Annotated in this window: 83 protein-coding genes; 36 read left to right on the forward strand and 47 right to left on the reverse strand. The window is 58.1% G+C overall.

Annotation, left to right across the window (positions count from 1 at the left end; all coding sequences use genetic code 11):
- The 8 genes from WBG04_RS19480 to WBG04_RS19515 all read right to left on the reverse strand — a co-directional run.
- On the reverse strand, positions 1-360 hold a 360-nt coding region (locus WBG04_RS19480; RefSeq protein ID WP_424316387.1), incomplete at its 3' end, for an ADP-ribosylglycohydrolase family protein.
- On the reverse strand, positions 357-1292 hold the full coding sequence (locus tag WBG04_RS19485) for an ADP-ribosylglycohydrolase family protein (protein WP_424316469.1): 936 nt from the start codon (positions 1290-1292) through the stop codon (positions 357-359). The genes WBG04_RS19480 and WBG04_RS19485, both read right to left, overlap by 4 nt.
- Before the next feature lie 5 nt (positions 1293-1297).
- Positions 1298-2503: a hypothetical protein gene (locus WBG04_RS19490; protein ID WP_424316388.1), complete on the reverse strand. Its 1206-nt coding sequence runs from the start codon at positions 2501-2503 to the stop codon at positions 1298-1300.
- Positions 2500-3138: a bifunctional nicotinamidase/pyrazinamidase gene (gene pncA / locus WBG04_RS19495; protein ID WP_424316389.1), complete on the reverse strand. Its 639-nt coding sequence runs from the start codon at positions 3136-3138 to the stop codon at positions 2500-2502. Before pncA ends, WBG04_RS19490 begins: the two co-directional genes overlap by 4 nt.
- Before the next feature lie 7 nt (positions 3139-3145).
- A complete protein-coding gene (locus WBG04_RS19500) occupies positions 3146-3835 on the reverse strand; it encodes an NUDIX hydrolase (RefSeq protein WP_424316390.1) in 690 nt (229 codons plus the stop codon).
- A 100-nt stretch (positions 3836-3935) separates the two neighbouring features.
- Positions 3936-4367, reverse strand: coding sequence for an NUDIX domain-containing protein (locus tag WBG04_RS19505; protein ID WP_424316391.1), 432 nt, complete (start codon positions 4365-4367; stop codon positions 3936-3938).
- 5 nt (positions 4368-4372) lie between these two features.
- Positions 4373-6301 (reverse strand): NAD(+) synthase, encoded by a 1929-nt coding sequence (gene nadE, locus WBG04_RS19510; RefSeq protein ID WP_424316392.1) that lies wholly within the window; start codon positions 6299-6301, stop codon positions 4373-4375.
- Positions 6298-7656, reverse strand: a complete 1359-nt coding sequence (locus WBG04_RS19515; RefSeq protein ID WP_424316393.1) for a nicotinate phosphoribosyltransferase — start codon at positions 7654-7656, stop codon at positions 6298-6300. The genes nadE and WBG04_RS19515 overlap by 4 nt, the downstream gene beginning before the upstream one ends.
- Before the next feature lie 239 nt (positions 7657-7895).
- Between WBG04_RS19515 and WBG04_RS19520 the strand changes: the two genes are divergently transcribed.
- Genes WBG04_RS19520 through WBG04_RS19535 form a run of 4 tightly spaced genes read left to right on the forward strand, consistent with a single transcriptional unit; the run spans position 7896 to position 11479 of the window.
- A complete protein-coding gene (locus WBG04_RS19520) occupies positions 7896-8639 on the forward strand; it encodes a MotA/TolQ/ExbB proton channel family protein (protein ID WP_424316394.1) in 744 nt (247 codons plus the stop codon).
- A complete protein-coding gene (locus tag WBG04_RS19525; RefSeq protein ID WP_424316395.1) occupies positions 8632-9123 on the forward strand; it encodes an ExbD/TolR family protein in 492 nt (163 codons plus the stop codon). Before WBG04_RS19520 ends, WBG04_RS19525 begins: the two co-directional genes overlap by 8 nt.
- Positions 9124-9135: 12 nt before the next feature.
- The gene (locus WBG04_RS19530; protein WP_424316396.1) at positions 9136-9552 is read left to right on the forward strand and encodes an ExbD/TolR family protein; all 417 of its coding nucleotides are present in this window, start codon (positions 9136-9138) and stop codon (positions 9550-9552) included.
- Positions 9530-11479 carry a hypothetical protein gene (locus WBG04_RS19535; protein WP_424316397.1) on the forward strand — a complete coding sequence of 650 codons (1950 nt, stop codon included), beginning with the start codon at positions 9530-9532 and terminating at the stop codon, positions 11477-11479. Before WBG04_RS19530 ends, WBG04_RS19535 begins: the two co-directional genes overlap by 23 nt.
- A gap of 30 nt (positions 11480-11509) precedes the next feature.
- On the opposite strand, the gene WBG04_RS19540 is transcribed toward WBG04_RS19535, so the two are convergent.
- Positions 11510-11866, reverse strand: coding sequence for an ArsR/SmtB family transcription factor (locus WBG04_RS19540; protein ID WP_424316398.1), 357 nt, complete (start codon positions 11864-11866; stop codon positions 11510-11512).
- A gap of 110 nt (positions 11867-11976) precedes the next feature.
- Between WBG04_RS19540 and WBG04_RS19545 the strand changes: the two genes are divergently transcribed.
- On the forward strand, positions 11977-12954 hold the full coding sequence (locus WBG04_RS19545) for an ADP-ribosylglycohydrolase family protein (protein ID WP_424316399.1): 978 nt from the start codon (positions 11977-11979) through the stop codon (positions 12952-12954).
- Positions 12951-14078 carry an FAD-binding domain-containing protein gene (locus WBG04_RS19550; RefSeq protein ID WP_424316400.1) on the forward strand — a complete coding sequence of 376 codons (1128 nt, stop codon included), beginning with the start codon at positions 12951-12953 and terminating at the stop codon, positions 14076-14078. The genes WBG04_RS19545 and WBG04_RS19550 overlap by 4 nt, the downstream gene beginning before the upstream one ends.
- Before the next feature lie 22 nt (positions 14079-14100).
- On the opposite strand, the gene WBG04_RS19555 is transcribed toward WBG04_RS19550, so the two are convergent.
- The 7 genes from WBG04_RS19555 to WBG04_RS19585 form a co-directional block, all read right to left on the reverse strand.
- Positions 14101-14688, reverse strand: coding sequence for a redoxin domain-containing protein (locus tag WBG04_RS19555; protein ID WP_424316401.1), 588 nt, complete (start codon positions 14686-14688; stop codon positions 14101-14103).
- Positions 14689-14695: 7 nt separating this feature from the next.
- Complete coding sequence (locus tag WBG04_RS19560; protein WP_424316402.1) at positions 14696-15172, reverse strand: peroxiredoxin family protein; 477 nt, start codon at positions 15170-15172, stop codon at positions 14696-14698.
- A 75-nt stretch (positions 15173-15247) separates the two neighbouring features.
- Positions 15248-16534 carry an OmpP1/FadL family transporter gene (locus WBG04_RS19565; protein ID WP_424316403.1) on the reverse strand — a complete coding sequence of 429 codons (1287 nt, stop codon included), beginning with the start codon at positions 16532-16534 and terminating at the stop codon, positions 15248-15250.
- A 144-nt stretch (positions 16535-16678) separates the two neighbouring features.
- A complete protein-coding gene (locus WBG04_RS19570; protein WP_424316404.1) occupies positions 16679-17173 on the reverse strand; it encodes a DsrE/DsrF/DrsH-like family protein in 495 nt (164 codons plus the stop codon).
- A 51-nt stretch (positions 17174-17224) separates the two neighbouring features.
- Positions 17225-17539 carry a TusE/DsrC/DsvC family sulfur relay protein gene (locus WBG04_RS19575; RefSeq protein ID WP_424316405.1) on the reverse strand — a complete coding sequence of 105 codons (315 nt, stop codon included), beginning with the start codon at positions 17537-17539 and terminating at the stop codon, positions 17225-17227.
- A 28-nt stretch (positions 17540-17567) separates the two neighbouring features.
- Positions 17568-18836 carry a type III sulfide quinone reductase, selenoprotein subtype gene (gene sqr, locus WBG04_RS19580; RefSeq protein ID WP_424316406.1) on the reverse strand — a complete coding sequence of 423 codons (1269 nt, stop codon included), beginning with the start codon at positions 18834-18836 and terminating at the stop codon, positions 17568-17570.
- Positions 18833-19174: an ArsR/SmtB family transcription factor gene (locus WBG04_RS19585; RefSeq protein WP_424316407.1), complete on the reverse strand. Its 342-nt coding sequence runs from the start codon at positions 19172-19174 to the stop codon at positions 18833-18835. The genes sqr and WBG04_RS19585 overlap by 4 nt, the downstream gene beginning before the upstream one ends.
- A 527-nt stretch (positions 19175-19701) precedes the next feature.
- Between WBG04_RS19585 and WBG04_RS19590 the strand changes: the two genes are divergently transcribed.
- From WBG04_RS19590 to WBG04_RS19605, 4 genes are all read left to right on the forward strand, one after another.
- Entirely contained in the window at positions 19702-19932 is a 231-nt protein-coding gene (locus WBG04_RS19590) for an OadG family protein (protein ID WP_424316408.1), read from the forward strand.
- 33 nt (positions 19933-19965) lie between these two features.
- Positions 19966-21750: a biotin/lipoyl-containing protein gene (locus WBG04_RS19595; RefSeq protein ID WP_424316409.1), complete on the forward strand. Its 1785-nt coding sequence runs from the start codon at positions 19966-19968 to the stop codon at positions 21748-21750.
- Between the two features lie 77 nt (positions 21751-21827).
- Complete coding sequence (locus WBG04_RS19600) at positions 21828-23003, forward strand: sodium ion-translocating decarboxylase subunit beta (protein ID WP_424316470.1); 1176 nt, start codon at positions 21828-21830, stop codon at positions 23001-23003.
- Positions 23004-23157: 154 nt separating this feature from the next.
- Positions 23158-23715, forward strand: coding sequence for a rhodanese-like domain-containing protein (locus tag WBG04_RS19605; protein ID WP_424316410.1), 558 nt, complete (start codon positions 23158-23160; stop codon positions 23713-23715).
- Between the two features lie 185 nt (positions 23716-23900).
- Here WBG04_RS19605 and WBG04_RS19610 read toward each other — a convergent pair whose 3' ends face one another.
- On the reverse strand, positions 23901-24845 hold the full coding sequence (locus WBG04_RS19610; RefSeq protein ID WP_424316411.1) for a DnaJ C-terminal domain-containing protein: 945 nt from the start codon (positions 24843-24845) through the stop codon (positions 23901-23903).
- Positions 24846-24934: 89 nt separating this feature from the next.
- Entirely contained in the window at positions 24935-25285 is a 351-nt protein-coding gene (locus WBG04_RS19615) for a hypothetical protein (RefSeq protein WP_424316412.1), read from the reverse strand.
- Positions 25286-25374: 89 nt separating this feature from the next.
- Here WBG04_RS19615 and WBG04_RS19620 point away from each other — a divergent pair, with 89 nt between their 5' ends.
- Complete coding sequence (locus WBG04_RS19620) at positions 25375-25941, forward strand: DUF1287 domain-containing protein (protein ID WP_424316413.1); 567 nt, start codon at positions 25375-25377, stop codon at positions 25939-25941.
- 1 nt (position 25942) lies between these two features.
- A complete protein-coding gene (locus WBG04_RS19625) occupies positions 25943-26443 on the forward strand; it encodes a metal-dependent hydrolase (RefSeq protein WP_424316414.1) in 501 nt (166 codons plus the stop codon).
- 60 nt (positions 26444-26503) lie between these two features.
- Here WBG04_RS19625 and trxA read toward each other — a convergent pair whose 3' ends face one another.
- From trxA to WBG04_RS19640, 3 genes are all read right to left on the reverse strand, one after another.
- Positions 26504-26824, reverse strand: a complete 321-nt coding sequence (gene trxA / locus WBG04_RS19630) for a thioredoxin (RefSeq protein ID WP_424316415.1) — start codon at positions 26822-26824, stop codon at positions 26504-26506.
- Positions 26825-26997: 173 nt separating this feature from the next.
- Positions 26998-27162 (reverse strand): hypothetical protein, encoded by a 165-nt coding sequence (locus WBG04_RS19635; protein ID WP_424316416.1) that lies wholly within the window; start codon positions 27160-27162, stop codon positions 26998-27000.
- Positions 27163-27186: 24 nt separating this feature from the next.
- Positions 27187-27825, reverse strand: coding sequence for a hypothetical protein (locus WBG04_RS19640; RefSeq protein WP_424316417.1), 639 nt, complete (start codon positions 27823-27825; stop codon positions 27187-27189).
- Between the two features lie 209 nt (positions 27826-28034).
- Here WBG04_RS19640 and WBG04_RS19645 point away from each other — a divergent pair, with 209 nt between their 5' ends.
- Both WBG04_RS19645 and WBG04_RS19650 read left to right on the forward strand, forming a co-directional pair.
- A complete protein-coding gene (locus WBG04_RS19645) occupies positions 28035-29390 on the forward strand; it encodes an alkaline phosphatase PhoX (protein WP_424316418.1) in 1356 nt (451 codons plus the stop codon).
- A 60-nt stretch (positions 29391-29450) separates the two neighbouring features.
- Positions 29451-30494, forward strand: a complete 1044-nt coding sequence (locus WBG04_RS19650) for a 3-deoxy-7-phosphoheptulonate synthase (protein WP_424316419.1) — start codon at positions 29451-29453, stop codon at positions 30492-30494.
- Positions 30495-30597: 103 nt separating this feature from the next.
- Here WBG04_RS19650 and WBG04_RS19655 read toward each other — a convergent pair whose 3' ends face one another.
- Positions 30598-31260 (reverse strand): hypothetical protein, encoded by a 663-nt coding sequence (locus tag WBG04_RS19655; protein WP_424316420.1) that lies wholly within the window; start codon positions 31258-31260, stop codon positions 30598-30600.
- 80 nt (positions 31261-31340) lie between these two features.
- Positions 31341-32078 (reverse strand): HAD family hydrolase, encoded by a 738-nt coding sequence (locus WBG04_RS19660; RefSeq protein WP_424316421.1) that lies wholly within the window; start codon positions 32076-32078, stop codon positions 31341-31343.
- A 123-nt stretch (positions 32079-32201) separates the two neighbouring features.
- Between WBG04_RS19660 and WBG04_RS19665 the strand changes: the two genes are divergently transcribed.
- Both WBG04_RS19665 and WBG04_RS19670 read left to right on the forward strand, forming a co-directional pair.
- Positions 32202-33326 carry a hypothetical protein gene (locus WBG04_RS19665; RefSeq protein WP_424316422.1) on the forward strand — a complete coding sequence of 375 codons (1125 nt, stop codon included), beginning with the start codon at positions 32202-32204 and terminating at the stop codon, positions 33324-33326.
- A 119-nt stretch (positions 33327-33445) separates the two neighbouring features.
- Positions 33446-34588, forward strand: a complete 1143-nt coding sequence (locus WBG04_RS19670; protein WP_424316423.1) for a hypothetical protein — start codon at positions 33446-33448, stop codon at positions 34586-34588.
- Between the two features lie 7 nt (positions 34589-34595).
- Here the strand turns inward: WBG04_RS19670 and WBG04_RS19675 are convergent, their stop codons facing one another.
- Both WBG04_RS19675 and WBG04_RS19680 read right to left on the reverse strand, forming a co-directional pair.
- A complete protein-coding gene (locus WBG04_RS19675; RefSeq protein ID WP_424316424.1) occupies positions 34596-35168 on the reverse strand; it encodes a hypothetical protein in 573 nt (190 codons plus the stop codon).
- A 64-nt stretch (positions 35169-35232) separates the two neighbouring features.
- On the reverse strand, positions 35233-35760 hold the full coding sequence (locus tag WBG04_RS19680; protein ID WP_424316425.1) for a hypothetical protein: 528 nt from the start codon (positions 35758-35760) through the stop codon (positions 35233-35235).
- 131 nt (positions 35761-35891) lie between these two features.
- On the opposite strand from WBG04_RS19680, the gene WBG04_RS19685 reads away from it, so the two are divergent.
- From WBG04_RS19685 to WBG04_RS19705, 5 genes are all read left to right on the forward strand, one after another.
- Positions 35892-37172 carry an argininosuccinate synthase gene (locus WBG04_RS19685; protein ID WP_424316426.1) on the forward strand — a complete coding sequence of 427 codons (1281 nt, stop codon included), beginning with the start codon at positions 35892-35894 and terminating at the stop codon, positions 37170-37172.
- Between the two features lie 111 nt (positions 37173-37283).
- A complete protein-coding gene (locus WBG04_RS19690) occupies positions 37284-37493 on the forward strand; it encodes a hypothetical protein (protein WP_424316427.1) in 210 nt (69 codons plus the stop codon).
- Complete coding sequence (locus WBG04_RS19695; RefSeq protein ID WP_424316428.1) at positions 37474-37887, forward strand: hypothetical protein; 414 nt, start codon at positions 37474-37476, stop codon at positions 37885-37887. The genes WBG04_RS19690 and WBG04_RS19695 overlap by 20 nt, the downstream gene beginning before the upstream one ends.
- Positions 37888-37992: 105 nt before the next feature.
- On the forward strand, positions 37993-39507 hold the full coding sequence (gene proS / locus WBG04_RS19700; protein ID WP_424316429.1) for a proline--tRNA ligase: 1515 nt from the start codon (positions 37993-37995) through the stop codon (positions 39505-39507).
- A 167-nt stretch (positions 39508-39674) separates the two neighbouring features.
- Positions 39675-40343 carry a hypothetical protein gene (locus tag WBG04_RS19705; protein ID WP_424316430.1) on the forward strand — a complete coding sequence of 223 codons (669 nt, stop codon included), beginning with the start codon at positions 39675-39677 and terminating at the stop codon, positions 40341-40343.
- A 322-nt stretch (positions 40344-40665) separates the two neighbouring features.
- On the opposite strand, the gene WBG04_RS19710 is transcribed toward WBG04_RS19705, so the two are convergent.
- From WBG04_RS19710 to WBG04_RS19720, 3 genes are read right to left on the reverse strand one after another with little or no spacing between them, the layout of a single operon-like run.
- Positions 40666-41013: a hypothetical protein gene (locus WBG04_RS19710; protein WP_424316431.1), complete on the reverse strand. Its 348-nt coding sequence runs from the start codon at positions 41011-41013 to the stop codon at positions 40666-40668.
- Positions 41010-41498: an RNA polymerase sigma factor gene (locus tag WBG04_RS19715; protein ID WP_424316432.1), complete on the reverse strand. Its 489-nt coding sequence runs from the start codon at positions 41496-41498 to the stop codon at positions 41010-41012. Before WBG04_RS19715 ends, WBG04_RS19710 begins: the two co-directional genes overlap by 4 nt.
- 50 nt (positions 41499-41548) lie before the next feature.
- Positions 41549-42139: an OmpH family outer membrane protein gene (locus tag WBG04_RS19720; RefSeq protein WP_424316433.1), complete on the reverse strand. Its 591-nt coding sequence runs from the start codon at positions 42137-42139 to the stop codon at positions 41549-41551.
- Positions 42140-42361: 222 nt separating this feature from the next.
- Between WBG04_RS19720 and WBG04_RS19725 the strand changes: the two genes are divergently transcribed.
- Positions 42362-45148, forward strand: a complete 2787-nt coding sequence (locus WBG04_RS19725) for an FG-GAP repeat domain-containing protein (protein ID WP_424316435.1) — start codon at positions 42362-42364, stop codon at positions 45146-45148.
- 22 nt (positions 45149-45170) lie between these two features.
- Here the strand turns inward: WBG04_RS19725 and WBG04_RS19730 are convergent, their stop codons facing one another.
- The 7 genes from WBG04_RS19730 to WBG04_RS19760 form a co-directional block, all read right to left on the reverse strand.
- Positions 45171-45773 carry a nucleotidyl transferase AbiEii/AbiGii toxin family protein gene (locus tag WBG04_RS19730; protein WP_424316436.1) on the reverse strand — a complete coding sequence of 201 codons (603 nt, stop codon included), beginning with the start codon at positions 45771-45773 and terminating at the stop codon, positions 45171-45173.
- Entirely contained in the window at positions 45728-46015 is a 288-nt protein-coding gene (locus WBG04_RS19735; RefSeq protein ID WP_424316437.1) for a DUF6922 domain-containing protein, read from the reverse strand. Before WBG04_RS19735 ends, WBG04_RS19730 begins: the two co-directional genes overlap by 46 nt.
- Before the next feature lie 43 nt (positions 46016-46058).
- Positions 46059-47156: a PfkB family carbohydrate kinase gene (locus WBG04_RS19740; RefSeq protein ID WP_424316438.1), complete on the reverse strand. Its 1098-nt coding sequence runs from the start codon at positions 47154-47156 to the stop codon at positions 46059-46061.
- 38 nt (positions 47157-47194) lie between these two features.
- Complete coding sequence (locus tag WBG04_RS19745; RefSeq protein WP_424316439.1) at positions 47195-48166, reverse strand: phosphoglycerate dehydrogenase; 972 nt, start codon at positions 48164-48166, stop codon at positions 47195-47197.
- Positions 48167-48707: 541 nt separating this feature from the next.
- Positions 48708-49208: a hypothetical protein gene (locus WBG04_RS19750; protein ID WP_424316440.1), complete on the reverse strand. Its 501-nt coding sequence runs from the start codon at positions 49206-49208 to the stop codon at positions 48708-48710.
- A 188-nt stretch (positions 49209-49396) separates the two neighbouring features.
- Positions 49397-52444, reverse strand: coding sequence for a DUF5060 domain-containing protein (locus WBG04_RS19755; protein WP_424316441.1), 3048 nt, complete (start codon positions 52442-52444; stop codon positions 49397-49399).
- A gap of 184 nt (positions 52445-52628) precedes the next feature.
- On the reverse strand, positions 52629-53057 hold the full coding sequence (locus WBG04_RS19760) for a hypothetical protein (protein WP_424316442.1): 429 nt from the start codon (positions 53055-53057) through the stop codon (positions 52629-52631).
- A 137-nt stretch (positions 53058-53194) separates the two neighbouring features.
- On the opposite strand from WBG04_RS19760, the gene WBG04_RS19765 reads away from it, so the two are divergent.
- On the forward strand, positions 53195-53818 hold the full coding sequence (locus WBG04_RS19765; protein WP_424316443.1) for a class I SAM-dependent methyltransferase: 624 nt from the start codon (positions 53195-53197) through the stop codon (positions 53816-53818).
- A 15-nt stretch (positions 53819-53833) separates the two neighbouring features.
- Here the strand turns inward: WBG04_RS19765 and WBG04_RS19770 are convergent, their stop codons facing one another.
- Positions 53834-54523, reverse strand: a complete 690-nt coding sequence (locus tag WBG04_RS19770; protein ID WP_424316444.1) for an alpha/beta hydrolase-fold protein — start codon at positions 54521-54523, stop codon at positions 53834-53836.
- A gap of 148 nt (positions 54524-54671) precedes the next feature.
- Between WBG04_RS19770 and WBG04_RS19775 the strand changes: the two genes are divergently transcribed.
- A complete protein-coding gene (locus WBG04_RS19775; protein ID WP_424316445.1) occupies positions 54672-55589 on the forward strand; it encodes a sugar phosphate isomerase/epimerase family protein in 918 nt (305 codons plus the stop codon).
- Between the two features lie 48 nt (positions 55590-55637).
- Here the strand turns inward: WBG04_RS19775 and WBG04_RS19780 are convergent, their stop codons facing one another.
- A complete protein-coding gene (locus tag WBG04_RS19780; protein ID WP_424316446.1) occupies positions 55638-56708 on the reverse strand; it encodes a DUF3500 domain-containing protein in 1071 nt (356 codons plus the stop codon).
- Positions 56709-56788: 80 nt separating this feature from the next.
- Positions 56789-57193 (reverse strand): hypothetical protein, encoded by a 405-nt coding sequence (locus WBG04_RS19785; protein ID WP_424316447.1) that lies wholly within the window; start codon positions 57191-57193, stop codon positions 56789-56791.
- Positions 57194-57377: 184 nt separating this feature from the next.
- On the opposite strand from WBG04_RS19785, the gene WBG04_RS19790 reads away from it, so the two are divergent.
- Together WBG04_RS19790 and WBG04_RS19795 are read left to right on the forward strand one after the other, a co-directional pair.
- Positions 57378-57797: a CBS domain-containing protein gene (locus WBG04_RS19790; RefSeq protein ID WP_424316448.1), complete on the forward strand. Its 420-nt coding sequence runs from the start codon at positions 57378-57380 to the stop codon at positions 57795-57797.
- 126 nt (positions 57798-57923) lie between these two features.
- Complete coding sequence (locus WBG04_RS19795) at positions 57924-58787, forward strand: helix-hairpin-helix domain-containing protein (RefSeq protein WP_424316449.1); 864 nt, start codon at positions 57924-57926, stop codon at positions 58785-58787.
- Positions 58788-58881: 94 nt separating this feature from the next.
- Here the strand turns inward: WBG04_RS19795 and WBG04_RS19800 are convergent, their stop codons facing one another.
- Complete coding sequence (locus WBG04_RS19800) at positions 58882-61431, reverse strand: ABC transporter permease (protein ID WP_424316450.1); 2550 nt, start codon at positions 61429-61431, stop codon at positions 58882-58884.
- A gap of 222 nt (positions 61432-61653) precedes the next feature.
- A complete protein-coding gene (locus WBG04_RS19805; RefSeq protein WP_424316451.1) occupies positions 61654-62409 on the reverse strand; it encodes an ABC transporter ATP-binding protein in 756 nt (251 codons plus the stop codon).
- A gap of 14 nt (positions 62410-62423) precedes the next feature.
- Here WBG04_RS19805 and WBG04_RS19810 point away from each other — a divergent pair, with 14 nt between their 5' ends.
- From WBG04_RS19810 to WBG04_RS19830, 5 genes are all read left to right on the forward strand, one after another.
- On the forward strand, positions 62424-63047 hold the full coding sequence (locus WBG04_RS19810) for an arylesterase (protein ID WP_424316452.1): 624 nt from the start codon (positions 62424-62426) through the stop codon (positions 63045-63047).
- Positions 63048-63176: 129 nt separating this feature from the next.
- Positions 63177-64421: a sialate O-acetylesterase gene (locus WBG04_RS19815; RefSeq protein ID WP_424316453.1), complete on the forward strand. Its 1245-nt coding sequence runs from the start codon at positions 63177-63179 to the stop codon at positions 64419-64421.
- A gap of 432 nt (positions 64422-64853) precedes the next feature.
- Positions 64854-68711 carry an autotransporter-associated beta strand repeat-containing protein gene (locus WBG04_RS19820; protein WP_424316454.1) on the forward strand — a complete coding sequence of 1286 codons (3858 nt, stop codon included), beginning with the start codon at positions 64854-64856 and terminating at the stop codon, positions 68709-68711.
- 383 nt (positions 68712-69094) lie between these two features.
- Positions 69095-71128, forward strand: a complete 2034-nt coding sequence (locus tag WBG04_RS19825; protein ID WP_424316455.1) for a beta strand repeat-containing protein — start codon at positions 69095-69097, stop codon at positions 71126-71128.
- A gap of 554 nt (positions 71129-71682) precedes the next feature.
- Positions 71683-72741, forward strand: coding sequence for a heparinase II/III domain-containing protein (locus WBG04_RS19830; RefSeq protein ID WP_424316456.1), 1059 nt, complete (start codon positions 71683-71685; stop codon positions 72739-72741).
- Positions 72742-72878: 137 nt separating this feature from the next.
- On the opposite strand, the gene WBG04_RS19835 is transcribed toward WBG04_RS19830, so the two are convergent.
- Positions 72879-73148 carry a hypothetical protein gene (locus tag WBG04_RS19835; protein ID WP_424316457.1) on the reverse strand — a complete coding sequence of 90 codons (270 nt, stop codon included), beginning with the start codon at positions 73146-73148 and terminating at the stop codon, positions 72879-72881.
- A gap of 66 nt (positions 73149-73214) precedes the next feature.
- Between WBG04_RS19835 and WBG04_RS19840 the strand changes: the two genes are divergently transcribed.
- Positions 73215-74564, forward strand: a complete 1350-nt coding sequence (locus WBG04_RS19840) for a YiiX/YebB-like N1pC/P60 family cysteine hydrolase (protein ID WP_424316458.1) — start codon at positions 73215-73217, stop codon at positions 74562-74564.
- Between the two features lie 77 nt (positions 74565-74641).
- Here the strand turns inward: WBG04_RS19840 and WBG04_RS19845 are convergent, their stop codons facing one another.
- A complete protein-coding gene (locus WBG04_RS19845) occupies positions 74642-75046 on the reverse strand; it encodes a translation initiation factor (protein WP_424316459.1) in 405 nt (134 codons plus the stop codon).
- Positions 75047-75373: 327 nt separating this feature from the next.
- Here WBG04_RS19845 and WBG04_RS19850 point away from each other — a divergent pair, with 327 nt between their 5' ends.
- On the forward strand, positions 75374-75589 hold the full coding sequence (locus WBG04_RS19850; protein ID WP_424316460.1) for a TIGR03643 family protein: 216 nt from the start codon (positions 75374-75376) through the stop codon (positions 75587-75589).
- 39 nt (positions 75590-75628) lie between these two features.
- Here WBG04_RS19850 and WBG04_RS19855 read toward each other — a convergent pair whose 3' ends face one another.
- Positions 75629-76297: a hypothetical protein gene (locus WBG04_RS19855; protein WP_424316461.1), complete on the reverse strand. Its 669-nt coding sequence runs from the start codon at positions 76295-76297 to the stop codon at positions 75629-75631.
- 182 nt (positions 76298-76479) lie between these two features.
- Positions 76480-77358, reverse strand: coding sequence for a sugar phosphate isomerase/epimerase family protein (locus tag WBG04_RS19860; protein ID WP_424316462.1), 879 nt, complete (start codon positions 77356-77358; stop codon positions 76480-76482).
- Between the two features lie 217 nt (positions 77359-77575).
- Between WBG04_RS19860 and WBG04_RS19865 the strand changes: the two genes are divergently transcribed.
- Positions 77576-77770 (forward strand): hypothetical protein, encoded by a 195-nt coding sequence (locus WBG04_RS19865; protein WP_424316463.1) that lies wholly within the window; start codon positions 77576-77578, stop codon positions 77768-77770.
- Positions 77771-78322: 552 nt separating this feature from the next.
- Here WBG04_RS19865 and WBG04_RS19870 read toward each other — a convergent pair.
- Positions 78323-79780, reverse strand: a complete 1458-nt coding sequence (locus WBG04_RS19870) for an alpha/beta hydrolase family protein (RefSeq protein WP_424316464.1) — start codon at positions 79778-79780, stop codon at positions 78323-78325.
- A gap of 3 nt (positions 79781-79783) precedes the next feature.
- Between WBG04_RS19870 and WBG04_RS19875 the strand changes: the two genes are divergently transcribed.
- Complete coding sequence (locus WBG04_RS19875; RefSeq protein ID WP_424316465.1) at positions 79784-81574, forward strand: arylsulfatase; 1791 nt, start codon at positions 79784-79786, stop codon at positions 81572-81574.
- Between the two features lie 229 nt (positions 81575-81803).
- Here the strand turns inward: WBG04_RS19875 and WBG04_RS19880 are convergent, their stop codons facing one another.
- Positions 81804-83123, reverse strand: coding sequence for a TAXI family TRAP transporter solute-binding subunit (locus tag WBG04_RS19880; protein WP_424316466.1), 1320 nt, complete (start codon positions 83121-83123; stop codon positions 81804-81806).
- Between the two features lie 157 nt (positions 83124-83280).
- On the opposite strand from WBG04_RS19880, the gene WBG04_RS19885 reads away from it, so the two are divergent.
- Positions 83281-84654, forward strand: a complete 1374-nt coding sequence (locus tag WBG04_RS19885) for an MBL fold metallo-hydrolase (protein ID WP_424316467.1) — start codon at positions 83281-83283, stop codon at positions 84652-84654.
- Here WBG04_RS19885 and WBG04_RS19890 read toward each other — a convergent pair.
- The gene (locus WBG04_RS19890; RefSeq protein ID WP_424316468.1) at positions 84651-85913 is read right to left on the reverse strand and encodes a Gfo/Idh/MocA family protein; all 1263 of its coding nucleotides are present in this window, start codon (positions 85911-85913) and stop codon (positions 84651-84653) included. The genes WBG04_RS19885 and WBG04_RS19890 overlap by 4 nt on opposite strands.
- Positions 85914-86088 lie beyond the last annotated feature (175 nt).

Below are 86088 nucleotides of genomic sequence, written 5' to 3' on the forward strand. Positions count from 1 at the left end.
GAAGACACCCGACTTTTCCGGAGGGAATCCCAGCCACAGCCGAACGATCGCACGAGCCGTCGCAAGGCCAACCCCTGCCGGAAGCCCAAGCAACCACCACCGAAGCTCGGAAGCGAACGCGCGTGTGAAGCGACTCACCTCCCCACCGGATTCGAGCAGTGCTTGAGCGAGCATGATCGTGTGCTCGGTGTCATCACTTCCCATCCCCCGACTCCCGATGAATCGATGCCGCCACTTCCCACTCCAACCAAGTCGTCGAATCACATCTGGCCGCAGACCTTCAGCGGGAAGCCCAAGCGCATCGCCGACCATCGTGCCGAGCAGGACCCCCGTCATCCGATCTGACGAAGAAACGTTCATGGCACTACTTTGGCGAGAGCATGCAACTGATCGGCGATCCTCTGAATCTGATCATGCCACGCCAGGATTCCGCGCCAGTTTTGTGGAATTCCTTCTTCACCGTAAAATGCTCCTGCAATCTGCCCGAACACCGCCCCCGTGGTATCGGCGTCCTCTCCAAGGTTCACCGCGAGGAGCGCCCCTTCTTCAAAGGACTCACTATTCCAGAAAGCCCATAAGGCGGCTTCGAGACTCTGAACCACATAACCACTCCCCCGCACTTCATCCCGACTCTTCCCCTTGAATTCCCCTGCCTCAATTCCGGCAATGGCCGGAGCAAGCGCCGATCCATCCAATCCACAGAAACTTTCACTAAACCCCGGTGCAAGCAGATCATCCTTCGAGACGCCATGAAGCGCTCCGGCAATGAGCGCCGCATAATACCGACACGCATCGACTGCCTCCTTCGCGCCATGGGTTGTTCTCGACGAAGCCGCAGCCGCATCGGAAATCTCACTCGGACGGTTGGCAAAGAACATCGCTATCGGAGCGAGCCGCATGATGCTGCCGTTCCCGGCACTTCGAGGGTGAGTCGAGCCTGACTCTGGATCGCTTGTTAGCTCAAATTGCTCCAAGGCCGCCCTCACCGTGTTCCCGATATCAAAACAGCTCCCCGTGGGACTATTCACCCCTCGAAGCCACCATGCGACGTATCGCTCACACTGATCCAACAGGTCGACTCCCTCGCAAGAGATCAGACTCTCAGCAAGGCACAGAGCCATCGAGGTGTCATCGGTCCACTGCCCGGCCTCAAGACGAAAGGGACCGCCACCGACAATGCCATTCAAGGGAGTGAACGTGCCACGCGGCTTGAACTCGACGGTCGTTCCCAGCGCATCGCCGCAGGCCAGGCCAAGCAGGGCGCCGCGAAATCTTTCTCTATTGAGCTTCATCATAACTAAACCGCCTCGTGGATATGAAAGCCTGCCCCAGTGGGCGATTGCTGCTCCAGCCGGATCAACTTGTCCGGATTGCGTTCCCGGGCGACGAGAATCGCGGTGAGGTCCGCGCCCGATTCCTGGAGGATTCGAAATTCCTCCATCCTGAGATCCAGCAACTCGCGCTGATTGGTGATCTCGCTTTCCTGCCGTCCCTTCAGGTGGGCCAGCGCCTGACTTTCCTTCTCCCTCTCGGCTGCAAGCTGCTCCCGCCTTGTCTGGCGCTGCTGTTCCAGTTGGTGATCCAAAGCACGTTGCTGCTCGTCACGATCCCGCGCTGCGCGTTCGTGATCATGCGCCTGCTGGGAATCATTGATCTCCTGCCGCCGCTCCTCGGTCTCTGCCTCAAGCACCAGCGCCGTGCGTGTCTCGATCGCATGGTCATGCATCGCCTGAAGCTTCTGAGGCGCCAGATACCCACGATAGACCACCTTGTTGATCCGATATCCGATCCGCTCGGCCCCACGGTTCAACTCTTGATAGGTCTCCCTATTGTTGAGCCTCGCAGCTTCCAACTTGAAGGCTTCGAAATCACAAGCACCTGCGAACCGGATCACGTCCGAGCTGAGGGCATTGATGAAGTCCGCGACGGGGTCGTGAGTCTGGACGAGCATCCGCTCGATATCCACAAGCTCAAAGAAGACCATCAACCTGACCGTGACCAGCGCCTCATCCGCTGTTCTAACACCTTCGACATCGAAATACATCTGATCCGGAATCACCCGCAGCTTTTCGAACTGAAGCACCCCGGGCACCTTCCGCCCGCTGCCGTCGTCGCCATGCCACTGAAAGCGGTGCAACCATTCGTTCGGCTGCGGAATATGGACCGCCGGACCCCGCAGAACCCGGTGATGAACTCCCTCCGCCGATTCGCGATAGATCACGACCGCCTGATGCCCATCCAGCTCGATCGCCGGCTTCACCTCGATTCCGGCATGCCGCAAGGGATCGAGCCACTCGCTGCAGGGACCCGCAAGATGCTCGGTCGTCCCGTCAGCAAATCGGATCACCAGATACTCGGCATCCCTCGCCACGAAGCGCTCAAGCATTTCGATTCGCTCGAAGGGAGCAAACACCACACGGGGCCCATGCACAATCCGCCGGGTCCCTTTCGGGCTCCACAGGATCGCCGCTTCTCCGTCTTTGATGGTATAGGGAAGAATCATCTCTCAATAGCTTCGAATTCCTTGATCACCTCTTTCGAGTTCACCACCTCCACCCCGGCATCCTTCATCTCAGCCACCGCCGCATCAATATCCCCCGCCTTGAGATCCACGCCACGGCAGGCATCGAGAATCAGACGGACCTTGAATCCCTCGGCAAGCGCATCGAGCGCCGTGAATTTGACGCAGTAGTCCGTCGCCAGACCGGCAATATCCACCGCGTCCACCCCTTCCCTGCGTAGATAATCTCCAAGACCGGTCGCACGCCGGTGGTCGTTGTCGAAGAATCCGCTGTAGCTGTCGACTTGCGGATCCCCCCCTTTCGGAACGATGTGGTCGAGGTGTCGGGTCAGCAGTTTTTCCGAAAAGGCCGCGCCATGACTTCCCTCGACACAATGCACCGGCCACAGCACCTGATCAAGGCCGTCGAGCTGAATCAGATCACCCGGCTGCCGTCCCTCGTGATTCGCAGCAAAGCTGCCGTGTTCAGCCGGGTGAAGATCCTGGGTCGCGACGACCAGATCATAAGCCGGCATCAGTTCGTTGATCCGCGGAACCACCTGGTCTCCTCCGGGAACCGCAAGGCTCCCACCCGGGAGAAAGTCGTTCTGAATATCGATGATGAGAAGTGCTTTCATAAGTTGGTTAGAGTTCGAAATTGAAGCCCTCCTTGAGGAGCGCCTGATACCTGTCCTTGTCGAAGCGGTAGAGTCGCGCCGCCCGATGAGCGACGTCGCTCTGGATCTCGTCGGTCTCTTCGAGAATCCCGAGCTTCAGTGCCTTCTTGCGGAAGTTCCGCTTGTCGATCGGTTCATCGAGGATGCGTTCGTAGAGCTGCTGGAGTTCCGTCAGGGTGAACTTCTCGGGTAGCAGCTCGAAGCCCACCGGTTCGTAGCGGAGCTTCCCCCTGAGTCGCTCCCTCGCGGTTTCGAGAATGCGATTGTGGTCGAAGGCGAGCTTCGGAAGGTCATCAAACGAGAACCAGGCCGCATTCCGTGCATCCGTATCCGCGTTGGGAGCATGATCGATCAAATTGACCAAGGCATAGTAGGCAACCGTCACCACATGCTCACGCGGATCCCGCTTGGGATTTCCGAAGGTGTAGAGCTGTTCGAGGAAAACCTTCTTCAAGCCGGTCTCTTCCCGGAGCTCCCGACGCGCACAGGCATCGAGATCTTCACCTACCCTCACAAATCCCCCGGGCAGCGCCCAGCGCCCCTCGAAAGGCGGAATGTCACGCTGAATGAGCAGGACTTTCAGATCCTCCTCATCGAGCCCGAATACCACACAATCCGTGGTCAGGGCAGCTCGGGCGTAGTCGTAGGTGTGGCTCATGCAAGAACTTATAGTGTGATTTTTACACCAAGTCAATCTAAAAGTGTTGTTTTTACACTTAGTCGCGCGCAGCGCAATCAATGCGGGAGATTTGAGTAGCCTATCCAAGCTTCTCGATCCCAACCGAAATGATTTCGGCATGATCAAATGCCAGTTCGGGCAGATCACCGATGGGATGCCACTCAAGCGCCTGGGCATCATCTGCCGCAACAGGATTGAGAACGCCACCATCAGCAACTCCCCAAAAGACCAGCGAAACGGTATGCCCGCGCGGATCGCGGCCCGGCCTTCCCCAAAATCCGAGCGGCTCGAGCGGAATGCCATCGAGCGAGGTCTCTTCCTTCAGCTCCCGGGCTACTCCAAGATCGGGATCCTCGTTCTCGTCGAGGAAGCCGCCGGGAAGGGCCCAGTGATGCTGGAAGGGCGGATTCTTCCTTTGGATAAGAAGCACATGCCACTCACCAAGATGCCGGGAAAAGACAAGTGCATCTGTCGTCACGGCAGGACGTGGATACTGGTAGCGGTAACTCATGAGCTTTAAAGTTTCTCCAACTCCTCCTCGAAGCCACTGCTCAGGATCGGAAAACGACACCAGGTCTTGGGATCGAGATTCTCATCATCGAGATGGAAACTCGGCGCATAGCGTTCGCGTTTCCATTGGTTCCGCGACCAGAGACGGAAAAAGCGCACGACCCAGGCCTTGACGGTCTCCACGGGATACTCGGGGAAACGGTGGCGAATCAATTGCATCACCTCAGCCGGCGACTTCTTATCGCGAATGGCAATGCGCTCGATCGCGTCGAGAATCGGATAGGGCATCAGATCGCCTTCGTCGGTCTGCTCTTCTTCCGCCGGCCTCAACTCGGCCGTTGGTTGCTGGACATTGACGACCGCCAGCGCTGGAATCTTCGGAACCATCTCCGACCCCTCGGTTTCGAGCCACCGCAACCAGCGTCTCAGGAAATCCTTGTCGATCCCTGCGATCGGGCTGAGGCCACCGCAGGTATCGCCATCCATCGTGGCATAACCGACCGCCGCCTCCGAGCGGTTGCTGGTGGCAAGCAGCAGGCCATTCCGAATGTTTGCCTGCATCCAGATCCCCGGCGCGCGAACACGGGCCTGAATGTTCTGCAGTGTAATGTCATCGGTCTCCCAATCGAGCTTCCGACCAATCGTCCCTTCAGCCAAGGCGATGTAGTGATCCACCGCCGGCTGCACATCCCACGAGGCGAACTCCGCCCCGAGCGCAGCCGCCAATTCTGCCGCAGCATTCTCAGTCACATCGCCACTATTCGCCGTTGCCTGGTAAACGCAAAGCAGGAGCTTTTTCATGTCCAGAGCCTCAGGAAAGTAATCCAAATCTCCGGCAAATCGCTCCTCACCGAGTTCCCGCACGGCGAGAACACGCATTAAATAGACGAGGCAAGCGACCGCCGCCGAGTCGGCCCCGCCACTCAGCGAAACCACGAACCCGTTCGACCGGCTCTTCCGCATGTAATCGAACAGCCCCAGCGCCAGGGCATGGGTGAATTCGTCCTCCTTGGTCCACTTCAACGGTGGATCCGCCAGTGTAGGACCCATTTCATCCGGCCATTCGAATGGCACCTGCACCACCCCATGATGTCCTGGATCCAAGTCCCGACCAGCAGTGCGAGCCTGACTCAAGCGATTGATATCGAGGTCAACCACGGCGCAGGTCACCGTGCTTTCCCGAAAACTGAATCTCGGACCCGAGGCCACCAGCCTGCCCCCGGTCGCAATCATACTACCTCCGTCGTAGATGATTCGGCCTGCCTCGTTCCCAAGGAGGTTCGCATAAACGTAGGCGACCCCGAACGCACGCGAGCCTTCCTGCACGAACTGCTCGCGGATCTCCTGTTTGCCGAAAGCAAAATGACTCGCACTCGGATTCAGGATCACATCGACCCCGATCTTCGTATGCTCGCGCCCTGGTCGGTCCGCCACCCAGGCGTCCTCGCAGACTTCAAAGCCGATCCGCACGCCTCCCACGTCGAAACAAATATCGCCTAACGGAACCGAAATACCGCCAACTTCGGTGACCGTTGCCAAACCCGGCGGCCATGGCCGGAACCAGCGCGGCTCGTAGTGCAGTCCATCACCCGCAAGGTTCTGCTTGGCATAAAATCCGACCAGCGCCCGATCAATCACCAGCGCCACCACGTTATAGACCGCATTGTGATGCCAAAGCGGAAGACCGACAGCAACCGCCATCCCTTCCGTCTCCGCCATCAACTTCTGCAGCTGATCGAGGGCTATGTCAGCCGTCGCCCGCGCCAAAAAGAGATCCTCACAGCCGTAGCCAGTGATCGCGAGTTCAGGCAAACATAGCATCGCCGCGCCTTCGCCTCGCGCCGCCTTGATGCAATCGCCCAGGCGCTCCAAATTCCCCTTCCAATCGAGAGGGACCTGATTAACCGACGAAGTAGCGAGTCGAATGATGTTCATGCTTTGAATCCGTTGGCGACGAGAAGCTCGCGCTTGGTTTGCTCGAGTGCCGGATCAATTTCCAATACGGGAATCCGTTTGGCGAGCCCGCGCCAGCCGGCAATCGCCCGGTCACGAATCACAGCGACGGGTTCATCCGCCAGCACCCGCCGCCCCTTCCGCACCGCCGGCACGAGAAGCCGCTCACCTTCCGCGATACCATCGGCTTCGTTGCAAAGCCGATCACCGACCACATGGCCATCGGCATCACGAGTCCTCTCGATCTGAAGAATACCCGGATTCGAAACCTTGATCAGATCGTTCGAAAGCTTGATCCGGTACTTCCATGCACCCCCGGCATCGCGAATGGCCCCGAGCTTGTAAACACCGCCGAGCGCAGGCTGGACGCTTGCCGTCACCAAGCGTGTGCCAATGCCCCAGACATCGATTCTGGCGCCCTTTTTCTTGAGTTCCACAATCGACTCCTCGTCCAGATCATTGCTCGCGACGATCTTCGTCTCCTCGAAACCCGCCTCATCCAACAGCTCACGCGCCGCAATGCTGAGGCCCGCGAGGTCACCCGAATCCAATCGGATCGCCAGCAGATCGTGACCCTTCTCGCGAAGTCTCCGACCGCTCTCGATCGCATTCTGAACACCCTTGAGGGTGTCGTAGGTATCGACGAGAAACACCGCATTGTTAGGCATCGCCTCGGCATAGCGATCAAAGGCCTCGCGCTCACTGTCAAAACTCATCACCCAGCTATGAGCGTGCGTCCCCTTCACCGGAATCCCGAACTTCATCCCCGCGAGGACATTCGAACTCGCCGCACAGCCGCCGATATAGGCCGCACGGCTCGCCGACAAACCACCGTCGGGTCCCTGAGCCCGCCGCAAACCAAACTCGAACACATCGTCGCCTCCAGCCGCCGCACAGATCCTCGCCGCCTGGGTCGCAATCAGCGTCTGAAAGTTCACGATATTGAGCAGAGCCGTCTCCACCAACTGGCATTGAATCAGCGGCCCCTTGATTCTCATCAATGGCTCATGCGGCAGCGAAATCTCACCTTCAGGAATGACGTCAACCTCAAGGTCCCACTCAAGATCCCGGAGATAGTCCAGGTAGCCGGCATCAAACAAGGGAGCTCCATCCGCACCCGTCAACCCGGCAAGGAACTGCAGTTCGTCACGATCAAACTTCAGCTCGTTCAAAAAGTCCGCCGCCGGTCCGGTTCCTGCCACAATCGCCGCATCTCCCCCGAAAGGAGCCCGCCGGTAGAACAGGTGAAAGACCGCCTCCCGTTCGGCCAATCCACACTTCCAGTATCCATAACCCATGGTCAGCTGATAGAGATCCGTCAAAAGGGGCGAGTGCATGCCCAAGTCCTTATAGTGTATTTTTTACACTAACAAGCAGAAATTCAGAAAATCGATTGCTCCACAAGGGTTCGGGGAAAAGCCATCACCTGCTTCCTACGAGATCAGCTACCGAAGAATCGCGATACCGAAACACTTTTATAAGCCCGCTATTGCATTAAATTGCAGAATCGTGATCAATTCTCAATCGAGCTTGCGTAAGGGACTCCTGACCCTTCCAGGCTCCAAAGAACCAACTCATGAGACCCATCCAACCCATCATCCGCACCTCCATTGGAATCACCTTTCTCCTGACCGGCATCCTCCATGCCCAGGAGTCTTCAGAGGTCACGGTGGAAGTCGATTGGTTTGCCGAGATTCTCAAAGGCGGCCTGACTTCCGTCGCTCTCATCGCGCTGCTGATGGCGGGAATCACTTTCGCGGTCGAGCGGACGCTTGCCTCCCGCAGTCGCTTCATTTCACCCGATGGCCTCGCCACCAAGGTTGCCCCGCTCTGGTCCAAGCAGGACTACGACGGCATTCTTTCCACATGTCGCAGCCAGCCCAGCACCCTGAGCCGTATGATCGAGTTTCTCGTGGGGCATCGCGACACCTCACCGGACCTGCTCATCCCCGGAGCTCAGGACATCGCCACCCGCGAGTTGAAACGTCAGGCACAGAAAAACTACTCGCTCGCGGTCGTCGCTGCTCTCGCCCCCCTCCTCGGATTGCTCGGCACGATGATCGGCATGATCGAGTCGTTCAAACTGGTCGAAGTCTACGGCGACGATGGCGGTGCCTCGATGCTCGCCGGCAGCATCTCGAAAGCCCTGATCACCACCGCCGTCGGTCTGATCATCGCCATTGGAAACCTCGTCATCTACCATTGGATCAAGTCGAGGACCAACGCCAGTGCGATCCAGCTCGACGAAGACTTCGAACGCCTGGTCAACGCCTGGCTTCTCACACCCGTCGAAAAAACCAACGAGCCATCCCATGAGTAGGCGACGACGTAAAACCAACGCTGCGGATGAACTGGCGGATGTCCCGATGTCCCCTCTCATCGACTGCGTCTTCCTGCTCCTGATCTTCTTCCTCGCCACATCCATTCTCAAGCGAAAGGAAAAGCAGATCCAGGTCGACCTGCCCGACGGCACCGCATCGGTCGCCGCGCTTGTTGCCGAAGATACGATCGTCATCGGGCTCGATTCGAAGGGAGAACCAACCTTACCCGCAGAAGCCCGCGACAAGGATGGCTCCTACGTCTGGCTTCCCCTTGCCGACCTGGCCAGCCACCTCAAGTCATTGGTCGACACTCGTGGGCCATCCGTTCTCGAACAACCGCTCCTGATCAATGCCCATCGCGACGCCCCCTTTCAGAAAGCCATCGATGCCCTCGACCTTTGCACGCTTCAGGGATTCAGCCGGGTTTCGGTGAAGACGCGCCAGCACCTTGGCACCGAAGACGAACGGCTCGGAAACCAGTAACTCCAACATCCCATGTCACTCCTCGACGAAGAAGAAGCCGAAATCTCGATGTCCCCGCTCATCGACTGCGTCTTCCTGCTCCTCATTTTCTTCCTGGTTTCCACCATGACGCGGAAGGAGAACCGGGACATCGAAATCCTTCTCCCTCAGTCCACTTCCGCGGCGAAGGTCGTGCCGAGCGATGACTTCCTCGTCATCGGTGTCGATACGGCTGGCTCGATTTTCGTCGATGGCGAGGAAACCACCCTCAACCAGCTTCATCTGCTACTCCGCGAGGTGGGAATCGACAACACCGACCAGTACATCCGGCTCGACGCGGACGAAGCCACCCCGCTTCACCGCGTCGTCGAAGTCCTCGACCTTTGCGAATTCAACAACCTCGCCAATGTCGGCATCCGAACCTACGATGAGCACTACAACCGACGTTAGGAACGGCTCGCCGCGCCGTCGCACCGTGCTGTGGATTTCGCTCGCCGTACAGGTGGGCCTGTTCGCGCTGTTGTGGTTCGCCGCCCCGCTGCGCACCAGCTCGATGAGCGTGAACCCGGAAGAGGTCAAACTCCGTGCGGCCGAGGTTGAAAAACGCGAAAAGCAGCGCCTCGAAGAGGAGCGCAAGCGTCGGGAGAAAGTCGCTCTCAAGGAAGAGGACGCCGAAACATTGCGCAAGAAAGCCGAGGCCAAGGAAGTGCGCAGAGTAGCCAAGAAGGTCCGTGAGATGCGCGAGATCAAGGAGCGAATCAACACCGAGCGCGACCTGAGCTTGACCCGCCTCGCGGAGCGCAGCCTCGATGACATCAACAGCGCAAGAATCACCGACCTCCTGTCCCTCGCCGAGGCAGTGGTCGAGGCATCCGGCCACCTGCAGGTGCGCAGCCAGCTTCCCCTCGCGCAGTCCACCCGTCCTGCCTGCGTCGCATTGCGAGATGCCACGGCCGCCTACCTCGAGGGCAACGAATGGAAGGACACCCGCACGCTCTCCTCACTCGCCCTGGACATCCGTGATTCGCTTCAGCAAAAGATCACCTTGATCAAGGACGAGGCCATCACCGACGAACAGGAACGCGAGAAATACGGCCTCTTTGTCCATGACTCGAACGGCGTCGTGACACGGGTCGATGAGTATCTTGCCCAGCTTGAGCAGATCCTCACCACCGAAGCCGAGCTCGCCGCCGTCAACGATCTCAGTGGTGTCCCTTCCGAGACCCCGTCCGACGGGCAGGCCGATCCCGAAAGCATGAGTCTCGACGAACTCGTCGCGGAAGCCGCCGCGCTCGAACAGACGACCGCCCAGAGCTTCGCAGAAATGCGCGCTTCCGAAATGGCCCAGATCGAAGGCAGCTCGTTCGACTCAGCCATGGCGAAGATCACCCAGGCCATGGCCGGCGCAGCTTCGTCGAAATCGGGACAGGCAAACGAAACCGCATCCGTTCAGGCAGACTCTGCCCCTGTTGGAGAGTCATCCTCGGGACCATCGACCATCAAGGACCTCCAGAACTTCCGCGATGCTCAAGCGGCCAAGACTCAGCAGGTGACCGGCAACTGGGTCAAGGCGATGAACATGGGCCAGCAAGCAGCCGCAGCGGGCAGCCAGAACCAGGTCGGCCGCAGCGCCACAGCCTTCCAGGCCTCAAAGGCCGGATCGCCTCAGGGACAGGGTAGCGGAAACAGCCAGGGCGCCGCCGGCAAACGGGGCGGCGATAGCAGCAAGACCAGTCGCAACCGCAGCGGCGGGGGCGGAACTGCCTTTCGCTCCCAGTCACGCACCGATCTCGATGCGACTGCAGGACTTCGATCCAAAGTCCCGGTCTCGACGATCAAGGCCAAGGCGCTTCCCGGCCGCCGCTTCCGCAACGACAGCACCCGCCAGGGATGGCTCTTCATCGATACGTGGTATGTCATCGGACCGTGGGAAAATCATGGCCAGCTCAACTACGAGATTGCCCATCCTCCTGAAGTCACCATCGACCTCGACGCCGAGTATTCCGACGGCAAACCCATCGCTCCTAACAGCGACAAGCGCCACCCGCTCAAATGGCAATTCGTCCAAAGCGACATCATGCGGATCACACCGCCCAACGAACAGGCGCGCTCGACCTACTACGCCTACACCGAAGTCTACTTTGAGGAAGCCGCGGAGATGCTTGTCGCCATCGCCACCGATGACGCCGCCCGCATGTGGGTCAACGACAAGCTCGTCTGGGAGGATCAGGGCCAGAGCGCGTGGAACCTCGACGAAGGCTTCCGCGTCATCCGCTTCAAAAAGGGATTCAACAAGTTCCTCGCCCGGATCGAGAACAGTCCGACGCTCTGCGAGTTTTCCGTCCTCCTCTGCCCCCCCGACCAGATCTCGAAGTAGCCTTCGAACCGCCGGCACCAACGTCCAGTCCTAGATACTGAAATCGACTTCTCCCCGGCCCTTCTGATCCCCGTCGAGCTTGCCACAGACAAGTCGGCAAAGCGCAAAAACCAGCTCATCCTTTACGCCATAAAAAACCTTCACCCCCTCTTTGCGCCGGGAAAGCAGCCCCGCATCGAACATTGTCTTCAAATGCTTGGAAACACTGGCCTGACCCATCCCGGTCGCTTCCACCAGCTCCCCGACCATTCGCTCCCCCTCTTTCAATTCCTGAAGCAGCGCCAGCCGTCCCGCATCACTCAGGGCGCGGAAAGTCTCAGCGACGAGCGCCAGGGCTTCTGCTGAGAGCTTTGTCTTCTTCGAGCGGGACTTCACTTTCGGACTCATATATTCTTAGCTTGGAATATATGAAACCATGGGATTTACCCGGGGTCAACCGCTTCCCTCCGCCGAGTGACTCCGGCTTGCGCCCGGACGGATCCCGACCAATTTGGATCATGACGGATTCTCCCTGGCAAAACGCCTACCTCGGCTCGCTCGCCGCCGATGCCCTTTCCATGCCCGTGCATTGGTATTACGACCGCAGCGCCCTGATCGATGAATACGGCCAAGTCAGCCACTACCTCGCCCCCCGGAATCCGCACTCGGGCTCCATCCTCTGGCGCTCCCACTATGAAGCGCTGAATGAGAAAGGCGAAATCCTTCACGATCAGGCGCGCTACTGGGGGGTAAGGGGCATCCACTACCACCAGTTCCTCAAAGCCGGTGAGAACACCCTCAACTACCAACTCGCCACCGAGCTTGTCCGCTTCTCCATCGCAAATGGCGGCTACGATGCCGACCAGTGGCTCGATCGCTATGCCGAGGTCATGCTCACGCCGGGCTGGCATCGCGACACCTACCTCGAAGAGTATCATCGCGGATTCTTCACCAACTACGCCAAGGGCAAGCCACTCCGGAAATGTTCGATCCGCGACGAACACATCGGCGGTCTCGCCCAGGTACCTGCACTGTGCTTCGTTCTCCGGGATCTCGATCTGCCAGAGCTCCGCAAGCAGGTGAAGGAACACGTCGGCCTCACCCACTCCCACGCCAACGTGCTCCGGGCGGCCGACACCCTCAGCCGGCTGCTTTTCCGGATCGCCGAAGGCATCCCGCTACGTGAAGCCATCCAGCGTGAAGCCGGTGACTGGATCTCCGGAACCAAAGCCGAGAAATGGAGCAGCCAGCCGGACACGACCATCATCGGCCAGCGCTACAGTCCCGCTTGTTACATCGCCGAATCGATGCCCGCCTCCCTCTATCTTGCGTGGAAATACCATGACAACTTCGATGCTGGAATCACCGCCAATGCGATGGTTGGCGGCGACAATTGCCATCGCGGCGCCGTGGTCGGATCCCTACTCGGCGCGGCAAATGGCATCGCCCCGGAATGGATCGACGGCCTCGTATCCCAAGCAGTCCCAGCCGCATGACCCCGACACGCGCTGCCGCTATCGAACGGCTTGAGGCATTCCTTCCCCGGGCGGGATCCAAGTACGCCAGTCATCGTAATTTTGACCACGGCCCCGGAGACCGGTCGAACATCTCGATGCTTTCCCCCTACATCCGCCACCGCCTGATCACGGAAGAGGAGGTGAGTAAACGGGTTCTCGATTACCACAGCCCTCGTTCCGCGGAAAAGTTTCTCCAGGAGATCGCCTGGCGCACCTACTGGAAAGGCTGGTTGGAAATGCGCCCTGCCGTTTGGTCCGACTATCTCCACGATCTTTCGATTCTGCCGAAGGCCGGGGCCTACCAGCAGGCCATCGAAGGACGCACCGGACTCGAGTGTTTCGACGCCTGGGCCAAGGAACTCATCGAATACGGCTACCTCCACAACCACACCCGCATGTGGTTTGCCTCGATCTGGATCTTCACCTTACAGCTTCCCTGGCAACTTGGCACCGACTTCTTCATGCGTCATCTCATGGATGCGGATCCCGCCTCGAACACCCTGTCATGGCGCTGGGTGGCCGGTCTCCACACCCCGGGGAAGCACTATCTGGCCCGGGCATGGAACATCGAGAAATACACTTCGGGACGATTCAATCCTCACGGTCAGCTCAACGAATCGGCCAAGCCACTTCCGCTTGATCGAAGCTACCAACGTGAACCGCTGAGCATCGCCGAAAATCCAACACCATCCGGGCGAGTCGGACTCCTGATCTCACCGGACGATCTTTCACCCGAGCCTTCCAAGCTCGGCCCGATCGCCTCCACCGCGATCCTGATGCCTGCCGTTCATACTCCCTTTCTCGAAGGCGCGATCCATGATACCCGGCTCCGCCTCGAAGCATGCCTTCTCGAAGGTGATTCCGGCTCCGCCATTTCCGACTGGATCACCCGCGAAAACCTTGAGCACATCACCTGCATCAAACCAACGACAGGCCCCTGGAGCGGTGTCCTGAACGGCATCGACGCTCCCATTCATTTCTTCGTCAATAACTGGGACCGCCGCCTCTGGCCAATGGCCACTGCGGGTTTTTTCAAGCTGAAGAAGTCTCTTCCCGAGCTCCATCGATCTCTTGCAGGCGAAGCCCAACCGGAGCTCTTTTAAAAGCGGTCCCCGATTTTTGACATCATTCCTCGAGCAGGGAAAGCCGTTCCACCAGATCTTCGAGTGGTGGGCGCTTGTTGATGTCGTGCACATCGATCCAACGGATGATTCCCTTCTTGTCGATCAGGAACAGCGCCCTCTCGGTCGTTCCATCCGAGCGCAAGACTCCATACTCGGAGGCCACCTTGCCATGGGGCCAGAAGTCGGAGAGCGCCTCGAAACGAAGCTCCCCCATCTGACTGGTCCAGGCATGCAGCGTCGGCACGTTGTCGGTGGTGATGCCGAGCATCACGGTGTCCTCCTGCTCAAGCAGGTCGTAGGCGAGGCTGTAGCCCGGCCACTGCGCCGAACAAACCGGTGTAAAGGCAGCGGGTACGAACGAAATTACCACGTTCTTCTTCCCTCGATAAGAAGAGAGGCGGACCGGCGAACCAGACAGGGATGGCAGCGTGAAGTCCGGCGCCAATTGCCCCACCGATACCGCAAGTCGCGAATCAATCGGCTCAAGTTTTCCCGGATCGTAGACCATCGACGATGGCACCGGGGTATCGTGGTTCGCGCATGAGGCAAACAACAGCCCTGCGGCAAAAAGGAGAGGATGCTTTCTCATGGCCGTATCATGGTAGGATCGCGTTGAGAATCTCATCGGTGCGCCCCATGACGTGTTGAGTCCGGTAGAACTCCTTCCACGTCCCGCCCTCCCGCCGCAGCGCAATCAGCAGCGGCGGGCGGAACGATCCATAGCGTTTCGAGATCGCCAAATCACGGTCCGAAATAACAGGAAACGGCACCTTGAAACGCTTGCGATACGTCTCGGCCTCCAAAGGGGAATTGCCCCAACCAACCGCATAGAACTGGACTTTGGAACCCATGCCCCGGCTATTCACCGCACGCTGGAGTTCGTTGACATGGGAAGCTTCAGTCTGACAAGTGTGACAGTACATGTCGAAAAAGTCGACCACGGCGATAGGCGCATTCGTTTGAAGGAAGGACCCAGCCGGAGCAAGACCAGCCGCAGACGAGTCGCCGGAGGTCGAGCAACCAGTCACCGACCAACCCAGCACCACGGCCATCAGGAGAAAGATACGGCTCATCGCAAAAAGATGTTCTTAATTGTAGGGAATGCAAGAAGGCTCCCCGGAAGAGCTCCCGGAGAGCGGCTCGTCGTCTTAGTATTTCCAACTTAGCCCAAGATCGACCGTATCTTCGGAAAGCGTCGAACTCAAAGTGGTCGGTTGACCGAAGGGATCGGTTCCGCTTTCGGTGATGCTGTTGCTGAAGGCGTGTACCCACGCCACATTGAAAGTCAGACAATCATTGATCTGCCAGCCCACACCAAGACTCAGGTGATGCTCGACCACCGCAGGGAATCCAATGACCCGGAAGCTTTCATAGTAGTAGCGGGGAATGTTTTTACCCTGCACGTTCACCACGTCCATGCCCGGACCGAAGGCACCATTCCATCCGCTATGATTCTTGACCGGATTGGTCCCATAGTTGTAGCCGGCGCGCAGCCAGAGCTTGCGGGGGATCAGCGAGTATTGGACGCCAAGCGCGATCACCCACTCATCATCCCAATCAAAATCCTTGTATCCCGCCGCATCGGACCAGTTCAGCCAGCGGCCATCCAGCTCGATCAGCAAGCGATCGTCAAAACCGGTCCACGCCACACCGACCGCCACTTGGTGCGGCATCTCAAGCTCGAGTGAGTCAGGTGTGGGGTTGGCATCAAAGAACGCGACATTGTCGAAGGTCGTCGACTGGGGTGAAATGTAAGTCAGCCCAAACGACCAATCCTTGACCGGCTTCCAGACCACCCCGAGTTGCACACCAAAGCCGAAGTCGTTCTTCCGGCCCTGCCCGAGGTCAAGCGTGGCGTAGTCGACGTGAAAGGAAGCACCCAAGGAAAGCTCGGGAGAAACCGCGTAGGCGATCGACGGTGCCATCTTCATGATCGCCAGATCCGTGTATTCACCGCTCGCCAAAGGTGCCGTGCCCCCCGGTCCGAAGTTGAAGAAGCCCGGTTGATTCAGCGAGGTCTGACGGTAGTTCACCCCGAGACCACTGACACCGTAGATCGAGAAACCGGCCCGCCAGCGCGTCGCTCCATCGCCGATGGGAAACGACAGACCCAGCGCGGGAATCGGGTAGATCGAATCATGGCTTTCCCCGCCATAAACTCCCCGACTGTTGCTGATATAACCTTCCGGTTTGGGCATGAAGAAGGTCAACGCGAAGTCCGCCTGAGGTTCGGCACACACCGGACTGAGGCACATCGCCGCTGGGTTGGAGAACACCGCACTGATCGCATCCTGCGGAGCGGCAACGCCGGTCCCGCCAAGGGCACGTGAAATGGGACCAATACCGATCAGGTAATCGCCATTGGTTGCCCATGCTGGGTTGGTGAGGCCGAGACCGATCGCGGTTACGGCCATGAGTCTCTTATTCGTTTTCATGGCTCTGGTTGCTTGGTTGAAATAAAGAATGCGTGGGGCGGCCCGAAGGTCGCGACACGCATGCTGTAGGATTGGGGCACATTGGAGTGCCGGCATGGCCGGCGGTTTGGGATGGTCACGCCCACGGCGTCCACCCGTTTTCTATCAGGTAAAGATAATCTGGGATCCGGCGGAAAGTTCGTAGAACTCTCCAACCGTGAGGACACGATCCATCTGCGGGCAGAAGTCCGCTTCTGTTAGATGAAACATGTCCACGGTCGCCTTGCAGGCGAAGATCTTACCACCGGCATCCGAGATCATTTCGATAAACTCGCCGACCGGAGGGATGTCGAGCTTGTCCATTTCCTTGCTCATCATGTAGGTGGCGAATGCCGACATGCCGGGAAGGGATCCCATCCAGGTGGGAAGCGGGAAACCCTTGGCGTCGGGGACGCGCATCGCCGGATTCCCAACGGTCGCGACCTTGAGGCCGTTCATGTACTTCGTCAGGATTCCGTAGAGTCCGAAGAAGGTGAAAAACAGATTGGCCTCGATGCCCTCCATGCGGGCGCCATTGGCCATGATCAGCCCCGGATAAATACCCTCGAGGGATCCCCGCGAGACGATGATCGAGACTTTCTTGATGGGTTCATCAGACATGACATTGAGTGGTTGGAGTTGAATTGGTGGCTGATACCGGGAGTGCTCCCGTCACACGCAGCTGGCGGGCTTCGGGTAGCCTGCGATCTTGGCCGCCTTCTTGATCGGACCGTTGGGGAACAGCGCGTAAAGCTCTTTGGTCGGAATACCGCCAACCTTGTTCATGCGGCGCATGCCGGGGACGACTCCCTTTTCTCCAAAGTCCTTGTCAATGAAGTCGAGGACCTTCCAATGGGCTTCAGTCAGGGTGATGCCTTCCTTTTCGGCGAGCCCCACAGCGACCTCACGGCTCCACTGCGAGTGATTCGTCATGTAGCCTTCTTCATTGAGCGAGACAACATCTCCGTTGATACTGGTAATTGACATGGCTTTGATTGGTTTGGTGTTGGTGAAATCATTCGGAAGCGACGGGAACTTTCTCCTCCTTCGGGATATTCTTTCCGGCCATGGACATCTTGTGCCCGACCATCGGAATCGGCAGCCCCTGGAGCAGGACGTTCCAGTAGATCCACTTGAAGGCCATCTTGCCCATGTGGTTGAGCCGTGACTCATCGAGCAACGACATCGGACCGATTCCAGGCACCGGAAACTTTCCGGTCACAGGTTCCTGTTCGTAATTGAAATCGAGCAGGTAGCCCTTGCCCTTGCCGGACTCGATGAAGCAGTTGGCGTGACCATCGAAGTGAGTCTCCAGTGGCTTACCGTCGATGAAGGCGAGGAGGTTTTCGGTGAGTACCTCGGCTTCAAAGTGAGCAACAGACCCGGCCTTCGATGTCGGTGCATCCGTGGCATCGCCGATCACGAAAATATTCTTGTGAGCCTTGGACTGCAGCGTGTGTTTGTCGGTCGGCACGTAGTTGAACTCATCGCCCAGACCCGAGCGCTCGATCATCGGATCCCCCATATTGGTCGGCACCGTGACCAAGAGGTCGTAGGGCACTTCCTTTTCATCCCACGAGACGATCTTGTGATCTTCATTGTCGACCCTGGCGATACTGAAATCGGTGACCACATTGATCTTCTTGTCTTCGAGCAGGTGACCCAGGATTTTCGAGGCCACGGGCTTGGTGAAGGCGCCGGAGAGTGGAGTCACGAAAGTGATCGCGGTCTTATCCCGCAGTCCGTGCTCGGAAAGCCAGGCATCGGCGAGGAAGGCAAACTCGAGCGGAGCCACCGGGCACTTGATCGGCATCTCACAAATATGGACGACGAGTCGGCCACCCTTGAACTCCTGCAAGGCACCGCGCAAAGCACGCGAGCCTTCAAAAGTATAGAATTCATGCACCTTGTCGCGCCAGTCGGAGCCCGTCATGCCCTCCGTTTCCTCCGGAGCAGGAGCAGTGCCGGTGGCCACCACCAGGACGTCATAGGAAATGGAATCACCGGTCGCCAGTTGAACTCGGTTGGCACCGGCATCGATGCGTTCCACCGGTACCTGAAGATAGGTCACGCCGCGACCGATGAACTTCCGCTTGGGACGGACGATATCTTCTTCCGAATAGATGCCAAAGGGCATGAAGAGGAAGCCGGGCTGGTAATAGTGCTCGGCATCCTTGTCGAGCAAGGTGATCTGCCACTTGGTCAGATCTAGTTTCCGACGCATGTGGTTGGCCATGATCGTGCCAGCCGTGCCGGCACCGAGAATCAAAAAGTTCTTTTTCATGAGGTCTGAGTAGGTTCAAGATAGTTGGCGCGGAGAAATTCGATCAGGGCCCCCACCCGGGGGTCGGAGACCCGGTAGTGGATCTGCTTCTTGTCCCGCCGCTTCTCCACAATGCCGGCGAGCCGCAAGACCCGAAGCTGCTGGGAGATGTTGGAAAGCTGACTATCACCCACCACGTCCGCGATGTCCTGAACACAGGCCTCGCCATGCATGAGAGTGCAGACGATCCGGAAGCGTGCCTTGTTCGACAACAAGTGGCACAACTCGACGACGTGCTGACAGACACTTTGGTTCTGCTCGAACTCGTCCTTGATCGCTTGAAGTTCCTCCTTAGTCATTTCAATACCTAATAAAGTGAACAATTGATGAAGCGTCTTCTCATTCCCTCCGTGAAGATGCGCATATTTTGCTTTATTGGTTTCAAACCTCTCCGAGTAACGGAGCGTTAGCCGTCGAGGATTTTGTAATCCCCGACTCAATGCGATCTCCACCTCCCCCACCTGACCGGAGGTCAACGGAAGCCGTTCATAGCTCCGCGGATCACCTTGTTTCGCGATTTTTTCTCACCTGAAATTCTGTGGGACCTGGCGACGCGATCGTCATCTGCTGGCCATCCACGCCAAAACCGACGCACTGCTATCTTCTACCCACGCCTGGAGTTTCGATTTTTAATCACATGCCCCTTCCTTGCTATTTTCCCCTCGTTTTTTCTCGCAGCTGGACATGTTCCAAAGTTTGGCGAATCATGTCCGATGCTTGATTGGGAGATCTCTAACAAGACTATTCCAACGGGATCAGAGGATCCCAATCTTCCCTGTCTGCATCAACCTACAACCTGCTCCAACCCAAACCTGGAGAACCTAAGATGATCACGGAAGGATTCGAATTGATGCTGGTCGGAATGAGTGTGGTCTTCGCCTTCCTCATTCTCCTCGTTGGATTCATGCATCTGAGTGGCCGATTCTTCGCCCGTTTCTCCAAGCTCTTTCCCGATCCGGAACCAAGCAAACCCGGTCTTGGAGTGAAACCCGTCCACTCGTCAGAAAAACAGGCGGTCGCGCTCGCCGCAGCCTATCGCGCCCGACGCGGCTCGTAGCGTTCATGAGCAACCCTCAACCCCATCAATCCCATGGCCAAGAAAATCGAAGTAATGATCACCGCGTTTCGCGATGGATTCCAGAGCGCCTACGGAGCCCGCGTCTTCACCAAGGACTTCATGCCCGCGGTTGAGGCTGCCCGCGATGCCGGGATCCGACATTTCGAAGCCGGCGGCGGCGCCCGCTACCAGTCGCTCTACTTTTACTCAAACGAGGACGCATTCGACATGATGGACACCTTCCGCGAGAAGGCCGGTCCCGATGCCAACCTCCAGACCCTCGCCCGTGGCATCAACGTCGTCGCCCTCGACTCCCAGCCGCGCGACGTCATCGACCTCCACGCCAAGCTTTTCAAGAAGCACGGCATGACGACGATCCGCAACTTTGATGCGCTCAACGACGTCAACAATCTGGTCGACTCCGGTCGATCCATCACCAAGCACGGCCTCAATCACGAGGTCTGCGTGACGATGATGGCGCTGCCGCCAGGTTGCACCGGCGCCCATGATGCCGAATTTTATGCCAAGACCCTCGACGACATCCTCGCCGCCGAGATTCCCTTCACCTCGGTCTGTTTCAAGGATGCCAGCGGAACCGCCTATCCTTCGATGATCTACGAGACCGTCAAGGCCGCTCGCAAACGACTCCCGGAAGGCACGCGCCTCGTTTTTCACACTCACGATACCGCAGGCACCGGCGTGATCTGCTACCAGGCCGCGATCGATGCCGGCATCGACCAGATCGACCTCTCCCTGGCTCCCTGCTCCGGCGGCACCTGCCAGCCCGATGTTGCTTCGATGTGGCATGCCCTGCGCGGCTCCGACTACGAACTCGACCTCGATATTGAAAGGGTGATGGTCGCCGAGGAAGTCTTCAAGGACTGCATGGCCGACTACTTCATGCCGCCCGAAGCGAAAGCGGTCGAACCGCTCATCCCATGGAGCCCGATGCCCGGTGGAGCGCTGACCGCCAACACCCAGATGATGCGGGATCACGGCATCATGGACCGCTATCCCGAAGTGATCGCAGCGATGGGCGAAGTCGTGCGTCTTGGCGGATTCGGCACTTCGGTGACCCCCGTCAGCCAGTTCTATTTCCAACAGGCCTTCAACAACGTGATGTTCGGCAAGTGGGAGAAATTTGCCGATGGCTACGGAAAGATGGTGCTCGGCTATTTCGGCAAGACACCGGTGCCACCGCATCCTGAAATCGTCCGCAGAGCCGCCGAGAAGATGGGCATGGAGCCCACCACCGAAAGCCCGCTTGAAATGGATGAACGCAATCCTGCCAAGGGACTGGCTCCGGCCGAAGCCAAGCTCAGGGAAGAGAAGCTTCCGATCACCGAGGAAAACATTTTCATCGTCGCCGCTTGTGGCGCGAAGGGCATCTCGTTCCTCAAAGGTGAGATGAAGACCAATGTCCGCAAGATCAGCAAGGAACACGTCGCGGCAAGCGAAGGAAATGTTCCCGACAAACTCACGGTGACCGTGGGTGGTGAGAAATTCGCCGTCGAGTTCCACGGCGACCAGGCGACGGTCAACGGTCGCGCCTACGATGTCTCGATCAGTGAGGGCCAGGATCACGCAGCGGCGGCATCAGGTTCCAGCACCCCACTTGAGGCGCCGATGCCGGGGATCGTTTTGGAAATCAGGAAACGCCAGGGCGATGTCGCCCAAGAAGGAGAAACCGTCATCATGCTTGAAGCCATGAAGATGGAGATGGCGGTCGCATCACCCATCACCGGAACGATTTCGGAAATCAAAGTCAGCAAGGGTGATCATGTCGTTGCTGGACAAACTCTCGCCACCTTGGACTGATGAATAGCTCACGCAAATTCTGGATGACCACGCTGGCAGTTGCCATGCTTGGCATGGTTCTGATGCCAGTTGCCGCGATGGCCGCTGAAGGGACCGAGGCTTCAAAATTGGAGAGCCTTTGGACGAGCACCGGCATCCACGGCTTCGTCCATGGCGGCGGCAAGAATCTTGTGATGATCGTCGTCGGCTTGCTGCTGATCTATCTCGGCATCGCGAAAAAATTCGAACCGCTCCTGCTGATCCCGATCGGTTTTGGTGGAATCCTGGCCAACATTCCCTACGCCAGTATCGCCGATTCGGAGGCCATGGGCTTCCTCGGGCTAATCTACGATGTCGGCATCACCTCCGGCGTCTTCCCCTTGCTCATCTTCATGGGCGTCGGGGCGATGACCGACTTCGGACCGCTACTCGCCAATCCCAAGACCGCCCTGCTGGGTGCCGCAGCCCAACTCGGCATTTTCAGCACGCTCATAGGGGCACTGGCTCTTTCCGGAGCCTTCGAGAGCATCAATTTCTCCCTACAGGATGCCAGTGCCATCGGCATCATCGGAGGTGCCGATGGCCCCACCGCCATCTTCCTTGCGGGCCAGATCGCACCCGATTTGCTGGGTGCCATCGCCGTCGCCGCCTATTCCTACATGGCGCTCGTTCCGATCATCCAGCCGCCGATCATCCGCCTGCTGACCACCAAGGAAGAACGAGGAATCGAAATGAGACAGCTCCGGCACGTTCGGCAGATGGAAAAGATCGTCTTTCCGCTCTCGGTGCTCGTTCTCTGCATCCTACTCCTACCCATGGCCACGCCCCTGATCGGCATGCTCATGCTCGGCAATCTGTTTCGTGAATGCGGCGTCGTGGAAAGGCTTTCGAAAACGGCCGCCAACGAGTTGATCAATATCGTCACCATCTTACTGGGACTGGGAGTCGGCTCGAAGTTGGCTGCCGATAAGTTCCTCAAGCCCGAAACTCTCGGCATCATCGCGCTCGGTCTCATTGCCTTCTCCATCGGCACCGCCTCCGGCGTTCTACTGGCCAAATTGATGAACCTCGTTTGCAGGGACAAAATCAATCCACTGATCGGATCCGCTGGTGTCTCTGCCGTACCCATGGCAGCCCGCGTTTCGAACAAGCTCGGATTGGAATCCAACCCGCAGAACTACCTGCTGATGCATGCCATGGGTCCCAATGTTGCCGGAGTCATCGGTTCCGCCGTCGCCGCAGGCATCCTCCTCGCGCTGGTCGGAGGCGGTTGAAGAATTCAAGCGTTTGTGCCATTCGGGACCAGCTCCGCTCAATGGCGGACAGGATCCCTCCTTCCCGTGCGGATCAGCCGGATGAAGAAACGCATCCCTCGACTTTTTCTTGGACATCCGCTCCTTTTATTCTTTATTCGGAATATAGTTACTTATGAGCACCTCCACAGCCCCTTCCGTTCCACCCCAGTCTGCCTTTGAGAAAAGCCGTGACGGTGAGAATGTCATCCTCGACGTCCGTACCGGCGTTGAATTTTCCGAGAAACGTCTCACCAACTCAAAACATCTCCCACTCGATCAACTCAAGGATTCCTTGAGCCAACTCGATCCGTCGAAGCACCACTACTTGCTTTGCTTGAGCGGCAAAAGGGCGGCGAAAGCGGCCGACATCCTTGCCATTAATGGATTCGAGAACTTCTCGATTGTCGATGGTGGCATCGATGCTTGGGAACGCTCTGGCCTTCCCGTCGAGCGCACGGAACGCAGAGTTCTTCCCTTGATGAACCAAGTTCAGCTGATCATCGGCGTGCTCGCTCTCACTGGATCTTTGCTGGCGATCTTCATTAATCCAATCTTCGCCATCCTCCCCGCGTTCCTCGGAGCCGGCCTCATTCTTGCCGGCTCAACGGGTTGGTGTGGCCTCGCGCTACTACTCGCCAAAATGCCATGGAACCGTGGGACTGTCCGCTGTCAGACCAGTTGCAGCACCTAAGTTCTTGAGTCGGGAATCTGGAAAGAGTCAGAAGATCGATACGCCTCCTGATCATCGGCGGGGTCGCCGGAGATGACTCGGTGGCTGCCAGAGTACGCCATCTCCGAATTGGCACCCGTCACCATCAACGCCGCGACTCCAATCCACAGGAAATGTCCATCCAACGCTGAACGAACTGGATTCGATCAAGCTTCCCTCGGCTTGAACTTCGAGGTTTCACGCAGCTTCTCCCACAACGCGCGCTCCTCTGAGCTCAGGCTTTCAGGCACAGCTAACGTGATCACCACGTAGAGGTCACCCGGTGCCGATTTTTTCGGCAGGCCATAGCCGCGAAGCCGAAGCTGATCATCCGAGCCCGTTCCAGCGGGAATTTTCACCTGCACCGACTTTCCGCCGGGCAAACGGACCGAAATCGTCGCGCCGAGCACCGCTTCCCATGGGGCAAGCATGAGGTCGCAATAGAGGTCGTGCCCCTTCACCCGGAAATCGGGATCCGCCGCGATCCGGATCCGCAGATAAAGGTCACCGGACTCACCTCCTCCTGAGCCATCGCCGCCGTGGCCCGCGACCCGCAATTTCTGACCCGCACCGATGCCCGCTGGAATCCTTACCTGGATTTCCCGCAAATGACTCTCGCCGGTCCGCGGATCAGCCTGCCGCAGCGAGATCGTCCGCATCGAGCCTTCCATTGCCTCCGTCAGCGTCACCATGATGTCCCCTTCGATATCCCGACCCTTTCGTGGGCCATAACCTCCGGGACGCCCACCGTAGGCACCCGCTCCCGCTCGCTGGCCACGTGCCCCGAAGTAGCGTTCGAAGAAATCACTGAAGCCCGTGCCCTCGAACTCGAACTCCTCTGCTCCCCCTCCCCAACTCGAAGCACCTCCATAGGCGCCTCCACCCTGCTGGTTCCAGCCCGGGCCCATCTCATCGTAGCGCTTGCGTTTCGTCGCATCACCAAGCACCTCATAAGCTTCGTTGATCTCCTTGAACTTCGCCTCCGAAGCCGTCTTGTCCTTGGCGACATCCGGATGATGGGTCCGCGCCAATTTGCGGAAAGCCTTCTTGATTTCCGCCTCCGTCGCCTCCCGGTCAACACCGAGCACCTTGTAGTAATCCTTATATTCCACTGAGCTTCTGAGAACTTGCTGGCCCTAACCAGACACATCCAAGCGCCCTTGTCGAGTGGCTCGAAGCAAACACCCGAAAGCCTCGAACCCTACCAGCCCAGCGCAGCGAAATACTGGCGATAAAACACCCAGCACAAGAATACCATCCCCAGCGTCGCGAAGACGGCCCAACCCACTCGCCATGGACCGTCCCGCGCCTGCCGGAACAGCGCAACGAAGACCAACAGCACCGCCACCCCGTGCAAGGCCACACCCCAAGTCATCAATGCCACACCCACCTGATCGGCAGGCCCCATCGCCTTGGCAATCGACCACCTCATCCCCGACTCGGTCTCGAGCTTCCGGCGAATCACGCCTCCCGCCTGAAAGTCCAGCCACTCGACCCGCGCAACCGCAATCGAGCAGAAGACGGCAAGCAGGCCCGCAAACCAGCGAAGCATGCTTCTTTCTAACGATCATTCATGATATGTCGACTCCCACCTGACATCATCAGATGAAATTCCTAACATCCCATCCGAGTATCTTAACCATGATCCGGTTCCTGCTCATCCTCTTCTTCGCCATCCCCGTCTTTGCAAAAGATGGCACAAGAGTGGTCGAAGCAGCTCGAAAACAGATCGGAGTAACCACCATCTACGACCCCGCCTACGTCAGTTTGAAATACCCCGGCGGCGATTTGCCGGAGGAACGCGGCGTCTGCACCGATGTCGTCATTCGAGCACTGCGCGATGCCCTCGGAAAGGACCTCCAAAAGCTCATCCACGAAGACATGCGGTCGAACTTTGCGAATTATCCAAAGATCTGGGGTCTCAGTCGTACCGACCGAAGCATCGATCACCGTCGCGTCCCAAACATGAAGACCTACTTCAAACGACAGGGATTTTCAAAGCCAGTTACCAAGAAGGCGTCCGACTATCTCCCCGGGGATCTGGTCACCTGCACCGTGCCACCGAATCTCCCCCACATCATGATCGTCAGCGACAAGAAGGCGCCGGACGGCACCCCGCTGGTCATCCACAACATCGGTCGTGGCACACGCGAGGAGAACCTGCTGTTCACCTACCCAATGACCGGGCATTATCGGTGGAAGCCTTAGAATGTTCATCGGTACCCACGCACTGCTTCCCGTCTGCCTCGCGCTCACCAGCGATGACCTTCGACTCGCAGCTCGCCGCGAGGAGAGCTTTCCCGAATGGTCGATTCCGCTGATTGCCGTCTTCGGTGCATTGCCGGACATTTGCACACCACATCTTTCGCTTGATGCACGCTACAGCAGTTGGTCGCACACGCTGGCTTTCCTCGCCGGACTCATCCCCGTCTGCTTCTGGGTCGCCAGGTATTTCCCGAAAGACCGACGCCTGCTCATTGCCTGCGCCTGCTGGTTCGCCTCAGCCCTTCATCTCGCCGCCGATGCCATCGCCGGTGGCATCCCCTGGCTGATGCCCTGGGTGATGCCGGAAGTGACTCCCAATCACCGCACCGGCATCCTCGGCGACTTCTACATCCATCCCAACTACTGGATCTTTAGTGATGCCTTCTTTGTCGTACTGACCTGGATCCTGCTCGGTATTCGCGCTCAGTTGCGGAGGCTCATCTGAGACAACAAAAAGGCCGACCTCCTCGCGGAGATCGGCCTTGGGAATTGATATACGTGCCGATCAAGCAAGCGCCTCAAGCTTCTGCTTGAGCATGTCCTTGGTGACATTCGCACCAACGATCTGATCCTTCACCTCACCACCCTTGAAGAAGAGCAGAAGCGGGATGCTTTTCACGCCGTACTTCACCGCGAGGTCACGGGCTTCGTCGACGTTCACCTTGCCGACCTTGGCGGTGCCTTCGACCTCGCCAGAAAGCTGGTCAAGAACCGGGCCGATCATTTTGCAGGGACCACACCATTCCGCCCAGAAGTCCACCAGGACCGGGATCTCGGAGTCGATCACTTCGCTTTGAAAATTGCTGTCGTTGAGTGTCAGAGCCATGGCCCGACGATGCCGAGCCGCCACAGATTGTCAAGGCACCCGCCCGGCAATTCACCCCGGCTCGAGATTCATCGCTGGACCGCCCGCCCGGAACGCCTTCTGGCAAGTAGAGCGCCAAAAAAACCGCCCGACCCTCGCGGGTGGGCGGTTTGAGAAATTTGAGATGCCGAGGATTATTCTTCGCTGGCGTCTTCCTCAGCGTCAGCTTCGTCGTCAGCTGCTGGGGCGGAGACGGAAGAAGCCGATTCTGCAGGCATACCGGTTTCCAAACCACTGGTCTGGAAACCAAGGAAGGCCACGAGGATCGCCAAAAGGAGCGTTATGATAGGGAATGCCATGATCTTGTTTCTAATGATTACGAGTTAGAAAAGCTGCGACCATTCGCCCTTGGCTGAATTGTCATCGGCATTGATCCAGATGCTGGCTGTGGAGACTTGGAAATAGAGCACGGCAGCGGCTCCGAGGAATCCGAGCACTGAGAGCGCCATCACCACAGGATTGGTGCCGGTTTCCTCTTCTTCGTCAGCTTGTTGCATGGTGGCAGCCTGCGTGGCGATACCACCACCGGTGCCCATCGGCTTGGTCGGAGGCTGCAGCTGGACGGTGGCTTTCGGCAACGCAACTGAAGGCGCACCACCCGGAGTAGGAGCACCTGCAGTCTTGAGCGCGACCGTCGGTGCGCCGGGAGTTGAGGCCGGACCCGTGTTGAGCTTGATCGTCGGCGCAGGAGCCGGAGCACCTGGAGCCGTTGGGGCACCCGCAGTCCGCAGCGGAATCGTTGGTGCCGGCGCTGGCGGAGCACCACCTGGCGTCGGCGGCTTCGTGGCAACGTTTGGCGGCTTGGGAGCCGCAGCCGTCGGTTTCGGCGCAGCAGGCGCTGGCGGAGCACCGGCCGGTGAGGCTGATGGCGCGTCTGCGGCCTTGAGAGTCACGCGGACCGTTTCTTTCTTCAGTGGAACACTGGAGGTCTGTTTCGAGGGCTTATTGTCGTTATCGCTCATGCGGGGTCCTGTTGGAAGGTTTCTGTAAACAGGAAAAAACACCTACGGCTTGCTCATGTCAAACCCCCATCGTGCGGCACATCCGGTCAATTTTTCCTCCGGCGAGGCTTCGAGTTGCGAAATCAGGACCCCAAGCCATCATTATTTCGAAGAAATGATCGATCTTCCTCGGTAGTTTCTCCACTCAAGCCCGTCTCACACACCCCACAATGATTGCTCGCCGCCAGTTCCTCAGCACCGCCAGTCTCGCCTTTCTTGGCCTCCAGCGCTATGCTTCCGCCTCCCCTGCATCCCGCGCGATCGCCCCGCTGGGCCCACTCAAGGCCGATCCTGCCGGGATTCTCGATCTTCCCGAAGGCTTCTCCTACAAGGTGATTTCGAAAGTCGGAGACAAGATGACTGACGGATTCAAGGTCCCCGGCAAGCACGACGGCATGGCTGCCTTTCCCCAGCCCGACGGAAAAGTCGTGCTCGTTCGCAATCATGAGCTCTCGCTCGCGATGACCGACATCGGGCCCTTCGAGAATAATTTCGAGTATCCTGCCAGCCTCGACCCGGAACTTTGTCACGACCCCGGCGAAGGCGGCGTTGAGCCATTCCTCGGCGGCACCACGAATCTTGTCTTCGATCCGGCGACCGGTGAAAAAGTCAGCGAGTTTCTCTCCCTCATTGGCACCGATCGCAACTGCGCGGGCGGCCCGATGCCCTGGGGAACGTGGATCACCTGCGAAGAACCGGAAAATCTCACGATCGGGCGCAATCGTAACCATGGGTGGTGTTTCGAAGTAAAAGCCACCGCCACGCCCGGCCTGCAAAAAGCCGTGCCGCTCAAGGCACTTGGCCGCTACCGCCACGAAGCGGTGGCCCTCGATCCGGACACCGGCATCCTCTACCTCACCGAGGATCGCACCGACGGACTCCTCTACCGCTTCATTCCCGATAAGAAGAACGACTTCACCAGCGGCAAGCTCCAGGCACTGGTGGTCGTCGACCGCCCCAAGGCCGACCTTCGCAACTACAACCCGCGGTCGAAGTGGCCTGCCGAAGCCGAGGAAATCAAAGTCACCTGGATGGACCTCGAAGACACCGATGCCCCCAACGACGACCTCCGCATCCGGGGGCATGAAGCAGGTGCCGCCCGCTTCGCCCGAGGTGAAGGCATCCACCAGACACCGGAAGGGATCTTCATCTGCTGCACCGACGGCGGACCATCACGGCGCGGGCAACTATTCCAGCTCCAGCCATCCGGCTCCGCCGACAAACCCGATACCCTCTCCCTCTTCCTCCAGTCCGAGAAAGACGACCTGCTCACCAACGGTGACAATCTTTGCCCGGCACCATGGGGCGGAGTGGTGGTCTGCGAAGACCTGATCGATAGTTCCTTCGCGGCTCATTCCCACATCCAGTGCGTCACGCCGGAAGGCAAGATCCACACCCTTGCCCGCAATGCCAAAGACAAGTCGGAGTTCGCTGGTTGTTGTTTTTCGCCGGACGGCAAGTGGCTCTTCGTCAACCTCCAGTCGCATGGGCTGACCCTCGCCGTCACCGGCCCTTGGCAGGCCTAGGATCCGATTACCCGTGAGTTTGGAGTTTAACCTTTCGCACGAAAGGTTTCCACTCCTCCCATGCCCTCGCGCGTCACTGATCTCCACATCGCCCGCAACATCCCCCTGCCGGCACCTGCATTGCTGCAGGCAGAAATTCCGCGCAGCGACGCCCAGGCGGAATTCGTCGCCCGCTCGCGGGAGACCATCGCATCGATTCTCTTTGGCTCGGACTCCCGACTACTGGTTATCGTCGGCCCCTGCTCGATTCATGATACCGAAGCCGGCCTCGAGTACGCCCGACGTCTCGCCGCCCTTTCTGAACGGCTCAAGGACAAGCTCTACATCGTCATGCGCGTCTATTTCGAAAAACCGCGAACGACCGTTGGCTGGAAGGGCCTGATCATGGATCCCAATCTCGACGGCTCCGACAACATCCCGGAAGGCCTGCGTGGCGCCCGCACTTTCCTGCGTGAGGTCATCGATCTCGGGCTCCCGACCGCCACCGAACTCCTCGATCCAATCACCCCGCAATTCATCGCCGACCTTGTCTCATGGTCGGCCATCGGTGCACGTACCACCGAAAGCCAGACTCACCGCCAGATGGCTTCCGGCCTGTCGATGCCGCTGGGCTTCAAGAACACCACCTCCGGCGATCTGGCCGCCGCCATCAACGCCGTCAAGGCCGCCTCCCGACCCCAGACCTTTCTCGGCGTCTCCGACCAAGGCGTCGCCTCAGCGGTCACCACCACCGGCAACCCCCACTGCCACATCATCCTCCGCGGCGGCGAGGATGGACCCAACTACGATGAAGATAGTATTAGCAAGGCATGCACCGTGCTGGAATCGGCGAAACTTGATCCGGTCATCGTCGTCGATGCCTCGCACGCCAACTGTGACAAGGACGACAAGAAAATGGCCGACGTCTTTCGTCAGATCATCCACCAGCGGGCATCGGGGAACAAAGCGATCATCGGCACGATGCTCGAAAGCAACCTCGTTGCCGGCAACCAGTCCTTCCCCCAACCGCTCGACCAATTGGTCCGAGGTCAGTCGATCACCGACAAATGCATCGACTGGGAAACGACCGACAAACTCCTGCACGAAGCCGCGGACTCGCTCTGAATAGGGAGACGGACTTTGGAAGTCCGTTGCGCCGCACCGCAGCCACCTCCATCAAACCCGGGCGTCGGGGTAGAACCAAGGACTCGCAAAGTCCTTCTCCCCATCAGTTCGCCAGCTGCACGATCTCGTTGAGGATCAGTTCATCACCCGGAAGAGGCTGAACCTCGCCGAAGGCGGTGATCGGATTGGCGATCGCCCCCTCGATCGTCACCTCGCTGACTCTCAACTTCCCAAGGATACCCCCATTGCGACGAATCGCCAAAACCACCCCGGGCTGGACGTTGTCAGGGCTTTCAATACTGAGAATCGCAAAGCTGCCCAACTGCGCATCCTCTTGCCAGAGCTTAACGGTCGCTATCCGCATCGCCTCATTGATCACCCGCACCCGGCGCGCCTCCTTGGCTTGGCTTTCGGCATGGCGCCCGGTCAAAAACTCCGCTTCCTTTTCGGCGCGATTCACCTCGTCCTTGATCTCTTCGTTTTCGCGCTCGAGCTGGGCAAGGCGCTCCGCAAACACCGCCGCATCCTCGCGCGTGACCACATCCGTTGCCGACGGCTCCGCCGCTGCCTCAAGCAGAGCTCGACGCTCACGCTCCAGCTTTAGACGCTCGGTCTCCTGCTCCATCTCGATCAGCTGGCGGCGTAGATCGCGCATCTCGTCTTCGGGGGTATTCCCCACCTCCTGATTCATCGTCTTATACGAAACCCCAACCGCCACCAAAAGCAGCGCAATGGTGGCTCCAAGCATGATTTTCAGCGTGTCCATGCGGCGCAGCGTGGGGCCGAACCGCCCCCATGTCAACGCGTCCGCACGTCTGGAAATTCATCCATCTTTGCCACGATTCGTCAGCCCAAACCCAGCATGAACCCAGCCATTTTCCGGAGCTTGTCGGCCTTCCCACGCCAGGGAACCTGAGGCCTCAGCACCTCCCAATTTCTCTCGGCGGCAATCTCCGTCAACCGCTCGGAGGGGTTGACCGTCGTGCCGGCCTCGCAGGCATCCATCATCGGTAAATCCGCCGAACTGTCGGTATAGCCGTGGCTCGATGCCCAGATACCACTCTCTGGCTGACCCAGGTATTCGCTCAATCGCCTGACCTTCTCGCCGCTCTTGTGGTTCCTGAGATCGGGGAACAGTGGCATCTTCTCCCCCACTTCGACCGGAGTGCCGAAGGCCAAGTCAAAGCCCAGCACCCGACCGACCTCCGCGATGTAAAATTCGGGACTCGCCGAAGCCAGCACCGTCAGATGTCCCGCCTCCCGATGTTTTTCCAATCGCTCGATCAACTCCGGATAGCATTTCCCGGGCACCCACTCCGCCACAAATGCCTTCACCCAACGCTCCAACTGCGTCGGTTCTGTCTTCCAAAGATAGCTCAGGAACACCCGCTTCATCCCCTCGTCACCCAGAATCCCGAAAAAAGGTAGGAACCCCAGAAACAGAGGGAAATACAAACGCCGCACCGCTTCCTGTTTCAACACGAAGTCGGCGAAAAGAATCTGCGTGTCCCACGGAATCATCGTCCCGTCGAAATCAAATAGCGCTAAGCCCCGCTCAAGCTTCTCCCGATGTTCGCTGGTCACCCCCAAGCCGTCTCAAAGCAAACCCAATTATGCAAGCCGCGCCCGACCCCACTCATCAGTAAAACAAACTTCGCCGCTTTGCCTTGTCCAAACTGCTTGTCTGGCCATGCTCCCGACCATCCGATGCCTTCGCAGCCACTGGCTTTCCTGATCTTCGTTCTTGCTCTCGTCTCCCGATGCCATGCGGTTGTCAGTGAGGTGCAGGCCACGTTCTTCATTCAGGAAAGTTCGATCACCGCGCTCGAGTTATCAAGACCACTCGCCATGGATCCTGATGCCAGCAAAACCCGGACCTACTCCGGGCAGTTCACCGGCACCCTCGGCTTGGATCTCGACTCCCTGATCCCGAAAAACTTCACCTTCACCGGCGGAAACATCGAGGGCAGCGGCTACACCCTCGATTTCAGTGCCTTTGTCCGCTACGGCGATGGCAGTGAGATCAATAGCTACTTTTTCCGGACGACCGGGATTGGAGACGCCCCCAGCCCGACAAAGTTCACCCCAACCACGCTGACCCCACCCGGAATCGTCGGCGACGATGGATTTCTAACAATCTTCCAGCAGCGACTCTTCGGCGAATCTGGAATCCTGGTCACGGGTCGTAGCGTCAGAGGCGTCTTGCAAAATCGCACGATCACCAACTACGAAGCCACCGCCACCAGCTTCCCATTTCCGGGTCCAGCAAAACTCACTCTTGAATCGATCTCACGCACCCGGACAAGCCAGCGACTACGCGCGATTCTTGAAATCGAGGTGGATGATTTGGAAGTGATCGACCTGCCTGGCGCGAATACTTCATTACTCGACACCCAGATGGTATTCTCGGAACGCGGCACCATCACGGCACGCACCTCCATGATCACCGTCCCCACCGCCTACGGCCGCTGGGCCAGCAAATACAAACTCGGAGACCCGGATCCCGAAACGCTCAACTCCTTCGGCATCGCCTACGGCATGCTCTTCGCCCTGGATCTACCCGTCACCACCGGTGCTCTTCCCGTCAGCATCGTGAAAACTTCAACCGGCCCCTTGGCCAAAATCTCGCTACCGGAAACTGGCCTCGGACTCCCGATGAGTGTCCAATATAAACGCAAGCTCTCCGATCCCACTTGGCTCACTCTCCCCAAGAGCTACTATCGTGATGGTCCCACCTCCCTCGACCCGGGAGCCACGGGCGAACCAAGAGTTGGCTTCCCAAACCGGGCCACCGGATTCATCCGCTTCGTCGTGGACATCCCAGCCGATTGATCCAAGCGATCAACACAAACTGCCCCTCCTTCGAAGTGGCACGACACTCGGTCAATCATTCCGACCGACCTCGATGGTTTTTCTTGTAGATGCCCTCTTCCGACGCATGCTTTGCCCCCATGAAAATCCTCGAAAAGAGCTCCCTTGTATGGGCTCCAGCGGCGCTTCTTCTCACTCCGCTGGCAGAAGCGGAAGTCATGGAGCAAACCGCTCTCATGATCATTCAGCAAAACATGACGACTGAGATGGAAATGAATTTCTTTCCCTCCAATACATTGCCAGCTGAAACCACTCGCACCTACACCGGCAATTTTTCCTGCTCCTTCGAATTCGATACGGAAACGCTGCAAATCGAAGGCTTCAAATTCAACGGCGGCACCATCCTCATCTCAGCCTATGGCCTGCAGTGCAGCGATTTCATCACCTATCCGCAGCCAACCAATACCCAGTTCACGATCGTCACCAAGGCTCCCTACCTGAACGTCGCGAATGGAGTGATCCAGCTCAGTCCTGAAACCCGGGAGAACAGTGAGGGCGAAGTCGAGTTTGGTGACGTCGATTCAGAGGGCCAACTCACCAACAGCAATTACAAATATTTCGCAAGCCAGGGCATCTACACGACCTCCTTCGTGATTCGTGGAGCTGCGCAAGACACCCTTTTGATCAACTATAACCAGGGGGTGAACCTCCTCTATAAAGGCACCTCCACCGTCGATATCCGTGAAGTCTCCAGCACGATCTATGAAAAGAGCGTGCGTGCCTATCTGACGATCGAATTGGACGAAGATGTCGTGACCACCCTGCAGGGCAGAGTCGCGGCGAATAACATCGACATCATCGAAACCGAGAAAGGCACCATTGTCGCCAACACCGGCCAATTCAAGGTCCCCACCGCCTACGGCAACTGGGCGACTGAGAACGACCTCAACAAACCGGACCCCGACGATGTCAACGAAGCGGGAATCGCCTATGGAATCCTCTTCGCTCTCGATCTTCCAGCCGACGCCACTTCACTCCCCATCAGCACTGAAAACACGGACGCCGGGCCGGTCACGAAAATCGTACTTCCGGAAGGTGGGCTCTTGAGCCCGATGGCGATCGAATACACCACCGAATTGGATAACGAAGATTGGCCGTTGCTTCCAACCACTTACTATCTCGATGGCCCCGACTCGCTGAATCTGGGCGCGACCGGTGAGCCTTCATTCGGCTTCCCAGACGGCGAAAGATGCTTCGTTCGATTCGTCACCGATTTGGACTGAGTCGGCCCTAAGCAAACAGCCCGGACACCATCGCCAGAAAGAATCCGATGGGCACCCACATCAACACACTGAACCAGAAGCCAATCATCGCGCGGGTTCCCCATTCACTTTGACTTCCCGTCAGGTTGTCGCTCAGGAAACCCAGCAACTGAGTGCCAACCAGAGCCACAAGAGCCGAAGGCCAGAACCACTCGCTCCAGTCGCTCACCCCGCCGCCGATGATCCGGGCAAGCACATCAAGGATCACCACCATCCACAGTTGGACCAGGCTACCCATGGCGATCCATCCCAGCACCCTGCCGGCACGAAGCGTCGAAGCCTTCCGCTCATTCGAAGGAAGTCCGGAAGGCTTCTTCCAAGGCACCAACTTCAGAGCCTTCACCGGACCGCTCACTTGACCATCGCTAGCAACATCGGCACCACTTCCCCAATTACGGCGAGGCGCGTACTTGCCCTGACGGTAGCTCTTTCCAGTAAGCCGCCGTCCTCCCACGAGACCGGACAGTCCATCGTCGGGGGATACTTTTCTGAAACCACGGTTGATCATCACACCGGCAAGCCTATCGAACACCCTCATCATCCAGCCATGGGAACCGGCCGATCTGTTTGTAGCCGTGACAAACAGACCGACCCATTCCGCATGCTTAGGAAGTCAACCAGGAGACAAGCAAGCCGACGGGAATCCACCCGAGAAAGCCGGTCCAGAAAGCCACAATCGCAATCACTCCCCAAGACCGGTATCCTCGGGACAGCGAGGTCCCTGCGACCCCGAACAAATGGACGCCATAGAGACCGATCACAAAGGCACCACCGATCCGCTCCGACCAAAATCCCGGGTCCCAACCCAGGATCTGGCAAACGTAGCTCATCAGCACGCTGATCCACAGGTTGGCGACAAATCCGATCGCAATGAGCCCAAGGAATCCCCCCCATCTCACCGTCTTGAGATCGATCGGAGGGTCAATCCTTCCTCCAAGCTTCACCATCGGAGCGGTATTCATTTTCAACCGTCCCCGGCCCTCGGGCACGTCGACGTAGTTGAACTTTTCGCTCAATTTCCCGTCCCCGGGATTGGATCCACGATCCTCCTTCCGACGGTTTCTCGGCCGCCGATAAGGCAGGCTCGGAGTCGGGTCTCTAAAGATTCGCTGGCAGGCTCCATTCGGTTTCATCGCAGTTCACGGAATTTAGGAACTTGCCCCCGGCTTCGCCATGGGAACCGGCCGGTCCTTTTGTAGTCTCCCTCCGCCCCTCGACACTTCTCACTTGGCACCCGGCACTTCTGATCCTACCTCTCGCGCGCATGAAAATCGTCGTCGCCTATTCCGGAGGACTCGATACCTCCGTCCTCCTCCTCTGGCTCAAGGAAAAGTACAACGCCGAGATCATCGCCTACTGCTCCGACTGCGGACAGGGTGACGAACTCGACGGACTCGAAGCCAAAGCCCTCAGCACCGGCGCTTCGAAGTGCTACATCGATGACCAGAAGGAGGAATTCGCCCGCGACTTCATCTTCCCGATGTTCCAGGCCAATGCCGTCTACGAAGGCCGCTACCTCCTCGGCACCTCGATCGCTCGCCCCTGCATCACCAAGGGCATGGTCGACGTCGCACTCAAGGAAGGCGCCGACGCCATCGCCCACGGCGCGACCGGCAAGGGCAACGACCAGGTCCGCTTCGAACTTTCCGCCGCCGCACTCGCCCCGAACCTCAAGGTCATCGCCCCATGGCGCGACGCCGAGTTCCGGGCCCAGTTCCCCGGTCGGAAAGAGATGATCGAATACGCCGAGGCCCACAACATCCCCGTCAAGGCATCGATGAAGAAGCCGTACTCGATGGACCGCAACCTCCTGCACATCTCCTTCGAAGCCGGCGCTCTGGAAGACACCTGGTACGACGCCACCGGCGAAGCCGACCGCGACATGTATGTCCTCTCCGTTTCCCCCGAAGACGCCCCCGACAAGCCACAGATGCTCCAGTGCCTCTTCGAAAAAGGAAACATCATCGGACTCCAGACCGAAGGCCTAACAGAACTGATCGCCGAACTCGGTGACTTCACCGTTGAAGGCGAAAAGGACGGTTATACCCTTCTCACCCCCTACGGCGTGATGCGCGTGCTCAACGCCCTCGGCGGAGCCCACGGCATCGGTCGCGTCGACATCGTCGAGAACCGCTTCGTCGGCATGAAGTCGCGTGGCATTTATGAAACTCCCGGCGGCACCATCCTACTCGCCGCGCATCAGGATCTCGAGACCCTCGTCATCGATCGCGAACTCCAGCAAACCCGCGACACCCTCATTCCGAAATACGCCCAACTCGTTTACAACGGTTTCTGGTTCGCCCCCGAACGCGAAGCCATTCAGGCCCTCGTCACCGAATCCCAGAAAAGGGTCTCCGGCGAAGTCCGCTTGAAGCTCTACAAAGGCAACGTCATGCAAGCCGGTCGTCGCAGCCCGCACAGCCTCTACGACGAAGCCGTCGCCACCATGGAAGGCGGTCAGGAGGAAGCCTACAACCAGGACGACGCCACCGGCTTCATCGCCCTCAACGCCCTGCGCCTCAAAGCCAACGCCCGCCAGAAATAGGGGAGCCCGGGCGTCCCGCCCTGTCGTCCCACCCCAAGACTCACAAAACCCCACAGCGCCCACCAGCCTGCGGGGTTCTTCTTTCCATCAATCACTGTCAAGATTCTCGCAATGGTGCTCCTTCCCTGCTACGATCCCTCCATGGAAAAGGTCGTCACCATCCACCGCTCCCACGAGGAAGCAGAGAAAGCCGACAACGCCTACTACCGTTCACTCACGCCCGAGCAGCGGCTCGACATTCTCCTCGAACTCACCAAGCCCGATGAAACTCAGCCCCGACTTGAGAGAGTTTATCGAATTGTTGAACTCTCACAAAGTTGAGTTCCTCGTCGTCGGAGCCCATGCCTTGGCATTCCACGGGCTGCCTCGCTACACCAAGGACGTGGATTTTTTCGTCGCCGCGAATCAGGAGAATGCCGAAGCCCTGACGAAGGTAATTCATGACTTTGGATTCAGTTCTGCCGGCCTCAAGGCCGAGGATTTTCTGCTACCCGATTCTGTCATTCAACTCGGAGTCGAACCTCACCGCATCGACCTCCTCACCGGCCTGAGTGGCATCGACTGGAAGGAAGCCTGGAGTTCGAAAATTCCCGGATTGCTGGACGACCTCCCCGTCTCGTTCCTTTCAAAGGAAGTCTACATCAAGAACAAGCTCGCCTCCGGCCGCCCCCAGGACATCGCCGATGTCACCCGATTGAGAGGAATCGCGGACTAATCTTTTCTCTGGCATCCTATCCCCGGAATCTGGTCTCTTCCCCCGCGCCGCCCAGCGGCGCGTTCCACACCGATCTCTGCTAACTGATCACTTTCACTTCTACCCATGTCCGCACCCAAGACCGCCATCACCCCGACCCGCGCCGAAGACTTCCCCGAGTGGTACCAGCAGGTCATCAAGGCCGCCGACATGGCGGAAAATTCCGAGACCCGCGGTTGCATGGTCATCAAACCCTGGGGCTACGGCATCTGGGAACTCATCCAGCAGGGACTCGACCGACGCTTCAAGGAAACCGGCCACTCCAACGCCTACTTCCCGCTGCTCATCCCCCTTTCCTATCTCGAAAAGGAAGCCGAGCACGCCGAAGGCTTCGCCACCGAGTGCGCCGTCGTCACCCATCACCGCCTCGAAGCCGTCAAGGACCCCGAGACCGGCAAAACCAGGATGATCCCCACCGGCAAACTCGCCGAGCCCTACGTCATCCGTCCGACTTCCGAAACCATCATCGGTGCCGCCTTCTCGCGCTGGATCGAATCCTACCGCGATCTCCCGCTGCTCATCAACCAGTGGGCCAACGTCATGCGCTGGGAAATGCGTCCGCGCCTGTTCCTCCGCACCGCCGAGTTCCTTTGGCAGGAAGGCCACACCGCCCACGAAACCAAGGACGAAGCCATCGAGGAAACCCGGATGATCCACAAGCTCTACGCCGACTTCCTCCGCGACCACCTCGCCATCCCCGTCATCCCCGGTGAAAAAACCGAGAACGAACGATTCCCCGGCGCCGACATGACCCTCACCGTCGAGGCCATGGTGCAGGACAGAAAGGCCATCCAGGCCGGCACCTCGCACTACCTCGGCACGAATTTCTCGAAGGCCCAGGACATCTCCTTCACCGGACGCGATGGCACCGTCGATCACGCCCACACCACCTCGTGGGGCGTCTCCACCCGCCTCATCGGTACGCTCATCATGGCGCACTCCGATGACGACGGCCTCGTCCTCCCACCACGCGTCGCCACCCAGCAGATCGTCATCATTCCCATCACCCCGAAGGAAGATACGAAGGACGCCGTACTTGAAAGCTGCCAGGCCCTCGCCACCACCCTGCGCAAGGACCTCGACTTCCACGGCGAAGCGCTCCGCGTCCTCGTCGATGAGCGCGACGTCAAGGGCAAGAAGTGGGAATGGGTCAAGAAAGGCGCCCCCATCCGCATTGAGATCGGTCCTCGTGACGTCGAGTCCCGCAAGCTCTGCCTCCAACGCCGCGATCAACCTTCGAACAGCAAGGAGTTCGTCGACAAGGAAGACTTCCTTCGCAACGTCACCGACATCCTCCAAGAGATCCACGACAACCTTCTCAACGCCGCCACCGCCTTCCGCGATGAAAACATCGTCGAATGCAGCGACCTCGAAGCCTTCCACAATCACTGGAAGCAGGTCAACCCCGGCTGGCTCCTCACCCCCTGGTGCGGCAGCAGCGCCGAAGAAGACGCCCTGTCGAAAGAGCACAAGATCACCGTCCGTTGCCTCCCCCTCGACAAGCAGAACGAACCCGAGCAAGCCTGCCTCGTCACCGGCAAACCGACCAAGCTCCGCGCCCTCTGGGGCCGCAGCTACTAGGAGGTGGCACGCCCCCGGGGGTCCTCCAACAGATCCCACCCCCTAACAATCACCTGAGCCCACAAGCACCCATTCCCCCCGGTGGGACGAGAGCGTCACGCCTCCCACTCCAAACTTTGCGCCCTTTGCGTCTTGGCGTTTCAACCCTCTTCCTATTGAAACCACCCATGACCGACAACCCCTACGCCACCCCCAGCGTCCCTCCTATCCCCCCCACCGACGACATCGCGCGCCAACTCCAGGGCATCCAATACCCCCTCACTCTCTCTTTCAAAATCCTCGCCCTCGCCAGCCAGGCCACCGTCACAGACGCCAGCGGCCGCACCATCCTCTACACCAAGCAGAAGCTCTTCAAATTCCGCGAGCACGTCGAAATTTTCACCGATAACTCGCGCACCACCCACCTGGCCGACATCCACGCCAACAAGGTCATCGACTGGTCCGCCCGCTACAACTCCACCGATGCCTCGGGCAGGGACATCGGCTCCGTCGGACGCAAAGGCTGGCGCTCCATCTGGCGCGCCCACTACGAGACCTTCAACCCCGGCGACGCGAACCCTGACTTCTCGATCCGCGAGGAAAACCCCGGAGCCAAGATCGTCGACTCCATTCTCGGCGAGATCCCGCTGATCGGCTTCGTCACCGGCTACTTCTGCCACCCTCGCTACCTCGCCACCCGCAGCAACGGCACCCCCGCCATGCGCCTGACCAAGCAGCCTGCCTTCTGGGAAGGGCGCTTCCAGATCGACAAACTCGGCGACATGACTGCGCGCGAAGAACTCAACCTCTTCCTCTCCTTCCTCATGCTCGTCCTCCTCGAACGCCGACGCGGATAAATGGGACAGCGAACTTCACTCCACCGAAGCCCCGGGCAAAGGAGGAAGTTCACCAAGTCTGGAGCGACCACTCCTCAAAAGACCCCATCGGGGTCACCCATGATAGCCGTGGACTTCAGTCCACGGAAACTTGGCTCCATGGTTTTGTGTCACGTCGTGACACTTGACAATCCCGGGGCCGACCACCATCCGGATTCAGTCGTCGCAACTCGACGCCAAACCCGGAAACTCCGAACCGTGGACTGAAGTCCACGGCTATCATCAATCGTCCCGATGGGACGCAGAGTCACGCTATACCGCTGGTTGGCGACTACAAACAGTCCTACCAAACTCCCTCCTCAAAAGTCATCACCACCGGTTGCAGACTAAGTTCCATCTCACTCCCAGCGAACTGGTCCGCATCCCGCAGCTCAAATCGCATCCCCTCCCCGTCGTAAACGAGCACCGCAAACTGCGCAGGCTCCATTTCGCCAAGCTCGGCCTCCACGACAGGCACGTCCACGACGCGTTCCGTCGGCCTTTCTAACGGCGCCATCATTCGTTGCACCAGAAACATTCCCAACACCCCCACCGCAGCAAGCGTCCCCAGCTTCGCCACCAATCTCCGGCGACGCACTTTGCGCAGCTCGCCGCTCATGCCCTCCCAAACTCGATCGGACTCCTCACTCATGATTCAGTCATCTCATTGGTTTCCAGAAACGCCCGCGCTCGTCGACGCAAGCGGGCCATTTTCGATTCAATCGCCTTCACCGAAACGCCCGCTTCCGCAGCAAGCTCCGCCTGGCTCCATCCTTCCACATAGTGCCGCTCCAACAGCGCTCGATCCGCCGCCGCCATCCCTTCCAAGGGATCCCCTCCGACCCATTGAGCCGGCTTCTCGGACACCCATCCCTTGAAGCGCTCCATCATCGAAACACGGCGGCGATTCCGCCTCGAGGAATCCACCACCTCCGAGCGCAGCAAACAACAGGCCCAGGCACGCAGATCGCTCTCAGTCGTAAACAGCTTCATGTGCTTCAAAATCCTCAGATAACTCCTCTGAATCACATCCGCCACTTCTGTCTCCGAAACCCCGCGCGACAAGGCCACGCGGCGAAGATCATCGTAGTAACGATCGTGGAATTCACGCCAGGCCGCCTCGTCCCCGCGCTTCATCGCACGGGTCAGGCGACCGATACCGGCGTCCTCTGGATTTCCACTTCCCACTACTCTGGAGCACTTAGCTCCGGATCCTCGGAACTTCCAGTCACTTCTTCTGCTGGCGCATCCTTGTTCAGCACCTTGAGCAGATCCGGCGTGATATCCGTCGCATCCTTCGTGTAGAGCAAGAAGGGAACCTGCGAGGTGCTCAGCCCCGACTTGTCGAACACATAGTCGTAGTCCTCCGCCTTCGCCTGCTCTTCCCCCAGCTTCCGGATCTCCTCCAAAATCCCCTTCATCCGCTGCACCATTTTCTCGTTCAGCGCCTGATTCCGCCGCTGCAGAAACTCCCGGCGCTCACGGTCCAGCGCGATCCCCTCGTTCTGCTTCATCTGCCAATCGCGATACACCGTCTGCTTCTTCGAGTCTGAGATCGATGGATCGTCGAGCTGCTTGCGCATGTTCTGAAGCTCCGTATCCAGCTCCCGAATCCGCGCCAGCCGCTCGTTGTTCTCTTTCTGAATCCGCGCCCGCTCCACATTGATCTGCTTCTGCGCGTCGTTCGTCCGGTGGTATTCCTTGAACAACTGCTGCATGTCGATCGTCGCGATTTTCAACGTGTCATCCGCCTGCGCATTCAGCGTCAGGCAAGCCATCAGGATCGTAAGATATTTCCTCATACACCCCACCAACGCCACCCGGACCAAAAACCCCTCGCCGAAAAAAACGTAGCTGCTGCGGCCCGCAGCAGGCCGTGGGCGCGGCGGCCCGCCGCGCCGAATCACTCCACCCTGTCGGAGTGGACGATCACTAGCTCACCTTGATCACCAAAAGGTCATATTCTTGCCCAATCCTTCAAGAAACACTATTCCTCAACCGTGATCCGCGCCTTCTCCCTCCCCATCCTTGCCGCCACTCTGACCCACGGCCAGATCTCGTTCGGTCCGTCCCAAGAGATCTCCGACGCCATCTCCACTGGGATCGGCTTTGCCAAGGCCACCGACATGGATGGCGATGGCGACATCGATGTCATTGCAACTGAAAGCATGGCTGTCCGCGTACTATGGTGGGCAAACGACGGTTCCGGAAATTTCGGCAATCAACGCGAATGGGTGTGGGGAGACCTCACTTCGGAAGTCATCGGAATCGACGATTGGAATGGTGACGGCCTGCCGGACGTATGGATCGAGACTTATCAGCCAACGCCGGACTTGCCTGATTATGACTTCCTCGTTGCGGTCAATCAGGGCGACGGCAGCTTTAAGGAACCCATGGTAATTGGATCTGCCATAGACTCTTATTTATCTAATGGAGAAACGATGGTCATTGATATCAACGAGGATAACAAACCGGACATCATTTCAAGAGGTTCGCTATTTGTCTCAAACGCTTCCGGCACTCTTTCTAACTCAGGCGAGACATCGCTCGCGGATACCTGGTTCGATCGTACTAACCTAAGAACTCTCGACTTGGAATCAGACGGTGACACGGATTTCCTAGTTTCCGACGTCAACTTCTCAAACCAACTGGTGTTAGTGCGCAACGAAGGTGAATCAGGATTCTCCGATCCAGAAGTCCTGTTCGAGACTGAAGAGACATTCTCTATCACTGCCCATTGCGTCGCAGAATCTGGGAGCGAGACGCGGGTATTCCTAATCGAACGCGGCTACTCGGCCTTCGGGACACAAAGTATATTGCGTGCCTTCGTCCTCGAACCCCAAGGAATCCTTACCCAGGCGGGCGAGTTAATATTGCCAAAGACTCGTAAATTGAGAGGCCAGACGATGGACTATAGCTGGTCCCACATAAATTCTTCATCAGATGGCCAAATATTCGTTAGTAGTTATTCTGGCAACAGTCGGGAAGGCGTGTACGAGAACCAAGTGCACGAGTTGCTCAATAATGGCTCCTTCTACCTCAGATTGATTTCAACCAATGTCGGCATCTCCTTTGGAATCGAGCCCGATACCACGGATTTTGACATCGACGGATTTTCGGATCTATTTCTTCCACTCTCCGAATCTGGAGGCGGCGTGGTAGCGACCATCGACAAAATACTCTGGCACAAAGGCGAACCGGGAGGCCGCTTCGCGCAATCAGGCAATGAAATCCTCCAAGGATTACCACAGATACTCATCCACGGAAAAGCCGACATCGATGGCAATGGCTGCCTCGACCTCATCACCAGACAGTCACGCTACCGATCTGGCGATTTGAAACGCAACAGCACGATGAAGTTTTGGATGAACCATGGCGATTCCTCAACCCTGACTCCTACGGAACTCCCATACTCAGGGGACGCGATTGAGATTCTAAAAATAGTCGACATCACCGGACCCGCAGGCGAATGGAGCGAAGCAAGTGGCAATACAGGAAGGTCCTGGCCCGAAGGGAAATTGGACTTCCTAGTACAGACTTTCACCGAAAGAGCAGACAACCGGACGGACCTGCTCAGATACGAATGGATTTTTCAGGGTGAAAACGGGGACTTTCACTCATGGAGAGTCTACGAGGAAACCCACGAAGATGGGCTCTTGAAGCAATATCTTGCCGACTGGGACGGTGATGGCACCGAAGATCTCCTCAACCTGAAGGATTTCAGTTTATATGGATTACCGCAGTCGTTCTTGCGCTGGAATAGGGCTTCTGGAATGAAATTTGAGAGCGCTGAATTTCTTGCGTTCTTGTCAACGCCCGAATCATCTCTCGGACCGGTGGATCTTGATCGGGATGGCGACATGGATTTTGTGTCGAACTATTTTCTCAATTTCGAAAGTCCATCGGTATGGTTTGAAAACGATGGAAACGGTTTGATATCCGCCATTCGCGGACTTCCCTTTTCAGGAATGAGCCAAGCACCCGACTTGGATGACGACGGGTTTCTAGACTTTATTTCGGGGAATTCAATCGTTCTCTCACGTCCGAATCTAGATTTCGAAGTGAATCCCTTCCCTGGTGGTATTATTCTAGGTGACTTCCGCCTGAGGTTCCATGACCTAGACTCGGATGGCGACTTCGACTACGTCTACCCCACCGCCGAACGTTCCATCCTAGGCTTTCATCACATCTACTGGCAAGAGAATACCGGAGACCTATTTGAGCGCCCGTGGCCTTTCCCCCAAGATTCGAGGATAAGCGAACGTGAATATTGGGCGAATCGACGACAATCCACTCTTATCGATATCGATAACGATGGAACTCAGGATCTCATTGTTGCCTCATCAGGCTTCCCCCGCCTCGAGTGGTTCAAGATCACCCACACCCCTGAACCCGCCCCTTTCACCGCCGCCATGGAGACCCTCGGCCTCAGCGGCCACTCCGCCGGCCCCTTCTCCGACTGGGATCTCGACGGCGTTCTCAACTGGGACGAATTCGCCTTCGGATCAAACGCTGCCGTTCCTGATCCTCATCATCCAGGAAGGCCAAAGCTCAGTCAGAATGCGACTGGCACGACCTACACCTTCCAACGCCGCACGGATGCCGCAGCTCTTGGACTCTCCTACGACACCAAGCACAGCGCCAATCTTCTCGACTGGGATCCGTGGACTCCAACATCAACGACTTCCCCTCAAAGCGGAGACTACGAACGCGTCGAATACCCGGTGACCTTTGGGCTGGAAAAGGAGTTCTTCAAAGTCGATGTCTCCGACCCACCCGCGCCCTAAAAGTATTCTCGTTGGGGTAAGCCTACAGCTCTCTTACTGCTGTCGTAATCCGGCTTCTGACCTCGCTCCACGACAATTTTCTCAGCGAAATTGGGTCGGGTTCCGAATCAGCATCCTCGAACCAAGTCAAACTACGAATCACCGTAAACGGGTCGCTGGCTTGGTATTTCGTAACAAAGCACTCCACCCAAGCTTCGAGCGGACGGTGATTCAGGAGTTCATGCAGATCATAAAAGTCCTTTTTTGAACCTCGATTCGCCACGGCGTTCAACTTCATTGCGGCGACATCCTCAAGGGAAAGCATGGCGACGCAATCGATCTCTTCCAAGGGAGCTACAAGAGGGTAGGCGTGACGAAGTAGATCCATTTTCGTGCCTTCCACATCGAGTGTCAGCGCTCCAGCAGCCTTTGCTACCTCGGTGCCTAAACCACCCAAGACTGACCGGAGATTCCCTACTTTGAACTCGTTCAGAGTGAACCAATCAAGATCCACCGAAACCCGATGACCCAGACGGAGTGCCAAATTGGTCCCACCACCAAGCGCAAAGCCATCGAGCCCTGCATGACCGGCTAGAGCCTTCAGCAGCTCGGCGACTGAGCTCGGAACGGAGTCGTAGTGGAGCATCTGAACTCAGAAGCTGCCCGATCAAAGCGCGCTTGGCAAAACGCGAATGCGCGCGGCTCCAAGGAACGCAAATTCACCACGACCTCCGCCAGGCGTTCCCGCCCAAATTTGGCCTCCATCCACTTCCAATCCGCCCAGCGCCCGCGCTCAAGCACCCGCTTGGCAAGCCACGCAACATGGATTTCCGGGTCGATCGTCTCACGGTCGACATCCCAAAATAAATGCTGCGAGAGCTCCTCCACTCCGGGAACCTAGCAAAGGAATCTCCCCTCGCCAACCTCAGCATTAACGGTCAACCCGTGCCGAGCCACCGCCGACGAGCTTCTTCACCTCGTCAAGGGTTGCCATCGTCGTGTCACCCGGCGTGGTCATCGCCAGCGCGCCGTGAGCGGCTCCGTACTCCACGGCCTGCTTGGCGTCGTTGAATTCCATGAAGCCGTAAACCAGTCCGCTGGCGAAGGAGTCACCGCCACCGACGCGGTCGTAGATCTCCATCTTCGGACGGTGGGTCGCTTCGTGGAACTCGCCGTCGTGAAAACAAATTGCGCCCCAGTCGTTGACCGTCGCGGTGTGGACGTCGCGCAAAGTCGTAGCCACCACGTGGAAGTTCGGGAAGTCAGCCACGGCGTTCTTGATCATGTTCTTGAAGCTGTCGACCTGCAGGCCGGTGACGTGCTCGCTGACACCTTCCACTTCAAATCCAAGGGAAGCGGTAAAGTCCTCTTCGTTGCCGATCATCACATCGACATACTTGGCGATCTCGCGATTCACTTCCTGAGCTTTCGCCAGACCACCGATGCTCTTCCACAGCGAGGGACGGTAGTTGAGGTCGTAGGAAACGATCGTGCCATGCTTCTTCGCCGCCTTGCAGGCTTCGATCGTGAGCTCAGCCGTCGTTTCCGATAGCGCCGCAAAGATGCCGCCAGTGTGGAACCAGCGACTGCCCTGCTTGCCGAAAATCTCTTCCCAATCCACATCACCCGGCTTCATCTGCATCGCCGCGGTCAGGCCGCGGTCAGGCGTACCTTTCGCGCCGCGAACGCCGAAACCTTTCTCGGTGAAGTTCAGCCCATTGCGCACGTTGCGGCCGAGTCCATCGAACTCCGCCCAATTGATGAACTTGGTATCGACACCGCCCTGCAGAATGAAGTCCTCAAGCAAACGTCCGATGTCGTTTTCGGCGAAAGCAGTCACCACCGCGGCCCGCTTGCCGAAGCAGCGACGCAAGCCTCGAGCGACGTTGTATTCTCCTCCGCCTTCCCAGACGTCGAAACGGCGGGCAGTGCGGGTGCGACCGTCACCGGGGTCGAAGCGGAGCATGACTTCCCCGAGGGAAACGATGTCATACTGACAGGAAGCGGCGTCTTTGATTTCAATGGCCATGGTCTTGGTAGTTTTTGGGAAATTAGGGCGCTCAGGTCCTACTTGTTCGCCTGAATGTAGTCGGAATCTCCTTTGAGGAAGTTGATCAGGTTGTTCGTCGCGCGGGTCGCCTGACGGTTCACGCTCTCATGCGTGCGCGAACCGATATGCGAAGTGATGATGCAGTTCGGCGCTCCGATCAGCACGTGATCCGGTGCCGGAGGCTCGGCATCCAGCACGTCCGCACCGTAGCCGCCGACCTTGCCGCTCTTGAGGGCTTCGGCGATGTCCTCGCCCACCACGATCTCACCACGTGCGCAGTTCAGAACGATCACACCGTCGCGCATCTCGGCGATCTTCGACGCGTTGATCATGCCCTCCGTTTCCTCGTTGAGGAAGCAGTGAAGGGAAACCACATCCGAGTTGTGCAGTACTTCATCCATGTCGGCACAGCGTTTGACGCCGTGCTTGTAAGAGAAGGCCCCATCGAAAAACGGATCGTAGGCGATGACATCCATTCCAAAAGCCTTCGCGCGGATAGCCACCTCCTTGCCGATCCGGCCAAGACCGATGATCCCCATCGTTTTGCCCATGATCTCATTTCCTACAGGCTTCTTCCATCCCGCGACCCACTCGCCATTCTGCACGGCAACCGCGTTCGACTGGATCTTCTTGGTGATGCCAAGCAGTAGCCCGAAAGTATGCTCCGCCACGGTGGTATGGTTGACCCCTGGAGTGAAGAGCACCGGCAACTTCTTCTCGGTCGCGTACTTGACGTCAATCTTGTCGAGCCCGATTCCATACTTGCTGATCACCTTGAGCCGCGGCAGCGACTTGTCGATCACGGCCTGGGTGATGGCGTCATCGCCACAGAGGAAACCGTCAAACTCCCCGGCGAGCTCCAGCATCCGCGCTTCGGAAAGGGGTCCACGCTCGCGAACGATCTCGAAGCCCCCGCTGTCGAGCAGGTCGTGGTGGCTTCCAGGGGTGTCCTGATAGGACGTGGTGGTCAGAAGAATCCGTTGGCTCATGGCGCGCCTTTCTGAGACCTCGCAAGTTGTCATACAAGTATAAAAATGCGTGCAGACAAACAATGCCCGGGAACCAAACCGCAGACCACATTACAAAGCTTGGCAAGCCCGAACGGGACCTCTCGATACCTTCCAAAATCGGTCAGATTCCGACCCCGGATTTGGCGAAATGCTCTGCAAATTTCGCGATGGAAGACCGCACGATCTCGGCAGCCCTCAAAATGGAGCTGAAAACATCAATCTTCATCCAGCGGCTGTAAGAGCTGGCTTCGATCGCTTCTGGGGGGAGTGGGGGGACGCTTGGATCTATCTTTGCTTCGAACGCACTTTCGCGCGCCTCGGCCTCGACTTCACCGCTTCTGTGGAATTCACAGCCTGCTGTTTAAGGCCGACAGCGGATGACTCCGCCTTAATGAATTCCTCCAGGAACGCCGCCTCACACAACCCGGTTATTCTACGTTGTGAGGGCATCCCGATCTTTTACAGAAAAGCCGGAAAAGAATCAATACTTCTCTGTATCCGCGATCGCGTGTGATCCCGCTCAGCCGAGGACCAGACGCTCGTCGTCGGCGAGTCGGGTCGTCAGATTCTCCCATCCGCCCGGCCTCTGGAGGTTGAAAACCAACAGATACAAAGTCACCAGCCTGGGATCGAATTTTTCGACCATCTTGTTGATCGCCTGATCGAGCGCCGCATCATCCATGTCATCGGGCAAATCTCCGGTCACCGAACCCTTGCCATCGTGTTCGATGTCCATTTCATCACAGAACAGGGCCAGCATTTCCTGATTGCCCGCCATCAGCCAGACCTGAACGAGGTGCTCCCCGATCGTGTCGGATTGCTTCGACTTCAGAGTCTTCAGGATCCAGGCATACTGATCGGGCAGCGGCTTCTTCTGAATGAAGGCGAGACGAAGCTTGCGCGTCTGTGCCAATGAGCTGATCGCCGAGCGGTAGACATTCTTGTCGTTCTCGCGGAACCAGTCGAGCATCTGGGTCACAAGGGCGGGATCGATGGCGGAGTAAATTTCGTGTGCTTTCAAAACGGGATGAGATTGCCGGAGTTCACGCTTTCGCGCTCGGATCTCCAAGCAATTTCCCGCGAGATGACCCGCTTGTTCGATCTTTTCGAGCGGGAAGCGAGATCCAGCCACCTCCGCCTTCTTCAAGCGCACTCAGCCCGGACCGAGGGTGACGGCCATGCCACCAGGTCCGGAACCGAGTCGAGCAATCATCGGATCAGCGCCAGCCAATCCTCCTTGTCGGGAGCGGTCAGCGTGTTGCCCTCGAGGGGCTTCGCCTCACCGATCTCACCGGTGCGCGGATTGTACCAGGCAAGACTGAACGGCCTGCCAATCGGAAGCTCGATCTCGGTCGAGCCACCATTCGGAAGGAAAACAAGATAGAGCTCACCGTCCTTGGCATAGCAGTAGCGGGAGTTGTCGTTCTTCGAATTCCCAACGAGTTCATCCATGCAGATCATGTCTTGGAACGGGATCTCCTGATCGCGAAAGAACTCAAGAGCGTAACGGGCGTAGTCCCAGCTCAGGTCGCGTGAGCGCCAGTCTTCCGCCACCAGATCATTCTCCGGCAGTTTGTATCCGAAGTAGTACTCCACGCCCCAGCCACCGGCGAGGAAGGTGCCCCACAGGGTGTATTTGCGAATATCATCGACGGTGGGAATCCTGCCCTTGGCATCCGACTGTCGCAGCACGGCCATGTTGGCGTAGCTGTCGTCCGGCGGCATCCCGAACTGGGCGTCGCCCGGCTCATCGAAGCTCACCAGCCATGGTTTGCCGGCCTTGGTGGCCTCGCGTGTCCATTTGGCCACCTGGTCGTGGCAGTTCCTCACGTTGCTGTTCTGCAGGGAAAGTCCCTCCAGGACCGAGGTCTTCGAAAGGTGCGGGCGGTAGACCTTGTCTTGCTGGTCGGGGAAGGTGTGGAGCACCACCGGGTGCCCGTAGGCATCCATGTTCTTGATCCACTCCGCCATCGCCTTCTGCTGCTGGAAGCTCTGGGTATTCTCCTCACCCAGATTCCAGTTCAGGGCAAGGTTGTGACCGTAGCGCGCCACCAGTTCCCGCAGGTAAAGCTTCCTTTCAGGACCGCAGTCACCCCCATCCAGCGACTGGGCGCCACCCGGCCCCTTGAGATCATCATTCTCGGTCTCCTGAAGCTTGAAGTGAAGGAACATGCCCTTGCTGGTGCCATGATCGAAAACAATGCCCCACTGATCCAATTTACTACAGTCATAGTGGAGAGTGTCTTCACGTTCAATGAACGGCCAGACGTTATCACCATCACCACCGGCGTTGTAGGGCAGAAAAGAGAAGGCGTTCATGCCTTTGCTCGCGAGGTAGTTGACCGCTCCAATCAGTCCCTTGCCCTTGCCGTCCTTCCAGCTTGGATCGTCATCCTTCCAGTCACCGATGTGCTTGGGGTACTTTTTCAGCGGGACCTTTCCCGGCTTGTTGGCGCGTGTGCCATCGAAGTCGGCGTAGCCAAGGAGTGTCTCCGGCGCATCCGCGCCTACCTTCAGGAACCAGCTCTTGTCGCCTGCGAACTGCATGTGGTGCTTGCCCGCATAGGTCAGGCGGCCGCGTGCACGAAAGTCGGGCAGCTCCTTGTCGGTGGCCGTCACGGTGAATTTGCCGCTCTTCCCATCGTACGGCACGAGCTTTTCTCCCCTTCCACCCAGAGCCGCTCCGGGACCCTGACTGAAGTGGATCGTGTAGCTCCATTCCCCGGTACGATCCGGTGAAAGATGCGCGCGCCAGATCGTGCCGGACTCAGCAGAACTGTTTGCCGCGTTGCCATTGGCCGCGAAATACCCCGGGACCGTGTAGCTCGGTGAACCGGACGAATGCGTGAAGGTCACACTGAAGCTGTTGTCGGTGAATGGGTTCGGCGAGTTGTCCTGCTCGTGGGCATAGGGGCCGTTGAGATCCAGCGACACCTTGTGCCACTCCTTCAGCTCACCACTAATGCTCACCTCTCCGTCACCGTCAGGTTTCCTTGGCAAAATCAAGGGAGGCCCCGCAGGCTTGGCTTTCCTCGGCTTTTTCGCAACGTCCGCCGGCATGGAGGCAAGCTCCATCGCGGTTTGCTCGTTGGCTGCCGTGAAGGTCAGCCCTGACCACCTGGCCCGCGACCACTCTTCGCCATCAGCCGAAGCGATCGTCGACCGCACCGAGATGATCGCATCCCGGGCGACTTCGACATCCTTCCAAGTCTTCCAATACTTTGGAGTCGCTTCAAAGGTCTTTTTTGAAATCGGGGCGACGTGCCTGCCGACCCACTCACCACCGACCTTCAGCTCGAAACTCGATCCGCCATCATTCTCACCAACCGCCTGAAGCGTGATGTCATATCTCCCTTCAGGCAGGGGAAAGACCGTCGTTGCCTCGGCAGTCTTGTGCTTGCCCGGATTGATGGCCAGCCACTTTCCTTGATCGAGGTAGTAGCCATTGCCGGCATTGAAGACCGATACAGGAATCACCCGAGAAATGGCATCACCCTCGGCTTCTTTCCCGGCTTCTGGAGCAGAAACAAACGGGAAAGGCTTCGGCGCGGTTCCTGCCTTGACCACCGCGTCGGGCCCCAGGTCCTCCGGCTGATAGTCCTTCCGGTTCGCGAGCAGGATCTTGTCGAGCTCGATTCCGTCCTCACGCATCGAAACATGAATCACATGCTCACCAGCGGTCGGCACATCCAGCGTCAGGATGCCCGGAACTCCGACGTGAACCTTGGCGGTGCGCTGCGCCGACCGCCAATGCCACTTGTTCTTCTCCACCGTTTGCCACTTCTTCGCCGTCTCCGGCCAGGTGCCATCGATGCCAAAGTGAAGCCCGTTATCCTCGGAGGTCGTCGAGAAGACGCGCGCCCACAACCAGTACTTGCCCGGGGTATTGAAATGAACCTTGTAGCTGAGAATCGCCATCTTGCCGGGTTCATCGATGAAATTTTCACCCTTGATCAGCTTGTCCGCGTGCGTCCGCCGAGTGTCCGGCAGGACCTCGAGGTAGGCTCCACCCGATGCCCCGCCGATATGGGATGGATCGCCGTCCGGCTTGAGATCCGGGCTCGCATCACGGGTCGTCAGATACCATGCGCGATTCCCGGTGAGCTCCTGCTTGAAAAAATGCTCGGCTTCAATAGCCACGATCCCGTCTTTCTCTTCGAAGACCAGGTCTGACGAGGCGACCGGTTTGGCCAGCTCATTCGCGGAGACGGCTGCCGTCAATCCGACAAGAATTAGGGCGAGGGCGGGAATTTTCATGAGATTCATGGTGAAGGGTTGAAGCTCCTGGGCCGAACGACCTCAGGGCGAGCAGATGAACCATTCCAAGCGTCTTCTTCTTTCAACCCAATCTCTAAATCGGGCCGATTTCCCCCGTTCCGGGACAAAACCCTGTCTTCCGCCGCGCTCCCGATTGTCTCGACAACTCGGCCAACGCCCTGGGTCACTCCTCTTTCTCATCCGGGGTCGCCGCACCCTCGATTTTCTCTCCAACCTTCCGGATGAATCGGCCCGTCGCCGCAGCTCCCTTTTTCACCCCTTCCTCAGTTTTCTCCACCGCCGTTTTCACGCCCTGCTCGGTCTTCTCACCGGCCGTCTGCAGTCCACGCCCGGTCGCACCGATCGCCTGATCGAGACGCTCTCCCGGCGTCGGCTTCTGATCAAGTTCTTCGGCGGCTTCCTCGACTTCGTCGGCCACGTCGTCCGCCGCCTTTCCCCCTTCTGCCACCGACTGATCAAGATCCTCCGCAGCCCCTTCCATCGAGGCCTCATCATCCGGCACCGCGACCGCCTTCGGCACGTCACTTTCGTGCCGCTCGCAAGCCACCAGAATCCCCACCAGCATGATCACTGTTGGAAAACGTGTTTTCATGCGCACGATCCCTAGCCGGATTCGCTCTCTCCGCCAACCGCAACCTGCGCCTTCTCCACGGGAAAATGAGACGACCCGGCGATCGATTAGGATTTCCCCGGACTCGCGTTCCTCCCCATTTATGGGAAGGGTATCCCATGGGCCTCTACCGCGATCGGATTTTCCCCGCCTGCTACGACCTGCTGATGGGCATGGGCAAGCTTGAATCGCTGCGTCAGGATGCCCTCGCCCCAGTACGGGGTGACATTCTGGAGATCGGGATCGGCACCGGCTTGAACCTCGCCCATTACCCGGAACCCGTCCGCTCCATCGTCGGCATCGACTCCAACCCCGGCATGCTCAAGCAACTCTCGGCCAAGCTCCGAACCAGCCCGGTCGATGTCCGCATCGAATGTGCCGGCGCCGACCAACTACCCTTCCCCGACGACTCCTTCGACACCGTCGTCTCCACTCTCGTTCTCTGCAGCCTGCCGGATCGTCCCGCGGCGCTTCGCGAAATCCAGCGCGTCCTTCGACCCAACGGCCGCTTCGTCTTTCTCGAGCATGGCCTCAGCCCGGACCCCAAAGTTGCCGCCTGGCAAACCCGGCTCAACTCCATCCAACGCCGTTTCGCCGTCGGCTGCCTGCTCGACGTCCCTGTCAATCAGGAACTGGAAAGCGCAGGCTTCGCCTTCGAACAACTCTCAATGGGTTACCAAAAGGGCGAGTCGAAAACCCACGGCTACCTCTACCAGGGCATCGCGATCCTTGGAACCGTCTAGGACTGAATCCGAGCCTCACCGAATCATCTCCCGGAACAGCGACCGCCACGTCGGCCATTCGTGACCTCCCGATTGCCACAGCGTCTGCTCCTCACTCAGAAAATCCTGAGCAAAAAGCCGGTTCGATTCCACGAGCCGATCTTCCGTGCCACACGCAAGAATGACTTCAGGCCGATCACGCTGCTCCAACCATTTCAACTCAAGACTTCTCCAGAGCCGACGCGAATAATCCCGATCCCCCGTCGGCTCTCCCTTCCAATTCCGGACACCTCCCGCCGAACGGATCTCCTCGGTGACCTTCTCTTCACCAACGAACGGGGAGAGCAGATACATTTCATCGATGTCTTCGGGATACTCCAGATCGTGAATCAACGCACCGAGTCCGCCCATCGAGATACCCACGACCCGGACCCGTTTCACTCCCCGCGATCTTGCTGGAGCAATGACATCTTCATGCAGCCGCTTCGCCGACAAACGCTTCCGGTAGTAGCCGAGATGAAGATCGACCGCCACTAATTCGGCATCCGGCCAGCGCTCACTTGCAATCTGGAAAAAGCCCTCGCGTTTGAACTCATCCATCGTACTCCAGCGACCTGGAAGAAAGACCACCAACTCCTCCCCGTCGTGAGCTCCGGCCTTCAGATCCGCGACCGGTGCCGGTGTCGAACGAGGCAGGAATCCGCATGAGTTCAACAGCAGAACCAAGATTGAGAGTATTCTCTTCACCTGACCACCATGTCCTCGAACTACGGATGAGCACGCGAAAATCCAGCGGCTCGCAAAAACCCGGGAAAGCACGACCGCACCCTCAGCGGGAGATTGACTCCGCCGCCGAAAGCCGCTGCCATGCGTCATGCTGAATCGACGGACATTCCTCAAACAAGCAGTCGCTACCGGCACCCTCGCCGGGGTCGCTGGAGCCAATCCCAAGAATTCCCCGAAATCCAACCCGTGGCCAATCCTCCTCTTCGAAAAGCCCGTCCAGGCCCTCAGCTACGACGAAATTGGTGAGAAAATCGCCGCGATGGGCATCGACGGCATCGAAGCCACTATTCGAAAAAATGGGCATATTCTCCCTGAGAATGCTGCCAAACAAGTCCCCGGGATGGTCAAGTCGCTCGAAAAATTCCGACTTCACACCATCGTTGCAACCACCGACGTGGTTGCCGCCGACTCAAACACCTCCGACTTCCTGAAAGTCCTCAAGGACAACGGCATCACCCGCTACCGGATGGGTTTCTATCGCTATGCCAGAAAAGGCAATCCCATGGATCAGGTCCCGGCGTTTCGAGAAAAACTCCTTGGCCTCGCCGAACTTAACGAACAACTCGGCATGCAGGGACTCTATCAGATTCATTCTGGACATGACGGCGTCGGCTACGTGGGTTCGCTAGTCTGGGACGTGGTCGGAATGCTGAAAGATATCAACCCGAAGTCCCTCGGCCTCGCCTACGACCTGCGTCACACCCGCACCGACACCGGCCATTCATGGAAGCAGGCCGCAGACGTCGCCAGGAATCACATCGGTGCTCTCTTCATCAAGGATGCCAAGTGGATCGGTGAGCGGAGCGAACAGCGCGCCAACGTCCCCCTTGATACCGGATTCGTGAATCAAGAAATCTTCAACTACGTCCGTCAGGATCTCGACCCGATGCCTCTCAGCCTGCACATGGAGTGGGGCAAACATCCGATTTATCCGAAAGAGTCCGCCCAGGAAGCCTGGAAGATGATTGCTCAGGACATGGAGGTCCTGAAAAAATGGCGCGGGTGAAGCGACTCCGAAGCTCCCCGAGCCGAGGTGCTTCAGACACCCTCTGACTTACTTTCCGTCAATCCACTTGACCCCATATTCATTCGAAGGATCACGATAGATCGAGTGCAGATGATCCAGCGGATCACCACCAAGATCCTGACCCGCATACTCGATCACAACTCCCGGGCCACTGAGATGATACGACATGTCGCTTCCCAAAGCGAACGGCCCATTCCAAGTGAACACGGTCTCATCAAGTTGGGCTTCGATTTCCTTAAGCCGAATCTCCGCCGACCTTGTCGGAATATCATCCACCCACAACTTGACCAGCTTCATCAAAATCGCCCGCTGCTCGATCGTCAACTCCTTACCTGAGACACCAGTTAGATCGGGCACGACGCCATCCTTGCCCGCTCCCGCGAGCATGCGTCTCCGTTTCGCCCCCTGAATCGCCTCTTTCCGCTGATCCTCAGTCAAGTTGTTGATGAACTCATAGCCCAGCGCGGTCTCCTCCTTCATCGGAACTATTTCCTCATCTCCCAGCAGGAATCGATGGGGCTGGGTGCCGATGAATGACGGCGACATCGTCACCTCATCCCCGACGATCGTTAGATTGATCGCCACATGGTGGCCGTCCCACTGCACAGCCCAGGGTTCCGTCTCAGACGGTGTTCCAAAGATCGCAATCCAGTAGTTCGCCGAACCAAAACCACCTCGCCTCTTCGCCTGCTTTTCGGATTTCAGCAGCAGGTCGTCCGCCAACATGATGTTGCGTGACTTCATGTATCCTTCCCGGCTCATCACGGTGGAAAGGAATGCGCAAGCTGCCTCAAGCTGTTCGCGATCGAGATCACCAAGCCTCAAACCTCCGTCGTCCTCGCTTGATGGAACATTGGTCCACTCCCGCCTTTCCGGATCATCCATTGGTAAAATCAACTGCTTTCGCAATTCGGGCGATAGCACTTCGAGAAGAGCCTCGGCCGCCTCGACCATCGCCTTTGGAGAATGATTCGTCTCAGCTGGCTTGGCCGTCGCGAATACCTCGCTCGCCAAAGTCCACGCCTTGTGATTCTCCCACGAAAACCCCGTCGTAATGACCAAGGCCGCTGCTAGAATGGACGCGAAACTTCTCCTCATGAATGATACCCTCCCCTTCATGACGACTGAGTGCAAAGCAATTTCACACGCCAACCAGCGCCACCCCTGAATCGCAAGGATCAGCCCGCGACATCAATCGCCAGCCGCCGCGCCTTGATCGCCTCGATCAGCGAAATCTCAGCCTCCAGTAGCGCGTGGGCGGCGACAATCATGGCATCCCTAGCATGATCCTCTTTCCGGTCCGCATCCTTTTCAATCCGATGAATCTCGATGTCGGTCTTCAAATCTTCCAGCCGGCTAATCACCTGATCCTTGGTCTCCTCGAACCACTCCTTGATCCGCTCGCCCGCCTTGTGCGCATCCTCGCGTTTGGTGTCACGCAGCGCGGTCGCTTCCATCAAACCATTTTCAAGCACCGACAACTCACACTCTTCATCAAGATGCCGACTGACATGGGTCAGTGACTCCTTGGCGGTGCTCAGTTCTTCACGGATATGATCATGGTGACGTTTGGGAATCTTCATCGTGTCTTGAGTTTCTCAGCGAGGATAGGAAGCGAGCCATCGGATGCCAGTGAATTTTCACCCAGCACCGGCAGCGAACCCGCCGACCCTCACTGGCCACGCCCAATTGATTGGGAGAATATGCGGAACCTTTGAAGAGCGGGGCGGTGGTGCGCATCGAGCGAAACCCTAGTCTCGAATCGCCATGAAAAGAAACGAATCCATCTCAAAGATCATGAAGCGCCAAGTGATCACTCTCACCCACGGCGACCCGATCTCAAGAATCCGCAAGACCTTCACCGATACCGGTGTAGGCCACCTGCCCGTTGTGAACGACGGCCAACTCGTCGGCATCGTCAGTTGGACCGACCTGATGCGCGTCAGCTTCGGCGATGCCTTCGGCGAAAGCACCGACGCAGTCGATGCCACCCTCGATCACACGATCACCCTTGAGCAGCTCATGGAGCCCAACCCCGTCACCCTCGATCATACCGCCACCATCCGCGACGCCGCCGCCATTCTTTCCAAAGCCGACTTCCACTCCCTTCCGGTCGTCGATGGCGAACACCTCGTCGGCATCGTCACCTCCTCGGACCTCATCTCCTATCTCAATGAACTGCTCTGAGCTCTACGAAAGCCCACCAAACCCTCGTTTCCTTCACTGACATTCCGCTAATTCCGCCAACCAAGGTCCATCCCAGAATGCGAAAGCTGGAAATTTTCACTCACTCCGCTATCTCACGTCCACCGAGTGAAAGGCCTCTCCATTCTCATCCTTCTGGTCGGTGGCTTGCTCCAAGCCGCCCAGCCGCTGACCAAGTTGCCCAACTGTGTTCTCGTCCCCACCGAATGGGCCGATGGTGACAGCTTCCTGATCCGCACCAGCGACGGCAACGAACACACGGTCCGACTCTACGGCACCGACTGCATCGAGGCACGCGTCACCGACAACTCCGACGCCCGACGTCTGCGTAGCCAACGCCGCTATTTCGGCATCTCCGAAGCCGGCGGTTCCCCGCAGTCGTCGATCGCCATCGCCAAGGACTTCGGCGAGAAAGCCGCTCAACGCACCGTGGCACTGCTGCAGCAACCGTTCACCGTTTATACCGCCTTCTCCGATGCTCGCGGCGACGGCCGATACAAACGCATCTACGCCTTCGTCACCACCGCCGAAAAACGCGACCTCGCCTCCCAACTCGTTGGCGAGGGTCTCGCCCGAGCCTTCGGAGTCTATCGTGAAACTCCCAACAAAGATCACGCCGACACCTACCGTGAAGAACTCCGTGACCTCGAACTTCAAGCAGCAAAGCGCGGTGCCGGTGTCTGGGCCAAAACTGATTGGGAAAAACTTCCGGCCGAACGTCGGCTCGAACGCAGCGAAGAAGCCGAACTCGCCCTTGCCACCGATGCTGGCTCGAGCATTGAACCCAATTCGATCGATCCCAATACAGCCGCCCGCGACGAACTCATGCGCCTCCCCGGCATTGGTGAAGTCACCGCCAACGCCATCATCGAAAACCGCCCCTTCAAGTCGATCGACGAACTCACCCGTGTCTCCGGCATTGGTCCGAAAACGCTCGAACGAATTCGTGGCTCCCTACGAATAGGAGAATGATTTCTCCCAGCTCAAGATCTCAGGCAAAGTCGCTCCATCCACCAACACCAACACCAACGGGGTTGCGTCGTTATCCTTACCAGCCATCTCCTTACTACCCGCCCCGTAGAATCTCCAATGGCGGATGATTGCAGACGCCCCGACTCAGGGCGAGCCCCCCGAGCACCGCAATCGCCGTCACACTTCCAAACGCCACCACCAGCAGCGCCGGATCAGGCCACGGTGAGGCGTCGAAAACAAATACCGCCAGTGCCGCATTCGCCGCCACCGCCAGCAGCACACCCGTCAGCGCCGATAGGATCCCAAGTGCGGCATACTCGATCACCAGGATTGCACGCACCTGCTTCGCAGACGCTCCAAGCGTCCGCAGCAGCACGCTTTCCTTCAGCCGCACATCACGACCATTCAGTAACGTCCCGATCAAAATCGGCAAGCCCGCCAATACCGTGAACCCTGCCAAGATCGTCACCACCATCGAGATCTTCCCAAGAATCTCTCGGACCGTTTCAAGAATCAGCGTCAGATCGATCGCCGTGACATTCGCAAATTTCGCAGCCAGCGCACGTTGCAGCTCCCCCGATGCTTCCGGCGTCGGCGTGCGTGTCGTCACCACATGGAATCCCGGCGCGTCTTCCAGCACTCCCGGCGGAAATACCATGAAGAAGTTCAGGTTGAAGCGACTCCAATCCACACGCCGCAAACTCGTCACCCGTGTCCGGATCGGAACACCCTGCACATCGAGCGTGATCTCATCGCCGATCCCCACCTTCATGTCCTTCGCAATGTCCTCCTCCAGGGAAAGCGGCACCACCCCGGCCGGATCCGCCCGCTCGGTCGCCAGCTCGCCCGCCACCAGCGTCTCGGTGAAATTCAACTCATCCCGATAGGACGAACGAAATTCCCGCCTCGCCACCCAACGCGGCACACCCTTCGCCTCGCCGACCGCGACCCCACGGATCGATTGAATCCGCATCGTCACCATCGGCGCGCTTTCCAGCAAGGGTAGCCCCTTTTCCTCCAACACCTCCGTCACCCCGGCCACCTGATCGGGCTGCACATCGATGAGATACAAATTCGGACTCTCTTCCGACTGTTGGATATCGAGCCGATCATTCAAAAGCCTGCCTGCCGAGAGAATCGTCACCAACAGAAAGGTCCCGAGCCCCAGCGAAAGCAGAAAAAGCAGCGTCTGGTTCCCCGGCCGATGCAGATTCGAGAAACCCTGCCGCAGCAAATACGGCCAACGCCTGCCGACCACCCGACGCGTCACCGCCATCAGCCCGCGCGCCACTCCCACCAGAGCCAGAAAGGCAATCACCATCCCTCCGACCATCGCCAGCGCACGCTTCCAGCTCGGATCATTGGCATGCGCCACCATCACCAGCAATCCCACCAACAAACCGTAAATCGGCAGCGATCTCAGCAAGTCCCCTTTCAAACCACCACTGCGCAAAGTCACCGCCGGCGAGATTTCGCGGATCTTCATCAGTGGCAGCAGCGCAAATCCACAACATACGGCGAATCCCGTAGCCGTCGTCTGCGCCACGATCTTCCATTCCGGCGAAGGGCTCACCGATATCGGCAATTCATCACGAAAGGCTTCTAACAAACCCATCTGCATTCCAATCCCGAGCCCCGCACCCAGCAGCGCTCCGAACAGACCGAGCGCCATCGCCTGCGCGAAATAGATCCCGAAAGCAAGATGTCCCGGACACCCGAGACAACGCAGAATCGCAATCGTTGAAATCCGACGCGTGACATGCGCATGCACCGCCCCCGCCACCCCGATCGCCCCCAACGCAAGCGATGCCAGTGCGATCAGGCCGAGGAACTGTTGGAAATTATCAAGCGCATCGCCCAGGTTCTCGCGACGATCCTCAGGTGTCTCCAGTCGCCACGGCGTGTCCGGAAAGTCTTCACGCACCCGGTCCTTCAGCTCTCTCGACAAAGGACCACCCTCGATCTCCAGATGCACCTGGTAGGCCGCCATGCTGTTCCGGGTCAGCAGCCCGGTGCGCTCGATGTCCGCCAGATTGACATAGGCCTCGGGAGCAAATCCACTGAAGCGATTGCCACGCGGTGCCGGCTTGTCGACTACTCCCAGAATCCTTAAGCGAATCCCCCCGAGCTCGACCTCATCACCGACCTTGGCTCCGAACTGATCGAGGATCGCCGGCTCCAACAAGACGCCACCCCCACCCTTCAGCTTCCCCCACGCATCCGCCGGACGCGTCTCCACTTCTCCATAGAACGGATAGTCTCCCTCGATCCCCCGCACTTGCATCAAACGCGCCCCGCCGTCCGGTAAAAACCGCATCATCGATGGAAAGCTGATCTCACGGCTCGACCGGCTCGCCATTTCAGCCAACTGGCTTACCTCATCAACACTGATCTCCTTGCGTGAAGACACTCGAAGATCAGAGCCTAACAGCGCCTTCGCCTCCGAAGCGATGCCTCGTTCCACACTGGTCTTCAACGAATGAATCGCCGTCAGCGCCGCGATCCCCGACACGATCGCCAGCGAAAAAATCACCAGCCGCACCCGCTGCGAACGGCTGTCCCGCCACGCCATCCGCCACACCCAGGGATGAAACAAAGCCGCCCACAAGCTGCCCGGCAGCCCTCTCTTGTTAGATCCCATCATTTTCGTCCACTGAATCAGAATTCAAACCACGGAATACACAGAATACACGGATTGAAAGGCAGGGATTAATTGCTCTCACGGCGAAGCCATCAAACCTCTGCTTCCTCCTGTAAAAATGCCTTTCAGTTTCAAAATCTGCGTCCATCAGCGTTCATCTGTGGTTTCCGTTTCCGTGTATTCTGTGTATTCCGTGGTCTACCCTCTTCCTTTCCAGATTCGCGTTCATTCGCGTCCATTCGCGGTTAAATTCTCCTCCTCAGAAACGATCTTCCCCCCACTCATCGTCACCACCCGGTGCGCCTTCGCCGCCAGCGCCGGATCGTGAGTCACCAGCACCAGCGCCGTCCCCGCCTCGCGGTTCAAACGGAAAAGCATCTCGACGATCGGCGCACTCGTTTCAGCATCCAGATTTCCCGTCGGCTCATCGGCAAAGAGAATCTTCGGCCGATGAATAAACGCCCGCGCCAGCGCCACACGCTGCTGCTCGCCACCGGAAAGCTGCAAAGGATAATGATCAAGCCGATCCCCGAGGCCAACCTCCGTGAGCAATCTCTCCGCCTCCTTTTCGATCTCCCTGCCGGATTCCCCGCGCAGCTCCAGCGGCACCAGCACATTCTCAATCGCCGTCAGCGTCGGGATCAGCTGGAAACTCTGGAAAACGAAGCCGACCAGCCGGTTGCGTAGGGCCGCCCGCGCATCCTGATCCATCGCCTCAATCGCCTGCCCATCCAGCTCCACCGATCCCGCACTCGCATCGTCCAGGCCCGCGCAAAGCCCGAGCAGGGTCGTCTTACCACTCCCCGATGGCCCAATGATCGCCAATGTGTCGCCCTCTTCGAGACTCAGGCTCACATCCTTCAGCACCGTCAGCTCATGGCTCGCCGTCTGATGCACTTTTCGCAGACCCGACACCTTCAGGATCGGTCGTTTGACAGCACTCGGAGCGGATTCTAGACTAGCGGCCGATGGAGATGACATTGCGGAGAAATTTCATGTTAGGGCTACTGTTCGCAGCGGGCACCGCACTATTGGCCGAGGAAACTCCGAATGCAAACGGCACGACAAAGCGGATCGTCGTCCTCGGCGACAGCATCACCGCTGGCTATGGCCTCGATCCGAAGGAAGCCTACCCCGCTTTGCTCCAAGCCAAGATTGACGACGCCGGACTTTCCTACACCGTCGCCAATGCCGGCGTCAGCGGCGACACCACCGCCGGCGGCCTGCGCCGCGTCGCCTGGGCCATGGGAAAAGGAGCCGACCTCCTGATCATCGCGCTCGGCGGCAACGACGGCCTGCGCGGCATTTCTCCCGAGGAAACCAAGAAGAACCTGCTCGGCATCGTCGCCAAAGCCCGCACCAGGAATCCTGACATCGAAGTCTTCATCGCCGGCATGCAAATGCCCGACAACATGGGTAAAGACTTCACCGCCCGCTTCCAAGCCGTCTTCCCCGAAGCCGCCAAGGAATCCAAATCCACCCTCATCCCCTTTCTCCTCGAAGGCGTCGGCAACGTCGAAAACCTCAACCAACCCGACGGCATCCACCCGACGGCGGAGGGTCAGGTGAAGGTGGCGGAAAATGTTTGGAAGGTCCTTCGGTCGGTGGTCGAGTCGTAGCCTTGAACTACGAGACTGACTCGCCAAAGACCCTCAACCATGGAGAAGATCGTGAACGCCGCATTTCACGGACCCCTTCACGACTGACCTCATCTCTCGTCGCATCAAACCCATCGTCCCGACCCAACCATGAAAACGCTTCTCCATCTCGTCGTCTCTCTAGTCCTCCTGCAACTCAGTGCCACGGCTCAGTCCAAAAAGCTCAAGGTCTTCATCCTCGCAGGTCAGTCGAACATGGAGGGCCATGCACGCGTGGAAACCTTTGACTACATCGGCGACGATCCCGCCACTGCGCCGCTGCTCGAGCAGATGCGCGGGCCGGACGGCAAAGCTGCCGTCGCCGACGACGTGTGGATCTCCTACCTGACCGGGCATCACGAAGGCAAAGCCAACGGCGAGGGAACCGGCAAGCTCACCACGGGCTACGGTGCCCGAGGCTCCAATCCCACCAAGGACGGCGGCAAGATCGGCCCGGAGTTTACCTTTGGCCTGACGATGGATACCACGCTCGAAGAGCCGGTTCTGATCATCAAGACCGCGTGGGGCGGCCGAAGCCTGAACACCCAGTTCCGCCCACCAAGCGCCGGGCCGTACGAGTTCAGCGAAGCGCAAATTGCGAAGATGCTGAAACAGGGCAAGGACATTGAAGCGGAGAAAGCCAAAAAGGCAGAAGAGTCCGGGCGCTTCTACAATTACATGGTCGACCACGTGAAAAGCGTGCTGGCCGATCCCGAGCGCGTCTGCCCCGACTACGATCCTGCCGCAGGCTACGAGATCGTCGGCTTCGTTTGGTTCCAAGGCTTCAATGACTTGGTCGACGGCAACACCTATCCCACTGGTGCGGATGGCAAAACTCGGGACTACTCGAACTACAGCAAGTGGATGGCCGATTTCATCCGCGATGTGCGCAAGGACCTGAAGGCACCCAGATTGCCCTTTGTCATCGGGGTGCTTGGCGTCGGTGGCGTAAATGCCAACGAGGGTACGATCGCCTTCCGCAAAGCGATGGCGGCTCCCGCCTCGATGCCAGAATTCAAAGGCAACGTCATGGCGGTGGAGACCGCTCCGTTCTGGCCGGACGAACTCGCAGCGATTGATATGAAGCGCGCCAAGGTGAAGCAGATGGGCCACTTGCTTAAGGTCAAAAACAAGAACTCTCCGAACAAGGACGGCACGATGGACAAGGCGGCACAAGAGGAATATCTCAAGCAATTCGAGGCCGAGCTCATCAGTCCGGAGGAAGCCACCATGTGGGCTCGTGGCGCATCCAACGCCGGCTATCACTACATGGGTTGCGCCAAAACCTTCGCGCTCATGGGCAAGGCCTTCGCCGAGGCGAATCTTCAGATGCTGGGAGCGCAATCCCGCGAATGAGCAGAAGGATGTGATCCGGGTCAGTTGAATCATCAGAGGGTTCGGTCCCGAAAAACGGAGATTCAGTGTCGTAGCTCGCGGCAAGATCACATCGAGGAACTGGGTGCTCAATTCTAAGGCAATAACACCGCCCCTACCAAATCGACCACCTCCTCGTCATGCATCCACTGCTGTTTTGGCAGCAGCAACCCGATTCCCGACATCCATGCGGGTCTTCGGGCGGTATGTCGCTTCAGAAAGGGCTCGGTCTGCGATAGTTCGCATTTGCCCCGGGAGTCAGTCCGAGCGATAGAACAGCACGCTCGGAAAGGTATCTTGTTGAGAATCACTAGCCGATCCCAATCGGGCCCATCATTTTCGAGTGACCCGCCTCCACCGGCGCGGTTCCTGGCAAGTGAGTCGGACATCCCAGGATTCCGATCAATCAAACCCATGAATTTTATCACCGCAGCCACTTGCAGCGTCACGGTCATCGTTGCCTTCCTCGCTGCCAGCCATTCCGCTTCCGGGAAGGAAACAGTCGACCGAGAGTTCCCCGCCGGCATCAGGCTTCCGGACGAGGCGCGGGGTGAGGCCGCCATCGCGGCTCTGGCGAACCGGCTGCCGGAAGTCGCCGCCTTTCACGGTAAATCCCCCCAGCGGCTCCGCGAGCTTTTTCGCGCGGATCAGACACTCTGGGTCAATCCCGAGGGAGAGCTCTTCTACGCCTGCGAACTCAATTGCACGGACTGCGACCAAGCGGACACTTCCGCCGAAGGAGAAGAGATGGCAGAGAGTATCGGTGCGACCGATCCACCGCCCTTCGACACCGCCGAGGCCTTTCTGCTCCACAGCCGCCCAGGCGCGAACCGGGTCATCTATCTCGATTTCGACGGCCACGCCGATGCTTCAGGCAAGTGGAAGGCTGGAGCAGAATCCCCGCCCTTCGACCTCGATGGCAATGCTTCCACGTTCAACACCACCGAACGCAACCGCATCATCGGTATCTGGCAGCGCGTCGCCGAAGACTATTCCATGTATGAAATCGACGTCACGACCGAAGACCCGGGGATCGAGGCTCTTAGGAAAGCCAATTCCAGTGACGCGGCTTACGGGATCCGAGTCGTCATCGGCGGCAGCAGCAGCGACTGGTATGGCCGTAGCGCCGGCGGCGTGGCGTTTGTGGGCTCGTTCGACAGCAACACCGACACCCCTTGCTGGGTCTTTCCCAAGGCTCCGGGGGCCGGTATTTCAGAAAAAAACATCGCAGAGGCAGCCAGCCACGAAGCCGGCCACACGCTCGGTCTGTATCACGACGGCGTTACGGATGGTCCCTCCTACTACAATGGTCAGGGAAACTGGGCACCCATCATGGGTGCCAGCTTCAGCAGAAACATCAGCCAATGGAGCCGGGGGGAATACACCGACGCCAACAACGTCCAGGACGACCTCGCCGTCATGCTTACGCAAGGCGCGGTCTATCGCGCCGACGACCACGGCGATAGCAATTCCAGCGCCACCGAGCTTTCCGCCGATAGCGATACCGTTTCCGTCGGCGGTGTCATCCAAAGAAGCAGCGACGTGGATTTCTTCCGCATCGAAGCGGCTGGCGGCGCGCTGGTCATCAACGCCGAGCCCGCGCCCAGCGGCCCGAACCTCCGCATCGAGGTGAAGCTCTTCGATGCCGCTGGCAGCCTCCTGCAGACCGCCACTTCCGCTGACACCAGTTCGGGCACGCAACCGGTCACGCTCACCCGCACGGTGGCAGCCGGCACCGCTTTCATTTCAGTGGACGGCATCGGCAACGGCGATCCCGCCACGACCGGATACTCGGACTACTCCAGCCTCGGACAGTACAAGGTCACCATCACCGGAATCGTCCCCGGAGGCTTCACTTGGCTACCTGTCGCCGCAGGAATACAGCAGTGGAACAACGCGGGGAATTGGGCTCCCAACACCATCCCGAATGCCGCCGGAGAAACCCTGAGAATCAACAACAACCTTATCGGCGATCAGATCATCCAGCTTGCCAGCCCCACCACGCTCGGCACCCTCTTCCTGGGCGATGCCAACAGCAGTCATGGTTTCACCCTTGCGTCCAGCGGTGGCTCGTTGATTTTCGACAACCTCGGCAATCCCGCGAACCTGAGCAAAACGACCGGCACCAATGACCTCATCTCCGTGCCGCTCTTACTAAACGGCGCGCTCGATATCACCCAATCGGCATCGCGCAATCTCAGCTTCTCCGGGGGGATCAGCGGTTCCGGCGCCTTGACCAAGGCCGGTGCCGGCGCGGTGGTTTTCAGCACCGCGAACAGCTACACCGGCCCGACCGTTCTGGAAGACGGACTGTTGCGCCTCGATGCCGCAAACGGCCTGCCCGGTGGTATCGACAACGCCTCCGGCCCCGGTGAGAGCGCCCTCATTTTCAAGGGGGGCGTTGTTGGCCTCGCTAGCGCCGACTTCTCACGCGCACTGGGCAACGGCGACGGTGAACTGAACTGGACCAGCGGCAGCGGTGGCTTCGCCGCCTTTGGCGATGATCGTCAAGTGAGGCTCAACAACGGCGCCGGTGCGGTATCATGGTCGTCGGCGATCATTGGCGGAGGCAACGTGCTGATTCTCGGCCATTCATCTGCCACCCATACCCTTGATTTCGAAAACGGCATCAGTTTCGCTGGGACCCAGCGGACCATCAGGGTGGAGGACGGCCAGGCGGCCGTGGATGCCATTCTCAGCGGGGTGCTTTCCGGTGGCAATTCAAGCGGCTTGGAGAAGACCGGCAGCGGCGTGCTCTCGCTTGCCAAAGCAAACACCTACAATGGCAGCACCACCCTGGATGGCGGCGTGCTGCTCCTCCAAAACACCAACGCACTGCCAAGTGGCAACCTGGAACTCACCGGTGGTGGCATCCTCGGCCTTGGTGCCGGCAACTTCGACGACCGCGTTCTCGGCACCGGCAGCGGCGAACTCCAGTGGACCGGCGAGGGCGGTTTCGCTGCTTTCGGGACGGAGCGCACGGTGAAATTCAGCGCCTCGTCCATCAACTGGAGCGCCACCCATTTCATTGGTCCCGCCAGGGCGCTCCTCCTTGGTCACGAGACCGCGGACGCCACGCTTGATTGGCAGCAAAGGATTTCGCTGGCGGGTAGCGAACGCGCCATTCAGGTCGATGATGGCTCAGCCGCCATCGACGCCAAAATGAGTGGAGTCATCGCCGGCGGCAGCAGCGGAACGTCAAACGTCTTCAACAAAACCGGAGTCGGCACACTCGCCTTCACCGCCCAGAACACCCACTGGGGCGATACCATTGTCAGTGCCGGAACACTGATGATTGGCGATGGCGGCACTACTGGCGGAGTTTCGCAGAATTCCCCGAACATCATCGTGGAAACCGGAGCCATCCTTGCGACCAATCGGAGCGATACCCTTACTCAGGGAACCAATTCCCTCAACGCCGTCATCAGCGGAGACGGAGGGTTCGCCCAAGTGGGCGGCGGCACCACGGTGCTGACCCTCGCCAACACCTTCAGCGGTCCCACGACCGTCACCGGAGGCACGCTGGCCTTGGGAGCGAGCGACACGCTGCCGGACGCCAGCGGGATCTCCATCGGCAGTGCCACGCTTGACGCCGCATCGTTCACCGACACCGTCGGAACCCTCGACATCACCAGCACCGCCACCATCAATCTGGGTGCAGGTGCGGCCTTATCCTTCGCCGATAGCAGCGAGTTCGTCTGGACCGGCGGCCTCAACCTCACCGGTGCTTTCGTCTCCGGCTCCTCGCTGCGCTTCGGTAACAACGTCAACGGCCTGACTTCATCCCAACTTGCCCTCATTTCGATCAATGGTGCCACGCCCCCCCTCGCGCTGGACGCCAATGGCTACCTGATTCAAGTGCCCGGCGGCTATGCGGCATGGGAAGCCACCCACGCACCGAATACCGGCGATGATCCGAATGCGGACGAGGATCGCGATGGCGTCACCAACGGCGTGGAATATGTCCTCGGTGGTCGCATCGACACCCACGATCTCGCCAAGCTTCCGGCCGTTTCTCTCAGTGGTGAAAACATGCTCTTCACCTTCAAGCGTGATCAGGCTTCGATCGACGGTTCTACTGCCCTTGTCATTCAGACGGGAACCACCCTGTCCGCCTGGCCCAACTCGTACATCGTCGGAACCAGCACCGCGGACTCGGCGGCCGGGGTGTCGATCATCGAAAATACACCGAGCGGCTTCGATACCGTGACGCTGACTCTTCCCCTCGGTGCTGATGTGAATCGATTCGCCCGCCTCATGATCACACCCTGATGGCAGGGCCCCGCAAACACGGGAAGGGTCGCCCCCTTTTACGATATCTGCCGTACTTCGATCGACTCTCCGTCTTTGATTTATTTTCAAAGACGTCCTAGAGCCACGTCATTCCGGGCCACCCCGCATGGTTCATGGGCGGACCCCTTTCATGGGCACGGACCTGTTCAGGCTGTCATTCCCACTCAGGGGTTCTCTCATTCACGAAGGCGTGATCGGTTTCGCCGTTGTTGAAGCGACTACCCCACCCGAAAGGGTGAGTCGGTTTCACCCGGTCATGGGATAGACGAATAGTCCTCGAAATCCTAGCGTGTGATTAGGTGAAGAGGGCTGCTGCAAAGCATTGTTTTCGTTTGCCATCCAAAAAGACCTCTTAAAAGCCCGTGATAACCCGCAAATCTGCCCTACTCCGATCCTCCGTTTCCACCTTTGCCACCATCTTGGCCCTCGGCGGCCTCGCCGCGCCTCCGGCATTTGCGGCTACCTTCTACTGGGACATTACCAACCCCACCTCCGCCGCCGGCTTTGGAAATGCAGCCGGCACCTGGGCGCAAAACAGCACCTCCGGCAACGGCAAGTGGACCACGAGCATTGACGGCACGAAGTCAGGCTCAAGTTCGCAGGTCACCGGCAACAACGATATCTTCAACTACGGAACCACCGCAAACGGGCTCGGCGCTGGCACCGTGACCGTGAGTGGTACGGTGACCATGGGCGACACCAACTTCGGTTCAGCTTCGGGGGCCATCTTGATAACCGGCGGCACCATCAACTTCCGGGCCGATGCGACCGTAACGGTCAACAACACCACCAACACGATCGCCTCGGTGGTGGACGGTGCCGGCACGAGCTTCACGAAATCGGGAACCGGCACCTTGGTCCTCTCCGGGGCCAACACCTACAGCGGCGCCACCATCATCAGCGGCGGCACCCTCGTCCTCGGCAATAGCGCCGCCCTGCCCAGCGGAAACCTGGTGCTCAGTGGCGGAGTGCTGGGCCTTGGCGCGGGCGATTTCACCCGTTCCGATGGTGTTGGAGCCAACCAGTTCCAGTGGGCGGGATCCGGTGGTGGCTTCGCCGCCTATGGCGCGGATCGCACCGTCAATGTCGGAGCCCTAAGCTGGGGATCTACCACCTTGGCAGGTAAGACTCTGATTCTCGGTGCCGCGGATTCGGACGCCACGCTCATCTGGGCTTCCACCCTTTCCTTTGCCGGCGGTTCCCGCGACCTTCAGGTTGATGATGGGTCCGCCGCCATCGACGCCGAAATCAGCGGCCGACTAACGAGCTCAGGAACGTTCAACAAGACAGGCAGCGGCGTGCTCTCGCTCACCAACGCCACAAACGACTATGACGCCAGCGTCGTTGTTGGCGGGGGCGTTTTGCGGATCGATACCACCGGCGCGCTGCAGAACGGCAACGTAAGCCTTTCCGGAGGCGGAATCCTCGGCTTGGGCGAAGGTGACCTCACCACCCGTACTAGCGGCTCAGGGGCGAATCAGGTGCAATGGACCGGCAGCGGCGGTTTTGCCGCCTTCGGAGCGGACCGCGCGGTCAAGTTCAGCACATCATCGATCAGCTGGAGCGACGAGAATTTCATTGGTGCCGGACGGACGCTGATCCTCAGCCACTCAACCTCAGACGCCACACTGGTATGGCAGCAGGAGATGTCATTCGCGGGAACCGACCGGACCGTACAAGTTGATAACGGCTCCGCCGCCATTGATGCAAGTTTCAGCGGCCGGCTCAGGGGAGGCGGCTCGAGCGGCTTGGAGAAGACCGGCGCCGGTACCCTTGAAATCGCCAATACATCGAACGACTACGAAGGTGCCACCACCATCACGGCCGGCACGCTCGTCGTCAGTGGCACCATCTCCACCAGCAGCGGCGTCACCGTCAGCGATGGGGCCACCCTTTCCGGAAAAACCACCGATGGTGGAGTCACTACCGGCAAAGTCTCAGCCATCACCCTCAATGGAGGCAGTGGCACCGGGGGCATCTTGTCGCCCGGCGACGGGACTGCCAACAATGTCGGCACTCTCCACGGCAGCACTCTGGAGTGGAATGGTGCAACCGGTAGCGCCTTCTCCCAGATGGTATTCGATCTGAGCAGCGGCGATGTCAGCGACAAGCTCGTTCTCAGTGGTGCCATGACCAAGGGCACGGGCACGATCTTCGAATGGGATTTCGGCAACACCGGCGTTTTTAACAACACTTACACGCTGGTTGCGGCTGGTAGTAACGGCCTCCTCGATTGGATTGCCAGTGATTTCACCTATAAGAATCTCACTCCGGGTCTCACTGGTAATTTCACCATCACCGGCAATAATCTGGATTTCACGGTCATCCCAGAGCCGACCAGCGCGCTGGCCGGGTTGTTGCTCGGCGCCGGTCTGCTACGCCGCCGCCGGTGTTGATTGCCTTGCTTCCGGCGGATTTACGCTTTCAATAGAGCGGAGTCAGGCAAGCCTCTAACCAGAGGCGATCCGCTCGATGGGGTGCAATCAAGCCTTGGGTCTGCCCTACAGCTCACGCATTTGTTAGAAACGGCGGAAGAACAGATTGTGGCTGGCACAAGACCAAAGTTCAGAAGCCGCGGAGATGGACACAAGCCTGATTGGGGACGGAGAGGCAACGAGGAGTCTACCCTAGGTAACCGCCATCCGTCACCCCAACTATCGCCCATGCCCGGGACTCACATTCTGAGGCTGGAGAAGAATCAAAACCGTGGGTGGAGAGAGCTCATTCCTGCCGGAAGACAGAAAGGCCGTAGAAAGGGTCCTCAACTCCAGGACCGTCTACTCGTCAGCAATCCGACCCTCCGCACCGAATCCGCCCTACCAGGACCTCCATCGATCTTCTAGAATCCCCTGGTTTTAAGGCCTCCTTCCGGCTTTCAGCATTATTTGCCTCACTGTTTGCCCGGCACATTATTTGCTATTTTCGACGTAGCTAACCCGTCAAATGCAAAATGAAAGGACTGACCCCTGACCCTCTGGCGCATTATGCACCGGACGGCCTCTATCCGGAGGGTCCGGGATACTGGGCCTACGGTAGCGGCTTTACCATCGTTACGATCGCCATGCTCGAAAGTGCGTTAGAGTCTGATTTCGGGATCTCTGCCTCTCCCGGCTTCATGGAAAGCGCCGTCTTCCGATCGCTCACCACCGCCCCGTCCGGAATGTACTATAACTTCGCCGATTGCCGGGAGTATGGCGGCGAGGGCGGTGACGTCTTGCTGGCTTGGTTTGCGGCGAAGTCGGGCAATAGAACCTTTTTCGAAAAAGAGCGCTTCATGCTTTCGCCCGAGAGGGTCGGTAGGCTCTCAGGTCTCGACGGGGCCGCCATGGCATGGCTTTCCCAATTCGAGGAGAAAACCAACTCAAGGATTCCGTCGGCGTGGAAGGGTGATGGCAGCAATCCGATCGTCATTTTCACCGGTGGTGAAGACGATCCGCACCAATACTACTTCGGCGGCAAAGGTGGTAAAGCGGCGATCAGTCATGGAAACATGGATGCAGGCTCATTCGTTTTTGAGATGGATGGCATTCGTTGGGTGATCGATCCTGGGATGCAGGGTTATCATGAATTGGAAAAGACCGGCTTTAAGCTATGGGGAAGGAAACAGGATAGCGAGCGCTGGACCTTGCTGACCAAAAACAACTTTGGACATAGTGGCCTGACGCTAAACAACGAGTTCCATCGCGTAGATGGCTTCGCACCCTTGATCGATTTCAAGGAAGGCGAAGTCCCCGAGGCCACCTTTGATCTAACTGAGGTCTACGGAGAAAATGCGGCGCAGGTCACACGGCGCTTCATCAAGGACGGACCCGCTTCCCTATTGGTTCACGACATTGTCGAACTGACTGAATCGACAGAAAGGATTACCTGGCAAGTAATGACCACAGCTGAAGTCGAACTCAGCTCAGGCGGGGCGCTACTCCGTCAAGGCGGGAAGGTTCTGCGCGTCGAAAGCCTTTCGCATCCGGAAGTGGAGATTGCGGTGGTTCCGTTGGACCCCCCCCACTGAAACTGGACCGGCAAATCGAGGGGCTAAAACGCCTCGAATTAAGAGTTCCTCCCATGGCCGCCGTCGACAGCAAAATTGAATTAAAAGTCAGGTTGTCGAAGAACACTTTGTAGTTAACCGTTCACCCGGCGCAGCAATCAGGCACGGAGCAGTCGATCCACATTGCCGCTGCCGAGGACGGGATTGTCGTAAAAGGCGATGACGAACATGCTATCCAGCGGTGCTTGGTCCGATCCAGGAATCGGATGAAAGTGCTCGGGAGTCGGCGGAAAGTTGTCGAACGTAAAACTCCAGTTGGGATCGTCCGCCGCAAGAATACCGGCGAAAAGCTCGTCGTCGACATCCGCGATGGCGTCGCCGCTGATCTCGATGACAATTGGTTGGGAAAGTGCTCCTTTGGCAACCACTGATTTACCAAACCGGGACGACTTGCATGCTCGACACCAGGAAGTGGACCCTTCAAACTCCAACCAATGCTAAATCCCGCCCTCTTCTTCCTTTTTTGCATTCGAGTTCTCGTCCTCGCCTCGGCCACCTTTCTCCACTGTTCATGCCACTCCTCGCGACCGGCGCTCACCCCTGAGGAGTTGATCGCGGCAGCAGCTAGCGACAGGCAAGTGCTGGAAAACATCGAGTCCCACAACGTCGAACTTCGTCGGGAATTTCTGGCACTTCGTTCGACGGGAAACTGGAAGACACTCGGATATTTTTCAGCTCAGGAAAGTGATCGTACTGAATTGTTGTATTTCAGATTCCACACCGCGCACCACCAATTGAACGAGATCGTGGAGCGCTACGGGAAAGTGTCAAAGGCTCATCCGATGAGCACCCGCGCGAACCGCCTGGCCCTTGAGCAATCCCACTTTCTCGTCAAGACATTCGCCGACGACAAGATTGCCATCGACAAGCTCAACCAGGCCTACCCGCGATCTGGCATTCCCCGAAATACCTACGACCGACAAGTCGAAAGCCTCGAGCCAGTCTTCAAACGAGGAGCCACCATCGCCAAGGTCAAGGCTACAGACAAAATGGACGATGCTGAGTATCTCGCACAGACCGAGATTTTCTTCCACGTCAGCCGCCTGAAGAAACCCAACGCACACCTCGTATCCTTCAGCGAATCACAAAAGCAGGAAGTCGTTTCCCAACTACAACCCGGCGACATTCTGCTGACCTTCACTGCGGGCTATGCCAGCGACGTATTCATTCCCGGCGCTTTCAAGCACGGCATCACCTTCATCGGCACCGTCGCACAACGCCATGCTGCCGGCCTTTCGCCGGACAAAATCATTCTCGTCGGCGGACGGGCAGAGGGGCAGAAAATCCGCAAGGACCTGGAAAAATCGACGACGGTCGGCGGACGCCCGGCAAACCTGATCGAGGCAGTAGCTGAGGGCGTCAAATTGAGCAATCTGGAATACATCATGGACACGCATATCAACCGTCTGCTGGTCCTGCGACCGACGATCGGAGCGACCGAACGAGCCAAACAAGTCAGCCGGACCTTTTCCTATCTCGGCCAGGACTACGACTTCCGCTTTGACTTTGCGGACTCGAGCAAGCAAGTCTGTACGGAGGTGATTTATCGAGCCATCAACGGACTGGACGATATCAACTTCACACTGACCCGACGCGGCGGCCATGTCACCCTCAGTGCCGATGACATCGTGAACTACTGGCTGCACAAGAACCCCGGAGCCTTTGAGCTCATTCTCTATGCCGAAGAATCGTCTAACAGTCTGGGACATCGCGCCCGTATCCTGACCGGAATGGAAGGCAAGACCCGGGTCACCGAGTTAATGGCGAGCGGCGGAAAAGACTGATGCCACCGAGGACTCCGCAGAGACTCTGCGGATCCCACCGGCTCCCTAACCCAACTCGCTTTTGGTGAAGCCCCCCCTTACCTTCCCGAGAATACCGGATTGAATCCCGCATCTGTTAGAATGCGCTTCACCTCCTCCCGCTTGTCGCCTTGAATCTCAATGCAGCCATCTTTCACCGTGCCTCCGACACCACAGGCTTTCCGCATCTTCTTCGCGAGTTCCTGCTTCTCAGGAAGTCCGATCCCGGTGAAATTTTTCACAATTGTCACGGCCTTCCCTCCACGGTGGGCGGTCTGGCGAACGATGTCGACACGCCCCCGCTGGGGATTCTTCTGACCGCGCTTGGCGGTTTTCGCTACGACACCGGGAATCGAGTCCACCGGCTCATCAGGCAACTTGCCAAGAGCATCGAGGATCCCAAAAGCGTTGAGTGCCTGCAGCCCGTCAACGGAACGCTTGGTCTTGCTCTTCTTTCGGCTCATTGAGGCCCTCAGCCTGAGAGCATCCGGCCCGAATGCCTAGAATAGATTGGAGCAAGCCTCGGAAACCACTTTTCCCTACGGCGCCCGCAATAAAAGGCATCGAAACTAAAAAAGAGCGGCCCGACTGATGACCCAAAGGAAAACCCATTAACCTCGGGGTGGCTCAGTCGGACCGCCTTATTTGTCGCGACGGAGCGAAGTAATGCAGCCCACGTGCCAACCCTCACCTCAAGCGCTTTTTTTTGGAACTATCTCGAGCCTTCATCGCCGACACTTCTCGGGGCACCCCCCTTCTTGCAAAGGTCAAAACCGTGCTTAGGTGATGGAATGGACCCGGCGCTTACTGATCAAATTATCCGCATGGCCTGGGAAGACCGGACAAGCTTTGAAGAAATCGAGAAGCGGACCGGCCTCGCCGAAGCCGAGGTAATCAAAGTGATGCGCCGAAATCTCAAACCACCAAGCTTCAGATTGTGGCGCAAGCGGGTGAGCGGACGGGTCACCAAACACCGCAAGCTGATGAAAGCCCGGATGGGACGTTGAAACCATGATTCGCAGCCAAGGACTGTCGCCTCTACTCACTTACTCGCCCACCCGGCACTTGGATGCCACCTCGCCCCAGGTGAAATCCTCCCGCAGCATCCTGGCAAGCCAAGGGTCCACAGCGGGCAATTGATTCGCGTTGGCGAATTTTTCCGGCTGGGTAACGCGAGTGAAAAGCACTCGTTCACAATCACGGCGCGGCACCGACTTCGTGCCATAACCACCGGGCTGATTGCTCGACCAAAAACGCACGTGCTCTCCATCGTGCCCGAGATAAACGACCAGATGTCCGCGTTCGCGGCCACCGATCTGGTCCGTCCACCAAATCTTAAGAAAGTCCCCCGGCTCCGCCTCGTCCCAAGAAGTGAAGTTCCGGCCTGCACCCAAGTCCGCCACCAGTTTCGCCGAGCCGGGTCCGTTCGAATTCCAACGACCAAAGACCCCGTCCCCATCCTGTTGATCGAGCTTGGGAAGCAGTGCCTCCGATCCACGCCCCAAGGCCTCGAGCAGCACGAGGTAGGTCGCCCCCGAGCAAAAACTCGGTTTGGCGCGCTCGGCATCCAATTGGAATTCACTACCCGTCATATCGCAGGCACCCTGCAGCAGGTTCTTGGTGGCATCGCTGCCGTCATAGCCACCCCCACGGGGCATCATCTGCACCGCCGCGAGCACCTTGGAGTTGAATCCCGAAGGCACCTCAGCCGGCATGGTCGCGCATCCAGCTGCAACTAGTCCGATGATGGAGAGGCTAGCGGATCTGATCAACATACCGCATTCAAACGGCCTAAGCCGAATTAGGCCAGCCGAGATAAGGGATCATTCTGCGGCAGCAGCTAGTCCATTGGCTCACCTATTGGAGAACAATGACCATGGCGACCAAGGCCTCCCTTCTAAAGTTTGTTGAGAAACTGAATACTCTCCTGAATACTCGCAAGCGGATCGGGCGATTGATCCTGCTCGACATGACAATACTCCACGCCCGCCGCCTTGGCCGCGACAATGATCGGCTCGATGTCGATGATCCCGTTTCCCAACTCCTGGAAGGCGTCGTTCGGCACGCTTGAATAAATGGGAACCTTGATCCCTTCCTTCAAGTCCTTCAGGTGAAGCTGGGTCACCCGTCCGGTCATCTTGTTGATCAGCACTGCCGGATCCAGACCGGCGACCTTGACCCAGAACACATCGATCTCAAACTTCATCTCCGGCGAGAACTCCTCCCTCAAAATATCATAACCACATTTGCCGCCCTCCTTTGGTTCAAACTCGAAGCTGTGATTATGATACGAAAGTTGAATCCCCGCCTCCTTGGCCATCGCTGCGGCCTGATTCGAATGGGCCGCGACCTGCTTGTAGTCATCAAGAGTCTTTCGATTTCCATCCTGAAGGTAGGGAATTACCAAATGGCTCAAACCAAGGTTTTCGGCCTTTTCCAAGATCTTCGCGAAATCCGACATTACAGCATCTTTGGGGTTCACCACCGCATCCCACTCGAAGTGCGAGGAGTGCATCGCCAGACCCGCATCCTTGGCTGCTGAAATCATTACATCAGAATCAGGAAAGCCGTAGAGTTCGACCTGCTTGTAACCATCGGCCGCCACCTTTTTCAGGGTCGCGACGGGATCCTTTGCGATGGCGTCACGCAAGGTGTAAAGCTGAATGCCAATGTTCCTGCGGTAGGCATTATCAGCCTCCAGGGCGAGCAAACTGGATGACGGACCAAAGGCAACAGCGGTGGCGCCGGTGGCGCGAATAAAGGTTCGACGAATCATGGGTTTCTCCGGATCGGTGACACGATCCGTATGAAATGTTGAGCTGAAACTCAAATATTTCCGTCAGCTATACCCGGCGACCCAATCCAGTCCTTCAATAACGAGAAACTTTTGCGAGATGGGATACTCCCACACCTTGCTCTTAAAAATTTTTGCCTACTCCGGGCGGCCATTGATAGAGATAGGCAGTTTCAAAATTCTCCGCCCTCTGATCCTGATGCCAATTTTTGCCCGACTCTTCCCCTCCGACTCCCAGGCCGATGTCCGCCTGCTGCCTATCAACACGAATAACAACGCTCATCGAAGCTTCAGCAGAGTAAACGACGTATTGTCCGATGGCACCCACATGGTTTTCGTCACCGGCCCACCAAGTTCCGGAGCCACCCCAGGCATCTCACCCGGTGAGACCTAGATGCGAAGGCTCTCCACCAGCAATTTGACCTATCTTCTCGGAAATACCGGTCAATTCATTGGAGTCGCCAATGCGGTCATCAGCGATAATAGACGCTATGTCGCTTAGGAAACCACCAACCACGGCTCTACCGGGGTTTCGAGAAACACCGAGCACATCTACTAGCGTGATCGTAGCAGCGGCATCACCCGTTTGATCACCGCGGGTGCGGACCAAGCTTGTATCGAGCCGAAAATCTCGGCCAACGGGCTATATTGTCTTCGCCACCAACACCCGGACGTTTTCGGCATCTAGTGCATCGCTTCCGAAATATGAGTGCGAGCACCTCTTGGATCGTCCAAGCCGCCGATACGCTCGCCGATCTTCCCGCTGGAGCAGGCAATGCCCGCCAGGTGGGTTCAGCCACAGTAGAAGGCCACTTTCGCGCTTCCGAGCAAAGGCTTCATGGACGTGAGCCTGACATCCCCATAATACACCGCATACGTGGCCAGCCACTCGCTCTCCGCCAGTTCCTAAGATTCGGTCGCTCTTGTAAAGAAGGCAGGCCTGAAGCTATTCTCCAAGCTGAACAAACTCAGAGCTGACCATTAAGCCACTCTGATCAGTCACATTGAAGCAGATCGCGAAAGCTCCCTCAGGAATGTCTGCGGATACGGTCGATCCGGAAACGATGGCATCAGCTTTCACCCATTCCTTCTTGGACCATGGCCCAGCGGCATCAAGAGTGTAGAGCAGTTGGGCGCTCTTGATCTTCGTCGCAGGGCCGCATTTAACGCTGGCAGTTGAATTCTCAAGTGTCAGTGCCCCCAGTTCTAACAAAGGTGCACCTTTACCTACGATACTTTTGGCGAACACGTAGACCTCACGGTTCCCGATGATCGGACCATGGCCATGTGGCATCTTGTGCTGAAATCGAATCGTCACCGGTCCGTTCACTGCACGGTAGGACTGCTGCGTGGCGGGCATCTGAGTGTAGAAGTCGTTGGTGCTATTCACCCACATGGTCGGATACGTCACGTTCTGGAAGAAGAGCGAGCCGTCGAAATGCTCTCGGATGTATCGATGCTTATCCTTCGGGTGCTTGTTCTGTGGCATGAATCCGGACCCATAGCAGGCAATCCCGAATTGATAGCGATCATCTACACCCATGACGGTTGAAGCCAGAGTCCCTCCCCAGCTCAGACCGACAAATCCGGTCTTGGCCGGATTGATTTCCGGGAACGAGGAAATCAACGAGTGGGCTAGAATCGTCTGCGCCACGGCATGATGATACCACTGGTCCTCCATGGGCTCTTGGTAATCATCAAAGCCGCCAATCCGACGGGGACCCGGATTCGGAGTCGGCTTTCGGGCTCGGCTCTTCTTGTTACCTTGATCTTTTTTGACTGGGATGTGCCCCTCCTGATCAAAAGAAATCGCAGCAAAGCCATTCTGGTTCCATTTTTTCACCCAGTTTTCAAAGGCGGATCCGCCGCCGCCATGGATGCACACGACAGCCGGCCAGCCGCCTTTTGGCATGGTGCCTTCGGGAACCCCGTAATAGCCGAATACCTGCACCCGGTTTCCCTTGAATGGGATCGAATCAAAGAGAATCGCGGTAACACCGTCCTTCGGCGCCAAGTCGGTTTTCTCCCATTTCGGAGCCTGATACAAACGATCAAGATCCCAAGATCTGATCGTCTTTGCATAGGCGGTGGTCAACGCTGCCGTGGCTATCGTTAGAATGATGAAGGCGCGACGAAGGATTGGATTTTTCATGCAGTGAGGGCTGTTGCTTATGGCGAAAGAGTCACCACACCAGATGTTGCCACTTCCGCAACAGAATTTTGGTGGCCTTAGATCTGGAAAACATACGACCCGACCCGCTATCTCCTTCCCAGTAACTGACCCACTACTCAGAACCGAAGGCCCGAGCCCGCTGGTCCCCTGATTGAAGAATCGTCCCGCATAAAAACGTCTGGTTAAATTTTTCGAAAGCCCTTTCATAGGCGTGCCGTAAGCGTATTTCAACCGATGATCATCAAATTCCTATCACTGCTAATTTTTGCCTCCGGTTTGCTCAGTGCGGCCGCGCCGAACATTGTCTTCGTCATCACCGACGACCAAGGCTACGGCGACCTGGGATACACCGGAAACCCGATCATCAAGACCCCGGAAATCGACAAGCTCGCTTCGGAGTCGACGGGTCTCAGCGACTACCACGTTGGGCCGACCTGCTCGCCGACGCGTTGTTCGCTTCTCACGGGTCATTGGACGAATCGCACCGGCGTGTGGCACACCATCATGGGGCGTTCGATGCTGCGTGAAGACGAAGTCACGATTGCGCAGATGTTCAAGGATGGTGGCTATGAAACCAGCATGTTCGGCAAGTGGCACCTGGGTGACAACTTCCCCTACCGTCCCGAAGACCGCGGCTTCACCGAAGTCTACCGTCACGGTGGCGGCGGCATTGGCCAGACGCCGGACGTGTGGGACAATGCTTACTTCGACGGCTCCTATTTTCACAACGGCAAGATCGTTCCCGCAAAAGGGTTTTGCACGGACGTGTTCTTCGAACAGGCGAACGCCTTTATCACGAAGTGCGCACAAGAGAAGAAGCCGTTTTTCGCCTATATTTCACTTAATGCCCCGCACGGGCCGCTCCATTGCCCGCAGAAGTATCTCGATATGTATCAGGACCAGAGTGACAGTATCGCGGCCTTCTACGGCATGATCACTAATATCGATGATAACGTCGGCAAGACCCGGGAGTTGGTGAAGTCACTCGGTATCGGGGAGGATACCATCTTCATCTTTACCACCGACAATGGCACGGCATCGGGAGCCAAAGTGTTCAATGCCGGCATGAAGGGCAAAAAAGGGAGTGCGTATGATGGAGGTCACCGGGTGCCTTTCTTCATTCACTGGCCTGCGGGAGGACTGACCAAGGAACATGATGTCGATACTCTGACCCATATGGTCGACATCGTCCCGACCATGCTGGAATTGACTGGTGTGGAAAAACCGAAGGAGGTGAAGTTCGACGGAGTTTCCATTGTGGAACTCCTCAAGCCTGATAACAAGAATGTCGAATGGCCGGATCGCTTCGTGATCAGCGATTCCCAGCGTGTTCGTGATCCGGTCAAGTGGCGTGGATCCGCCGTGATGTCCGAAAAATATCGGTTGATCGAAGGCAAGGAACTCTACGATATCGATGCCGACCCTGGTCAGAAGAAGAATATCGCGAAAGAGCTGCCTGAAATGGTCGAAACCATGCGTTCGTTCTACGACAAATGGTGGGCTGAGCTTGAGCCCAGCTTTTCCCGCACCACCGAGATCTATCTAGGCCACCCCGACCACCCCGTGGTCACGCTTACCGCTCACGATTGGATCCAAGAAGTTTATCCCCCATGGCACCAGGGTTCCATCCGTTCGAATGCCTGGCAGAAGCGTCCAAACGGCGGCAAGCTGAAGCATGTCGGCTTCTGGGCGGTCAAGGTCGTAGAAGATGGCAAGTATCGTATCTCACTGAGACGCTGGCCTGCGGAATCGGGGGCTGCGATCAATGCCGCGCTTCCGGCGGGCAAAAATGTCGAAGGCGTCACCAGGGCGTTTCGGACTGTCAAGGGAGAGGCGATTGGCGCCCGAACCGCCACACTCCGCATCGATGGCAAGGATCTCGAGACTAAGCCAGTAAAGGGCCAGGCCGAGGAGGTCAGCTTCGAGAAAGAGCTCAAGGCCGGGTCCTACCAATTGGCTCCGTATTTCACGATCAACGACGGTGAACTCGGTGCTTACTACACGATTGTGACTCGGCTGGATTGAATCGCACTTCTTCAGGACAAAAGCAGCAGCAAAGCGCCGAGCTGCTGTCCCTTGCGCGGATCCATGGCGCACGACTCCCGCCCTTCCTCCCGCCACGCTGGACTGGCGCGATGCCCAAAGCTTGGCGAGCGCCGTTGTCGTCACCATCCGCCTCTCTGATTATGATCGGCAGTTCTTTTTTCTGATCGTGAACGAGTCTTGAGCGTCGCCTTGCTCTCGCGTGTTTGCGCTAAAGAAGTCCGATCCGGCGCCGCAGTTCCGATTGAGTATTGGCGAGCAGAACCTGGAAGATCCGGAATGACTCGTTGGCCTGAAGTCGTTCATCAACGAGCTCTTTGACCGCCTTCGCGCGCAGCCCGGAGAGTTCCTCTTCGAAGGCCTGCAACTGAGAAAGGGAGTTCTCACTATTTAGCTGGGAGATGATTTTTTCGATCGCGACATAGTACTGATCAATGCGGTCTTTTTTGCGAAGCAGAAGCCATTTGCGAACTGCGGCACCGCTCGCGAGAAGCGCGATGGCGACGGAGAGGATCAGCGCCATGACCTCCGCGTAGGCGACGAAGAAATTCGGCTCGTTGCGGTGGTAGAAGTCGTCCGCCCCGGAGTGGAGGGGGTAGGAGATGCCCACAAGCTGCTCCGGATGAGGCTCCCTCAGTCCAGCGGCCACCGGGTGCCGCTGCACCAGTGCGACCCGATTCTCGAAGATTGATCGCGTGATCTGCGCAACGCTGTGCTCAGGCAGTTCGCTGCGACAGACGAGCAAGGACGGCAAGGCCAAGGTCTGCACCGCTTCGAGCGGCCTTCCGCTACGTTCAGGATCGTCGCTGCGGTAGGTTCCGGCAGGGATGACGAAGGGCATCAGGTGGGGATAGTGAATCCTCACGCCTTCGACTTCGCTGCCGGGCACGCCAGGATCACCGATTCCAAGCAAGCGCACCTTGCCGCCTGCCATGAGTTCGCGGATGGCACGGGCGCGGACACCCGTCACGGCAAAGACCGCATCGACTTCTCCGGCGAGCAGTTTTTCGCAGGCAGTGGAAAGATCGCCTTCCACCAACTCGGAACGACCAAGGGTGTAGTGCTCGAGGAGATTGCTGACGATCATGCGCGTGCCACTCTCCGCAGATCCGATGGCGAGACGCTTTCCTAACAGCTCACGGACCGAGGTGACCGGCGAGTCGACGGAGACCAGAATGTGCAGCACTTCCTGGTAGAGCGGTGCGATGAGACGAACGTGTTCGTTGGCAGGGGTGCCGTTCTGAACCAGTGCGAGGTCGGATTCGCCGGACTCCAGCCGACGCATGCTCATCAAGCTTCCTTCACTCGGCTGCTGCTCGAAGGTGAGTTCCGGATGATCTTTGGAGACCACCTCCGTGATGGCCGCTGCGAGTGGCTGGTAAAGCCCACCTGCTTCACCGGTCGAGATCCTCAGCTGATAGCTCTGGCGCTGAGCCTGAACCAGCATCAGCCACGGCAGGATGAATAGCGCGAGCACCAGCCCCGCGAGCAGGAACGGCAAAAGTCGGCGCAATTGGTGCGATCGGATCATGTTCTTTTTCTATCCCAGCACCGACAGGTGAATCAATCCCCGCCAACGCCGCCCCCCGCGTTCGCGAAATTGCGCAGCCCTTCAGCCCGGTGCAGGGTGGGAAAACAAGGTTCGACATTTCCCAATTCACCCCCAAGGTCGCAATCTTTCTCTTTCCATGCTCTTCCGCAGCCTTTGCCGCCAAGCCGAAATCGGCTCCAATTCCTACCTTCTCGATAACGGCAACGCGCGTGTCATCCTCGATGCCGGGATGCATCCGAAGCACGAGGGGATGGATTCCGTCCCCCGCTTCGATGAACTCGAAGAAGGATCCATCGATGCCGCCATCATCACCCACTCCCACCTCGATCACATCGGCTCGATGCCGGTGATGCTGCGGGATCAGCCTCAGGCGAAAGTCTTCTTCTCACCCGCTGCCAAGGAAATCGGATTCGCACTGCTTCACAATTCCGTGAACGTGATGCAGTCCAAGCGCACCGAGCTTGGCATCACGGACTACCCACTTTTCTCCCACCGCGAGCTCGACGACATCGAGCGCGTTATCGAGACACGTGCGCTTGAAAGGCCTTTCGATCTCGACCCCGAAGGGAGTTTCCGCGCCACCTTTCACGATGCGGGACATGTGCTGGGATCCGTCGGCGTGACGCTGAAAACGAAAGGCCACACCATCTTCTACACCGGCGATGTGAACTTCGAACCTTCCACCCTGATCAAGGGCGCCGCGTTTCCTGAAGAAACGGTCGACACCCTGATCATTGAAACCACCCGCGGAGACAGCGAGCGACCTGCCGAATACACGCGCGAAGCTGAGGAGCTCCGTTTTGCAGAACACATCGCCAAGACTTTGGATCGACGTGGTTCCGTGCTGATCCCGGTGTTTGCCATGGGCAAGACCCAGGAAGTCCTGACGATGATTCACCGTTTCAAGAAGCGCGGTCTCATCCCCAAAAAGACCCCGGTCTACATCGGTGGTCTCTCGACCAAGATGACGGTGATCTACGACAAGTTCGCCAGCGGTCAGACGCGGCGAAGCGATGACGATTTCCGGATTCTCAAGGACATGGACCTGCAGGCGGGTTCAAAGCGTCGTGGCGGTCGCACGCCGATCATCCCCCAGGCAGGTTCCATCTACTGCCTCTCCAGTGGCATGATGACCGAGAACACGGTATCCAACGGCTTCGCCCGTGCCGGCTTCTTGGAGAACCCGAAGAACTCACTGCTCTTCGTCGGCTATGCCGACCCCGATTCACCCGCTGGTCATATCCGTGCCGCCAAACCCGGGGACAAGATCGTCCTCGACAAACGACAGCCGCCCGTCCCTTTCAATGCCGAGATGGAAGTCTTCGATTTCTCCGGACACGCGACCCGGGATGCGCTGCTTGACTACATTCTGAAGGTGAAACCGAAGAAGGCCTTCCTTGTTCATGGCGACCCGAAAGCCGCTCAATGGTTCGCTGATCAGTTGAAAACGAAGCTCCCCGGCACCGAGGCGATCATCCCCCAGCCGGGTGTGGACTACGAGCTGACTTAGCCCTTGCAGACGTCGATGCGTGAGCCAAGGCGCGGGTAGTTTGCCTGCTCATCGTTTCCGATGACCTTCTCCGCCTTGGGATCCCAGTTGACAGGCTGGCCGCTCTCCATGGCAACAATTGCCAACTGGCCGAATGAAGCGGCGCGATGGGCGCCCTCGGCATCCGACTGGGGAACTTTGCGATCTCGCACACAGTTGATGAAGTCCTGCTGATGGCTGGGCACCTTGCTTTCGTAGTCATCCGGAAGGTTGCGAAGCATCTCGCGGTCAGAGGCTTTGAGCGCCCCGCGACTCGTATGAATCCATCCATTCTCACCGGTGAATTTGGTCCCCATGAAATCGCTGCGGACTTCCAACACACGGCCATCTTCAAAGGTGCCCTGATAGGCATACTTGTCGTAGGCGTCGAAAATCTTGCTGTCTCCTCTTTCTCCAAGACCCTCGACCTTCACGGGGCCGGTCTTATCGAGTCCAAGCGTCCACATCGCGATGTCCACATGGTGGCCGACCCAGTCCAGGAGTTGGCCTCCGCCGAAGGTGTGTAGCCACCGCCAATTCCAAGGATGAACCTGCGAATTGTATTCGAGCTTACCAGCCGGACCGCAATACATGTCCCAGTCAAAGGTAGCAGGCGGCTTGGCGAGGTTTGGATACTTCCTGATATTGCTCCCTTCGGGCGTGCCACATTCCATCCGGGTGATCTTCCCGAGCGTGCCATTCTCGATCAGGGCTTTGAAGCGGCGGAAGTTACTCTTCGAGCGTTGCCATGAACCGGTCTGCCAGACGGTCTCGTTCTTCTTCAAAACGTCGATGAGTTGTCGACCTTCCTTCAGCCCCCAAGTAAACGGCTTCTCGCCGTAAATATCCAGGCCGGCATTGGCGGCATCGATGCCGATCCGCGCATGCCAGTGATCCGGTGTCGCGAGGCAGATCGTATCGAGCTCAGGATGCTGCAGTAGGTCAGTGTAGTTCTGGTAGATCTTGCAGTCCTTATTCCCATAGAACTCGTCCACGATCTTTTTCACTTTCGACATCGCCTTCTTGTCGACGTCACTGACTGCCACGACCCTCACCCCTTCGATATTGAGAAAGGTTTTGATGTTGCCCGTTCCCATTCCTCCGCAACCGATCAGACCAATCGAAATTTCTTCATTCGGCGAACCTGACTGGGCACGGAGGTAGGCCATCGGTGCCACGCCAAGGGCAGCAGCACCGGTAGCAAGGAATCGACGGCGGGAGTATGGAAAAAAGGGTTTCATGATTCTTGAGTTAAGATTTTTGTGGCCAGTCAGGCTGATTCACCGATCATTCCTGTCAATTCCCACCCTCTCATGAAGCTGCTCCATCCCCTTTTCGCCATAGTATTTGTCGCACTCTTCACGGCCACACAGGCAGAGGACGAGAAAGCACCCACCCGCAAGGACATCGCAACCG

The organism is Haloferula sp., assembly GCF_049672945.1.
Lineage (GTDB): Bacteria > Verrucomicrobiota > Verrucomicrobiia > Verrucomicrobiales > Akkermansiaceae > Haloferula.

Coding starts and splice junctions, on each gene's coding strand:
- WBG04_RS19485 (WP_424316469.1), bottom strand. CDS start 1,292: ATGAAGCTCAATAGAGAAAGATTTCGCGGCGCCCTGCTTGGCCTGGCC.
- WBG04_RS19490 (WP_424316388.1), bottom strand. CDS start 2,503: ATGATTCTTCCCTATACCATCAAAGACGGAGAAGCGGCGATCCTGTGG.
- pncA (WP_424316389.1), bottom strand. CDS start 3,138: ATGAAAGCACTTCTCATCATCGATATTCAGAACGACTTTCTCCCGGGT.
- WBG04_RS19500 (WP_424316390.1), bottom strand. CDS start 3,835: ATGAGCCACACCTACGACTACGCCCGAGCTGCCCTGACCACGGATTGT.
- WBG04_RS19505 (WP_424316391.1), bottom strand. CDS start 4,367: ATGAGTTACCGCTACCAGTATCCACGTCCTGCCGTGACGACAGATGCA.
- nadE (WP_424316392.1), bottom strand. CDS start 6,301: ATGAACATCATTCGACTCGCTACTTCGTCGGTTAATCAGGTCCCTCTC.
- WBG04_RS19515 (WP_424316393.1), bottom strand. CDS start 7,656: ATGCACTCGCCCCTTTTGACGGATCTCTATCAGCTGACCATGGGTTAT.
- WBG04_RS19520 (WP_424316394.1), top strand. CDS start 7,896: ATGAGACCCATCCAACCCATCATCCGCACCTCCATTGGAATCACCTTT.
- WBG04_RS19525 (WP_424316395.1), top strand. CDS start 8,632: ATGAGTAGGCGACGACGTAAAACCAACGCTGCGGATGAACTGGCGGAT.
- WBG04_RS19530 (WP_424316396.1), top strand. CDS start 9,136: ATGTCACTCCTCGACGAAGAAGAAGCCGAAATCTCGATGTCCCCGCTC.
- WBG04_RS19535 (WP_424316397.1), top strand. CDS start 9,530: ATGAGCACTACAACCGACGTTAGGAACGGCTCGCCGCGCCGTCGCACC.
- WBG04_RS19540 (WP_424316398.1), bottom strand. CDS start 11,866: ATGAGTCCGAAAGTGAAGTCCCGCTCGAAGAAGACAAAGCTCTCAGCA.
- WBG04_RS19545 (WP_424316399.1), top strand. CDS start 11,977: ATGACGGATTCTCCCTGGCAAAACGCCTACCTCGGCTCGCTCGCCGCC.
- WBG04_RS19550 (WP_424316400.1), top strand. CDS start 12,951: ATGACCCCGACACGCGCTGCCGCTATCGAACGGCTTGAGGCATTCCTT.
- WBG04_RS19555 (WP_424316401.1), bottom strand. CDS start 14,688: ATGAGAAAGCATCCTCTCCTTTTTGCCGCAGGGCTGTTGTTTGCCTCA.
- WBG04_RS19560 (WP_424316402.1), bottom strand. CDS start 15,172: ATGAGCCGTATCTTTCTCCTGATGGCCGTGGTGCTGGGTTGGTCGGTG.
- WBG04_RS19565 (WP_424316403.1), bottom strand. CDS start 16,534: ATGAAAACGAATAAGAGACTCATGGCCGTAACCGCGATCGGTCTCGGC.
- WBG04_RS19570 (WP_424316404.1), bottom strand. CDS start 17,173: ATGTCTGATGAACCCATCAAGAAAGTCTCGATCATCGTCTCGCGGGGA.
- WBG04_RS19575 (WP_424316405.1), bottom strand. CDS start 17,539: ATGTCAATTACCAGTATCAACGGAGATGTTGTCTCGCTCAATGAAGAA.
- sqr (WP_424316406.1), bottom strand. CDS start 18,836: ATGAAAAAGAACTTTTTGATTCTCGGTGCCGGCACGGCTGGCACGATC.
- WBG04_RS19585 (WP_424316407.1), bottom strand. CDS start 19,174: ATGACTAAGGAGGAACTTCAAGCGATCAAGGACGAGTTCGAGCAGAAC.
- WBG04_RS19590 (WP_424316408.1), top strand. CDS start 19,702: ATGATCACGGAAGGATTCGAATTGATGCTGGTCGGAATGAGTGTGGTC.
- WBG04_RS19595 (WP_424316409.1), top strand. CDS start 19,966: ATGGCCAAGAAAATCGAAGTAATGATCACCGCGTTTCGCGATGGATTC.
- WBG04_RS19600 (WP_424316470.1), top strand. CDS start 21,828: ATGGCCGCTGAAGGGACCGAGGCTTCAAAATTGGAGAGCCTTTGGACG.
- WBG04_RS19605 (WP_424316410.1), top strand. CDS start 23,158: ATGAGCACCTCCACAGCCCCTTCCGTTCCACCCCAGTCTGCCTTTGAG.
- WBG04_RS19615 (WP_424316412.1), bottom strand. CDS start 25,285: ATGCTTCGCTGGTTTGCGGGCCTGCTTGCCGTCTTCTGCTCGATTGCG.
- WBG04_RS19620 (WP_424316413.1), top strand. CDS start 25,375: ATGATCCGGTTCCTGCTCATCCTCTTCTTCGCCATCCCCGTCTTTGCA.
- WBG04_RS19625 (WP_424316414.1), top strand. CDS start 25,943: ATGTTCATCGGTACCCACGCACTGCTTCCCGTCTGCCTCGCGCTCACC.
- trxA (WP_424316415.1), bottom strand. CDS start 26,824: ATGGCTCTGACACTCAACGACAGCAATTTTCAAAGCGAAGTGATCGAC.
- WBG04_RS19635 (WP_424316416.1), bottom strand. CDS start 27,162: ATGGCATTCCCTATCATAACGCTCCTTTTGGCGATCCTCGTGGCCTTC.
- WBG04_RS19640 (WP_424316417.1), bottom strand. CDS start 27,825: ATGAGCGATAACGACAATAAGCCCTCGAAACAGACCTCCAGTGTTCCA.
- WBG04_RS19645 (WP_424316418.1), top strand. CDS start 28,035: ATGATTGCTCGCCGCCAGTTCCTCAGCACCGCCAGTCTCGCCTTTCTT.
- WBG04_RS19650 (WP_424316419.1), top strand. CDS start 29,451: ATGCCCTCGCGCGTCACTGATCTCCACATCGCCCGCAACATCCCCCTG.
- WBG04_RS19655 (WP_424316420.1), bottom strand. CDS start 31,260: ATGGACACGCTGAAAATCATGCTTGGAGCCACCATTGCGCTGCTTTTG.
- WBG04_RS19665 (WP_424316422.1), top strand. CDS start 32,202: ATGCCTTCGCAGCCACTGGCTTTCCTGATCTTCGTTCTTGCTCTCGTC.
- WBG04_RS19670 (WP_424316423.1), top strand. CDS start 33,446: ATGAAAATCCTCGAAAAGAGCTCCCTTGTATGGGCTCCAGCGGCGCTT.
- WBG04_RS19675 (WP_424316424.1), bottom strand. CDS start 35,168: ATGATGAGGGTGTTCGATAGGCTTGCCGGTGTGATGATCAACCGTGGT.
- WBG04_RS19680 (WP_424316425.1), bottom strand. CDS start 35,760: ATGAAACCGAATGGAGCCTGCCAGCGAATCTTTAGAGACCCGACTCCG.
- WBG04_RS19685 (WP_424316426.1), top strand. CDS start 35,892: ATGAAAATCGTCGTCGCCTATTCCGGAGGACTCGATACCTCCGTCCTC.
- WBG04_RS19690 (WP_424316427.1), top strand. CDS start 37,284: ATGGTGCTCCTTCCCTGCTACGATCCCTCCATGGAAAAGGTCGTCACC.
- proS (WP_424316429.1), top strand. CDS start 37,993: ATGTCCGCACCCAAGACCGCCATCACCCCGACCCGCGCCGAAGACTTC.
- WBG04_RS19705 (WP_424316430.1), top strand. CDS start 39,675: ATGACCGACAACCCCTACGCCACCCCCAGCGTCCCTCCTATCCCCCCC.
- WBG04_RS19710 (WP_424316431.1), bottom strand. CDS start 41,013: ATGAGTGAGGAGTCCGATCGAGTTTGGGAGGGCATGAGCGGCGAGCTG.
- WBG04_RS19715 (WP_424316432.1), bottom strand. CDS start 41,498: ATGAAGCGCGGGGACGAGGCGGCCTGGCGTGAATTCCACGATCGTTAC.
- WBG04_RS19720 (WP_424316433.1), bottom strand. CDS start 42,139: ATGGCTTGCCTGACGCTGAATGCGCAGGCGGATGACACGTTGAAAATC.
- WBG04_RS19730 (WP_424316436.1), bottom strand. CDS start 45,773: ATGCTCCACTACGACTCCGTTCCGAGCTCAGTCGCCGAGCTGCTGAAG.
- WBG04_RS19740 (WP_424316438.1), bottom strand. CDS start 47,156: ATGGCCATTGAAATCAAAGACGCCGCTTCCTGTCAGTATGACATCGTT.
- WBG04_RS19745 (WP_424316439.1), bottom strand. CDS start 48,166: ATGAGCCAACGGATTCTTCTGACCACCACGTCCTATCAGGACACCCCT.
- WBG04_RS19755 (WP_424316441.1), bottom strand. CDS start 52,444: ATGAAAATTCCCGCCCTCGCCCTAATTCTTGTCGGATTGACGGCAGCC.
- WBG04_RS19760 (WP_424316442.1), bottom strand. CDS start 53,057: ATGAAAACACGTTTTCCAACAGTGATCATGCTGGTGGGGATTCTGGTG.
- WBG04_RS19765 (WP_424316443.1), top strand. CDS start 53,195: ATGGGCCTCTACCGCGATCGGATTTTCCCCGCCTGCTACGACCTGCTG.
- WBG04_RS19775 (WP_424316445.1), top strand. CDS start 54,672: ATGCTGAATCGACGGACATTCCTCAAACAAGCAGTCGCTACCGGCACC.
- WBG04_RS19780 (WP_424316446.1), bottom strand. CDS start 56,708: ATGAGGAGAAGTTTCGCGTCCATTCTAGCAGCGGCCTTGGTCATTACG.
- WBG04_RS19785 (WP_424316447.1), bottom strand. CDS start 57,193: ATGAAGATTCCCAAACGTCACCATGATCATATCCGTGAAGAACTGAGC.
- WBG04_RS19790 (WP_424316448.1), top strand. CDS start 57,378: ATGAAAAGAAACGAATCCATCTCAAAGATCATGAAGCGCCAAGTGATC.
- WBG04_RS19800 (WP_424316450.1), bottom strand. CDS start 61,431: ATGATGGGATCTAACAAGAGAGGGCTGCCGGGCAGCTTGTGGGCGGCT.
- WBG04_RS19805 (WP_424316451.1), bottom strand. CDS start 62,409: ATGTCATCTCCATCGGCCGCTAGTCTAGAATCCGCTCCGAGTGCTGTC.
- WBG04_RS19810 (WP_424316452.1), top strand. CDS start 62,424: ATGTTAGGGCTACTGTTCGCAGCGGGCACCGCACTATTGGCCGAGGAA.
- WBG04_RS19815 (WP_424316453.1), top strand. CDS start 63,177: ATGAAAACGCTTCTCCATCTCGTCGTCTCTCTAGTCCTCCTGCAACTC.
- WBG04_RS19820 (WP_424316454.1), top strand. CDS start 64,854: ATGAATTTTATCACCGCAGCCACTTGCAGCGTCACGGTCATCGTTGCC.
- WBG04_RS19830 (WP_424316456.1), top strand. CDS start 71,683: ATGAAAGGACTGACCCCTGACCCTCTGGCGCATTATGCACCGGACGGC.
- WBG04_RS19840 (WP_424316458.1), top strand. CDS start 73,215: ATGCTAAATCCCGCCCTCTTCTTCCTTTTTTGCATTCGAGTTCTCGTC.
- WBG04_RS19845 (WP_424316459.1), bottom strand. CDS start 75,046: ATGAGCCGAAAGAAGAGCAAGACCAAGCGTTCCGTTGACGGGCTGCAG.
- WBG04_RS19850 (WP_424316460.1), top strand. CDS start 75,374: ATGGACCCGGCGCTTACTGATCAAATTATCCGCATGGCCTGGGAAGAC.
- WBG04_RS19855 (WP_424316461.1), bottom strand. CDS start 76,297: ATGCCGGCTGAGGTGCCTTCGGGATTCAACTCCAAGGTGCTCGCGGCG.
- WBG04_RS19860 (WP_424316462.1), bottom strand. CDS start 77,358: ATGATTCGTCGAACCTTTATTCGCGCCACCGGCGCCACCGCTGTTGCC.
- WBG04_RS19865 (WP_424316463.1), top strand. CDS start 77,576: ATGCCAATTTTTGCCCGACTCTTCCCCTCCGACTCCCAGGCCGATGTC.
- WBG04_RS19875 (WP_424316465.1), top strand. CDS start 79,784: ATGATCATCAAATTCCTATCACTGCTAATTTTTGCCTCCGGTTTGCTC.
- WBG04_RS19880 (WP_424316466.1), bottom strand. CDS start 83,123: ATGATCCGATCGCACCAATTGCGCCGACTTTTGCCGTTCCTGCTCGCG.
- WBG04_RS19885 (WP_424316467.1), top strand. CDS start 83,281: ATGCTCTTCCGCAGCCTTTGCCGCCAAGCCGAAATCGGCTCCAATTCC.
- WBG04_RS19890 (WP_424316468.1), bottom strand. CDS start 85,913: ATGAAACCCTTTTTTCCATACTCCCGCCGTCGATTCCTTGCTACCGGT.